115 protein-coding genes and 1 tRNA gene (2 of these 116 running past the window's edge) are annotated in these 113,868 nt (G+C 67.2%); 52 read left to right on the forward strand and 64 right to left on the reverse strand.

The genetic code is table 11. The features are described 5' to 3' along the window. The 3 genes from ABD683_RS04750 to ABD683_RS04760 all read right to left on the reverse strand — a co-directional run. On the reverse strand, positions 1 to 168 hold the start of the coding sequence (locus tag ABD683_RS04750) for an ABC transporter ATP-binding protein (protein ID WP_344767786.1). The gene continues 591 nt to the left of window position 1, outside the view; 168 of the gene's 759 nt are visible here — the first part of the coding sequence; its start codon is at positions 166 to 168; its stop codon lies beyond the left edge, outside the window. 40 nt (positions 169 to 208) lie between these two features. After that, complete coding sequence (locus ABD683_RS04755) at positions 209 to 1,426, reverse strand: ABC transporter substrate-binding protein (protein WP_344767788.1); 1,218 nt, start codon at positions 1,424 to 1,426, stop codon at positions 209 to 211. A gap of 151 nt (positions 1,427 to 1,577) precedes the next feature. Further along, positions 1,578 to 2,747: an LLM class flavin-dependent oxidoreductase gene (locus tag ABD683_RS04760; RefSeq protein ID WP_344767790.1), complete on the reverse strand. Its 1,170-nt coding sequence runs from the start codon at positions 2,745 to 2,747 to the stop codon at positions 1,578 to 1,580. 312 nt (positions 2,748 to 3,059) lie between these two features. On the opposite strand from ABD683_RS04760, the gene ABD683_RS04765 reads away from it, so the two are divergent. The 3 genes from ABD683_RS04765 to ABD683_RS04775 are packed head-to-tail and all read left to right on the forward strand — an operon-like array spanning position 3,060 to position 5,346. Beyond that, positions 3,060 to 3,842: a TetR/AcrR family transcriptional regulator gene (locus ABD683_RS04765; protein WP_344767792.1), complete on the forward strand. Its 783-nt coding sequence runs from the start codon at positions 3,060 to 3,062 to the stop codon at positions 3,840 to 3,842. Continuing rightward, positions 3,839 to 5,062 carry a flavin reductase gene (locus ABD683_RS04770; protein ID WP_344767794.1) on the forward strand — a complete coding sequence of 408 codons (1,224 nt, stop codon included), beginning with the start codon at positions 3,839 to 3,841 and terminating at the stop codon, positions 5,060 to 5,062. Before ABD683_RS04765 ends, ABD683_RS04770 begins: the two co-directional genes overlap by 4 nt. Next, on the forward strand, positions 5,059 to 5,346 hold the full coding sequence (locus ABD683_RS04775; RefSeq protein WP_344767796.1) for a hypothetical protein: 288 nt from the start codon (positions 5,059 to 5,061) through the stop codon (positions 5,344 to 5,346). Before ABD683_RS04770 ends, ABD683_RS04775 begins: the two co-directional genes overlap by 4 nt. Positions 5,347 to 5,354: 8 nt before the next feature. Here the strand turns inward: ABD683_RS04775 and ABD683_RS04780 are convergent, their stop codons facing one another. Then, a complete protein-coding gene (locus ABD683_RS04780; RefSeq protein ID WP_344767798.1) occupies positions 5,355 to 6,050 on the reverse strand; it encodes a GntR family transcriptional regulator in 696 nt (231 codons plus the stop codon). 116 nt (positions 6,051 to 6,166) lie between these two features. On the opposite strand from ABD683_RS04780, the gene ABD683_RS04785 reads away from it, so the two are divergent. The 5 genes from ABD683_RS04785 (at position 6,167) to ABD683_RS04805 (ending at position 15,240) form a co-directional block, all read left to right on the forward strand. After that, positions 6,167 to 7,354, forward strand: a complete 1,188-nt coding sequence (locus tag ABD683_RS04785; RefSeq protein WP_344767800.1) for a CaiB/BaiF CoA transferase family protein — start codon at positions 6,167 to 6,169, stop codon at positions 7,352 to 7,354. Further along, entirely contained in the window at positions 7,351 to 8,253 is a 903-nt protein-coding gene (locus ABD683_RS04790) for a hydroxymethylglutaryl-CoA lyase (protein WP_344767802.1), read from the forward strand. Before ABD683_RS04785 ends, ABD683_RS04790 begins: the two co-directional genes overlap by 4 nt. 84 nt (positions 8,254 to 8,337) lie before the next feature. After that, a complete protein-coding gene (locus tag ABD683_RS04795; RefSeq protein WP_344767804.1) occupies positions 8,338 to 9,516 on the forward strand; it encodes an amino acid deaminase/aldolase in 1,179 nt (392 codons plus the stop codon). Next, the gene (locus tag ABD683_RS04800) at positions 9,509 to 10,804 is read left to right on the forward strand and encodes a D-arabinono-1,4-lactone oxidase (protein ID WP_344767806.1); all 1,296 of its coding nucleotides are present in this window, start codon (positions 9,509 to 9,511) and stop codon (positions 10,802 to 10,804) included. The genes ABD683_RS04795 and ABD683_RS04800 overlap by 8 nt, the downstream gene beginning before the upstream one ends. 128 nt (positions 10,805 to 10,932) lie before the next feature. Beyond that, on the forward strand, positions 10,933 to 15,240 hold the full coding sequence (locus tag ABD683_RS04805; RefSeq protein WP_344767807.1) for a beta strand repeat-containing protein: 4,308 nt from the start codon (positions 10,933 to 10,935) through the stop codon (positions 15,238 to 15,240). Between the two features lie 43 nt (positions 15,241 to 15,283). Here the strand turns inward: ABD683_RS04805 and ABD683_RS04810 are convergent, their stop codons facing one another. Continuing rightward, complete coding sequence (locus ABD683_RS04810) at positions 15,284 to 16,519, reverse strand: MFS transporter (RefSeq protein ID WP_344767809.1); 1,236 nt, start codon at positions 16,517 to 16,519, stop codon at positions 15,284 to 15,286. A 58-nt stretch (positions 16,520 to 16,577) separates the two neighbouring features. Here ABD683_RS04810 and ABD683_RS04815 point away from each other — a divergent pair, with 58 nt between their 5' ends. Beyond that, a complete protein-coding gene (locus tag ABD683_RS04815) occupies positions 16,578 to 17,099 on the forward strand; it encodes a MarR family winged helix-turn-helix transcriptional regulator (RefSeq protein ID WP_344767811.1) in 522 nt (173 codons plus the stop codon). On the opposite strand, the gene rlmB is transcribed toward ABD683_RS04815, so the two are convergent. The 3 genes from rlmB to ABD683_RS04830 all read right to left on the reverse strand — a co-directional run bounded on the left by rlmB (position 17,096) and on the right by ABD683_RS04830 (position 21,048). Continuing rightward, a complete protein-coding gene (gene rlmB / locus ABD683_RS04820) occupies positions 17,096 to 18,040 on the reverse strand; it encodes a 23S rRNA (guanosine(2251)-2'-O)-methyltransferase RlmB (protein WP_344767812.1) in 945 nt (314 codons plus the stop codon). The genes ABD683_RS04815 and rlmB overlap by 4 nt on opposite strands. 1 nt (position 18,041) lies before the next feature. Beyond that, positions 18,042 to 19,451, reverse strand: a complete 1,410-nt coding sequence (gene cysS, locus ABD683_RS04825) for a cysteine--tRNA ligase (protein ID WP_344767814.1) — start codon at positions 19,449 to 19,451, stop codon at positions 18,042 to 18,044. A gap of 106 nt (positions 19,452 to 19,557) precedes the next feature. Next, positions 19,558 to 21,048, reverse strand: coding sequence for a molybdopterin-dependent oxidoreductase (locus tag ABD683_RS04830; RefSeq protein WP_344767816.1), 1,491 nt, complete (start codon positions 21,046 to 21,048; stop codon positions 19,558 to 19,560). 56 nt (positions 21,049 to 21,104) lie between these two features. Between ABD683_RS04830 and ispF the strand changes: the two genes are divergently transcribed. Continuing rightward, complete coding sequence (ispF, locus tag ABD683_RS04835; RefSeq protein WP_344767818.1) at positions 21,105 to 21,581, forward strand: 2-C-methyl-D-erythritol 2,4-cyclodiphosphate synthase; 477 nt, start codon at positions 21,105 to 21,107, stop codon at positions 21,579 to 21,581. Positions 21,582 to 21,635: 54 nt separating this feature from the next. Here the strand turns inward: ispF and ABD683_RS04840 are convergent, their stop codons facing one another. Then, a complete protein-coding gene (locus ABD683_RS04840) occupies positions 21,636 to 22,121 on the reverse strand; it encodes a CarD family transcriptional regulator (RefSeq protein WP_309967052.1) in 486 nt (161 codons plus the stop codon). Positions 22,122 to 22,297: 176 nt separating this feature from the next. On the opposite strand from ABD683_RS04840, the gene ABD683_RS04845 reads away from it, so the two are divergent. Beyond that, a complete protein-coding gene (locus ABD683_RS04845) occupies positions 22,298 to 22,834 on the forward strand; it encodes a hypothetical protein (protein WP_344767821.1) in 537 nt (178 codons plus the stop codon). 10 nt (positions 22,835 to 22,844) lie between these two features. Beyond that, a complete protein-coding gene (locus tag ABD683_RS04850; RefSeq protein WP_344767823.1) occupies positions 22,845 to 23,699 on the forward strand; it encodes a hypothetical protein in 855 nt (284 codons plus the stop codon). Between the two features lie 3 nt (positions 23,700 to 23,702). Here ABD683_RS04850 and phoU read toward each other — a convergent pair whose 3' ends face one another. Beyond that, positions 23,703 to 24,350, reverse strand: a complete 648-nt coding sequence (phoU, locus tag ABD683_RS04855; RefSeq protein WP_344767825.1) for a phosphate signaling complex protein PhoU — start codon at positions 24,348 to 24,350, stop codon at positions 23,703 to 23,705. Positions 24,351 to 24,483: 133 nt separating this feature from the next. Here phoU and ABD683_RS04860 point away from each other — a divergent pair, with 133 nt between their 5' ends. Both ABD683_RS04860 and ABD683_RS04865 read left to right on the forward strand, forming a co-directional pair. After that, positions 24,484 to 25,620, forward strand: a complete 1,137-nt coding sequence (locus ABD683_RS04860) for a sensor histidine kinase (protein ID WP_344767827.1) — start codon at positions 24,484 to 24,486, stop codon at positions 25,618 to 25,620. Then, a complete protein-coding gene (locus ABD683_RS04865; RefSeq protein WP_344767828.1) occupies positions 25,617 to 26,297 on the forward strand; it encodes a response regulator in 681 nt (226 codons plus the stop codon). The genes ABD683_RS04860 and ABD683_RS04865 overlap by 4 nt, the downstream gene beginning before the upstream one ends. A gap of 72 nt (positions 26,298 to 26,369) precedes the next feature. On the opposite strand, the gene ABD683_RS04870 is transcribed toward ABD683_RS04865, so the two are convergent. Genes ABD683_RS04870 through mshA form a run of 4 tightly spaced genes read right to left on the reverse strand, consistent with a single transcriptional unit; the run spans position 26,370 to position 29,558 of the window. Next, entirely contained in the window at positions 26,370 to 27,113 is a 744-nt protein-coding gene (locus ABD683_RS04870; RefSeq protein WP_344767830.1) for a phosphoglyceromutase, read from the reverse strand. A gap of 18 nt (positions 27,114 to 27,131) precedes the next feature. Next, on the reverse strand, positions 27,132 to 27,797 hold the full coding sequence (locus ABD683_RS04875; RefSeq protein WP_344767832.1) for a DsbA family oxidoreductase: 666 nt from the start codon (positions 27,795 to 27,797) through the stop codon (positions 27,132 to 27,134). A gap of 34 nt (positions 27,798 to 27,831) precedes the next feature. Then, on the reverse strand, positions 27,832 to 28,308 hold the full coding sequence (locus ABD683_RS04880; RefSeq protein ID WP_344767834.1) for a type III secretion system chaperone family protein: 477 nt from the start codon (positions 28,306 to 28,308) through the stop codon (positions 27,832 to 27,834). Then, positions 28,305 to 29,558, reverse strand: a complete 1,254-nt coding sequence (mshA, locus tag ABD683_RS04885) for a D-inositol-3-phosphate glycosyltransferase (protein WP_344767836.1) — start codon at positions 29,556 to 29,558, stop codon at positions 28,305 to 28,307. Before mshA ends, ABD683_RS04880 begins: the two co-directional genes overlap by 4 nt. Before the next feature lie 77 nt (positions 29,559 to 29,635). Between mshA and ABD683_RS04890 the strand changes: the two genes are divergently transcribed. Beyond that, entirely contained in the window at positions 29,636 to 30,370 is a 735-nt protein-coding gene (locus tag ABD683_RS04890) for an SDR family NAD(P)-dependent oxidoreductase (protein ID WP_344767838.1), read from the forward strand. 52 nt (positions 30,371 to 30,422) lie between these two features. Here ABD683_RS04890 and ABD683_RS04895 read toward each other — a convergent pair whose 3' ends face one another. Both ABD683_RS04895 and ABD683_RS04900 read right to left on the reverse strand, forming a co-directional pair. Then, the gene (locus ABD683_RS04895; RefSeq protein WP_344767840.1) at positions 30,423 to 32,048 is read right to left on the reverse strand and encodes a DHA2 family efflux MFS transporter permease subunit; all 1,626 of its coding nucleotides are present in this window, start codon (positions 32,046 to 32,048) and stop codon (positions 30,423 to 30,425) included. Then, entirely contained in the window at positions 32,045 to 32,509 is a 465-nt protein-coding gene (locus tag ABD683_RS04900) for a MarR family winged helix-turn-helix transcriptional regulator (RefSeq protein WP_344767842.1), read from the reverse strand. Before ABD683_RS04900 ends, ABD683_RS04895 begins: the two co-directional genes overlap by 4 nt. A gap of 239 nt (positions 32,510 to 32,748) precedes the next feature. On the opposite strand from ABD683_RS04900, the gene typA reads away from it, so the two are divergent. Next, the gene (typA, locus tag ABD683_RS04905) at positions 32,749 to 34,617 is read left to right on the forward strand and encodes a translational GTPase TypA (RefSeq protein WP_344767843.1); all 1,869 of its coding nucleotides are present in this window, start codon (positions 32,749 to 32,751) and stop codon (positions 34,615 to 34,617) included. Positions 34,618 to 34,699: 82 nt separating this feature from the next. Here typA and ABD683_RS04910 read toward each other — a convergent pair whose 3' ends face one another. From ABD683_RS04910 to ABD683_RS04925, 4 genes are all read right to left on the reverse strand, one after another. Further along, positions 34,700 to 35,491: a hypothetical protein gene (locus ABD683_RS04910; protein WP_344767845.1), complete on the reverse strand. Its 792-nt coding sequence runs from the start codon at positions 35,489 to 35,491 to the stop codon at positions 34,700 to 34,702. A 372-nt stretch (positions 35,492 to 35,863) separates the two neighbouring features. Further along, complete coding sequence (locus ABD683_RS04915) at positions 35,864 to 36,487, reverse strand: alpha-ketoglutarate-dependent dioxygenase AlkB (RefSeq protein WP_344767847.1); 624 nt, start codon at positions 36,485 to 36,487, stop codon at positions 35,864 to 35,866. A gap of 40 nt (positions 36,488 to 36,527) precedes the next feature. Beyond that, positions 36,528 to 38,102 carry an ABC transporter permease gene (locus tag ABD683_RS04920; protein WP_344767849.1) on the reverse strand — a complete coding sequence of 525 codons (1,575 nt, stop codon included), beginning with the start codon at positions 38,100 to 38,102 and terminating at the stop codon, positions 36,528 to 36,530. Between the two features lie 136 nt (positions 38,103 to 38,238). Continuing rightward, positions 38,239 to 39,153 (reverse strand): ABC transporter ATP-binding protein, encoded by a 915-nt coding sequence (locus ABD683_RS04925; RefSeq protein ID WP_344767850.1) that lies wholly within the window; start codon positions 39,151 to 39,153, stop codon positions 38,239 to 38,241. A 73-nt stretch (positions 39,154 to 39,226) separates the two neighbouring features. Between ABD683_RS04925 and ABD683_RS04930 the strand changes: the two genes are divergently transcribed. After that, positions 39,227 to 39,685, forward strand: coding sequence for a GbsR/MarR family transcriptional regulator (locus ABD683_RS04930; RefSeq protein ID WP_344767852.1), 459 nt, complete (start codon positions 39,227 to 39,229; stop codon positions 39,683 to 39,685). After that, a complete protein-coding gene (locus tag ABD683_RS04935) occupies positions 39,682 to 39,993 on the forward strand; it encodes a hypothetical protein (RefSeq protein WP_344767854.1) in 312 nt (103 codons plus the stop codon). Before ABD683_RS04930 ends, ABD683_RS04935 begins: the two co-directional genes overlap by 4 nt. Here the strand turns inward: ABD683_RS04935 and ABD683_RS04940 are convergent. The 3 genes from ABD683_RS04940 to ABD683_RS04950 form a co-directional block, all read right to left on the reverse strand. After that, the gene (locus tag ABD683_RS04940) at positions 39,966 to 40,244 is read right to left on the reverse strand and encodes a DUF2516 family protein (protein WP_344767856.1); all 279 of its coding nucleotides are present in this window, start codon (positions 40,242 to 40,244) and stop codon (positions 39,966 to 39,968) included. The genes ABD683_RS04935 and ABD683_RS04940 overlap by 28 nt on opposite strands. 85 nt (positions 40,245 to 40,329) lie before the next feature. Next, complete coding sequence (locus ABD683_RS04945; RefSeq protein ID WP_344767858.1) at positions 40,330 to 40,749, reverse strand: hypothetical protein; 420 nt, start codon at positions 40,747 to 40,749, stop codon at positions 40,330 to 40,332. Beyond that, positions 40,746 to 41,141, reverse strand: a complete 396-nt coding sequence (locus ABD683_RS04950) for a helix-turn-helix domain-containing protein (protein ID WP_344767860.1) — start codon at positions 41,139 to 41,141, stop codon at positions 40,746 to 40,748. Before ABD683_RS04950 ends, ABD683_RS04945 begins: the two co-directional genes overlap by 4 nt. A gap of 222 nt (positions 41,142 to 41,363) precedes the next feature. On the opposite strand from ABD683_RS04950, the gene ABD683_RS04955 reads away from it, so the two are divergent. After that, positions 41,364 to 41,876 (forward strand): hypothetical protein, encoded by a 513-nt coding sequence (locus tag ABD683_RS04955; protein ID WP_344767862.1) that lies wholly within the window; start codon positions 41,364 to 41,366, stop codon positions 41,874 to 41,876. A gap of 49 nt (positions 41,877 to 41,925) precedes the next feature. Here ABD683_RS04955 and ABD683_RS04960 read toward each other — a convergent pair whose 3' ends face one another. Then, entirely contained in the window at positions 41,926 to 42,855 is a 930-nt protein-coding gene (locus ABD683_RS04960) for an asparaginase (protein WP_344767864.1), read from the reverse strand. 112 nt (positions 42,856 to 42,967) lie between these two features. Between ABD683_RS04960 and ABD683_RS04965 the strand changes: the two genes are divergently transcribed. The 4 genes from ABD683_RS04965 (at position 42,968) to ABD683_RS04980 (ending at position 48,806) form a co-directional block, all read left to right on the forward strand. Next, positions 42,968 to 44,686, forward strand: coding sequence for a fibronectin type III domain-containing protein (locus ABD683_RS04965; protein WP_344767865.1), 1,719 nt, complete (start codon positions 42,968 to 42,970; stop codon positions 44,684 to 44,686). Positions 44,687 to 44,727: 41 nt separating this feature from the next. Further along, entirely contained in the window at positions 44,728 to 46,002 is a 1,275-nt protein-coding gene (locus ABD683_RS04970) for a fibronectin type III domain-containing protein (RefSeq protein ID WP_344767866.1), read from the forward strand. A gap of 70 nt (positions 46,003 to 46,072) precedes the next feature. After that, entirely contained in the window at positions 46,073 to 47,713 is a 1,641-nt protein-coding gene (locus tag ABD683_RS04975; RefSeq protein ID WP_344767867.1) for an endonuclease/exonuclease/phosphatase family protein, read from the forward strand. 4 nt (positions 47,714 to 47,717) lie between these two features. Beyond that, positions 47,718 to 48,806, forward strand: coding sequence for a mannose-1-phosphate guanylyltransferase (locus ABD683_RS04980; RefSeq protein WP_344767868.1), 1,089 nt, complete (start codon positions 47,718 to 47,720; stop codon positions 48,804 to 48,806). Here the strand turns inward: ABD683_RS04980 and manA are convergent. From manA to ABD683_RS05000, 4 genes are read right to left on the reverse strand one after another with little or no spacing between them, the layout of a single operon-like run. After that, positions 48,766 to 50,019 carry a mannose-6-phosphate isomerase, class I gene (gene manA / locus ABD683_RS04985; protein WP_344767869.1) on the reverse strand — a complete coding sequence of 418 codons (1,254 nt, stop codon included), beginning with the start codon at positions 50,017 to 50,019 and terminating at the stop codon, positions 48,766 to 48,768. The genes ABD683_RS04980 and manA overlap by 41 nt on opposite strands. A 24-nt stretch (positions 50,020 to 50,043) precedes the next feature. Then, positions 50,044 to 51,897, reverse strand: coding sequence for a DEAD/DEAH box helicase (locus ABD683_RS04990; RefSeq protein ID WP_344767871.1), 1,854 nt, complete (start codon positions 51,895 to 51,897; stop codon positions 50,044 to 50,046). 34 nt (positions 51,898 to 51,931) lie between these two features. Beyond that, complete coding sequence (locus tag ABD683_RS04995) at positions 51,932 to 53,410, reverse strand: sugar transferase (RefSeq protein WP_344767873.1); 1,479 nt, start codon at positions 53,408 to 53,410, stop codon at positions 51,932 to 51,934. An 8-nt stretch (positions 53,411 to 53,418) separates the two neighbouring features. Further along, on the reverse strand, positions 53,419 to 53,673 hold the full coding sequence (locus tag ABD683_RS05000; protein WP_344767875.1) for a hypothetical protein: 255 nt from the start codon (positions 53,671 to 53,673) through the stop codon (positions 53,419 to 53,421). A 171-nt stretch (positions 53,674 to 53,844) separates the two neighbouring features. Here ABD683_RS05000 and ABD683_RS05005 point away from each other — a divergent pair, with 171 nt between their 5' ends. Beyond that, entirely contained in the window at positions 53,845 to 55,248 is a 1,404-nt protein-coding gene (locus tag ABD683_RS05005) for a tyrosine-protein kinase domain-containing protein (RefSeq protein WP_344767877.1), read from the forward strand. Positions 55,249 to 55,254: 6 nt separating this feature from the next. Here ABD683_RS05005 and ABD683_RS05010 read toward each other — a convergent pair whose 3' ends face one another. The 3 genes from ABD683_RS05010 to ABD683_RS05020 are packed head-to-tail and all read right to left on the reverse strand — an operon-like array spanning position 55,255 to position 57,219. Then, on the reverse strand, positions 55,255 to 55,800 hold the full coding sequence (locus ABD683_RS05010; RefSeq protein ID WP_344767879.1) for an arsenate reductase/protein-tyrosine-phosphatase family protein: 546 nt from the start codon (positions 55,798 to 55,800) through the stop codon (positions 55,255 to 55,257). Further along, positions 55,797 to 56,732: a CAF17-like 4Fe-4S cluster assembly/insertion protein YgfZ gene (gene ygfZ / locus ABD683_RS05015; protein ID WP_344767880.1), complete on the reverse strand. Its 936-nt coding sequence runs from the start codon at positions 56,730 to 56,732 to the stop codon at positions 55,797 to 55,799. The genes ABD683_RS05010 and ygfZ overlap by 4 nt, the downstream gene beginning before the upstream one ends. Beyond that, the gene (locus ABD683_RS05020) at positions 56,725 to 57,219 is read right to left on the reverse strand and encodes a heme-binding beta-barrel domain-containing protein (protein ID WP_344767882.1); all 495 of its coding nucleotides are present in this window, start codon (positions 57,217 to 57,219) and stop codon (positions 56,725 to 56,727) included. Before ABD683_RS05020 ends, ygfZ begins: the two co-directional genes overlap by 8 nt. A gap of 93 nt (positions 57,220 to 57,312) precedes the next feature. Between ABD683_RS05020 and ABD683_RS05025 the strand changes: the two genes are divergently transcribed. Further along, on the forward strand, positions 57,313 to 58,428 hold the full coding sequence (locus ABD683_RS05025) for an LCP family protein (protein WP_344767883.1): 1,116 nt from the start codon (positions 57,313 to 57,315) through the stop codon (positions 58,426 to 58,428). Positions 58,429 to 58,497: 69 nt separating this feature from the next. Here ABD683_RS05025 and ABD683_RS05030 read toward each other — a convergent pair whose 3' ends face one another. The 6 genes from ABD683_RS05030 to rfbB form a co-directional block, all read right to left on the reverse strand. Beyond that, positions 58,498 to 60,324, reverse strand: coding sequence for a DUF4012 domain-containing protein (locus ABD683_RS05030; protein ID WP_344767884.1), 1,827 nt, complete (start codon positions 60,322 to 60,324; stop codon positions 58,498 to 58,500). Positions 60,325 to 60,409: 85 nt separating this feature from the next. Further along, positions 60,410 to 61,015 (reverse strand): LPXTG cell wall anchor domain-containing protein, encoded by a 606-nt coding sequence (locus tag ABD683_RS05035; protein ID WP_344767886.1) that lies wholly within the window; start codon positions 61,013 to 61,015, stop codon positions 60,410 to 60,412. Positions 61,016 to 61,201: 186 nt separating this feature from the next. Then, positions 61,202 to 63,217, reverse strand: a complete 2,016-nt coding sequence (locus ABD683_RS05040) for a GDSL-type esterase/lipase family protein (RefSeq protein ID WP_344767888.1) — start codon at positions 63,215 to 63,217, stop codon at positions 61,202 to 61,204. Between the two features lie 318 nt (positions 63,218 to 63,535). Then, entirely contained in the window at positions 63,536 to 63,877 is a 342-nt protein-coding gene (locus tag ABD683_RS05045) for a hypothetical protein (protein WP_344767890.1), read from the reverse strand. Between the two features lie 243 nt (positions 63,878 to 64,120). Then, positions 64,121 to 65,431 carry a sugar nucleotide-binding protein gene (locus tag ABD683_RS05050; RefSeq protein WP_344767891.1) on the reverse strand — a complete coding sequence of 437 codons (1,311 nt, stop codon included), beginning with the start codon at positions 65,429 to 65,431 and terminating at the stop codon, positions 64,121 to 64,123. After that, positions 65,432 to 66,430: a dTDP-glucose 4,6-dehydratase gene (gene rfbB, locus ABD683_RS05055; protein WP_344767892.1), complete on the reverse strand. Its 999-nt coding sequence runs from the start codon at positions 66,428 to 66,430 to the stop codon at positions 65,432 to 65,434. Positions 66,431 to 66,491: 61 nt separating this feature from the next. Between rfbB and rfbA the strand changes: the two genes are divergently transcribed. Then, entirely contained in the window at positions 66,492 to 67,355 is an 864-nt protein-coding gene (gene rfbA, locus ABD683_RS05060; protein WP_344767894.1) for a glucose-1-phosphate thymidylyltransferase RfbA, read from the forward strand. A 55-nt stretch (positions 67,356 to 67,410) separates the two neighbouring features. Here rfbA and ABD683_RS05065 read toward each other — a convergent pair whose 3' ends face one another. The 6 genes from ABD683_RS05065 to ABD683_RS05090 all read right to left on the reverse strand — a co-directional run bounded on the left by ABD683_RS05065 (position 67,411) and on the right by ABD683_RS05090 (position 70,865). Continuing rightward, on the reverse strand, positions 67,411 to 67,707 hold the full coding sequence (locus tag ABD683_RS05065; protein ID WP_344767895.1) for a DUF1416 domain-containing protein: 297 nt from the start codon (positions 67,705 to 67,707) through the stop codon (positions 67,411 to 67,413). Then, complete coding sequence (locus ABD683_RS05070; protein WP_344767896.1) at positions 67,707 to 68,555, reverse strand: sulfurtransferase; 849 nt, start codon at positions 68,553 to 68,555, stop codon at positions 67,707 to 67,709. Before ABD683_RS05070 ends, ABD683_RS05065 begins: the two co-directional genes overlap by 1 nt. A 45-nt stretch (positions 68,556 to 68,600) precedes the next feature. Beyond that, a complete protein-coding gene (locus ABD683_RS05075; RefSeq protein ID WP_344767898.1) occupies positions 68,601 to 69,056 on the reverse strand; it encodes a DUF4395 domain-containing protein in 456 nt (151 codons plus the stop codon). 263 nt (positions 69,057 to 69,319) lie between these two features. Then, positions 69,320 to 69,730: a TlpA family protein disulfide reductase gene (locus tag ABD683_RS05080; RefSeq protein WP_344767900.1), complete on the reverse strand. Its 411-nt coding sequence runs from the start codon at positions 69,728 to 69,730 to the stop codon at positions 69,320 to 69,322. Between the two features lie 21 nt (positions 69,731 to 69,751). Continuing rightward, complete coding sequence (locus ABD683_RS05085; RefSeq protein ID WP_344767902.1) at positions 69,752 to 70,543, reverse strand: hypothetical protein; 792 nt, start codon at positions 70,541 to 70,543, stop codon at positions 69,752 to 69,754. A gap of 37 nt (positions 70,544 to 70,580) precedes the next feature. Then, positions 70,581 to 70,865 (reverse strand): MoaD/ThiS family protein, encoded by a 285-nt coding sequence (locus ABD683_RS05090; protein WP_344767904.1) that lies wholly within the window; start codon positions 70,863 to 70,865, stop codon positions 70,581 to 70,583. 89 nt (positions 70,866 to 70,954) lie between these two features. Between ABD683_RS05090 and ABD683_RS05095 the strand changes: the two genes are divergently transcribed. Genes ABD683_RS05095 through mshD form a run of 3 tightly spaced genes read left to right on the forward strand, consistent with a single transcriptional unit; the run spans position 70,955 to position 73,959 of the window. Beyond that, positions 70,955 to 71,677: a winged helix-turn-helix transcriptional regulator gene (locus ABD683_RS05095; protein WP_344767905.1), complete on the forward strand. Its 723-nt coding sequence runs from the start codon at positions 70,955 to 70,957 to the stop codon at positions 71,675 to 71,677. 24 nt (positions 71,678 to 71,701) lie between these two features. Further along, a complete protein-coding gene (locus tag ABD683_RS05100; protein ID WP_344767907.1) occupies positions 71,702 to 73,126 on the forward strand; it encodes a carboxyl transferase domain-containing protein in 1,425 nt (474 codons plus the stop codon). After that, a complete protein-coding gene (mshD, locus tag ABD683_RS05105; protein WP_344767909.1) occupies positions 73,123 to 73,959 on the forward strand; it encodes a mycothiol synthase in 837 nt (278 codons plus the stop codon). Before ABD683_RS05100 ends, mshD begins: the two co-directional genes overlap by 4 nt. Before the next feature lie 54 nt (positions 73,960 to 74,013). On the opposite strand, the gene ABD683_RS05110 is transcribed toward mshD, so the two are convergent. Beyond that, on the reverse strand, positions 74,014 to 75,057 hold the full coding sequence (locus ABD683_RS05110) for an alpha/beta hydrolase (RefSeq protein WP_344767911.1): 1,044 nt from the start codon (positions 75,055 to 75,057) through the stop codon (positions 74,014 to 74,016). A 63-nt stretch (positions 75,058 to 75,120) separates the two neighbouring features. Here ABD683_RS05110 and ABD683_RS05115 point away from each other — a divergent pair, with 63 nt between their 5' ends. Further along, positions 75,121 to 77,256: an RNA degradosome polyphosphate kinase gene (locus ABD683_RS05115; protein ID WP_344767913.1), complete on the forward strand. Its 2,136-nt coding sequence runs from the start codon at positions 75,121 to 75,123 to the stop codon at positions 77,254 to 77,256. 9 nt (positions 77,257 to 77,265) lie between these two features. On the opposite strand, the gene ABD683_RS05120 is transcribed toward ABD683_RS05115, so the two are convergent. Then, the gene (locus tag ABD683_RS05120; protein ID WP_344767914.1) at positions 77,266 to 78,330 is read right to left on the reverse strand and encodes a hypothetical protein; all 1,065 of its coding nucleotides are present in this window, start codon (positions 78,328 to 78,330) and stop codon (positions 77,266 to 77,268) included. A gap of 54 nt (positions 78,331 to 78,384) precedes the next feature. Between ABD683_RS05120 and ABD683_RS05125 the strand changes: the two genes are divergently transcribed. The 5 genes from ABD683_RS05125 to pstB all read left to right on the forward strand — a co-directional run bounded on the left by ABD683_RS05125 (position 78,385) and on the right by pstB (position 83,377). Then, positions 78,385 to 79,266, forward strand: a complete 882-nt coding sequence (locus tag ABD683_RS05125) for an NUDIX hydrolase (protein WP_344767916.1) — start codon at positions 78,385 to 78,387, stop codon at positions 79,264 to 79,266. 122 nt (positions 79,267 to 79,388) lie between these two features. Further along, the gene (gene pstS / locus ABD683_RS05130) at positions 79,389 to 80,486 is read left to right on the forward strand and encodes a phosphate ABC transporter substrate-binding protein PstS (protein WP_344767918.1); all 1,098 of its coding nucleotides are present in this window, start codon (positions 79,389 to 79,391) and stop codon (positions 80,484 to 80,486) included. 84 nt (positions 80,487 to 80,570) lie between these two features. Continuing rightward, positions 80,571 to 81,515 carry a phosphate ABC transporter permease subunit PstC gene (gene pstC / locus ABD683_RS05135; RefSeq protein ID WP_344767919.1) on the forward strand — a complete coding sequence of 315 codons (945 nt, stop codon included), beginning with the start codon at positions 80,571 to 80,573 and terminating at the stop codon, positions 81,513 to 81,515. Then, a complete protein-coding gene (pstA, locus tag ABD683_RS05140) occupies positions 81,515 to 82,576 on the forward strand; it encodes a phosphate ABC transporter permease PstA (protein WP_344767920.1) in 1,062 nt (353 codons plus the stop codon). The genes pstC and pstA overlap by 1 nt, the downstream gene beginning before the upstream one ends. A 21-nt stretch (positions 82,577 to 82,597) precedes the next feature. Beyond that, a complete protein-coding gene (gene pstB, locus ABD683_RS05145; RefSeq protein WP_344767921.1) occupies positions 82,598 to 83,377 on the forward strand; it encodes a phosphate ABC transporter ATP-binding protein PstB in 780 nt (259 codons plus the stop codon). A 149-nt stretch (positions 83,378 to 83,526) separates the two neighbouring features. Here the strand turns inward: pstB and ABD683_RS05150 are convergent, their stop codons facing one another. From ABD683_RS05150 to ABD683_RS05160, 3 genes are all read right to left on the reverse strand, one after another. After that, positions 83,527 to 84,540 carry an inorganic phosphate transporter gene (locus tag ABD683_RS05150; protein ID WP_344767922.1) on the reverse strand — a complete coding sequence of 338 codons (1,014 nt, stop codon included), beginning with the start codon at positions 84,538 to 84,540 and terminating at the stop codon, positions 83,527 to 83,529. Positions 84,541 to 84,543: 3 nt separating this feature from the next. Further along, on the reverse strand, positions 84,544 to 85,161 hold the full coding sequence (locus tag ABD683_RS05155) for a DUF47 domain-containing protein (RefSeq protein ID WP_344767924.1): 618 nt from the start codon (positions 85,159 to 85,161) through the stop codon (positions 84,544 to 84,546). A gap of 78 nt (positions 85,162 to 85,239) precedes the next feature. Beyond that, a complete protein-coding gene (locus ABD683_RS05160) occupies positions 85,240 to 85,392 on the reverse strand; it encodes a hypothetical protein (RefSeq protein ID WP_332644218.1) in 153 nt (50 codons plus the stop codon). A 159-nt stretch (positions 85,393 to 85,551) separates the two neighbouring features. On the opposite strand from ABD683_RS05160, the gene ABD683_RS05165 reads away from it, so the two are divergent. Then, positions 85,552 to 85,624, forward strand: a tRNA-Lys gene (locus tag ABD683_RS05165). A gap of 270 nt (positions 85,625 to 85,894) precedes the next feature. Beyond that, positions 85,895 to 87,331: an MFS transporter gene (locus ABD683_RS05170; protein WP_344767926.1), complete on the forward strand. Its 1,437-nt coding sequence runs from the start codon at positions 85,895 to 85,897 to the stop codon at positions 87,329 to 87,331. Here ABD683_RS05170 and ABD683_RS05175 read toward each other — a convergent pair. Continuing rightward, positions 87,328 to 87,789 carry a MarR family winged helix-turn-helix transcriptional regulator gene (locus tag ABD683_RS05175; protein ID WP_344767927.1) on the reverse strand — a complete coding sequence of 154 codons (462 nt, stop codon included), beginning with the start codon at positions 87,787 to 87,789 and terminating at the stop codon, positions 87,328 to 87,330. The genes ABD683_RS05170 and ABD683_RS05175 overlap by 4 nt on opposite strands. A 43-nt stretch (positions 87,790 to 87,832) precedes the next feature. On the opposite strand from ABD683_RS05175, the gene pip reads away from it, so the two are divergent. After that, positions 87,833 to 88,801: a prolyl aminopeptidase gene (pip, locus tag ABD683_RS05180; RefSeq protein WP_344767929.1), complete on the forward strand. Its 969-nt coding sequence runs from the start codon at positions 87,833 to 87,835 to the stop codon at positions 88,799 to 88,801. A gap of 61 nt (positions 88,802 to 88,862) precedes the next feature. Here the strand turns inward: pip and ABD683_RS05185 are convergent, their stop codons facing one another. The 4 genes from ABD683_RS05185 to ABD683_RS05200 are packed head-to-tail and all read right to left on the reverse strand — an operon-like array spanning position 88,863 to position 92,339. Further along, entirely contained in the window at positions 88,863 to 89,324 is a 462-nt protein-coding gene (locus ABD683_RS05185; RefSeq protein ID WP_344767930.1) for an SRPBCC domain-containing protein, read from the reverse strand. Further along, a complete protein-coding gene (locus ABD683_RS05190) occupies positions 89,321 to 90,097 on the reverse strand; it encodes an SDR family oxidoreductase (protein ID WP_344767932.1) in 777 nt (258 codons plus the stop codon). Before ABD683_RS05190 ends, ABD683_RS05185 begins: the two co-directional genes overlap by 4 nt. Further along, positions 90,094 to 91,251 (reverse strand): sulfotransferase family protein, encoded by a 1,158-nt coding sequence (locus tag ABD683_RS05195; protein WP_344767934.1) that lies wholly within the window; start codon positions 91,249 to 91,251, stop codon positions 90,094 to 90,096. The genes ABD683_RS05190 and ABD683_RS05195 overlap by 4 nt, the downstream gene beginning before the upstream one ends. After that, positions 91,248 to 92,339, reverse strand: a complete 1,092-nt coding sequence (locus ABD683_RS05200; RefSeq protein ID WP_344767936.1) for a DUF1214 domain-containing protein — start codon at positions 92,337 to 92,339, stop codon at positions 91,248 to 91,250. The genes ABD683_RS05195 and ABD683_RS05200 overlap by 4 nt, the downstream gene beginning before the upstream one ends. Before the next feature lie 180 nt (positions 92,340 to 92,519). On the opposite strand from ABD683_RS05200, the gene ABD683_RS05205 reads away from it, so the two are divergent. Then, positions 92,520 to 93,305: an SDR family NAD(P)-dependent oxidoreductase gene (locus tag ABD683_RS05205; protein ID WP_344767938.1), complete on the forward strand. Its 786-nt coding sequence runs from the start codon at positions 92,520 to 92,522 to the stop codon at positions 93,303 to 93,305. Positions 93,306 to 93,310: 5 nt separating this feature from the next. Further along, on the forward strand, positions 93,311 to 93,748 hold the full coding sequence (locus ABD683_RS05210; protein WP_344767939.1) for a diguanylate cyclase domain-containing protein: 438 nt from the start codon (positions 93,311 to 93,313) through the stop codon (positions 93,746 to 93,748). A gap of 1 nt (position 93,749) precedes the next feature. Here ABD683_RS05210 and ABD683_RS05215 read toward each other — a convergent pair whose 3' ends face one another. Genes ABD683_RS05215 through ABD683_RS05225 form a run of 3 tightly spaced genes read right to left on the reverse strand, consistent with a single transcriptional unit; the run spans position 93,750 to position 95,926 of the window. Then, on the reverse strand, positions 93,750 to 94,157 hold the full coding sequence (locus tag ABD683_RS05215) for a VOC family protein (protein WP_344767940.1): 408 nt from the start codon (positions 94,155 to 94,157) through the stop codon (positions 93,750 to 93,752). Between the two features lie 13 nt (positions 94,158 to 94,170). After that, positions 94,171 to 95,250 (reverse strand): sensor histidine kinase, encoded by a 1,080-nt coding sequence (locus ABD683_RS05220; protein ID WP_344767942.1) that lies wholly within the window; start codon positions 95,248 to 95,250, stop codon positions 94,171 to 94,173. Continuing rightward, entirely contained in the window at positions 95,243 to 95,926 is a 684-nt protein-coding gene (locus ABD683_RS05225) for a response regulator transcription factor (protein WP_344767944.1), read from the reverse strand. The genes ABD683_RS05220 and ABD683_RS05225 overlap by 8 nt, the downstream gene beginning before the upstream one ends. Positions 95,927 to 96,012: 86 nt before the next feature. Between ABD683_RS05225 and ABD683_RS05230 the strand changes: the two genes are divergently transcribed. From ABD683_RS05230 to ABD683_RS05285, 12 genes are all read left to right on the forward strand, one after another. Next, entirely contained in the window at positions 96,013 to 96,654 is a 642-nt protein-coding gene (locus ABD683_RS05230) for a M15 family metallopeptidase (protein ID WP_344767945.1), read from the forward strand. 26 nt (positions 96,655 to 96,680) lie between these two features. Next, positions 96,681 to 97,196: a hypothetical protein gene (locus tag ABD683_RS05235; RefSeq protein WP_344767947.1), complete on the forward strand. Its 516-nt coding sequence runs from the start codon at positions 96,681 to 96,683 to the stop codon at positions 97,194 to 97,196. Further along, on the forward strand, positions 97,196 to 98,272 hold the full coding sequence (locus ABD683_RS05240) for a peptidoglycan-binding protein (protein ID WP_344767949.1): 1,077 nt from the start codon (positions 97,196 to 97,198) through the stop codon (positions 98,270 to 98,272). The genes ABD683_RS05235 and ABD683_RS05240 overlap by 1 nt, the downstream gene beginning before the upstream one ends. Positions 98,273 to 98,339: 67 nt before the next feature. Next, complete coding sequence (locus ABD683_RS05245; RefSeq protein ID WP_344767951.1) at positions 98,340 to 99,035, forward strand: ABC transporter ATP-binding protein; 696 nt, start codon at positions 98,340 to 98,342, stop codon at positions 99,033 to 99,035. After that, complete coding sequence (locus ABD683_RS05250) at positions 99,032 to 100,249, forward strand: ABC transporter permease (RefSeq protein ID WP_344767953.1); 1,218 nt, start codon at positions 99,032 to 99,034, stop codon at positions 100,247 to 100,249. The genes ABD683_RS05245 and ABD683_RS05250 overlap by 4 nt, the downstream gene beginning before the upstream one ends. A gap of 20 nt (positions 100,250 to 100,269) precedes the next feature. Further along, positions 100,270 to 100,629, forward strand: coding sequence for a cupin domain-containing protein (locus ABD683_RS05255; protein WP_344767955.1), 360 nt, complete (start codon positions 100,270 to 100,272; stop codon positions 100,627 to 100,629). Between the two features lie 34 nt (positions 100,630 to 100,663). Then, the gene (locus ABD683_RS05260; protein WP_344767956.1) at positions 100,664 to 101,371 is read left to right on the forward strand and encodes a lysoplasmalogenase; all 708 of its coding nucleotides are present in this window, start codon (positions 100,664 to 100,666) and stop codon (positions 101,369 to 101,371) included. Positions 101,372 to 101,412: 41 nt separating this feature from the next. Further along, positions 101,413 to 101,964, forward strand: a complete 552-nt coding sequence (locus tag ABD683_RS05265) for an RNA polymerase sigma factor (protein WP_344767958.1) — start codon at positions 101,413 to 101,415, stop codon at positions 101,962 to 101,964. Further along, on the forward strand, positions 101,961 to 103,004 hold the full coding sequence (locus tag ABD683_RS05270; RefSeq protein WP_344767960.1) for a CU044_5270 family protein: 1,044 nt from the start codon (positions 101,961 to 101,963) through the stop codon (positions 103,002 to 103,004). The genes ABD683_RS05265 and ABD683_RS05270 overlap by 4 nt, the downstream gene beginning before the upstream one ends. A 15-nt stretch (positions 103,005 to 103,019) precedes the next feature. Beyond that, positions 103,020 to 103,781 carry a lysophospholipid acyltransferase family protein gene (locus ABD683_RS05275; protein ID WP_344767962.1) on the forward strand — a complete coding sequence of 254 codons (762 nt, stop codon included), beginning with the start codon at positions 103,020 to 103,022 and terminating at the stop codon, positions 103,779 to 103,781. After that, positions 103,781 to 104,620 carry an alpha/beta fold hydrolase gene (locus ABD683_RS05280; protein ID WP_344767963.1) on the forward strand — a complete coding sequence of 280 codons (840 nt, stop codon included), beginning with the start codon at positions 103,781 to 103,783 and terminating at the stop codon, positions 104,618 to 104,620. Before ABD683_RS05275 ends, ABD683_RS05280 begins: the two co-directional genes overlap by 1 nt. 24 nt (positions 104,621 to 104,644) lie before the next feature. Further along, positions 104,645 to 105,259, forward strand: coding sequence for an RDD family protein (locus tag ABD683_RS05285; protein WP_344767965.1), 615 nt, complete (start codon positions 104,645 to 104,647; stop codon positions 105,257 to 105,259). Here ABD683_RS05285 and ABD683_RS05290 read toward each other — a convergent pair. From ABD683_RS05290 to ABD683_RS05325, 8 genes are all read right to left on the reverse strand, one after another. After that, positions 105,252 to 106,055, reverse strand: a complete 804-nt coding sequence (locus tag ABD683_RS05290) for an exonuclease domain-containing protein (RefSeq protein WP_344767966.1) — start codon at positions 106,053 to 106,055, stop codon at positions 105,252 to 105,254. The two genes, ABD683_RS05285 and ABD683_RS05290, sit on opposite strands and share 8 nt — an antisense overlap. Positions 106,056 to 106,095: 40 nt before the next feature. Beyond that, positions 106,096 to 106,788 carry a gamma-glutamyl-gamma-aminobutyrate hydrolase family protein gene (locus tag ABD683_RS05295; protein ID WP_344767968.1) on the reverse strand — a complete coding sequence of 231 codons (693 nt, stop codon included), beginning with the start codon at positions 106,786 to 106,788 and terminating at the stop codon, positions 106,096 to 106,098. Then, positions 106,785 to 107,552, reverse strand: coding sequence for a 3-oxoacyl-ACP reductase (locus ABD683_RS05300; RefSeq protein WP_344767970.1), 768 nt, complete (start codon positions 107,550 to 107,552; stop codon positions 106,785 to 106,787). Before ABD683_RS05300 ends, ABD683_RS05295 begins: the two co-directional genes overlap by 4 nt. 74 nt (positions 107,553 to 107,626) lie before the next feature. After that, positions 107,627 to 108,988 carry an aldehyde dehydrogenase family protein gene (locus ABD683_RS05305; RefSeq protein WP_344767972.1) on the reverse strand — a complete coding sequence of 454 codons (1,362 nt, stop codon included), beginning with the start codon at positions 108,986 to 108,988 and terminating at the stop codon, positions 107,627 to 107,629. Between the two features lie 12 nt (positions 108,989 to 109,000). Next, positions 109,001 to 110,362, reverse strand: coding sequence for a glutamine synthetase family protein (locus ABD683_RS05310; RefSeq protein ID WP_344767974.1), 1,362 nt, complete (start codon positions 110,360 to 110,362; stop codon positions 109,001 to 109,003). 14 nt (positions 110,363 to 110,376) lie between these two features. Continuing rightward, positions 110,377 to 111,105 (reverse strand): FadR/GntR family transcriptional regulator, encoded by a 729-nt coding sequence (locus ABD683_RS05315; protein ID WP_344767976.1) that lies wholly within the window; start codon positions 111,103 to 111,105, stop codon positions 110,377 to 110,379. 46 nt (positions 111,106 to 111,151) lie between these two features. Beyond that, a complete protein-coding gene (locus tag ABD683_RS05320; RefSeq protein ID WP_344767977.1) occupies positions 111,152 to 113,620 on the reverse strand; it encodes a GcvT family protein in 2,469 nt (822 codons plus the stop codon). Further along, positions 113,617 to 113,868: the 3' end of a phosphotransferase gene (locus ABD683_RS05325; protein ID WP_344767979.1), read on the reverse strand. Its footprint extends 648 nt past the window's final position; 252 of the gene's 900 nt are visible here — the last part of the coding sequence; the start codon falls outside the window, past its right edge — the gene reads right to left on this strand; the stop codon is at positions 113,617 to 113,619. Before ABD683_RS05325 ends, ABD683_RS05320 begins: the two co-directional genes overlap by 4 nt.

Below are 113,868 nucleotides of genomic sequence, written 5' to 3' on the forward strand. Positions count from 1 at the left end.
GCCGGCGGCGGTCAGGAGGGTCGTCGACTTGCCGGTCCCGTTCGGTCCCAGCAGGGCCACGATCTCTCCCCGGTTCACCGTGAGGTTGACGTCGCGGACGACGGCGAAGTCGCCGTAGCCTGCGCTCAGCCCACGGAGCTCCAGGACGGTTTCGCCGCCTGCGCCCACTGGTGATGGAGCTCGTGACCCTGTGGAACCTCTCATCGAACTAGTTCGCTGCCAGCGGGTTGAGGGCGTCGCCGTCCTGCACGAGCGCACCGTCCTTGACCTCTGACACGTAGATCGAGAAGCCGGGCACGCGGGGGTACTTCGCGACAGCCGGAGGGCTCGAGATGCCCTCGTAGTCGGACACAGTTCCCAGCTTGATCGGCTCTTTGAGGTTGTCGAGCAGGTCGATGATGTTCTTCGAGTTGACCGGCTTGTCGCCGAGCTGCTTGACGATCTGCTCGAAGAACGTGATGGCGGTCCAGGTGCCGAGCGAACCATTGTCGGTCACGGCTTCCGGGTGGTACTTCTTCATCGCGGCAAGGAAGTCCTCGACCTGAGGGATCGAGGTGTTTGTGACCGGGACAGCGCTCGACGTGACGAACACGTTGTCGGCGTTCGCGCCGAGACCCTTCTGATCGACTGGCTTGAAGATGTTGGCCAAGGTCGCGATGTTGCCCTTGAAGCCGGCCTGACGGATCGCCGTGATGATGCGGGGGGCATCAGTCGCGGTCGACGCCACGGCCACCGCATCGGGGTTCTTCGCGAGCGCCGACGACGCGACAGCACTGAAGTCCGGTGCGCCGATCGTGGCGAGGATCCGGTACGACTTGGCTCCGCCGATCTCGGCGCCCTGCTTGATGTCGTCCGCTGCGGCGTACGCGGCTGCAGCGTCGGCAACTATCACGGCAACGTTCTTGGCTCCCTTGTCAGCAAGCAGCCGACCCGCTCCCACCTGCATCGACTGAGTGCCACCGTGGATCGGGTAGGAGATCTTGCTTGTTGCCTCGATCGGACCGCCCGAACCGGCTCCCGCCAGCCACGGAATGCCCGACTGCTCAAGCAGCGGCATCTCGGCAGGTGCCTGAGAGCTCGCTGCGCCGACGATCGCCACCACGCCGTCGGTGGCCGCCTTGCGTGCACAAGCCGCGCCGGTGTTGGCGTTGAACGCGTCGTTGCAGAACTCGACCTCGAGCTTGCGGCCGTCGATACCGCCGGCGGCGTTGATCGCCTTGACGTGCGACTCCAGTCCGGCCTTGGCATCGGTGAGAGAGAGCGCAGGGCTCTCAAAGGTCCCGATCTGCATGATCTTGATCGGGGACCTGTCGCCGGACGCACCATCGTCGGAGTCCGACGATGACGATCGGCACGCGCCGGCTGTGGCGACGAGCGTGATGACACCCAGCGACGCAAGTGCGCGGCGGGAATTGATTCTGAACATGTCGACCTTTCAGTTCAAGCGAGGTGGAGCACGGCCGAGGATCGGCCGCTCGGTGTGTGTTGTGTTGTGGTGACGCCAACGGGTGTCGGCGATGGACGGTTGTCCTGCCCGAGAAGCTCTTTTCGGCTCGCGCCCAAGCCGCGCATACGGCTCAGCGCAGGCTCTGGATGTTGGTTCCTTCCGGCAGGTCACGACCCGCATCCGAGAACGCCTTCGTGATGGCGGCCTGTGCGAGAGGCTTGTAGGAGGGGCGCTTCTGAGTCACGGCATCGGCTGATCGCTGGGGGGCCACGAGCGTGCCCTGGAAATGCGGGATGACGTAGCGCGCGAACAGCTCGAGGCTGTTCAGCGATGCAGCCCGGTTCGCCCAGTCATGGGTCATGATCATGAATCCGCCGAAGCCACCCGTCTGCTCGATCATTCGCTCGATGGCCGCAATGGCATCGTCGGGCGTGCCGATGATGGAGCTGTCGTCGGCGATCTCGTCGGCCAGGGTGTAGTCGTTCTCCAGACCAAGCACGGGCTTGAAGTAGTCCTCACGCTCGGCGAGGCGACCCTTCTCGACGTCACGGATGGCCTGCTCCCGGTCGTCGGCGAGGTGTACGCGGAGAACCATGCGCCAACCCTCACGGCTGATCTCCTTACCCGCGTCAGCCGCGGACTTCTCAGCGATGGCCCACTGCTCCTTCATGTCCTTCTTGCCGCCGATGAAGCCTGCGCTCAACGAGAGGACCCCGATTCCGTGGCGACCGGCCGAGGTCACGCCTGAGGGAGAGGTCGTGCTCGCGACGGCGATTGGAATGCCGTGGGGGTTGTAGGCCAGAAATGCCAGTTGAGCCTCCCGCAGCTCGAACCATTCAGTCGTGGTGCTGACGACCTCGCCGTTCAACAGCTGGATGATGGCGTCGAGAGCCTCGTTCATCCGGGCGCGCTGCGTGACGGGCTCAATGCCCATCATGTCCGCGTCGGAGATGAGGGCTCCTGGACCGACACCGAGCATGGCCCGGCCACGGCTCAGGTGATCGAGCAGCACGACACGATCAGCAACCATGAACGGGTGGTGATAGGGCAGGCTCGAGACGCCGGTGCCCAGTCGGATACGCGTCGTCTGCACCGCTGCGGCGGAGAGGACCATGAACGGGTCGGCGATGCGCTCGACACCGGTCGAGTGGTGCTCTCCCACCCATGCCTCGTCGAAACCGAGCTTGTCGGCGAGCTCGATCAGCTCCAGATCGTGGCGAAGTGTCAGCGTCGGGTTGTCGTTGTTGGCGTGAAACGGGGCGATGAAGACGCCGAAGTCCATGCGGTCGGGCTGGGCCATACGAGGTCCCTCTCAAGTGATCGTCATTGCAGGTGCGGAACGGCCAGGACCATGTGACGCCCGTCTCGTTCGAAACCTGAATCTACTCAGAAATTGACTGCTGGCAAGTACGTATCCCAACAACTCAAGCCAGGCCTGAGTGCTGTCGAGCCGCTCCAAACACTCATTTCACGCTCAAAATCGCCCCAAATGTGTCAGATCGAGCCCCGTACGAATTGGGAAAGAATTCTGAAGTTATTCAGATTAGGCCTACTCTCCGGGCCTCAACGACCGGTATCGTGCGGTTGTCGACAACCGATTGAGGCGAGATCCATGGCAAGACATCCGTATGACAAGTCGCCCCCGATCCCCGAGTCGCCGACGATCCCCGACCACCGACTCGAACAGGCAGAGCGAGACCTGCGCGTCGCCGTACGTCGTCAGGACGGGCGCGAGACCCCCGTCGGGCCGCGGGCGCTGCGAACTCGCGAAAAACTGCTGCGCATCGCCCAGGACCTGTTCTCCGAGAAGGGTTACCTCTCGGTGTCACTCAACGACATCGCCGAGAGCGCTGGAGTCAGTCAGGGCACGGTCTATCAGTACTTCGCTGATCGCAACGACATCGTGTCGACCCTCGCCGGCGAGCGCGCCCTGCGCATGCTCGGTCGAGGCGCCGACTTCTGGGACCCCGCGACGGGTCGGCTGGGACTGCGCCGAGCCATCAACGCAATCGTCACGATGCAGTGGGAGAACCGCGCGTTCTTCGAGCTGTGGGAAAACGCGAGCCATGCGGATGCCCGGCTCGCCAACCTGCGCCGCGACCTGGTCGCGCAGTTCCGTCGCTCATTCGCGCGGACCCTCGAGCGCGGAGTCAGGGACGGTTACGTACGCCCGGACCTGATTCCCGAGGAGATGGCACGGGCCATGAGCCTCATGGTGAGTGCCTATTGCTACGACGCGTTCATCTTCGATCCGCCGGCTGAACCCATGGATCCCGCGTCAGCCGTCGACCACCTGACCGCGCTGTGGGCCGATGCGATCGGACTACGGGAAGCACGCGAGCTCCGGCCGCAGGCCGAGTCGCCGCTTCGCGCGGTGCCCGAGGACCCCCTGTGACGGCGTCGAAGATTGATGGGTCGGCGACCGACCCCCAATGGTTCCGCGAGGTCCTCGGTCAGTACCCGAGTGGCGTGTGCATCGTCACCGCCATCGGCGCGGGTGGGGATCAGCTGGGCATGGTCGTCAGCTCGTTCACATCGGTGTCACTGAACCCGCCGATGGTCGCGTTCTATCCAAGCAACACATCCCAGACCTGGCCGGAGTTCTCCGGCGCCACTTCTTTGTGCATCAACGTGCTGGCAGCAGATCAGGAGCAGGTGTGCCGGCAATTCGCGTCGGCCCCGACACATGAGCGATTCGACGGCGTCGCAATTCAGTCCGCTCCCTCGGGCGCTCCCGTCATCGAGGGCGTCGTTGCCTGGATGGACTGCGTACCAACGTCGGTGCAGGAGGCGGGCGACCACTACATCGTGCTGGCCACTGTCACCGACCTGCAGATCGAAAGTCCCAAGTTGCCGCTGCTGTTCCTTCGTGGCGGGTACGGCAGCTTCTCCCCCCTGAACTTCACGGCGTCCGACATGGAGGGCGTCCTGACCAGCCAGCTGCGCTATCTCGACATCGTCCGACCCGTGCTCCAGACCCTCCCAGACAGCGGATTACGGTGCCTCATCACGACCAGCATTCGGGATCGAGTCGTCGTGATCGGTCGATTCGACCCGCCTGCCGTACGCGACGAACCCGAGCCCACGACACTGGTGGGACAGGAGCTGCCTTTCCGTCCGCCCGGGCCGTCGATCTTTCGAGCGTGGAGCGGTGCCGCATCCATCGACGGGTGGTTGGCGGGATTCACACCCGAGGTGCAAGAGGCTGAACGCGCCACGTTGGCCGGGATTCGCGAGCGCGGATATTCGGTCGGGTTGATCAGCGAAGGACAGCGCAGATTCGCCATGGCACTGGAGAAGCTGGCGGTCCAGCCTGGCACGGTCACACCCGAGGAGCTCAACGCACTGATCGCGAGACTCGAATTCGACCCGCCAGTGCTGTCCGACGACATCCTTCGATCGGTTCGGCTCATCACCGCGCCAGTCTTCGACGAGGACGGTCATGTCGTGCTGGCCATCACCGCTTTCGGTTTCGCTCACGACATAAGCAGTGTTCGGGGCGTCATCGATCGACTGACGACGTGCTCCGCGGAGGCGACGCGCCTCATCGGCGGCGCGGCGCCACCGCGCGATGAGCCGCTGTTCCGTGCAACTGCAGGTGGTTCCGAGTCATGAAGATTCAGGCAGAGAGAGGCGTCGCAACGATTGACGAGCTCGATGACTTCACGTCACTCTCCCTGGAGATCATCGGACCTCAGGATGCAGCGATAGGGCCATGGGGTCGATGGGTCGACTCCGCACACGTGGCGATCGGCCCACACATCCTCCTCGAGCTCGCCGGCGATGTCGCTGACGATCCAGACTGGCGGGACAGGTTCTCGTCCATGATCTCCTACGCCAGAACGAAGGGCTGGAGCGACGAGTACGGTGCGGTGCGCATCCACGTCGCAAACCTCTGACCCTCCGCTCAGGAGGCTTGAGGATCCTTCCCTGACGCGACCCTGGCAGTTCCTGGATCTGAATGGCCTTGCAGCGAGTTCAGGACAGTGGTGCGTGCTGCAAGGATGTGCGATCTCATGACCGCCTCTGCCCACTGACCGTCGTGGGCCTGCAGGGCCGAGACGAGCTCACGGTGATGGGAGTGGCTGGCTTGGAGTCGCTCCGGTTCGTATCGCTCGAACGTGTGATGCGCGAGCGGAACGTCGATGACTCCCCGAATCAGGGCATCCAGCTGCGAGTTCCTCGAAGCTCGGACAATCGACCAATGGAACTCTCCATTGAGACGAGTCAGCTCGTCGACATCGAATGACGCGCTCTTCGTCACGGCCTCCATCCGCACGGCGAGGTCTGCCAGCTCGCTGATTTCAGCATCGCTGGCGCGTGACGCGGCCAGCCGCGCGCCATAGCCCTCGAGCATCGCGCGCAGGTCGTACAGGTCCTCCAGCTCCTGGGCCGAGCGAGCGGACACCCGAGCTCCACGATTCGGCTGGAACTGCACCAAGCCCTCGGCGTCCAGACGGCGAAGCGCTTCGCGTACGGGGGTACGCGAGACTCCGACCTTGACTGCCAGCTCCTCTTCGCGAAGCCGTTCTCCGCGCTCGAACTCGCCGGAAAGTATTCCAGCGCGGATCACCGCGTACGCGGTCTCAGCTGCTCGCGCCATGACTGGCTCCTCGATTGTCGTATCCAATATAAATCGGGCTGGCGGGGAAGCTCTCTTGATTTCAGGAGCGAATGGCCGCATATTGTATGCAATCACCCATCAAGAGAAGCGTTCACGTGACCAATCCCGAATCCGCGCCAGCCCTATCATCCCTCCGCGTCATCGAGCTGGGACAGCTCATCGCGGGGCCGTTCTGCTGCCAGCTGCTTGCCGACCTCGGTGCCGATGTCATCAAGGTCGAGCAGCCGGACGTCGGAGACCCCATGCGGTCGTGGGGCGTGGTCCACGACGAGAAGTCACTCTCGTGGAACGTCATAGCCCGCGGCAAGCGCTGCGTGACAGCTGACCTTCGCACTCCGGACGGACGTGACTTCGTGCTGGAGCTCGTACGCCAGGCGGACGTCGTCGTGGAGAACTTTCGGCCTGGGACGCTCGAGCGTTTCGGGCTCGGCTACGAGGTCCTTTCCGAGGCGAATCCAAAGATCGTGCTCACTCGGGTCAGCGGATACGGCCAGGACGGACCCTATTCATCCCGCGCCGGATACGGTTCGATCGGCGAGGCGATGGGCGGGCTGCGGTACCTGGTGGGCGACCCCGATCGTGCGCCAAGTCGCTTTGGTGTCTCGCTCGGAGACATGCTGGCCGGGGTCCACGCGGCCATCGGTACGCTTGCCGCTCTCCGGGCGCGCGACACCACGTCGGTCGGGCAGGTCGTTGACGTGTCGATCTACGAGTCCGTGCTCGCGATGACCGAGGCCCTGGTGTCCGACTACGCCATCGGTGGAATAACCCACGAACGCTCGGGCGCGATCCTCCCAGGCGTCGCACCGAGCAATGTATACGAGACCGCCGACGGCGAGCTGCTGCTGATCGCCGCGAACCAGGACTCCGTGTTCGGCCGACTTGCCGCCGCAATGGGTCGCCCTGAGCTCGCAGCATCCGACGAGTACGCCACCCACATTGCACGCGGTGCGAGACAGGCCGAGCTCGATGTCGAGGTCGAGAAGTGGACGCGTTCCCTGTCGACCGAAGACGTGCTCAACGCACTGGATGAGCACTCGGTGCCGGTCGGTCGCATCTATGTCGCTCGCGACATGTTGGCCGATGAGCACTTCAAGGCTCGCAACAGCATCGTCGACGTTCCCGACGACATCCTGGGGTCCGTTCCGATGCAGGCTGTGACACCCAGGCTCAGCAAGAACCCCGGATCCGTCCGATGGGGTGGGTCCGAACACGGTGCACACGACACCGAGGTGCGCGAGTGGCTGGCGTCGTTGCGCGATCCGGCGGAGCCGTCCGTATGACGGCTGTCCAGATCGTCGAGGTCTCGCTGCGAGACGGGCTGCAGAACGAGTCCGTCATGCTCTCGACGGCCGACAAGATCCGGCTTGCCGGCCAGCTCGCCGACGCAGGCGCACAACGTATCGAGGCCGTCTCGTTCGTGCACCCGAAGTGGGTTCCGGCTATGGCCGACGCGGAAGCCGTCATGGCCGGGATCGACCGGATCGACGGTGTCTCCTACAGCGGACTTGTCGTGAATCGTCGCGGGCTCGACCGGGCACTCGCAGCAGAGATGGATGAGATCAACGTCGTCGTCTGCGCGAGCGACACCTTCAGTCGACGCAACCAGAACATGAGCACCCAGGACGCCGTACGGGAGGCAGTCGAGGTTGTCGCGACGGCCCGTGAGGCCGGTGTCTTCACCACGCTCACCGTCGCGACGGCTTTCGGTTGTCCCTTCGAGGGTGAAGTCCCACCCGACGCGGTGATCAACGTGGTCGGAGCGGCGCACGCGGCCGGTGCCGACGAGGTGTGCTTGGCCGACACGATCGGTGTCGGTGTGCCGAGCCAGGTGGCTGACCTGTACATGCGGAGCAAACAGGTCATGGGAGAGGTGCCTCTACGGTTCCACTTCCACGACACCCGACACACCGGCATCGCCAACGCCCATGAAGCCGTGCGAGTCGGCGCTTCGGCCCTCGACGCCAGCGTCGGCGGAATCGGGGGCTGCCCGTTCGCACCCAGGGCAACCGGCAACATCGCGACCGAAGATCTGATCTACCTGCTCGACCGCTCAGGCATCAGCCAGACCATGCGCATCGAGCCCACCATCGCGATCGCTGATGAGCTCGAACAGCTGCTGGGCGAGGTCCTGCCGAGTGCTTTGCAGAAGGCAGGCGGGTTCCCACCCAGGGCGTCGTGACACCGGGTCCGACAGCTCGTCTTCATGCGGTCAGGTGACCATCGTGATGGAGGTCGCGAGCCACCTGCGCGGCATACTGGCTGGGTGCCACTCCCCAACAACGCCGAACCGTTCGACAGACTCCTCAAGGCCACCGCTGATCTCGACACTCCCTTTGCGGTTGTCGACGATCCCGCGCTGTGGGCCAACGCCGATGATCTCGTACGGCGAGCTGCCGGCGTGCCGATCCGCGTCGCCTCCAAGTCGGTACGCGTGCGCTCGATCATCGACCGGACCCTGGCCCGCGACGGGTTCGCCGGCGTCATGTCCTACTCGCTCGCCGAGTCCAACTGGCTCGTCGACAACGGCATCGACGACGTCCTGCTGGCCTACCCGACGACCAGCGCCTCGGCGCTGAAGGATCTCGTCAAGGACGACAAGCGCCGAGCCGCGATCACGGTCATGGTCGACAGTGTGGAGTCGCTCGACCACATCGACAGCATCCTCGGCGTCGATCACCCGTCGATCAGGGTCGCCATCGACGTCGATGCATCCCTCAAGATCGGCCCGGCGCACCTCGGCGTACGCCGCTCCCCCGTCCACGACGTCGGCGATGCCAGCGTGCTCGCCAAGGCCATCGAGGGGCGCACGGGCTTCGACCTGGTCGGGCTGATGTTCTACGACGCACAGATCGCGGGGCTACCCGACACCTCGGCGGCCGTACGACTCGTCAAGAAGCGCTCCAACGCCGATCTGCTCGAACGCCGCAGCGCCGTGATCGCCGCCGTCAGCGAGCACGCCAAGCTCGAGATCATCAACGCCGGCGGCACCGGCAGCCTCGAGGTGACAGGCGCCGACCCGGCGATCACCGAGCTCACCGCAGGCTCCGGGCTCTTCGTGCCGACACTGTTCGACGGCTACGACGCGTTCGAGGCGCGACCGGCTGCGTACTTCGTGCTCTCGGTCGTGCGCAAGCCCACGCCCGACATCGCCACGCTGTTTGCCGGGGGCTACATCGCCTCAGGTGCGACCAACAAGAACCGCCAGCCGACGCCGACCTGGCCCGCGGGCCTCAAGGCCATAGGCACCGAGGGCGCCGGCGAGGTGCAGAGCCCGGTCAAGGGCAGCGCCGCCCGTGACCTGAGCATCGGGGACCGCGTCGTGATGCGCTACGCCAAGGCCGGCGAGATGTGTGAGCGGTTCAACGAGATCGCCATCGTCGCCGAAGACGGCAGCGTCGAGCGCGTACCGACCTATCGCGGTGAAGGACAGAACTTTGGCTGAGACATGGCACAACTGGGGCCGCAGCGTCGAGACGCACCCTGAGCGCGTCGCCCATCCCGCGTCGACGGCCGAGGTGTCGGCGCTCGTACGTGAGGCGGCCGCCGCAGGCATCACGATCAAGGCCGTCGGCGCCAGCCACTCGTTCACCGCCATCGCGGCGACCGACGGCATCCTGCTCAAGCTCGACCGGATGAACGAGATCATCGGCCATGACACCGCGACGAGCCGCGTACGCGTGCAGGCCGGGATCTCGCTGCACGAGCTCAACCCCCAGCTCAACGCCATGGGCCTCGCGCTGCCCAACCTCGGCGACGTCGACCCGCAGTCCGTCGCAGGCGCCGTCTCCACCGGCACGCACGGCACCGGCGACAAGCTCCACGGCATCTCCAAGACGGTCGTCGCCGTACAGCTCGTCACCGGCGACGGCGAGGTGCTCGAGATCGACGAGTCGCACGCCTGGTTCGGCGCCTCGCGCGTCACGCTCGGCGCACTCGGCATCATCACCGAGGTCACCTTGCAGTGCGTGCCCGCGTTCCTGCTGCACGCCCGTGAGGAGCCGATGGCGCTGCCGGAGGCGCTCGACCGCATCGACACTCTGGTCGGCGACAACGACCACTTCGAGTTCTACTGGTTCCCGCACACCGAGAAGGCGCTGATCAAGCGCAACAACCGCGTGCCCGAGGGCACCGAGCGCAAGCCGGTCGGCAGGTTCCGGCACTGGCTCGACGACGAGTTCCTCAGCAACACGGCGTTCGAGGGCATCAACCGGGTCGTGGCCAGGAAGCGCAGCTGGATCCCACGCGTCAACAACATCGCGGCGTCGATGCTGAGTGCCCGTGAGTACGTCGACGACTCCTACAACGTGTTCGTCTCGCCGCGGACCGTACGGTTCCGCGAGTCCGAGTTCGCCATGCCCCGCGAGGCGCTGCCCGACGTGCTCGGCGAGCTGAAGACGTGGTTCGACGCCGGGCACGAGCGCATCTCGTTCCCGATCGAAGTGCGATTCACCGCCGCCGACGACGTGTGGATGTCGACGGGCCACGAGCGCGACAACGTCTACGTCGCGGTGCACCAGTACGTACGGAGCGACTACCAGCAGTACTTCGCCGCAGCCCAGGACATCTTCACCGCGTACGAGGGTCGCCCGCACTGGGGCAAGATCCACACGCTCGACTCGTCCTACTTCGCGCAGCGCTATGCGAAGTTCAACGACTTCGTCGCGATCCGCGATCAGCTGGATCCGCAGCGGACGTTCAGCAACGACTACCTCGACCGCGTCCTGGGCTGATCGTGTCAGCGGGACTGTCATAGTCCTAACGGGTGGTTTCCTGCTGTTCGGCGCCACGACGTGACGCGCGTCACTAGGGTGCCGAGAGCCGAACTCCCACTCCCAGCTTTCGGCCCCAGGAGCTTGTCATGCCCACACGCCGTGCCCCCTTCATCGCTCTCGCTCTCACGCTCGCAGCCGCCACCGGCTTGACCGTGACATCGCCGGCATCAGCAGCCACGACCTGGTTCGTTGTGCAGGGCGGCAGCAGTGCCGCCTCGTGCGGGACCAGCGGTTCGCCGTGCAACTCGATCTCCACCGTGATCGCCAAGGCAGGCTTCGCGTCGGGCGACACGATCAACGTCGCCGCGGGCACGTACGTCGGGCTGACCGCGTTCACGACGAAGGGCGCCAACGTCGTCGGCACCGGCACGGTGATCCTCGACGGCAACGCCGCCGGATCGACCATCTCGATGGCGAACAACGTGCCCGTCTCGCTCACCAACCTGACCATCAGGAACGGTCTGAACAACTCGACGTTCGGCGGCGGAATCCGGGTCCAGGCCGGCACCCTGACCGCGCAGGACGTCACCATCACGGCCAATCGGAGCACCGCGGGAGCAGGTGTGATCGTGTATGCCCCCGCGACCTTCAACATGATCGGCGGCTCGATCACCAACAACACCACCGCGACGATCGGCGGTGGAGGCCTCTACAACCTCGGCACCACCAAGCTGACCAACGTCGCGGTCACCGGCAACACCGGAGCACTCGGCGCCGGCCTGGTCGCCGCCGGAGGCACGTTGACCGTCGACGGAGGATCCATCGCCAACAACGCCTCGACGTCGAGCGGCGGTGGCGTCTATTCCATCGCGCCGACGACGCTGACCAACGTCAGCACCCACCACAACACCGCCCTGTTCGGCGGAGGCGTGGCCGTCGCGAATGTCGGCGACGTCACGGTCAACGGAGGATCGATCAGCAACAACACCGTCACCGCGGGCGCGCAGCTACAGGGCTGGGGCGGTGGCGTGTACGTCGCCGGCAAGACCGCGAGTGCCGTGGCCGGCGTGCTGAAGGTCAACGGCACGACGCTCAACGGCAACCTCGCGTCCGGCGCCGCCTTCGCGGCCGCTGGTCTGGGAGGCGCGATCCTCACGTCCGGCACCACGACGATCGACGGCGCCAGCTTCAGCGGCAACCGGGCAACCGGCACCGGCAACGTCGGGGGGTGGGGTGGCGCGATCTACCACGGCGGCAGTGCACCCGCCGTCCCGGCGATGACGATCACCAACACCGAGATCAAGGGTGGCGGCGTCACGAACGCGTCCGCCGGCGGTGCCATCGCGGCACCGAGCCCGTTCGCTGCCACCGGGCTCACGGTCTCGGGCAACGTCGCGCAGGTCGGCGGCGGCATCTACGCCAGCAGCGACACATCGCTCACGAACAGCGCGATCACGAGCAACCAGGCGACCAACGGCAGCCTGGGGATCGGCGGCGGCATCAACGTCGTACGCCCGTCCGCCAGCACGTTCAGCACCGTGGTTCTCGACAACACCGACGTCACCGGCAACACCTCGGCGGTGTACGGCGGCGGCCTGGGCCTCGGCGCCGGCGTCACGACGACGATCCGCAACGGCTCGGCGATCGACGACAACGCAGCCGTCGCGGGCGGCGCCGTGTTCAACAGCGGCTCCCTGACGGTCCGCGACTCCAGCGTCAGCGGCAACAACGGCTCGTTCCAGGGCGGCGGTCTCTACAACGGCTCCACCCTGGCCACCGACGCCCCGACCATGACGCTCGACGCCGTCTCGGTCGACGACAACACCGCGGCCAATGGAGGTGGTGGCGTGATCACGATCAAGGGCGCCACGCTGACGGCCACCGGCGGTCACGTCAACGGCAACAGCGGCATCGGCGGCGGCGGCGCCCTGGTCGGCGACGGAGCAACCGCAACATTCGACGGAACCGACTTCATCGGCAACACCGCATCGAACCTCGGCGGCGGCGCGATCCTCAGCAGCGGCAACACGACGGTGTCCCATGCGACGATCCGTGACAACGTGGCCGCGCACACGACCGGCGTCACCGGGATCGGTGCAGGCATTTACAGCGGCTCCGGCACGGCCAACGCGGTCACCAAGCTCAAGGTGCGGACCAGCACGATCTCGGGCAACGAGGCGTTCGGTGGAGCCGCGATCCTGACCTACTCGTCCGGGGCCGGAGCAACCAACACGGCGTCGATCGACAACTCGACGATCACCGCCAACACCAACACGGCTGCGGTCGGCGCTCTCGAGCTGCTGCACCCCGCGACGATCACCAACAGCACGATCACCGGCAACTCGGCGACGGGCACGGCCTCCGGCTCGTTCTTCACCAGCTCACCGCCTGTCGCCATTGCCGGTTCGATCGTGTCCGGCAACACCGGGCCCGAGTGCTCGGCCGCGCTCGCCGACGGTGGCCGCAACCTCAGCGACGCCGGGGACACCAGCTGTGGCTTCACACCGGCCAAGGACGACGTTGCCGCGGCACCGCTGCTCGGACTGCTCGCAGACAACGGTGGCGAGACCAAGACGATGCTGCCCGGACCGGCCAGCCCCGCACTGGACCGCATTCCCGCAGCCACTGCGACCGGGCTCAACGACGCCGTCACCGGCGCGGCCGTCACGCTGTGCGCCGCAGGCGACAAGGACCAGCGCGACACCGTCCGCCCCAAGGGCGCCAGGTGCGACATCGGCGCGGTCGAGGTCGCCCAGGTCGCCCCGGTCATCAGCGGCCCGGCGAGCGCCGACTACACGCTGAACAGCGACGGCGCACCGGTCAGCTTCACGACCACCGGCACGCCGCAGGCGGCGCTGACGTACACCGGAACGCTGCCGACCGGCGTCACGTTCCACGACAACGGCGACGGTACGGCGACGCTCGCGGGCCACCCGACGACCGGACCCGGCGGCGTCTTCACCATCACGGTCAAGGCGACCAACGAAGCCGGCACCGACACCAAGAGCTTCGACCTCAAGCTGCACCAGGCGCCCAAGCTCACCGGACCGATGGCGTCGACCTACACCGTCGGCCAGGCCGGTGGACCCGACCTGTTCACCCAGTCCGAGGGCTACCCCGACGCCGACCTCACGTCGAGCGCCCTGCCCGGTGGTCTCACGTTCACGCCCGACGTCGGCGGCAAGGGCTCGATCGCCGGCACGCCGGACAACGGCACCGGCGGACAGTACGACGTCACGATCACCGGCGACAACGGCACCCCGCCCCCGGCGACCTGGCCGTTCGCGCTCACGATCAACGAGGCGCCGAGCGTGGACGGACCCACCTCGTCGACCTTCACGGTCGGCACGGCCGGCAGCTCCGCGTCGTTCACCACGACCGGTTTCCCGAAGCCGGACCTGACCGCCACCGGCCTGCCCGATGGGCTGACACTCAGTGGCAACGGCACTGCCAAGATCACCGGCACCCCGGCACCGGGCACGGGCGGCGAGTACGACGCCACGGTCAAGGCCGCCAACGGTGTCGGGTCCCCCGCCACCAAGGACGTGCACGTGACGGTCAAGCAGGCACCCGTGCTTGTCGGCCCGTCGGACGCGCACCTGTCGGCGGGCGTCTACGGCGAGGTCATCTTCTCCAGTGAGGGCTACCCGGTCGCCGACATCACCGCGACCGGCACCCTGCCCGACGGCGTGACGTTCGTCGACCACGACAACGGCACCGCGACACTGGGCGGCACCCCGACGTCGGCGTCCGCCGGCCAGTACACGATCACGGTGACGTCGAGCAACGGCGTCGCTCCCGACTCGGTCATCCACCTGACGCTCGAGGTGATCCCGCACCTGGCGATCACCTCGACGACGCTGCCGGATGCGCCGTACAAGACGAGCTACACGTCGAACGTGAGCATCATCGGCGGCCTGCCGACGTACACGTTCACCCTGACGAGCGGCGCGCTCCCGACCGGTCTGACGCTCAACTCCAACGGCACGATCACCGGTTCGGCCACCGGCACGGTTGGCGTGTCGTCGACGTTCACCGTCAAGGTCACCGACGGCGCGAACCCAGCAGCCACGGCGACCAAGACGCTGACGATCAAGACGGTCAAGGGTGCGACCAACCTCGCGGTGGCCCCGGTCTACCTCAAGTCGAGCGCACCCGACACCGATCCGCAGGCCAGCTTCTACATCGGAACGCTGCGGGCGACGCTGACCGGCGGATCGCCGGCCCAGCCCCTCGCGGGACAGCCGATCGTGTTCAAGGCGGCGGGCGCGACGGTGTGCACCGCGACGACGGATGCGGCGGGCAAGGTCAACTGCCGGATGAGCATCCTGGCCATCCCGCTCGTCACGTTGGCCAACGGTGCCGACGGGACGTACGCCGGCAACACGACGTGGCTGCCGTCCAGCGGTTCAGGCAAGAACGTGGCTCACCCACCGGGAGGCTGGACCGACTGAGGCTCGCCGGGCCGGCGTCCTAGGCGCGGGCCTGCGCGATCGTTCAGGCCGGTTGCCTCACGGGCTCCGGATCGGCTTGCTTGCGTTCGAGTGCGCGTACGTCCTTTGACGTCAGCGCAACCAGCACGCTGCCAACTATCACGGCTCCGACGACCGTCAGCCAAGCCCGATTGCCGGCCAGTGCGGCGATCGGACCGGTCATCACCAACCCCACCGGCCGAGCGATGTACGAGCCGATCATGTCGAACGAGTAGACCCGCGCCAGCTTGTCGGGCTCGACCTGCTCCTGGATCGACAGGTCCCAGCCAACGCTGAAGATCTCCAGCCCGAAGCCGTGGAGCCAGGCGCCGACCAGGACGACTGCAAGCGAGTCGGACATGGCCATCGCCAACGGGAAGGCTGCCGTGAGGGCGAGGAAGCACGTACCGACGAACAGGGCGTTCTTGGGCCGCCAGCGCAACGTGACGAGGCCACCGGTCACGAAGCCGAGCATCATCGCCGACAGAGCCCAACCCCACGCAGGTCGACCGAGCGAATCGCTCACGACGATGGGGCCGAGCACGCTCTGGGCCCCGCCGTAGAAGAGGTGGTAGAGCAGTGCCTGGAGGATCAGCAGCCACAGCCAGGTGTGTCGCCGCACCTCACGAAATCCTGCGGCCACGTCCCGCAAGAGTCCCGTACGCGCGGGTGCCGGCAACGGAACGACCGACACCCGAGAGAAGCACACTCCGGCCGCGGCGAAGGTCAGGGCGTCGATGGCAAGCGCCCATCCGCTGCCCACCAGGACGACCAAGAGCCCGGCCACGCCATTGCCGACGATCAGTGCAATGTTCTGGCTGATCCGCCTCCACGAGATTGCCTGTTGCAGCAGTCCTGCAGGGACTGTTTGCTGAGTGATCGCCGAAGAGCTCGGCCCACCGAGGGCGCTGAGGGCACCGTTCAGCGCGCCCAGCACTGCAAGGAGCGGAATGGTCGACCAGCCACCGATCAGCGAGTACGCGACCACTCCCTGGACCACGGCCGCCGACGCCGCGGAGCCCTGCAGCATCACGTTGCGGGGTAGTCGATCGCCCAGAACGCCGCCGAAGAGAATGGCACCCACCTCGGCCAGGGCGTAGCAGCCGATGACGACTCCGAGATCGGTGGCGTCGCCGTCGAGGTCCAGCACGGCGAAGGCGAGCGCGACCATCGCGATACCGCTGCCGAGCAGGTTGGTCGTGGTGCCGGTCACCAACCAGCGGAACGACGCATGGCGAAGAGGGTGGTCGGCTGCACTCATTCTGTAATGTTATTCGCTAGCGAAATATTCGTCAACGAAACATCTGTAGGATGGCTCCATGACGAAGGACGAGGCGGATCTTCATGTCGAGCGTTGGCGCGACCACTGGGTGCTCGAAGAGGGGATCGACGACGACATCGAGGCGATGACCGTCCGCATCGGAACCATCAGCAAATGGTTCAAGGCCACCACGAAGGACGCCGTCGCACAGGTCGGGCTGGAGGACTTCGAGTACGAGACGCTGCACTCGCTGATGATCCGCGACACACCGGGCCTCGCCTCGCCCGGCGAGCTCGCCCAGTCGATGGGCGTGTCCAACGCCGGCGTGACCGGTCGGCTGGAGAGCATGGAGAAGAAGGGCTGGCTCAAACGGAAGCCCGGAGCCGGCGATCGCAGGCGGGTCGAGGTCGAAGCCACTCGCGAAGGCCTACGAATCTGGCGCGAAGCAATGGCCCTGCGAGGGTCCGCCGAGACCGACGTTGCGAGCGTCCTCACTCCGAGCGAGCTGGCCGCCCTCAACAAGCTGCTGAAGAAGATGACCCTCGCGATCGAGCAGGAAAAGGCCGCGGAAGAACGCTAGGCGCGGGCCTGCGCGACCGCGTAGAGCGCGATGCCCGCGGCGACTCCCGCGTTGAGCGACTCGAGGCCGGTCGACATCGGGATCGACACCAGCTCGTCGCACGTCTCGGAGACGAGCCGCGACAGGCCCTTGCCCTCGCTGCCGATGACCACGACGACGGGGCCGTCGATCATCTGCGAGTCGGGGAGGTTGACCTCGCCGTCGGCGGCCAGGCCGATGACCATCATGCCCTCGTCCTGGAACGCCTTGAGCTGACGCGTCAGGTTGGTGACGCGGGCGACGGGCACGCGCGCCGCGGCGCCGGCTGACGTCTTCCACGCGGACGCCGTGATGTGCGCCGCGCGACGCTCGGGGATGACCACGCCGTGCGCGCCGAAGCCGGCAGCGGAGCGGATGACGGCACCGAGGTTGCGGGGATCGGTCACGCCGTCAAGCATCACGATCAGTGCGGGCTCCCCCAGCTCGGCGGCGTTGCGGGCAAAGATCGCCGGGTCGGCGTACTCGTACGCATTGAGCTTGGCCGCGATGCCCTGGTGAACGGCGCCACCCGTGAGCTTGTCGAGCTCGATGCGGCCGATCTCCAGCAGGCTGATGTGCTGCTCGGCGGCGAGCTTGAAGATCTCGCGGATGCGGTCGTCGCGCTCGGTGCCCTCGGCGACGTAGAGCGCGTGGATCGGCACGGTCGCGCGGAGCAGCTCGACGACGGGATTGCGTCCGGCGACCCACTCGGCGGCATCTCCCTGCTTGCGCTTGGGCCGAGCAGCCTCACGCTTCTGGGTCGCGTTCTTCATCTTGTAGATCTTGTGGTTGGGTCGGTCCTCGGCGCGCGGGGTCGGGCCCTTGCCCTCGAGCCCCTGGCGACGACGGCCACCCGATCCGGCAGTGGGGTTGCCCTTGCCGGTCTTCTTGATCGCGCCTCGACGCTTGCTGTTGCCCGGCATGTCAGTCACCCTTCACGGACCAGCGCGCACCCTGCGGCGTGTCCTCGATCTCGATGCCGGCAGCCGTGAGCTGGTCGCGAACCCGGTCCGCGGCAGCAAAATCCTTGTTGGCCCGCGCCTCCTGGCGCTGCTCGAGCAGCCCGCCCACGAGGGAGTCGATCACCTGCGCGTACGCCGCATCGTCACCTCCACGATCCCACGTGGAGGCCAGCGGATCCAAACCGAGGACGTCGAGCATGCCTCGTACGGCGGCCAGGACGCCCGGCAGCGACGAGGTGTCACCACCGCTGACGAGCTTGTTGCCCTCGGCGATCACCGACTGCAGGGCGGCGAGAGCGGCGGGTACGCCAAGGTCGTCGTCCATGGCAGCGGCGAACGCTGCCGGCACCTCACCGAGCTCGCCGGGACCGACCAGCTCGGCGGCGCGGCGTACGAAGCCCTCGATCCGGGCGAACGCCGTCGCTGCCTCGGCCAACGACTCCTCGGAGAACTCGACGATCGAGCGGTAGTGCGACGCCGCGAGGTAATAGCGCAAGTCGATCGGGCGCACCCGCTTGACGACCTCGCTGACCAGCAAGGTGTTGCCGACCGACTTGCTCATCTTGGAGCCCGAGAGGTTGAGCATCGCGTTGTGCATCCAGACGCGGGCGAACTTCTGGCCGGCCGCGGTCGACTGGGCCAGCTCGTTCTCGTGGTGCGGGAACCGCAGGTCGAGTCCGCCGCCGTGGATGTCGAACTCATGACCGAGGTACTTCGCCGCCATCGCCGAGCACTCCAGGTGCCAGCCCGGACGTCCGCGACCCCACGGTGTCGGCCAGGAGGCCGACTCGGGGTCGCCCGCCTTGTGGCCCTTCCAGAGGGCGAAGTCGCGAGCGTCGCGCTTGCCCTCCGGCGGGGCGTCTTCGGCGGCCTGCATGTCGTCGATCTTCTGGTTGGACAGCTCGCCGTACGCCGGCCACGACCGCACGTCGAAGTAGACGTCGCCCGATCCATCCTCGGCCGCGTAGGCGTGGCCGCGCTCGATCAGCGTCTGCATCATCTCGATCATCTCGGGCACGACACCGGTGGCGCGGGGCTCGTATGTCGGCGGCACACAACCGAGAACTTCGTATGCGGCGTGCAGCGCGCGCTCGTTCTCGTACGCGACGGCGAACCAGGGACGGTTCTGCTCGACACCCTTGGCGAGGATCTTGTCATCGATGTCGGTGACATTGGCGACGATCGTGACCTCCAGGCCCGAATGCTCGAGCCAGCGACGCAGGACGTCGAACACGACCTCCTTGCGGATGTGCCCGATGTGCGGTGGACCCTGGACCGTCAGCCCGCAGTGATAGATCGAGACCTGACCCGGATGCACGAGATCCAGCTCGTGAACCTGACGCGTGGCGGTGTCGAACAGCTGAAAAGTCACGGTGCCAACCCTATCGGCTCCGAACCCGCGTACCCGACGCCGCGATTTGTGACTCTCAAGGCGTCATCTTCTTCCGGAAGCGCTCAGAAGGTCACAAATCGCGGGGCTAGGTGATCGTCACCCTGATGCCCGGGTAGCCGGTGGCGCCGTCGGGGAGCACGTCGGCGACCTCGTGGGTCTGCGGCACACCCGCGCTGTTGGTGGCCCGCGCCTCGATCGTGTGGTCGCCCGTGTCGGCGTCCCACTGCCAGGTCCACTGCACCCAGGTGTCGACGTTGGGCACCTTCGCCAGCGTCGCCGGCTGCCAGGAGCCGCCATCGATACGAACCTCCACACCGCTGATGCCGACGTGCTGCTGCCAGGCGACCCCCGCGACGGTCACCTTGCCGGCCTCGGCCGCACTGCGGGGCACGTCGATGCGCGCCTCGGTCTTGACCGGGCCGAGGCGGCCCCAGCCGCGCTGGGTCCAGTAGGCCTCGAAGTCCTCGAACCGGGTGACCTCCCAGTCGGTCACCCACTTCGTCGCGGAGACGTAGCCGTACAGGCCCGGCACCACCTGGCGTACGGGAAACCCGTGCGGCACCGGCAGCGGCTCACCGTTCATCGTCAGCGCCAGCAGGGCGTCACGTCCGTCCGTCAGCGCTGCGAGCGGGGTGCCACAGGTCCAGCCGTCCTCCGACGTCGACAGCAATGCATCCGCACCGGGCTTGATGCCGACCTCGTCGAGGATGTCCTTGATCGGTACGCCGCTCCACGTCGTGTTGCCGATCAGATCGCCGCCGACCTCGTTGGACACGCAGCAGAGCGTGATCCACGCGTCCTTCAGTCCACGGTCGAGGAGATCCTGATAGGTCAGCGTCATCTCCCGGTCGACCATCCCGTGGATGCGCAGCTCCCACTCGTACGGGTCGATCAGCGGCGGCGACAGCGCGGTGTCGATCCGATAGAACTCGTCGTTCGGTGTCAGCCACGGTGGCTGGTCCTTGACCCCGAGGTCGACGCCGGACGGTACGGCAACGCCGCGTGTCGGCAGCTTCAGCGCCGCCCGCGCCCGCTCGATCTCCTGGCGCCGACGGCGGCGTGAGCCCAGCAGCTCACCGGCTCCGCCGACCACGACGGTGGCTGCCACGACCATGCCGGTGGTGCGGAGGAACGTCCGCCGTCCCGCGTCTGGCTCGGCCGTCGCACGTGTCAGCAGCTCGATCACGACCGCCACGACGCTCCCGGCGACGACGCACACGACCACGCCCCCGACGTACGCGTACGGGCGTGCGATCACCGCCCCGGACGCCGCCACGACAAGGAGACAGATCAGCGCGATCGACCAAGGCCGGCGGCGGGTCCACCAGTTGCCGGCCAGGCCGCCGAGAAGCGCGATCGCGAGCAGCACGGACGCGACGGCGAGCGGTTTGTCGTTCGTCCCGACGACGCCGATGATGCCCTCGGCGACACCGCCCGGGGTCAGCTTGATGACGGTCTGGCCGAGGGCCAGCACGGGCGACTCCCGCAGGTTGATGACGGCGGCGAGAGCCTCGCTCACGGCCACGGCTGCAGCGGCAGCGATCACACCGCTGACAAAGCCTTGGCGTCGAGTCACGGATCCATCATCGCTCGCACCTCACCGACCTGCGTGGCGTACGGCATGATCAACCTGTGACATCTCCGCGCATCGGCATAGGCACCGACGTCCACCGGCTCGTGCCCGGGCGCACCCTGTGGCTCGCCGGCCTTGAGTGGCCCGGCGAGGAGTCCGGTCTCGAAGGCCATTCCGACGGCGACTGTGTCGCCCACGCGATCGTCGACGCGGTGCTCAGCGCTGCCGGGCTCGGCGACATCGGCAGCCACTTCGGCACCGGCGAGCCCGAGTGGGCCAACGCCGCCGGCGTCGAGTTCCTGCGCGAGACGGCGCTGCGCGTACGAGCCGCCGGTTGGAGCATCGGCAACGTGTCGGTCCAGGCGATCGGCAACCGGCCCAGGATCTCCGAACGCCGCGAGCAGGCCGAGGAGACGCTCGGCGCGGCACTCGGTGCTGCCGTCTCGCTGTCAGCGACGACGACCGACGGGCTCGGCCTGACGGGGCGCGGCGAGGGTATCGCCGCGATCGCGACCGCCCTGCTGTTCGAGGTCTGACGACGACAAAGCCCCCGCGGCAGATGCGGGGGCTTTGTACGACTTGTGGTCAGCTCAGGAAGCGAGTACCTCGTCGAGACGGATCTCGGCCTTGTCCTCGTTGGTCTTCTCGGCAAGGGCGAGCTCGGAGACCAGGATCTGACGAGCCTTGGCCAGCATGCGCTTCTCACCGGCGGACAGTCCGCGCTCGTGGTCGCGGCGCCACAGGTCGCGTACGACCTCGGCCACCTTGAGCACGTCACCGGAGTGGAGCTTCTCGAGGTTGGCCTTGTAGCGGCGCGACCAGTTGGTCGGCTCCTCGACGTGCTCGGCACGGAGAACGTCGAAGACGCGCTCCAGACCGGCCAGGTCGACGACGTCGCGGACGCCGACCAGGTCGACGTTGCGGGCCGGGACGCGGACGATCAGGTCAGTCTGGGAAACAATGCGGAGAACCAGGTAGTCGTGGTCCTCGCCCTTGATCTGTCGGGTTTCGATGTCTTCGATGACTGCAGCCCCGTGGTTGGGATAAACAACGGTTTCGCCGACAGTAAAAGTCATAGAGAACGTACCTTTCCTAGGTGACAAGGATAACATGCGTCGCCGACACCGCTCGGGCTCGATTCTTGATATGGACCCCGTAGCAGACGCCGTAGCCGGAGGTCAAAGTCACCCGTTCCGGGGTGCTCCGATACGATCGGCGCGACGACTTTTGCCCGACTGAAAGCAGGCCACCGGTGAGCTCCGTACGACGTCGCCTCGCAGCCGCAACCATGGCGGCCACCGCCCTCCTGACGCTCGGCGCCTGCACCCGCGGCTTCGACGCACAGACCAACCAGCAGTACCAGGCTGCCGTCGGTGCCAACGTCCACGGTGAAGTCGACGTGCTCAACGCGCTGGCCGTCGCCAACGAGGACGGCTCGGCCACGATCTCGGCCGGCTTGGTCAACAACACCGGCGACGAGGACGCGCTCTCCTCCGTCACGGTCACGACGCTCGACGGCAAGGAGCTGCAGGTACGCGGCCTCCGCTCACGCTTCGTCCTCCCCAAAGGCAAGCTGACCTCGCTGGGCACCACCGCGGACAACGCCAACTTCCGGATCGCCGACGGCGCCAAGGTCGGCTACTACGTCAAGGTCACGTTCGACTTCGAAGGTGCGTCGCCCGTCACGATCGAGGCGCCGGTCGTCGCGCGCACGGCCGAGTACGACAACGTCCCCGGCGCCGAGCTGCTGCCGACCGAGCCCGCCGCGACCGAGACAGCCGCGGAATAGCGTCAGCCCCATGCACATCCGGGGCTTGGCCGTCGTCACCCTGGTAGCCCTGATCACTGCGTCGTGCGGTCGCGAGACGCCACCACCTCCGCCGGCGCCCGGCACGGTCGAGGTCCGTGACGCCGTGTTCGTGTTGAACCCCGACGGCTCGGCGACCCTGTCGGCAAAGGTCATCAACACCACCAAAGACTCCTACCAGCTGTCATATGTCCCCTATGCGAGCACGAAGGGGAACGAGCTGGACGACATCCGCGTGCGATTCTTCGACCCACGCACGGTCTACCCGCCGGAAAAGGCTGGAACCATCGGCGACCTTGGAGACAAGACACAGATTCGGTTGGCGCCTGCACCCGCACCTGGCACCCGTGTGACGCTCACGCTGGGCTTCGGGCTCACCGAGGAGGAACAACCTGAAGACGAGCTCCTCGCCGAGCTCAACGTGACCGTTGACGTCCCAGTCGTGACGCGTACGCCGACATTCGACTCGGTCCTCGGCGCACAGGCCAATACGGCAATCACCATCGAGGACGGCAAGATCTTCGTGATCCCCGGGCAGAGGAAGGCGTACCTCGACGGCAAGGTCATCAGTGACATCCACGACTGCGCGTACGAGATTCCTACCAAGGCTGTCGCAGACGACGGCAGGCGCGTTGATTATCAACATCAAACTGCCACGGGAGGGCCCTACGGCATCTGCACCGAGCCCGGCAAGGTTGCGACGATCGGCTATCCCCCATACACCGAGGGCGAGGGTGATGCTGACTACTTCGATGCGAAGGATCTGACGATCGGCGAGAAGATCACCGTGACGATCCCGTTCGAGTCCGGCGACGTCGAAGGGGTCTTCACCGTCGTTCGGGGCTGAGGCTCAGGTGAGCTGGCCCTGGCCGGTGACCAGGTAGACGACGCGACGCGCCATCGACACGGCGTGATCGCCGATGCGCTCGTAGTAGCGACCCAGCAGGGCGAGGTCGATGGCCGGCTCGACACCGTGCTGCCACTCGACGTTCAGCACCGAGCGGAGCAGCTCACGGCGGAGCTTGTCCATCTCGTCGTCCTCGGCCTCGAGCTCGGCGGCGGCCTTGACGTCACGGTTGGCGACGATGCGCGAGGCCGAGTCGATCATCGAGTCGGCAACCGCGGCCATCGACTGGATCGTCGGGTGCAGCTTGACCGGCACGGCCGAGTCCGGCATCCGGCGGCGCGCGACCTTGGCGACGTGGACGGACAGGTCGCCCATCCGCTGCAGGTCGGTGAGCATCCGCAGTGTCGCGACGAGCTGACGAAGATCGGTGGCGACCGGCTGCTGGGTTGCCAGCAGCAGGAGCGCACGCTCCTCGATCATCTCGGTCGCCTCGTCGATGTCCTTGTCGCCGGCGATGACTGCTTCGGCGACGGTCCCGTCGGCATCCAGCAGCGCACGGGTCGACTCGGCGACGGCCTTGCGTACGGAACCGGTGAGGCTCACCAGGTCGTCGACGATGGCATCTAGCTGTTCGTAGTACTGATCGCGCATGACCATGACTTTAGGCAAACGGAGTGAACGGACGGCGACCTCCGGTGAACGCGGCATGAACAGGGTCTGAAGGTCGTTTCGGCGAACGCCTCCGAACACGAGATCTTTGCCGTCGGCACCCTACGATCAAGGTGTGGATATCGGAGCGAGCATGCTGATCGCGGGAGCGATCGGTGCTGTCGTCGGATCCATCATCACGTACGTGTGGCGATTCAGTGAGCGACGTCAGAATGCGGTGGTCGAGACAGTGCCCGTCATCCCTGCAGGTGTCGAAGCAGTTCTTGCCGTGCTGCCTTCATCCACGGTGCTGATCGACTCGGCAGACACCGTCGTACAAGCCTCGGCGCCGGCCCACGCGATGGGCATCGTGCACGACGGCCGCCTGCACCCCGAAGAGCTGATGACCCTCGTACGCCAGGTGCGGCGCGACGGCCAGGTGCGCCAGGCCGACATCTCGTTGCAGCCCAAGCGAGGCACCACCTCATACATCCACGCCCGGGTGGCCCCGCTCGGATCGCGATTGATCCTCGTGCTGGCCGACGACCGTACGCGCGAGCAGCGCGTCGAGACGGTGCGCCGCGACTTCGTCGCCAACGTGAGCCACGAGCTCAAGACGCCGATCGGCGCACTCAACCTCCTCGCCGAGGCCGTCGCGGAGGCCAAGGACGATCCCGACGCGGTCGTGCGGTTCTCCAGCCGCATGCACACCGAGAGCGAGCGCCTGACCCGGCTCGTCCAGCAGATCATCGACCTCTCCCGGCTGCAGAACGACCTGCTCAGCGACGACGCCACGACGATCAAGGTCGGCGAGCTGATCTCGGAGGCGTGCGAGCACTCCGCCACCGACGCGGAGCGCAAGGAGATCGACATCGTCGCGACGGTCGAGCCCGACCTGTTCATCCACGGCGATCGGGCCCAGCTGCACGCCGCCGTCAGCAACCTGGTCGAGAACGCCGTGACCTACAGCCCCGAGGGCTCCAGGGTCACGGTCACCGCGACACACGTCGACGAGAACGTACGGATCACGGTGGCCGACAACGGCATCGGCATCCCGAACGAGGAGCTCGACCGGATCTTCGAGCGGTTCTACCGCGTCGATCCGGCACGGGCCCGCGCGACGGGGGGCACCGGACTCGGCCTCTCGATCGTCAAGCACGTCGCAGCCAGCAACGGTGGCAGCGTCGAGGTGTGGAGCGAGCCGGGTCTCGGCTCGTCCTTCACCCTCGTGATGCCGTCCTACAACGAAGAACTCGAAGAGGAGCAGTCGTGACGAAGGTCTTGGTCGTCGAGGACGAGACGAGCTACAGCGAGGCGCTCTCGTACGTGTTGCGCAAGGAGGGCTTCGACGTCGCCATCGCCGAGACGGGTCCTGACGCGCTCACGGAGTTCGACCGCAACGGTGCCGACATCGTGCTGCTCGACCTGATGCTGCCGGGCCTCTCCGGCACGGAGGTGTGCCGCGCGATCCGGCAGACCTCGTCGGTGCCGATCATCATGGTGAGCGCCAAGGACACCGAGGTCGACAAGGTCGTCGGCCTCGAGCTCGGTGCCGACGACTACGTCACCAAGCCCTACTCGCCGCGTGAGCTGGTCGCCCGCATCCGCGCGGTGCTGCGACGCGGCACCGCCGACGAGATCGACGACAACGCGTCGCTCGAGTCGGGCCGCGTACGCATGGACGTCGATCGGCACCTGGTGACGATCGACGGCGAGGTGACCCGCTTCCCGCTCAAGGAGTTCGAGCTCCTCGAGTACTTCCTCCGCAACCCCGGCCGCGTCCTCACCCGTGGGCAGCTGATCGATCGCGTGTGGGGCGCCGACTACGTGGGCGACACCAAGACCCTTGATGTCCACGTCAAGCGGCTGCGCGCCAAGATCGAGCCCGACCCCGCCAACCCGTCCACCCTGACGACCGTGCGAGGTCTTGGGTACAAATACGACTCCTAGACGTCCGCGATTTGTGGCCTTACAGGCGTCATGCGGGGCGCAAAGCGCCCAGAAGGTCACAAATCGCGGGGTTCAGCGGCCTTGGTTGGCGACCGCGGCGATGGCTTCCTCGGCGGCCTGGGGGTCGAGGTACGTGCCGCCCTTGACGGTCGGCCTGAGGTCGTCGTCGAGCTCGTAGACGAGCGGGATGCCGGTCGGGATGTTGAGGCTGACGACGGCTTCCTCACCGAGCCCGTCGAGGTGCTTGACGAGGGCGCGCAGCGAGTTGCCGTGCGCCGTGACGAGCACGACCTTGCCGGCGATCAGGTCAGGGACGATCGAGTCGTACCAGTAGGGCAGCATTCTGGTCAGCACCTGCGCCAGTGCCTCCGTACGGGGCAGCAGCTCGTCGGGAAGCTCTGAATAGCGCGCATCCGACGCCTGGCTGAACTCGTCGTCGTCGGGCATCGGCGGCGGCGGGGTGTCGTACGAACGCCGCCATTCCATGAACTGGTCCTCGCCGAACTCCTCGAGCGTGGCCTTCTTGTCCTTGCCCTGCAGCGCTCCGTAGTGACGCTCGTTGAGCCGCCACGAACGACGTACGGGGATCCAGTGCCGGTCGATGCCGTTGAGTACGATCTCAGAGGTACGGATCGCGCGACGCAGCAGCGAGGTGTGCGAGACGTCGGGGTTGAGTCCGGCCTCGGCGAGGAGCTCGGCACCGCGAGCGGCCTCGGCGAGCCCCTGCTCGTTGAGGTCGACATCGACCCAGCCGGTGAAGAGGTTCTTGGCGTTCCACTCGCTGTGCCCGTGACGCAGCAGGATCAGTGTGCTCATGCGTTGGAGCCTAGCGATTCACCCGACGTCGGACTCATCGCCCTTCCACTCCTGATAGATCCGGCTGAGCGCCTGCACGTAGTCGTTCTGCGAGTGCACGCCTTCGAGCTTCCAGGTGTTCTCGACCACGACGTACGGAAGCTGCTCGATGCCCAGGCCCTTGCCGGTCTCGGTCTGCATGTGGACCTCGTCGGCGTACTCGGTGCTGGCGAGCAACGCCTCGGCCGTCTCGAGATCGAGGCCCACCAGCGCGGCACGGGTGGCAAGGACGAACGGGTCGCCGATGTCGGCACCCTCGAGGAAGTGCGCGCGCCAGAGCTGATGGGCGAGGTCGCGCTGCGTGCCGGGACCGTCCTCGTCTGCCCAGGTCAGCAGTCGCCACGCATCGAACGAGTTGGCCTGGATCGCCTCGTCGAAGTTGAGGTCGATGCCGGTGATGCGGGCGCCGGCCATGACCTGCACGTTGACGAGCTCCGCCTGGTCGTGTCCACCGAGCCGCTCGGCGAGTGCCTCCATCAGCGGGCGACCAGTGGTCGGCTCGTCGGGCTCGAGCTGGAACGCGCGAAGGGTCAGCTCCATGGGCTCACCGGTGAGGATCGACACCATCGCCGCAGCGCGCTCGAAGCGTGTCGACCCGACGTACGACCACGGATCGGTGATGTCCGCGAAGATCTGGACCTTCATGTTCACCCACGCTACGTGACGGCTGGTGGCACGCTCAGGGCCTGAGGTGCTTGAACGCCTCGAGGTTGCGGGTGGACTCACCCCGCGACTCGCGCCACTCCCACTCCTTGCGGATCGACGACGCGAAGCCGAGCTCGAGGATCGTGTTGAACGACTCGTCGGCGTACGTCAGGACGGCGCCGAGCACCCGGTCGAGCTCCTCGGGAGTGATCGCCGACAGCGGCAACCGCCCGTCGAGGTAGATGTCGCCGGCGGCGTCGACCGCGAACGCCACGGCGTACATCTTGAGGTTGCGCTCCAGCAGCCAGCGATAGACCGCCTGATGGTTCTCGTCGGGCTTGCGGCACACGAACGCATGGATGCCCAGAGCATGTCCACCGATCTCGAGGCGGCAGGTGGTCTGGAGCTTGCGCTCTCCCGGCAGGGTGATCTCGAAGACGCCGGGGCTGTGCTCGACATACGCGAGCTCGGACGCCGTGAGCGTCTCGATGATCGTGTCGCGTGCCGTCATACGGGCGACTTCGCGTGCGCCGCGACGGCGGCTTCGTAGACCTGGAGCGTGCGCTCGGCGGTGACGTCCCAGCCGAACGACTCGGCGTGTCGTACGGCCTTGTGGCTCATCCCTTCGCGGAGCCCCGCGTCGACGAGCAGGGGGTGCAGCGCCGAGGCGTAGTCGGCGGGATCGTGTCCGTCGACGAGCACTCCGGAGACCCCGTCGGACACGGCGGTCGGCAGCCCGCCGACGCGTGCGGCGACCACCGGCGTGCCGCAGGCCTGGGCCTCGATCGCGACCAGCCCGAACGACTCGTTGTAGGACGGCACGCACACGACGCTGGCGGCGGAGTACCAGTCGGCGAGCTCGGCCTGGCTCACGGTGGGCACGAACCGTACGACATCATCGAGGCCCAGCGCGGCGCTGAGGTCGGACAAGGCGGTTGGATGCTCGAGGCCGCTGCCCGAGGCGCCGCCGACGATCGCGACGACCAGGCGCCCACGCAATGCCGGGTCGCGCTCGAGCATCACCGAGGCGGCCTTGAGCACGATGTCGGGAGCCTTGAGGGGCTGGATGCGGCCGGCGAACAGCACCAGCGCGGCGTCATCGGGCACGCCGAGCAGCGTGCGGGTCTCGGACTGGCGGCCGGACCTGAACACCTCGAGGTCGACACCGGGGTGGACCACGGCGACGCGATCGGGATCGGCGTCGTAGAGGTCAATCAGCTCGCGGCGTTCTTCGGACGTGTTGGCGATCAGCTGGTCGGCGAGGCGGACGATCTCCTCCTCGCCGTAGACGCGGCCGATCGGCTCGGGTGAGTCGCCCTCGGCGAGCTGCGCGTTCTTGACCTTCGCCATGGTGTGCATCGTGTGGACCAGCGGCACGCCCCAGCGCTCACGGGCGACGGTGCCGACCTGACCCGACAGCCAGTAGTGCGAGTGCACGAGATCGAAGTGGCCCGGTTCGCGCTCGACCTCGGCGCGCAGCACGTCGCGTACGAAGGAGCACAGCTGCGACGGGAGGTCGTTCTTCTCCAGGCCCTCGAACGGGCCGGCGGCGACGTGGTGCACGCGGATGCCCGGCTCTGGATCCTCGACGGGCTGCTGGTGGCGCGAGGTGGCGCGGGTGAAGATCTCGACCTCGACACCACGGGAGGCCAGCTGACGAGAGAGCTCGAGCACGTACACGTTCATGCCGCCCGCGTCGCCGTCACCCGGCTGATCGAGCGGGGATGTGTGTGCCGACAGCATCGCGATGCGCTTGAGCATGAACACCCGCCTTCCTCGTCAATCATGTCAGTTCAGGCCAACGCGGTCGTGACGTGGCCATCTGCCACGATGGCGGTATGAGATCTGCCGTCGTCACCGGAGCCAGCAGCGGCATCGGTGCTGCCACCGCCCGAGCCCTCGCCGCGGCCGGCTATCACGTCATCTGCGCCGCCCGCAGGATCGATCGGCTCAACGAACTCGCCCGCGAGATCAACGGCACAGCGATCGAGTGTGACATCACCGACGAGTCGCAGGTCGCCAACCTCGCGTCCCAGGTCGGCGACAGCCTCAACGTGCTCGTCAACAACGCGGGTGGAGCGCTCGGCGCAGACCCGGTGATCGAGGGTGACCCCGACCAGTGGCGGCGGATGTACGACATCAACGTCATCGGCACGATGCAGGTGACCAAGGCGCTGGCACCGGCACTGATCGCCAGCGGTGCCGGGACCATCATCAACATCGGCTCGACCGCCGGGCGCTGGGCGTACGAAGGTGGTGGCGGCTACACGGCCGTCAAGCACGCCGTCGCCGTACTCACCGAGACGCTGCGGCTCGAGCTCAACGGTCAGCCCGTACGCGTCTCCGAGATCGCTCCGGGCATGGTGCACACCGAGGAGTTCTCCCTCGTACGCCTCGGCGACCAGGCCAAGGCCGACGCGGTCTACGCCGGCGTCGCCGAGCCGCTGCTCGCCGAGGACATCGCCGACGCCGTGCAGTGGGTCGCGACCCGCCCTCAACACGTCAATGTCGACCTGATGATCGTCAAGCCGATCGCCCAGGCGGCGGCGCACAAGGTGCATCGCGAGAGCTGACGTACGAAAGGCCCCACCGGCGAACCGGTGAGGCCTCTCGACGTGTCGTGCGTCAGTGCATGACGACCGGAACGCTGTCGGCAGCATCGCCGCCGTCCTCGCCATCCAACAGGTGTGCGACTTCACGCTTGCGCGGGAGGAGGAACACCGGGATCAGCGTGATGAAGAGCGCGGCGAATGCGACCCAGTAGGACGTCTGGAACGAGTCCGCGAGGTCCTGGAATCCCTGCTGGAGCACGGATCCACCCGCGTTGAGCGTGTCGACGAGCTTCATGCCCTGGTCGGTGTGCGAACCGGCGGCGAGCTGCGCCGCAGTGAGTCCACCGTCGATGCCCGGAATCTTCTCCGAGCCGGCGAGCACGTCACCGCTCTTCATGGCGTTGGTCAGCACGACGGAGATCGTCGCGATGCCGGTCGCACTGGCGACCTGCTGCGTCACGTTGAGCAGCGTCGACCCGCGCGCCACATCGGCGGCCTGCAGCGTCTTGAGCGCCGACGTGAACAGCGGCATCATCGTCGCGCCCATGCCCAGGCCCGTGACGAACAGCCACGCCATGATCTGGATGTTGGACGTGCCCGGATCGGTGCTGTTGGCCAGGCCGAACAGGCCGACCAGGATGCCGAGGAAGCCGAACGGCACGATGCGCCCGACCGGGATCTTGTCGGTGAGCGATCCCGCGATCGGCATCGTCAGCATGGCGCCGATGCCCTGCGGGGCGATCAGCAGACCTGCACGCTTGACCGAGTCGCCGTCGACCTGCTGGAAGTAGGTCGGGACAAGCAGCAGTGCGCCGAAGAACGCCGAGGCGAACAGGAACATCGTGATGATCGAGATCGTCAGGTTGCGGTTCTTGAACAGTCGCAGGTCGAGCAACGGGTGCTTGGGCTTGAACGACCAGAACGCGAACGCCGCGATCAGGGCGATGCCGATGATCATCGGGACGAGGACCTTGGTGGCGGCGACCGTGCCTTCACCGGGGATGGACGACACGCCGTACAGCAGCGAGGCGAGGCCCGGCGAGAGCATGATCATGCCGACCCAGTCGAGCGACTCGCTCGGCTCCGGGTTGTCCTTGGGCAGGACGTTCCACGCGTAGACCAGACCGATCAGGCCGATCGGCAGGTTGATGAGGAACACCCAGTGCCACGAAGCAGCGTCGATCAGGACGCCGCCGAGGATCGGGCCCATGATCGGGCCGAGCAGCATCGGCACGCCGAGGATCGCCATCAGGCGGCCCATGCGGTGCGGGCCGGCCGCCTTGGTCATGATCGTCATGCCCAGCGGCATCAGCATGCCGCCGCCGAGACCCTGCAGAACGCGGAAGCCGATGAGGGCCTCGATGTTCCACGCGGTCGCGCACAACAGCGAGCCGATCGTGAAGAGGGCGATCGCCGTGAGGTAGAGGCGCTTCGTGCCGAACCGATCAGCCGCCCAGCCGGTCAGCGGGATGACTGCGGCGAGCGCCAGCATGTAGGCCGTCGCGGTCCACGCGACGGTCGAGTAGGCGAGGGGCTCTCCGTTGCCGGACAGCTCGGTCTGGAACGTCGGCAGTGCGACGTTGACGACCGTCACGTCGAGGATCGACATGATGGCACCGATCACGACGACACCCGCGATCTTGAGGAGCTCTGGGGTGATCTTGTCGTCGTCGGGAATTGCTTCGACTGGGGACGTCATTCAGGGATCTCCTGGTTGTCAGGTCGCAGGGGGTCACCCGCGAGGATGGGTTGAAGCGCCTGCTGAAGCCGGTCGGCCTCGTCGGGCGTGAGTCGAGACACCATCGTGCTGAGTGCGGTGCGTCGTGCCTCGAGATGTTGGTCGGCGACGTCGTGGCCGGCCTTGGTGATCGTGACCAGCTTGACCCGGCGGTCACTCTCGTCCTCGCGCCGTTCGACGAGGCCCATCCGTACGAGCTGGTCGATGTTGCGACCGGTCGCCGCGACCGACAGCCGGATCTGCTCGGCGATCGCGTGGATGGGGAGCGGCCCGCTCGCCTGGGCCAGGACGAACACCGTCTTGGCCTGACTGATCGAGAGCTCGAGCTCGACGATCCGGTCGATGCCCTGCGCCTCGGCGCCGCTCATGCAGCGCATGAGGAACTGCTGGAGCACCTCTTGGAGCTTGGCGTGCTTGGTCACCCAAAAATAGTAGCAGATGCGCAACTATTGCAGAAACGGCACTGTTGTTAACACGCAATGAACAGTGGGTTACGCGCCTCGCGGCGCGGCGCCTTCGGCACGGGACGTTCAGCCGGCGCCGACGCTCTCTCGCAGAGCTCGTTCGGCCTCCGCGGATTCGTCAGTCCGGGTGACTCACCCGTAGAATGACAAGGCTCAATCTCGTTTGAGCATTCCCCACGCCAAGGACAATTTTTCGCATGCCCATTCGCTCCGACCTGCGCAACGTCGCAATCGTCGCCCACGTCGACCACGGCAAGACGACTCTCGTCGACGCCATGCTCCAGCAGCAGGGTCATTTCGACGAGCACCACCAGCTCGCCGAGCGTGCCATGGACTCCGGCGACCTCGAGCGCGAGAAGGGCATCACGATCCTCGCCAAGAACACCGCGGTTCGCTACAACGGTCCCGGATCGCCCGACGGCGGCGTCACGATCAACATCATCGACACCCCCGGCCACGCCGACTTCGGTGGCGAGGTCGAGCGCGGACTGTCCATGGTCGACGCCGTCATCCTGCTGGTCGACGCCTCCGAGGGCCCGCTCCCCCAGACCCGCTTCGTGCTCCGCAAGGCACTCGCCGCCCACATGCCGGTCGTCCTGGTCGTCAACAAGGTCGACCGTCCCGACTCCCGCATCGCCGAGGTCGTCGACGAGACGTACGAGCTCTTCCTCGACCTGCTCGAGGACGGTGCAAGCGAGGACGCCCTCGACTTCCCCGTCGTCTACGCCTCCGCCCGCGCCGGCCGCGCCTCGCTGACGCAGCCCGAAGACGGCGGCATGCCCGACAGCGACAACCTCATCCCGCTGTTCCAGACGATCATGGACGCCGTTCCGGCCCCCGAATACACCGAGGGCGCGCCGCTCCAGGCGCACGTCACCAACCTCGACGCCTCCCCGTTCCTCGGCCGCCTCGCGCTGGTCCGCGTCTTCGAGGGCACCCTCAAGAAGGGCAGCCAGGTCGCATGGATGAAGCACGACGGCACGACCGAGAAGGTCAAGATCACCGAGCTGCTCGTCACCAAGGAGCTCGAGCGCGTACCCGGTGAGAGCGCAGGCCCCGGCGACATCGTCGCCATCGCCGGCATCCCCGACATCACGATCGGTGAGACACTCGCCGATCCCGACAACCCCGTCGCGCTGCCGCTCATCACGGTCGACCAGCCCGCCATCTCGATGACGATCGGCACCAACACGTCGCCGCTCGCCGGTCGCGAGAAGGGCACCAAGGTCACCGCTCGCCTGGTCAAGGACCGACTCGACCGCGAGCTCATCGGCAACGTGTCGCTCAAGGTGCTCGACACCGAGCGCCCCGACGCCTGGGAGGTCCAGGGCCGCGGCGAGCTCGCCCTGGCGATCCTGGTCGAGCAGATGCGTCGCGAGGGCTACGAGCTCACAGTCGGCAAGCCACAGGTCGTGACCCGCGAGGTCGACGGCAAGATCCACGAGCCCATGGAGCGCCTGACGATCGACGCCCCCGAGGAGTACCTCGGCGCGATCACCCAGCTGCTCGCCGTCCGCAAGGGCCGCATGGAGCAGATGATCAACCACGGCACCGGCTGGGTCCGCATGGAGTTCATCGTTCCGGCACGCGGCCTGATCGGATTCCGTACCGAGTTCCTCACCGACACCCGTGGCACCGGCATCGCCCACCAGACGTTCGAGAAGTACGAGCCGTGGGCCGGCGAGATCTCGACCCGCCCGTCGGGCTCGCTCGTCTCGGACCGTGCAGGTGCAGCGACGTCGTACGCGATGACCAACATCCAGGAGCGCGGCACGCTGTTCATCGAGCCCGCGACCGAGGTCTACGAGGGCATGATCGTCGGCGAGAACTCTCGCTCCGACGACATGGACATCAACATCGTCCGCGAGAAGAAGCAGACCAACGTCCGCTCCAATGCCGACGAGTTCGAGAAGCTCGTACCGCCGCGCAAGCTGTCGCTCGAGCAGTCGCTGGAGTTCTGCCGCGAGGACGAGTGCGTCGAGGTGACCCCGGCGAGCGTACGTATCCGCAAGATCATCCTCGACGCCACCGAGCGCGACCGCGCCAACCGTCGCGCCAAGAAGTAACCCAGGAGCGGTGACCTAGCGTCCACCGCTTTCAAGTGGCGGTGACCTTGCGTCCACACCGGACCGACAGATGGACGCTGAGTCACCGCTTCACGGACCGAACTGTGATCGTGCCGAACAAGTCGTTCCATCGCCGGCCGAACACAGGATGCGGTCCGTCGTAGCCCCGTTCGCGGAGCTTGCGATGAATCAACGTGGCAAGCGCTCGGGGCTGACCAAGCATCTCGTTGGTGACCTGGACATACTCGACGCCCGCTTCACGGAAGCGCGCGTATCGCGCGATGTCGATGCGGAACTGCTCGGAAGACTCCGCATGCTGACGCCCCTCGTACTCGACGGCGAGCCTCCAAGCGCGATACAGCAAGTCGACGCATCCCAGCCGCTCGTCGCTCTCGAAAATGTCCGCATTCACTTCTGGTGACGGCAACCCGGCGAACACGAAAAGCGCGCGAACCTCAGACTCCTTGATCGATCGCGCGCCGCCATCGAGGTGCTGGAGGACCTGACGGGCCTGCGCAGCACCGGGCCTCCACCGCTGGTGCCGGATCAGTTCCGCGACCTCCAACACCGTCATGTGTCGGCGATGCAGCAGCCAGTCGCCGACCTTGATGGCATCGATCATCCGCATTGAGGCGCATACCTGGATGAAGGCCGAGGCGGGAGACACTCCTACCTCGTCACAAGGAGGCAGGACTTCAGTTCGGTGGAGAAACACCTGGTCCACGTCGAGATGAAGGTCTCCTGCAACGGTGAAATGAAACGGGCGCATGGGGCCGAAGTCGAGCCCCAGGGCCTGGATGCGGGTGATGTGGCTCAGCTGCGCACGCCCCGGCATCGCGAGAGACGCGGCTCTGATCCAGTCGAGCTGACTCATCCTGTGGTCCGCACTCACCCAAACCCGTGGCAATATCCGGCGAAACCGGCTACCCCTCAACACCTTCTCGGAGATCCCGACAGCTCGAGCATCGGCTGGCAAGAAGGGGCCAGATCGCAGTGAGTCGGGGATCGGCAGTGGCGAAGGCATCCGCCAACGGTCCCCGAATCCACGACCATGCGGGCCCTCCCGGCAACAGCCTGTGGACGCATAGCCACCGCAACACCACTGTGCGCCGGAAGCGGTGGCTTTGCGTCCACCTGAACGACGACTCTGGACGCTGAGTCACCGCTCACCGAGTGAGGTGGACGCTGAGTCACCGCTCACTCGCTCGATGAGCTCCCCGCGTACGTCAGGTGCCAGGCTCACCGCTCAGAGGACGCCGCGGGGGCGGAACTGCACGCTGATGCGGGGTCCGACGGGACGCGCGGTCTTGAGGATCGCGTGCTCCCACGTGCGCTGGCACGAACCACCCATCACCACGAGGTCACCATGACCGAGCGCGAAGCCGATCGCCTCGCCGCCACCGCGCGGGCGCAGGGACAGCCGACGGGCGGCGCCGAGCGAGACGATCGCCACCATGGTGTCCTCGCTGCGGCCGCGACCGATGCGATCGCCGTGCCATGCGACGCTGTCCTGGCCGTCGCGGTAGTAGCAGAGCCCCGCCGTCTCGAACCGCTCGCCGAGCTCGGCCTCGTAGTGGTCGCTCAGCTGGTCGCGCGCATCGGCCAGGAGCGGATCGGGGAGCGCATCGCCGCGACCGTAGGAGCAGACCAGCCGAGGCACGTCGACCACGGCGTCGTACATCTCGCGCTTCTCCGCGCGCCATGGCACATCGGACTGGAGCCGGAGGAACAGGTCGTCAGAACCACTGACCCAACCGGGCAGGACGTCGACCCACGCGCCGCGCGTGAGGACGGTACGGCGAGGTGCCAGCGTGCCGATCTCCGGCGTGACACCCGCATCGAGCAGGGAACCCTGGAAGTACGCCTCCATGACACCGAGCGTACGCCGATTCGAACGTATGTTCTAGATCTCAGTGGACATCACGCCGTCGGAACAGCAGCTGCCCCGCTGCGCTGGTCGCCGCCGCCAACGCGCCGATCACCACGACGGGGGTCCATCGCGCATCCTCGGCCGGCGTCAGCGCCAGGTGGTCGAACGGCGACACTGCCGTGATCCAGTCAGGGAGCTGGAGCACCGCGCCGAACATCAGGACGATGAAGCAGAACCCGAGTGCCGCCCACGCGAACGGGGCCAGACGCGAAGAGATCCCGTAGAGCAGGCGCGCCAGCCCGGCGAGCAGGAGCACCGGTGCGATGTATGGGACGGTGGCGACGAAGTACGTACGGACGGCCCCGCCATCACCCGTGACCAGGGCATAGCCGAGACCGAGGCCCAGCCCGCCGAGCAGTACGCCGCCCACCGCCGAGAGCACCGTCATGGTCACGTGACCCAGCAACCAGCGGCTACGCGGCAACGCGGTCGCGAGCAGCCCTTCGACCCGGCCGGCCTCATCCTCGGCACGCGGGCGCAGTGCCGAGGAGATCACCAGGCCGCAGGCGAGCAGCGCGATCATGCCGATGGCCGTCGCATAGAAGGACTCGGTGAGACTGGGCCCCGCACCTGCGCCGAACACGTCCTTGGAGAACTCGGAGTCGCCGATCAGGTCCTCGACGTCGTTGCCGATCGATCCGTAGCTGAGTCCCATCAGCAGCAGCCCCACGGCCCATCCGACGATGGTGCCGCGCTGCAGCCGCCAGGCGAGCCCGGTCGACGAGGTGAGCCCACGCCCGGCGCGTGCAGGACCGGGACGTGCCGCGAAGACGCCTGAGCCGACGTCACGCCGCCCGAAGATCCAGATCGCCGCCGCGATGGGTACGCCGGCCCCGATCACGAACAGGACGATCGGCCACCACTCCTCGCCGGCGAACGCGCGCATCCCCTGCGCCCAGCCGATCGGCGAGAGCCACGAGAGCGCGCCGTTGCCGACATCGCCGACGGCCCGTAGGACGTATGACACCCCGATGACGGCACCCGTGATGCCGTACATCGTGCGAACGCCTTCGGTCAGCTGGGCCGTGAGCAGGGCGACACCCGCGAACACGATGCCGCCGAGGGCCAGCGACGCACCGAGCGAGACGCACCCAGCCACATCGAGCCCCACCGTCAGCAGGCTCAGCGTCGTGAGTGCACCGAGCAGGACGTTGGCGCCGATCGCGACGATGGCGGCTGCGACCATCGGAGCGCTGCGATCGACCACTGCCGAGCGAATCAGCTCGTCGCGACCGGTCTCCTCCTCGGCGCGGGTGTGGCGACCGACGATGAACATGCTCATCAGCCCCGCCACGATGATCCCGAACGCGACAGACTGCCACGCCACCTGACCGCCCAGCGTGTTGAGCGCACGGTCCGGCCCCAGCATCGCGATGAACGCGGCATTGCCGCCGATGCTCTTGGCCGCCTTGTCGAGCTCGGCCTGGGTTGTATAGAGGCCGTCGGTGCTGACTGCCTGTGAGAAGTACAGGAGCATTCCGCCGAGGATCCACGCCGGCAGCATGATGCGATCACGGCGGAGATAGAGGCGGAGCAGCGTACGTACGCCCGTCATGCCGGCACCTCCGTGGGAAAAGCACGGTACGGACGCCCCGGCACGACAACGCCCGTGTTTCCCTCGCTGCGCTCGACAACGCCCGTGTTTCCCTCGCTGCGCTCGACAACGCCCGTGTTTCCCTCGCTGCGCTCGGTCATGCCGACTCGACCTCGTCGGCTGCTTCGATCTCGTCGCCGTAGTGACGCATGAACAGCTCCTCGAGCGTCGGCGGCTGGCTGGTCAGCGACTGGATGCCGAACTCGCCGAGCCTGGCCAGCGCGGCTCCGAGCTTGGGGGTGTCTACCTCGAACGCCGCCCGGTTGCCCTCGACCGAGACGTCGTGGACGCCCTCGAGCGCATCGAGACCCGTCGGCGGCCTGCTCATCTCGGCGGTGACCGACGTGCGCGTGAGGTGGCGCAGCTCCGACAGGGTGCCCGACTCCACGGTCCGGCCTGACCGGATGATGCTGACCCGGTCGCACAGCCGCTCGACCTCGGCAAGGATGTGGCTCGACAGGAGGACGGAGTGTCCCTCGTCCTTGAACTCGTCGACACAGTCGGTGAACACCGACTCCATGAGCGGGTCGAGGCCCGATGTCGGCTCATCGAGGATCAGCAGCTCGACGTCCGCGGCGAGCGCCGCGACCAGGGCGACCTTCTGCCGGTTGCCCTTGGAGTAGGTCCGCGCCTTCTTGGTCGGGTCCAGCTCGAACCGCTCGACCAACGTGTCGCGTCGTTGGACGTCGAGGCCTCCGCGGAGCCGGCCCATCAGGTCGATGACCTCTCCGCCGGAGAGGTTGGGCCACAGGTTCACGTCGCCAGGCACGTACGCCAGCCGTCGATGCAGCTCGGCAGCGTCGCTCCAGGGGTCCTTGCCGAACAGCGTCACGCTTCCCCGGGAAGCCCGCAGCAGGCCGAGCAGCACCCGGATCGTGGTCGACTTGCCGGCGCCGTTGGGCCCCAGGAAGCCGTGCACCTCTCCTTGCGCGACCGTCAGGTCGAGTCCGTCGAGGGCGGTGAACGAGCCGAACTTCTTGACCAGCCCGGAGATGTCGATGACGGGGTCCATGCCGCCGACGGTACTCCTTTTCACAGATTTGTGAAATCTCTGAACTGAATGAATTCTCCCGTACACTCGCGACATGGACGACGATGCGGTGGCGGCATTCATCGAGGGCTTCGCACTGAGCCTCACCGAGGCCGGGATGCAACGCATGGCATCGCGCATGTTCGGCGCGCTGCTCGTCGCCGACGACGGACGACTCACGGCCAAGGAAGTCGCCGACCAGCTCAAGGTGAGCCCGGCCGCCGTGAGCGGGGCCGTCAGCTACCTCACCCAGACCAAGCTGATCACCCGCGTACGGGAGCCCGGCGACCGCGTCGACCACTACAGCGTTGGCGAGCAGCCGTGGTTCGAGACGCTGATGGCGCGCACCGACAGCATCGAGAAGATGGTCGACTGGATGCGCAAGGGCTCTGCCGCCCTCCCCCAGGGCAGCCCGGCCCAGGTCAGGATGGACGAGACCAGGGAGTTCTTCGAGTACCTCCAGGCCGAGATGCCGCGCATCATCGATCGCTGGCGGGAGTCGAAGCACGCATGAATGCGTGGGACCAGCTGCTCGACCTGGTCGACCACCTTGCCGCGGACTCCGAGGTGCCGCTCGACGAGTCGGAGCGTACGTTCGCCGCACTCTGCACCGAGGCCGTGGCGCAAGGCTCGGTCGACAGCGAGCTCCACGTCGATGACACGGCGCGCTGGCTCCGGATGATGATCTCGGCCCACCGCGCCGAGCGTGCGGCACATCCGGAGATCGACTCCGACGTGGATGTCGCGGTGCTGCGGCTCATCGTCACCCGATGGCTGCACCCTCATCGCCTGGATCAGCGCGAGTCCGAGCCGCGCACCTGAGCAAGGTAGACGAAAGCGGCGACCGTGCCGAGCAGGCTGAGCAGTCCCAGGGGGTTGAAGCCGTCGACCACGTGACCCAGCACGGCCAGCACGAGGATGATCAGCCAGCTCCGCTTGGGGAGGGTCTCGATGTAGGTGAACTGTGCGACGGGCCGCCCGACGCAGTCGACCAACGCGAACGCCTTGGCCGCGAACAGCACGACGCCGATGATCAGGGACAGGCCGTTCTGGACCGCAAACAAGTCAGGCACGGGAGCAGGCTATCGGGCCGATCGGCAGACAGACACCAAAGACGGGCTCCCCCAAAGGGGAGCCCGTCTTTGGTGGAGGCGTGAATCAGGCCTTCTTGGCAGCCGTCTTCTTCGCCGGAGCCTTCTTGGCCGGAGCCTTCTTGGCCGGGGCCTTCTTGGCGGTCACCTTGGTGACGGTCGCCTTCGCGTCCTCGACGAGGTCCTCGGCGCGCTTGCTGGCGTCGTCAGCGAAGCCCTTGGCGGTCTTCGTGGCGTCGTCAGCGAAGCCCTTGGCGGACTTGGTCAGGTCGTCGACCTTGAGGCCCTTGGCCTTGTTGACGAGCTCTTCGCCCTTCTTGGCGAGGTCGGCGTAGGCGCTGGTGGCGGTGCCAACGGCGGTCTGCGCGAAGCCCTGGGCCTGCTTCTGGAGGTCAGCAACGTCAATCTTCTTGAGCGTCTCGGGCAGAGCCTTGACGTCCTCGACGATGGACTTGACCTGAGCGTTGATCGTGTCAGTGATGGTCATATCTTCTCCTGGTTTGCTTCGGTCACGGTGGTGACCAGTTGGGTGTCAGTGGCTTCATCGGTTCCGACAAAGGATCGGTAGATGTCGAGCAGTGCCGTCTTCTGGCGCTCGGTGAGACGGGTGTCGAGGGCGATGGCGTCCTCGACCATCCGTGCCCCGCTCTCATCGGCATCGAGGATGCCGGCGCGAACGTAGAGCGACTCAGCCGAAATACGCAGCGCCTTGGCAATTTGCTGCAGAACCTCTGCCGACGGTCGACGCAGACCTCGTTCGATCTGGCTGAGATAGGGATTGGAAACATCCGTCAGCTCGGCCAGCTGTCGAAGCGACATCTGTGCCTGACCCCGCTGCTCACGCAAGTAGTCGCCGAGTCCCTCGACGGTCTTCTGCATGCTCAACTTGGCCATGACTCAAGTGTGCTTGCAAAAGTTAGCAAATGCAAGCAGGGCGGCTTGCGACTTGGATCACATGGCCGCATCACCGCAGGTCAGCGAGCTGTCACTCCAGGAGCAACAAGATTTCTGGAAAAAGTTGTCAGGAGTTGTGGGGTCTGGTGCTCCTACCTACAAGCAACACCACAGACCAGCCGAAAGCACCTCACACCAGGAGTCATCATGAACCGCACGATCCGCAACCTCGTCATCGCCGTCCCGCTCGCCACGGTCGGCCTCACCATGGTCAACGTCGCGGCGGCAACCGCCGACCCGATCGACCCGAACTTCCCGATCGCCATCCCCGAGCAGCCCAAGGGACCCGGTGACATCGCGAACCCGACACCGCCCAAGCCCCCGAAGGGTCCGCAGGACCTGGCTGATGCCCCGAAGCCGACGAAGCCGGCCCCCAAGCCGCAGGCACAGCCCCAGGGCGGCAACGGTGGCACGCAAGCCGCGCCGACGGTCGACACCAAGAAGGCTGACAAGAAGGTCGTCAAGGTCGTCAGCGCCCATGGATCGGCCGACTCGATCGACCGCACCGACGCACTGTTCGCCGGCGGACCGGCCGAGACCGAGCTCACCGCCACCACCGACGACGGCGGACTCGACCTGACGTGGCTGCTCCTCGGTGGTGGCGTCGTCACCGCCTCGGGCATCGCGTTCGCCGCCCGCAAGCGCCAGCAGAACGCCTGATTCTCGGGGAGGGCCCCACACCGCACGGTGTGGGGCTCTTTTGCTGCCCTCAGAAGGTGGTGCGGACTTCACCGACAGGATGGCCACCACCGAGGACCTCGGGCCGCTCTGCAAGCAGTGGCGCGTCGAGCCCTGCAAGCTCGAGCGCCCGGTTCATGACGGCATACACGGGCCTCTCGCTGCCGTCCTCGATCTTGACCGCGAACGCCTCCCCGTCAGGCTGCGCCACGACGTACGTGCTCTCGGCTCCCCATTTTGCAATCAGGCCGGGCAAAGCACGCATCAACTGCAGCTCGGGCCGCCCCGTACCGCTCACGAACTCCGGATGCGCCCTCATCGCAGAAGCCACCTTGGCCTCCAAGGTTCCCTGTTCGCCCGCCGCGATGCGGCCAACTGCGCGGGCGAGCTGAACGAGCGATGTCGCCAGCAAGGGCGCTCCGCACCCATCGACGCCGATCACGGCAGGTGGCCCCTGAGTCACCTCGGTGAACGTCTCGGTGATGACGACTTGCAGCGGGTGATCGGGGGCGAGGTAGGTATCGGTCGACCAGCCGTTCGTGACGCAGGTGAGGAGCATCGCCGCATGCTTGCCTGAGCAGTCCATGCAGATCGGTGCCCGCACGCCGCCCGCGCGGATGTAGGCCGCATGCACCTTGGGATCCAACGGGTACGAAGGGGGCGTCTGCAAGGCTGACTCGTCGAGCCCGGCCAGCGTGAGGATCTCGCGCACGGCGTCGAGGTGGAAGGGCTCACCTGTATGACTCCCAGCGGCGATCGCCAGCAGCTCACCGTCGAGGGGAAGGCCAGCACGAAGCATGCCGAGTGCCTGGATCGGCTTGTTTGCAGACCTCGGGAAGACGACAGTGCCCGGGTCATCGATCGACCACACGACCTCACCGGCGGCATCAACGCGTACGGCTACTCCGCGATGACGGCTCTCGACCAACCCTGACCTGACCACTTCCGCAAGTACGTCCACCCGGCCACCCTAGATGGCGAGATCTTCCCAACATCCCAGGCCGTTGTTACTCTCTTCGGACTGGTTGTGCGCTCCTGGTCGCAACTTCCCCCACCAGTGAGGATTCACCGTCATGATCTCGTGGACCCGGCATGCGTGCCGCGCCTCCGCTCTTGCACTGGCGATCCCGCTGATCGTGGGTGCACCCGCCGGCGCCGCCACCACGCTCGGCGCTCCGACCGGGCTCGCCGCCACCGTGACGTCGTCAAGCGCCACCCTGTCGTGGGCGAAGGCGGCGAACGCCAAGACGTACGTCATCTGCCTGCAGAAGTCCAAGGCCGCCAAGACGTGCTTCAAGACCGCCCGCACCACCTCGACCAAGGTCTCGTTCTCCAAGCTCGCACCGACCGACGGGACCGACTACTTCTTCCGCGTCACGGCCCAGCGGGACAAGGCCGTCAAGAGGTCGGTGCTCAAGGGATTCAACCTGGCCAAGCCGGTCACCCGCCCGGCTGCCGCGACCGGCATCACCCGCACCGCGACGACCACCAGCGTGGCCATCTCCTGGAACACGGTGGCGGGCGCGACGGGCTACACCGTCTGTCTGCTGCCGACGCCGACCGCGCCGGCGTGCTCGCACCGCTCGACGTTGTCCCCGAGCACGACAGCATCGTTCACGGGACTCACCACCCAGCCCGGCACCGACTTCTACTACCGCGTGATCAGTCACAACACCGCGGGCCAGACGTCGTCGGCGACACTGTCATTCGATCTCGCGGTCGCCACCGTCACGGGTCTCACCGCCAAGACCGACGGCAAGCAGCACCTCGTGCTCACGTGGTCACCCGCGACCAACGCCTCGAAGTACGCCGTGCAGATCGCCACCGACAAGGCCATGACCACGGGAGTGGTCGGCGGCACGGCGACCTCGCCGACGTTCACCAGCCCCGCCCTCCGGCCCGGCACGCTCTACTACTTCCGGGTGCGCGGCACGAACGACGCCGTCGCCGGCACCTACAGCGCCATCGGTGAGTTGAAGTTCGGTACGCCGGGCACCGCCGTACGCATCGTGACCTACAACCTCTGCGGCCAGGACAAGTGCCTCACCTCGACCAACAAGATGAAGACGTGGTCATCGACCCGCAAGCCGCTCGCGGGCTCGCTCGTACGCTCGGCTGCCCCCGACATCGTGGCGACACAGGAGTCGACGACCAAGGACACCAATTTCGCCACCCAGCTGCCGGGGTTCAAGCTGTCGCACTACAAGAGCGCGAAGTCGCTGTTCTACAAGACCTCGAAGTACTCCCTGGTGTCCTCCGGCGAGATCACCCTGAGCAGCTCGTTGAAGAAGTACGCCGTCTGGGCCGACCTCAAGGACCTCAACGGGACCCGCTTCATCGTGGTCAACCTCCACCTGGTGGCCGGCAAGGGCAAGGCCAACGACGACGAGCGCACTCGCGAGATGACGGCGCTCATCAACGGGGTCCGCAAGATCAATCCGAGCGGGCTGCCCGTGGTCTACGCGGGTGACTTCAACTCCAACGACAGCAATGCCAATCAGTCGAAGTACAAGGGTGGGTACGACGCGCCCCTGCGCTCGTTCAAGGCGATCGGCGTCGTCGACTCGTACTCCACGTCGAAGACCCTGATCAACCAGATCTGGAACAGCGCCAACCAGGCCAAGAACCCGCCGCTCAAGCACTCCGACCACGTGGACCACGTCTACACCTCGCCCGACGTCAAGGCCACCAGCTGGAAGGTGCTGCTGCGACTCTCCGGAACGAGCCATGCGCTGCCGTTCGCGAGCGACCACAACGCGCTCGTCGTCGACCTGACCGTGCCGGGCCGCTGACAATGCCGGGTGTCAGGCACGTGCGCACCTACGATGGCTGGATGCGTCGCGCAGTACTCGGACTGATCACGATCGTCGCGCTCTGCCTCGTGGGCCTGGCCCCTGCGCAGGGCGCCACCAAGCCCGGGACGGTGGGGCTCGTCACGTTCACGGCGGCCTCGCCGACGTCGTTCACGATCATCTGGCCCAAGGCCAGCAACGCGACCAGCTACCAGGTGTTCGTGTCGACCTCCTACACGGGCGTGCTGACGGCACCGGTGTTCGGGACCTCCAAGACCACCACGTTCACACCCAAGGGCCTCAAGCCCGGCACCGACTACTTCATCCAGGTGCGGGCGATGAACGGCACCAACGCCGGGAGCCGGTCGAGCCGCGTCGGGCACCAGACGATCCGTGCGCAGGGCACCGCCACCGGCCCCTACTACACCGTGATGAGCTACAACCTCTGCACCCGGGCGTGCATGATTCCCTATCAGCCGGGCATGGACGGCTACTACACGTACTGGAAGTGGTCGCAGCGCATGCCGGGCGCGATCGAGCGCATCACCAACTTCAAGCCCGACGTCGTGATGCTGCAGGAGTCCGAATGCTCCGTGCCGTCCGCGCCCGACCTGCACTGGCAGCATCCCGAGTGGCGGCCCGTCATGCAGCCCCCCGCCGGCTACGCCAAGGTCAAGTGCCGCAGCGCCAAGCAGCTGTTCTACAACGACGCCCGCTTCGACGTCGCCCCCGGCGAGTCGTGCATGGACAACGACTCGACGCCACCGCCGGTCAACCAGTGCACCAGCGGGTCGATCTACCTCGGCGAGCACCTCGACGGCAAGAAGTTCGCCGTCTGGGCCGAGCTGGTCGACAAGACGAAGGCCGACAAGCACGTGATCTTCGTGAGCGTGCACCTGGTCACCGGTACAAGTACGGCCGCGGTCAACTATCGGGCTGCCGAGATCAGGACGCTGCTGGCCAAGATCCGCGAGGTCAATCCCGAAGGTGTCCCGGTCGTCTACGGCGGCGACTTCAACTCGCACAAGAACCGCTCCAACGACTCGGTCGCGACCGAGTTCCACAAGGGCGGCCTGTACGACGCGTTCGACCTGGCGATGAAGATCGGCTACCAGCACTTCAACACCTACAACGGCTTCAAGGTCACCCCGACGATCGGCGTGAAGTGGGGTGACCACGTCGACCACGTGTGGGTCGATCCCACGAAATCGCGGGTCATCTCCTGGCTCAACGGAGTCAAGCTCGTGAGCGGCAAGCTCCCCCACCCGATCCCGTCGGATCACAGCCCGCTCGTGGTCAGCGTCCAGGTCAACTGAACACCCACAGATCCGATTCCGCCTGCGACCACAGGCACCGTAGAATTGGGCAACCCTCTGACCGCATCACTTGGAGCTTCCCGTAGTCAGCCGTCGCAATACCCCGCCACGACGCCGTGCCGACGGCGCAAAGCGACCTTCCGGAGTCAAGCGCGCTCCGAGTCGCCGCGCCAGCGCGGAGCAGCGGCCTGCCGCGGCCAGACGAACCGCGGGACGCCGCAAGACGAACGACGACCGGCGTCGACTCATCGTCGGAGGCACGGCCTTTGCGCTCGTCGCCACACTGGGCGCCGGACTGTGGGCCACCCGGGCACTGACCAACGGTCCCGATGCGCCGTCGGAGCTCTCCGCCAAGGCCATCTCCCCCACCGAGGTGGTACTGGACTGGAAGGGTGCCGACAACGCCGACTCCTACGTCATCAAGGTCGGGGCCGACCGGGCACTGACCGGCGAGAAGACCAAGGCCATCAAGGCCAAGGGCAAGACCACCCTGACGGTCGGTGACCTCACACCGTCGACGCCGGGCGTCGACCAGTTCTATCGCGTCGATGCGGTCTACGACGGCAAGACCGTCTCCTCGCGCACCGCCCGCTTCAGCCTGCTGCCCGGCGCTGTCGGCAAGGTCTCGATCCCCAAGAAGGCAACCACCGGTATCAAGGCCACGTGGCCCGCCGTCGCCAATGCCCGCCAGTACGACGTGGTCATGGCCGCCGACAAGGACTTCACCAAGGACACGTCCGCCATGCGCACGCTCTCGTCGTCTGCCGAGTTCATCACGAGCTCGCTGGCACCCAGGACGAGCTACTGGCTCAAGATCCGGGCCGTCAACGGCAGCCACGTCGGTGCATTCAGCGAGCCGGTCCCGTTCTCTACGCTCCCGGAGCAGTCGGCGTTCCGTGTCGCCGGCTGGAACGTGTGCTCCGAGGCCTGCGGCGGCTACAGCAGCCGTGGCCGCATCCAGGCCAAGTTCCTCAACGACAGCAAGGTCGACCTCTTCGGCCTCCAGGAGGCGGGCGGCGTACGCGTCGGCGGACTCACCAACTCACTCTTCAGCGGTGGCTCGCAGAAGTTCGTCCGCGCCTCCGGCGGCGCCAAGACCCGCTACATCTTCTACCGGCCGGCGCTCTTCACCCAGCTCGGCGGTGGCACGTTCCCCATCGGCCACGGCAAGTACACCACCTGGGCGGCGTTCCGGGTGAAATCCACCGGCCAGGAGTTCATCTTCGTCAACATCCACTTGCTGACCGGCAAGAGCGGCGTCGACGGCAAGCGCGCCTCGGAGATGCGGGCGACCCTTGCGGGCATGGCCAAGGTCAACAAGTCCGGGCTGCCGATGATCTATGCCGGCGACTTCAATGCGGGCTTCCACCGTGCGTTCACCCCAGGCGTGCTGCTGCGCAACCTCGGCTTCTCCGACTCTGTGAGCATCAGCAAGACCAAGCCGATCAACGCCACGATCAACAGCGGCCACACGTTCTCCACCGTCCCGCGGTTCAGCTCCGACTACGTCGACCACATCTTCGTCTCCAAGGAGTTCCAGGTCCTGGAGTGGAAGCAGCTCGTACGCATGACCGGCAACCGCTACACGCGGCCCGTCGTGTCCGACCACAACGCCATCAGCGCGGTCGTGTCACTCGGCGCCAACCCCGCGTCGCTCGGCGAGCCGACTCCGACGACCACGGTCGGCGGGCTCACCCAGTCGCTACCATGACGACGTGCCGCCCACCGACGACTCCGTGCTGACCTCCTTCCACGCAGTCATCCCCGCCGGCGGGGCCGGCACCCGGCTCTGGCCGCTGTCGCGGGCATCACGGCCCAAGTTCCTGCTCGACCTCGACGGCTCCGGCAGGTCGTTGCTCCAGCAGACGTGGGACCGGCTCGTCGACCTCATCCCGGCCGAGCGCATCCACGTCGTGACGGGTACGGCGCACGCCGGAGCCATCGGCGAGCAGCTGCCCGACCTGACCTCGTTGATCGTCGAGCCGTCGCCGCGTGACTCGATGCCGGCGATCGGCCTCGCGGCCGCCATCATCGGCGCCGGCGACCCTGACGCCATCATCGGCTCGTTCGCCGCCGATCACGTGATCGACGACCAGATCGCGTTCGCCGAGGCGATCCAGCAGGCGGCAGCCGTCGCCCGGCACGGACTCATCAGCACGATCGGCATCACCCCAAGTGGGCCGTCGACGGCGTTCGGCTACATCGAGGCGGGAGCGCTGCTCGAGGTCGACGGTGCCACCTCGGCTCGCAGCATCGTCCGGTTCGTCGAGAAGCCCGACGAGGCAACCGCTGCGGCATACGTCGCCGACGGCAACCACAGCTGGAACGGTGGCATGTTCGTCGTTCGCACCCAGGTGCTGCTCGACCACCTTGCGCGCCTGCAGCCCGGGCTCCACGACGGACTCACCCGTATCGCCGCCGCCTGGCACCAGTCCGATCGTCAGGAGGTGCTCGACGAGGTGTGGCCGAGCCTGACCCGCATCGCGATCGACCATGCCATCGCCGAGCCCGTCTCGCTCGAGGGCGGGATGGCGATGGTTCCCGGCTCGTTCAGCTGGGATGACCTCGGGGACTTCGCAGCGCTCCAGGACATCGGTGTGACACCGGCGCCCGGCACGGTCTTCATCGACGCCGACGGCCTGACGATCGCCGAGGACGGCACCACGATCGCCGTGGTCGGCCTGCACGACGTCATCGTCGTACGTACTCCCGACGCCACGCTCGTCACCACCCGTGAGCACGCCCAGCGGGTCAAGGACGTCGTCAGCGCGCTGAAGGACCGCGGTCGCGACGATCTTGTGTGAGCCGCTGCTCGCTGCGCTTCATGCGCTCCTCGTAGGGCGGGACCAGGTCGATCAGCTCACCCACCACGGTGTCGGAGGTCGGCTGGTAGGCCTGGGCGACCTCGCCGGTGCCCTCGATCGTCAAGGCACCGTCCTCGGGGCCGGCGTAGACCGAGTCGCCCCGGGCCATCACGATCCGCTCACCGGCTGAGTTGACCACCACGACCTCACCGCCCGTGCACACCAGGATCCGCTTGCCGCCGGGAGGCAGCGGGGTGTGGTCGCGATAGCCGTCGGAGCACTGGCTCACGGCCAGCGCGAACTCGTCGACATCGGGGCTGAAGATACTGGTCGAGAAGCCGAACGGCTCCGGAGTGACCCGGGCCAGCCGCGACATGCCGGTGCCGAGGCAGCGCACCAGACCGGCCGGATCGAGCGACTTGCTCGTCAGGCCGGCCCGCAGCACGTTGTCGGAGGACGCCATCACCTCGAGGCACAGGCCCTTGAGGTGCGAGTGGATGATGCCGGTGCCGAGGAACGCCGCCTCGCCCGGCTGGAGCGTCAGCCGGTTGAGCATCATCGAGATGATGACGCCGACGTCCTCGGGGTAGTAGTCGGCGATCTCCAGCGCCGTGACGTAGGCACGCTTGATGTCGATGCCCTGCTCGGTCAGCTCACGGCACGACGCCAGCGCCTCGGCGATCTCGTCGACGCTGGGTGGCTCAGCCAGCAGCTGTTCGACGAGCTTGACGATGCCGGGGAAGCCCGGCGACGCGTTGAGGTTCTCGGCCAGCTTGCGCGTCATCGTCGTGTTGAGGCCGATCAGGACCCGCAGGATCTCCGCCGTCGGCCTGAACCCGACGAGCGTGTCGAATGTCGTGAGGGCGTAGGCCATCTCGGGCTTGTGGTGCGGGTCCTTGTAGGTACGGTCGGGCGCGTCCAACGGGATGCCTGCGGCCTCCTCGGCGGCGAACCCTTCCCGAGCCATCGCCCGGTTGGGATGCACCTGGAGCGACAGCGGCCGGTCGGCTGCCAGGAGCTTGACCAGGAACGGCAGCTCGCCCGCAGCCTCTTGCAGCGACGTGCCGTCATCGTCGGTCGACGGAGCGAGCGGGTGGGTGCCGATCCACACCTCTGCCACCGGCTTGCCGTCCGGGACCTCTCCGAGAAACCTCGGAATGTCGGCCGTCGAGCCCCAGTCGTAGCCACGGGACGCGTTGACGAGGCGGAGCATTGATGCAGTCTATTGAGGGGTGGGCTACTTGTGCCGCGGCTTGCGGGACTTCTCGGCGAGCTTCTGCTCGTACGGGTTCTTCTCGGCGCTCTTCTTGGCGGCGGGTTTTTTCACATACGCGTTCTTGGTCGGCTGCTTGCTCCCGGTCGACCTCTTCTCGTACGGGCGCTTGCTGCCGTGTGACTCGCTGGTGCGCGCCCGCAGTGGTGCGCCGTTGTCGAGCTGCAGCTCGATGAGCTTGCCGGAGATGCGCGTGTTGGCCAGCGCCTCGAATACCGCGCTCGGCAGGTCGGCGGGGAGCTCGACGAGCGAGTGGTCGGTCAGCAGGGTGATCTTGCCGAAGTCAGACCTCTTGAGGCTGCCCTCGTTGGCCAGGGCGCCGACGATCGCCGACGGGCCGATCTTGTGCCGCTTGCCCACCGAGACGCGATAGACCGCGGATCCCTCGGCCGGGAGGCGGTCACTGCGGTCGAATCCCGCGGGCTTGCGACGTGGCCCGCCGTCGTCCTGCGCCCACGAACGCTCGCGGGGGGCCGACTTGGGCGGATCAGGACGCAGGAAGAAGTCCTTGTCGGACTGGCTCATGACGGCCAGGGCCGCCGCCGCATCGGTCATCGAGACGTCGTTCTCGGCGACGTACTCCTCGACCAGCGTGCGGAACGCGTGGAACTGCGGCGATCCCATGCTCGAGGTGATCGCCTGGGCGAACCGGCCGGCCCGACGCTCGTTGACCTCCTCGGCCGACGGCACCGACATCTCCTCGACCGGCCGTCCCGACACCTTCTCGATCGCCGAGAGCATGCGGCGCTCACGCGGGGTGACGAACAGGATCGCCTCGCCCGTACGCCCGGCGCGCCCCGTACGACCGATCCGGTGGACGTAGGCCTCGGTGTCGTGCGGGATGTCGTAGTTGATGACGTGCGTGATGCGGTCGACGTCGAGGCCCCGGGCGGCGACATCCGTCGCGACGATCAGGTCGAGGGCGCCCGACTTGAGCTGGGAGACCGTCCGTTCGCGCTGCGCCTGCACGAGGTCGCCGTTGAGCGCCGCGGCGTTGTAGCCCCGGCCGCGCAGCTTGTCGGCGAGCTCCTCGGTGGAGGACTTCGTACGGACGAACACCAGCATGGCGTCGCCGGTCTCGACCTCGAGCAGCCGGGTCAGCGCGTCGAGCTTGTGGTGGTGCGAGACCTGGATCCAGCGCTGGCGGACCGTGGCGGTCGACGTGGTGGCCTTGGGTGTCGCGATGTCGACAGGGTCGTGGAGGTACTTCTTGGCCAGCGAGCGGATCTGCTTGGGCATCGTCGCCGAGAACAGCGCGACCTGCTTGTACTCGGGGGTGTCGGCGAGGATGCGCTCCACGTCGTCGGCGAAGCCCATGTTGAGCATCTCGTCGGCCTCGTCGAGCACGAGGTACTCCAACGACGTCAGGTCGAGGCTGCCGCGCTCGAGATGGTCGATCACGCGGCCGGGAGTGCCGACGACGATGTGCGCACCCTTCTGCAGCCCGGCGAGCTGGAAGCCGTAGCCCTGGCCGCCGTAGACCGGCAGCACCCGTATGCCGGGGAGGTTGCCGGCGTACGCGGCGATCGCCTCGCACACCTGGAGGGCGAGCTCGCGGGTCGGCGCGAGGACGATGGCCTGCGTCTTGCGGTTGGCGGGGTCGATGCGCTGCAAGATCGGCAGCGCGAATGCCGCGGTCTTGCCCGTGCCCGTCTGTGCCAGGCCGACGACGTCCTTGCCCTCGAGCAGCGACGGAATCGCGCGCTCCTGGATCGGGGTCGGCGTCTCGTAGCCCAGGGACGACAGCACCCGGACGAGCGGCTCAACCAGTCCGAGGTCTGCGAACGTCGGTGTCTCGCGTACCTCTTCGGTTGTCATGGCCCCAAGGCTATCGGTGGAACGCCGTTGACCACTAATAAGCGCCGGTGGAGCGGATGACCGCTCGCAGGGTCTTCCAGAGGATCAGCAGGTCACCCACGATCGACCAGTTCTCGACGTAGTAGAGGTCGAGACGCATCGTCTCTTCCCAGTTGAGGTCGGAGCGGCCCGAGATCTGCCACGGACCCGTGATGCCGGGGCGTACGAGGAGGCGGCGGCGAGCATCGGCGGCGTAGACCGACACCTCCGAGACCAGCGGCGGTCGCGGGCCGACCAGGCTCATGTCGCCCTTGATCACGTTGATCAGCTGCGGCAGCTCGTCGATCGAGAACCGGCGCAGGTGCTTGCCCACCGAGGTGACCCGCGGGTCCTCACGCATCTTGAACATCACGGCGTTGCCGCTGTCGGGCGTCAGGTCGTCGAGCATCTGGTCAGCGCCGTCGACCATGGTGCGGAACTTGATCATCCCGAACGTCTTGCCGTCGCGGCCGACACGCTCCTGCACGAAGAAGACCGGCCCCTTGCTGTTGAGTTTGATCGCGATCGCGACGACGAGGAATATCGGCAGGCTGACCAGCAGCAGGGCCCACGCACCGAACCGGTCGAGCGTGCCCTTGGCCCATCGCGCGCCGCCGCGATAGGCCGGCTTCTCCACGTGCAGCAGGGGCAGGCCGGCGACGGGTCGGATGTGAACTCGGGGACCGGCGATGTTGGCCAGCGACGGCGCCACGATGATCTCGACGCTGTGACCCTCGAGGTCCCAGCCGAGCCGGCGCACCATGTCGGGGTGGGTCGCGTCCGACGACGTGACGATGACGGCATCGGCGCCGGTCGACAGTGCTGCGGTCTTGAGCGCATCGACGCTGCCGACCGCCGGCAACCCGGCGACACCCTTGCCCTCGTCCGGTCCGGTGAGGCACACGCCGACCAGGTGGTAGCCGTACGCCTCGTTGCGTCCAATCACGGCCGCGAGGTGCTCGACGGACTCGCGGTTGCCGACCACGATCGCACGGTGCGTCATACGTCCGGCCTGGCGCTGCACCAACAGCCACTGGCGCCACGACCAGCGGCTGAGGACCAGCATCACCAGGCCGAACGGCAGGCCGACGATGACGTAGGCGCGCGGCGGCGAGAACTTCACGACGAAGCAGAAGAACGCCAGGAAGGAAAAGATCACCAGCGTGGAGTTGATGACTCGTTTGTATTCGTCGGCTCCGCCGCTGAGCACGCGTGCATCACGGGTGCCGGCAAGGGTCAGGACGAGGTGCCACAACACCAGCGTCACGACGGAGATGAGGATCCACCAGGGCGTACGTGGCCCTCCCAGTCCGTCCCACTGGCGCGGGTATGCCGCCCAGACGAGGTGGACCGTGACGAACACCCAGGCGAGCACGACGAGGTCAGAGAGCACCAGGATGCGGCCGTAGCGACGCTGCCACTCGAGTCCGGTCTCGCGTTCTGCGGGACTCACCGACACCTCCCGCTCCTGGACGACCGGAGCGGCTGTGCCCACTCTCGGATTCACGCCCGAGACGGCCGCCTGACGACCCGCCGCCCGAAGGCAACCGCCAGCCAAGCAAGTCCGATGAGGGCCACCGCGATGGCGATGCCCCCCAACCCGAGCACCAACCCACCGTAGCCGTCGCCCACGCCGAATGGGCCGAGAACCGACGGGTTGGTGTTGAGCACGATGGCGAGCACGGGCACCAGGCCAACCGCCGCAGTCAGCGCGAACGCGATCAGGACGCGGCCGAAGCTGATGGGTGTGTAGTCCATGCACCTACTCCTGCGGGACGATCGGGAAGCGGGGGAATTTGCTCGCGAAAGGTAGAACGAGTTGCCACAACCAGAGTTACGCAGGATCGGACCGGATGTATCGCGTTTTACACGACGTTCATGTGGCATGCTCGTGCCGTTCAGGGGACTTCGAACACGAAGGAGACGTGGGTGGCACCCATCCAGCTTCTACGGCGGTGGCCGTCCATCGTCGCGCTCACACTTGTCGGAGCTGCCATCGCAGCAGGACTCTTGACGACCGTGGACCAGCGCTACACGGCACACGCCGACGTGCTGGTCGAGCCGCCCGCGGGCGAGAGCACGCACGCCGTCGCCCCGCGTACCGTCGCTTCCTACGCGCACATCCTCGGCGGACGTACGATCGCGGGTCGCGTCGTCAAGAGCCTGGGCCTCCCGGCCACCGCCGGCGCCACGGATCGTCGTCTCGACGCCACGGTGCTCGACGACACGTCGGTGCTACGTGTCACGGCCCAGAGTGACAACTCGCAGACCGCCTCCCGCATCGCCCAGGAGGCGGCCGATCAGTTCGTGACCTGGCTCAAGGACAGCCAGGCCCGCAACATCACCGAGGCCACGGACGACACCGAGGCCACCAACACCGCGCTCACGGCACGCGTCGTCGAGACGGCCGCGACTCCGTCCAAGGCGTCCTACCCGTCCCGGACGACGTGGTTGTCGGTCGGCGCACTGCTGGGTCTGCTGGCCGGACTCCTCCTCGCCGTCTGGCGCGAGGCCGCCGACCGCAGCATCCGCACACCCTCTGAGCTCGAGGAGCTGGCGGGGGCACCTGTGCTCGGCGCGATGGCCTACGACCGTGCCGCCGCGAGCACGCCGCTCATCACCTCGCTCGGCACGCACCATCCGCGCTTCGAGGCCGTACGCATCCTGCGCACCAACCTGCAGTTCCTCGACGTCGACCGCGATCACAAGGTCATCACGATCACCAGCTCACTCGCCGGCGAAGGCAAGTCGACAACGGCGTGCAACCTTGCCATTGCGCTCGCGCAGACCGGCACCCGCGTCGTGCTCGTCGAGGGCGATCTGCGGCGCCCTCGGGTCAGCGAATACCTCAGCATCGAGAAGTCGGTGGGGCTCACGACGGTGCTGGTCGGCCGGGTGGCACTCGACTCGGCGCTCCAGCAGGCCGGCACGCCCGGCCTCGACGTGCTGACCAGTGGGGCGCTGCCCCCCAACCCGTCGGAGATCCTGCAGACCAAGGCGATGACGGCGTTGATCGCCGAGCTGCGCCACCGCTACGAGGTCGTCCTGATCGATGCCCCACCGCTGTTGCCGGTCACCGACGCGTCGCTGCTGGCCTCGATATCCGACGGCGCGATCCTCGTCGTCAAGCACGGCTCGACGGGGCGCGAGCAGGTACGTACCGCGACCGATCGCCTGCAGGCCGTCGGCGCCCGGCTGCTCGGCACGGTGCTCAGCATGAGCCCGGCGCGCGAGCTCAGCCGCTACGGATACGGATATGGCTATGGCTACGGGCCGGAGTACTTCGCCAAGGCCGGTGGCGAGGGCAAGCGTCGAGGCACCCGACGGGGCTGATCGCCGTCAGGGCACGTGGGCGAGCGCGTTGAGGCGCGCCCCCACCGTACGAACGGCTTCGGCGATCTGGTCGGCCGTCTGCCGATGGACCTCGGGGCTGCGACGATAGGGATCGCCGATGTCGACCTCCGCGGGCGCGAGGCTGCGCTGGCGGGCGGCCTCGGCGACGAGAGCCGTCGGGTAGGCCCCCTCGACCTTCTCGCACAGTGCCGCGAACTCGACCAACGTGAAGGTACGGCGCAGCGCTCTCGGGTTCATCGCCAGGACCTCGGAGCGGTGTGACTTGGTGGCCGTGAGGATCAGGTCGGCGGAGTCGACGAGGTAGGAGTCGATCGCGTGCGAACGAAACGCCCCCGGGCTGTGACCCAGGCGCATGAGCTCCATCGCCGCCATCGTGTCCATCGGCTCACGATCCCAGCCCTGCACGCCGGCGCTGGCGACCTCGAACAGCACCGGGTCGAGCTCGGCCCGCAGCAGGACCTCGATCATGGGCGAGCGGCAGATGTTGGCGGTGCACACGGCGAGGATCGCGAAGCGACGATGTTTGGTCACCGCAGCACCGGACGTACGTGGAGTCCGGCCTCGGGATCGACGATCAGCTCCTGGCCGGCAGCGACTCCATCGACGAGCAGCTCGGCAGCGGGATCGACGTTGCGCTTGACCAGTGCCAGCGCGATCGGCCCGAGCTCGTGGTGGCGGGCCGAGGTGCCGATCGAGCCGACGCGTACGCCGTCCAGGGTCACGTCGGAGCCGGGCTCGGGCAGGTGGTTGACCGAGCCGTCGAGGTGGAGGCGGACCAGCCGGCGTGGCGGGCGTCCCAGGGTGTGAACGCGAGCGACGGTCTCCTGACCGCGGTAGCAGCCCTTGTCGAGGTGCACCGCGACGTTGAGCAGCCCGGCCTCGTTGGGGATCGTCAGCTCGTCGGTGTCGAGCCCGATGCGTGGTAGACCTGCCTCGATGCGCAGGGCTTCCCACGCCCACAGGCCCACGGGGTCGCCGAGCTCGCCCGGCAGTGCCTCGAGGTGGGTACGCGGGACGATCTTCCAGGCGAGGCCGGGCAGCCCGACCACGGCCTGGTCGGGGGCGAGGGCGACCTCAACGCGCATCATGAAGCGCATCCGGTCGAGGAACTCCACGAGTGCAGCACCGGCGCCGGGCTCGGTGTGCGCCCAGTACGTCTCGCCGTCGTCGACGCCCGAGAAGCCGTGCTCGATGCGACCCTGCGGCGACAACAGCAACACGTCGGTGAGGACCCCGGGCTGCAGGCCCTCGAGGTATTGCGTCGTCAGCGAGTGGAGCCACGTGAGGCGGTCGGCACCGCTGACAGTGAGGACATCGCGATGGGACAGGTCGACGAAGGTGCCGCCGTCGATCAGCCGGCGCTGCTCGCTGACGATCGACCCGTAGTGGGCCGCGACGACGTTGTCGGGCGCATTGCCGCCCACTGCGCCGGGGAGCTGGAGGAGGGGGCTCGGATCAGTCACGCTTCAACCGTCCCCACAGGTGCGACTGCATCTCCTGGCCCTCGGCCGCCATGTCGTAGGCGTACATCAGGTCACCCTCGACGAGTCCGTACATGCGCTGGCCGGCCGTGTAGTCCTTGGCGGTCGACGTACGCGCGACGATGTCGGTCGCGAGGGTGAGCCGTGGGCCGTCTATCTGGCCGTACCAGACCTCGGCATACCCGGTGGCGTGTGCGAGCACCAGCTCGACGGCACCGTCACCGACGGGACGCAGGAAGCCGGTCTCGAGCGCTCCGGGACGTACCCGCTCGCCCGCCTCGTCAGTGATCCACGCGCGGCTGAAGTAGTGGAGAAAAGGCCTGGTGTCGTGGGCAAACACGACGTCGTGCTCGAACGTGAACGGCTTGATCGTGGGATAGTCGCCCTGCCCGTTGCCGTGCCACGGACCGAGCAGCCATGCCAGCGGCATGAGGTCGGGGTGGAGGTCAGACGGAATCTCGAACGGCATGGGTTCGATTCTATCGGCCACGTGGCTGTGCGGGTTTGGCCGGAGTTGCCAAGACCCGGCAGAATGGGCGGGATACCCCCGGAACGGAGCGGAATGGTCAGCAGGCGAGAGCGTCGCTATCGCGACGCCGGCAAGCGTCGCGCTGGCGGTACCCCTTTTCACAGGCGCCACCGCAGGCTGCTCATCGCGCTGTTCACGTTCCTGATCGTCGTCCCCGTGGTGGGTGGCGGGGCGTACGCCTACATGCTCAACTCCAAGCTCAACAACGTCGAGAAGGCGCCCAAGATCAAGGACACGGATCGTCCTGACCCCGACAAGGGCAAGGCGCTCAACATCCTGCTGCTCGGCTCCGACAAGGGCAAGAAGATCGAGGGGCAGCCCGCCAACACCACGATCAGCGAGGACGCCAAGGCCAAGAAGTGGCCCGTCGGCAAATATCGCAGCGACACGCTGATGATCGTGCACATCTCCGCCGACCGCAAACACGTCTACCTCACGTCGATCCCCCGTGACACGTTCACGATGATCTACGACGCCGAGGGACGGCCGCAGCACCAGGAAAAGATCAACGCCGCGTTCTCCGAGTACGGGCCGCTCGGCACGATCTCGACCGTCGAGCACCTCACCAACCTCCGCATGGCGCACCTCGCGATCATCGACTGGGCCGGTTTTCGCGCCCTGTCCACCGCGGTGGGCGGCGTACCCGTCACGATCCCCCGGGCGTTCTATGACCCGAAGCAGAAGATCCAGTGGGAGGCCGGCCCCCAGGTGCTCGAGGGCAAGCGCGCGCTCGCGTACGTCCGCACCCGCTACGGCCTGCTCCGCGGCGACTTCGACCGCATCGCCCGCCAGCAGAACTTCCTGCGCGCGCTGATGAAGAAGATCCTCGACAAGGGCACCATGACCAATCCGGTCAAGCTGATCAACACCGTCAGCGCGCTCACCGAGAACCTCACGGTCGATGCCGAGTGGAACGCCGGTGACATGCGCGGTCTCGCACTGTCGTTGCGCGGTACCCAGGCTGACGACGTCACGTTCCTCACCGCACCCATCGCCGGCACCGAGACGATCCCGATCTATGGCAGCATCGTGCGCCTCAACGAGGCGAAGGCCATGACGCTGTGGGACGCGCTCAAGAAGGACTCGATGACGGCCTACCTGGCAGCCAATCCCGGCGATGTCCTGCCGGCTCCCGAGGATGTCCGGTGACGTCACCGTCGGTCGGTCGGTCGTTGACCATCTGTCCGGACGTCGTGCTGGCGATCATCACGCCTCTGGCTAGCAGGCTGACTTCGTCACCACGTTGTTGCGGGCAGGCTTGACGCCCGGCGTGGTCGAGAGGATCACGTCGCCCTTCTGGTTGCGGCCGCTGAGCAGCGTGGTCGTGATGACGTGGGTCTCGCCGGGTCTGATCAGCAGCTGAACCTTGGTGACGTTGCGGCCGTCGTGACGCACCGGGGACACCGACTGCTTCTTGCCGTCCAGCTCAACCCGCGTGAACGCCCCTCCATACGGCGAGTAGAGGCGCACGTTGATCAGCATGACACCCTTGGGCGCGTATCCGCCCTTGCCAGCCACATAGAGATCAGCAGCATTCGGCGGCGCGTTGGACGTGAGCGCGGTCTGGGTCGACAGCTGCTGCTGACCCTTCGCCAGGCACTTGGTCGCAGCGACAGCGGAGTAGGACTCGAGGTAGTACTCCATCTTGGTCGACGCGCCGTCATTGAGATAGACACCGACATGCGGCGTCTCGCCGTCGTCGCTGGTCATCGCGCCCGACAGGCGGGTCTCTGCGATGTCCTTCTGCTCGTCAGCGTGGGCAGACCACACGGTGAGGCGGTTCTCTGCGGTTGCCTGCACCAGTCCACCAATGACCAGGCGTGAATCGCCCGTGCCGGCCTTCACCACGTCGAAGATCTCACGCGCGGCGCTGGCGAAGATGTCGTCCTGCTTGTTGGGCAGGTCGACATTCTGGACGTACACGCCGTTGAGGAGATAGGAGACGGCGTTGGCTTCAGTCAGGATCACGCCGTTCTCGAGGGTGACCGGACCAGTACCGGCGAGGAGGTAGCTCAAGGCGACTGGATCGACGGAGATGACACCGTCGACGTCTTCGCCGAGACCCTCCTTGACCAGCTTCTTCGTGATCTCTCCTGTGCGCGGGAAGTCAGGAGTGAAGTTCACATCGCGAAGATCGGTGAACAGGCTCTGGCTGTAGACCTGCGTCTCACCCTCGGTGGCCTTGACGACGGGCTTGGTGATGGGCTTGAAGTCGAGCACCGTGCCTTGCTTGCCCATCTTGAGCTTGCCGTTCTCGGCGTGAAGTATTGCGAAGGCGCCGGTGATGCCGCCGGTCGAACGGACCTCAGCATTGTTCTGGATCAGCAACATGTAACTGCGCTTGCCCTCACCGCCCAGCATGGTCGGGAGGAGCTTCGAGGCAAGGTGGCCCGAGGAAGCGGCGGTCTGCGCCGTCTCGATCTTGTCCTGCACATTGCGTACGGGATCACCGAGAGGTGTCAGCAACGAGTCCGCGTCGATGTCGGAGATCTCGTCGCGGGCTGCCGTGAGCGCCTTGTCGGCCTTGCTGACGGACGGCTCGATGCTGGCCAGTGCGGCCAGGTCGATCTTGCCGCCCTTGGGGCTGAACGTGTTGGTGTTGACCTGCTCGGCCACGGCAACGATCGGCGGCAGGGCGTCCTGGGCGACATTGTCCAGGACGGCAGAGACGGACTGCACGGCACCGAAGTTGCGGCCCAGCAGCGGGATGTGCGAGCTGATGTCCCACATCAGGCCGTCGGTGCTCGAATGCGCCTGCGACGTCGAGTCCTGCAGCCCCGCAAGCGTCTCTTTCGCTGCCTCGACATCACCGCCAGCGATCTGGTTCTGCAGCACTCCTGCTTGGGTCGACGCCAGTCGAAGTGCCGACGTGGCCTTCATCGCCTGGTAGGCGAACAGCAGGATCAGCAGCGCGAGGACGGCCCAGAGCGCGCCGTAGATGCGTTTGCGAACGGTTTGACGGCGGTACCAGGGGCGGTGGCGCCGCTGTCGGACGCGCTCTCGACCTTCGGACTCCTCCATCCGCTGAAGACGGGGATCGGTCACGCCTCACCTTCCAGGTGCACAGGGAAAAACAATGGTGCGCGCCTCAGTTTCAAGGCGCGCACCAGAGTAATGCGGATTGTGGTGCTCAGCGTGCCGAGTGACGACGCCGTGCCGCATAGGTGACTCCGGCACCGGCGAGCACCAGGGCGCCACCGATGTACAGCCACGAAAGGTTGGAACCACCCGTGTCGGGCAGCTCGCCGTCTTCGCCGGCGACTCCGCCCTTGGGCAGGAGAATCACCGTTACCGAGTCAAACACGGGAACGATGGCGGCCGGCAAAGCGCGGGCCGGGCTGGCGGAGAAGACCGCCGGGGTGACGTCATTGCCCGAGGCGACCGGGGCGAGCACACCGTAGTCGACGGCATTGTCATAGAGGCACTTGGCCGTCATCTTCACAGGAGTGGACTTGGAGACCGGCTTGCTCTCGAACGATCCGGAAAGCGACGTGCCACTCCCGGTGCGAACCGGGTTTTCGCCGTTGGCGACTCCGGCGGTGAACGTGACCGTCCAGTCGCAGGGAACCTTCAAGGCTGCAGTGTCGGCAACGAAGTTGACCGTGTTGCCGCCGATGACGGGCGAGTCAGCAGTCAGACGGATTGCGGGGTCTGGGTAGGCCTGGGCAGGAGCAGCCGCGAACAGCGCGAATCCACTCACGAGGGCGGCCACGGCTGCGAGCCGAAGTTTCTTCATTTCCAGTCTCCCGATAAGTCTTGTGGAGTGACACCTGATCACGTTCCGTGACATCTAACGACGACCAACGCGAGTTGGTTACGGAAACTGTATCGCAGAACACGCCGCTGAGCAGCCACGTCTCAAGGATGTTCACGCGCCCGTAACGCATCCGTTCGTGGCTCAATCACGGCGCAGCGCCCTCCGCTACCGGTTTGCCGGCGCCAATCGGGCGACCATTGCGCGAAGCTCAGCGGCGATTCGGCCCTGATAGTACGTGTGACCTGCGGCGTTGAGGTGCACCCCGTCAGCTCCGACGTACTGGTCCTGATTGCCGTCCCCTGCGGGATGAGCCGTGCTTCCGGTTCCCGTCAACCAGTCGGCGGCGTACGGGTCGATCACTCCCACCACGTTCGGGTGTCGTTCGGCGACGCCATCGAAGCTGTCGTTCAGCGCTCTGAACCTCGGATCGGTCTGGTCGGCCACTCCCGGGTATGACACCGGTTCGAGGGTCACCAGCACCACCGGAAGCCCGGGTCGCGCCACGGCCACGTCATCGAGGAGCTTGTCCAGAGCGGTGCGCTGGGCGTCTGGACTGAAGTGGACGTCGTTGATGGAGCCGCTCACCAGCAGTGCGTCGATCGGGGCACTCGTGACGGACGCGAGCCGCCGAGCCGACCCGAACGGGGACGTGAGGTAGCCCGGATATCCGACTCCTCCGCTTGCCGCGACACCCGAACCGTCATTGACATATCCGGTGCCACCTTCGGCCATGTTCCAGACCCGAAAGCCGGTCAGTGTGCTGAGCATCGGTGCCGGCCCGCTTGTCATGGGCTCGGTCCCGGCTAGCGTCTCGAACATCGAGTCACCGATCACGCCGAGGGTGAATCGCGGGGCAGCCGTGACCGTCACGACCTGACAGGCGTCGTAGTCGACGCCAGTGAAGTACATCGGTCCGGCAATGCGTATCGTGGCGGGCACGGTCGAGGTGCGCGTCACGGTGATCCAGTTCCAGCGTCCGGCACCTGTGGGGTCTGACCCGGCAAACGCCTGAGTGGCCACCGGCTTGCCGTCGATCCACACCATCGCGTCGGAGTTCTTCACGGTCCAGTAGCGAATCGCGAAACGCTTGCCCGTCACGGTGAACTGGACATCGGCGTTCTTGAGGGTCGAGTTGTTGACGTGATACTCCGCGCCTGCCTCGGGTCGACGGAAGTCGCCTCCATTGGCAGCCGAGTAGAGCGTCCCCACTGCCACCGGGTCCAGGGAGTGCGCGAAGGCCCCCGGGGTGTCCCATCGAACCAGCGTGGTGCGCCCAAACCAGTCGGGGGGCTGGCTCGAGAACGTCGCCGTGGCGACCGACGGCGGCACCACGGTCGAAGCCTCCGGCTTCATCAGATCGTCGAAGCGCGGGGCCGGCGACACCGGGAACGTGCCGCCGGGGTCGGTGATTCGAGCTGCCGCACTGGTCACCGATCGTGACGTGAACGACGAACGAAGAGCAGTAGCGGTCACGGTGATGTCAGCCCCGATGTCCTGCTTTCGAGTCCGGTAGGTGGACGAGGTTTCCCCGGCGATCGGCTGGCCGTTGCGCAACCATTCGAATGTCGTCATTTCAGGTACCGGCGACCAGCCCGTCGACGTCGCGGTCAGCACGTTGCCGCCAACGCGGCTTCCAGCAATCGCTGCCGATCCGCCGACGAACAGACCCGAGCCCACCAGCGTTCCGGTAACACTCTCGCGGCCGGTGACCTGCCCCGAGCGAACGGCGGTGACCTCGACCGTGATGTAGGTGCGGTAGTCCGCGGGAGTGAGCAGGTAGGACGTGGTGGTCGCACCAGGGATCCGCGACCCGTCGCGGCGCCATTGGTACGTGTACTTGGTCGGCTTCGGGCTCCACGTTCCGGCTTTGGCAGTCAACCGTTGACCGACGCGAAGCGATCCCGACACGAGCGGCTGGACCGTCGTGAACGTCACGGTTGGTTTGCGATTGAAGGTGACGAAACGGATCGGCGACCCTGTTCCAGCCTGTCCGGTCACCGCCGGGATGTAGGCGCGATAGCGCCTGATGCCAATCGCGGTCACCTTGAATGTCCCGGTGTAGTGCCCCGCCGCGTCCGTCGTCACCTGTTTCACGGTTGCCCAAGATCCCGCCGACTGCTCCTGCTGAATCCAGATCGTGACACCCTTCGCGACCGGATTGACCTGCCCGCTGACCGTCACGGACCCACCTGAAATCGGCGAAGACGGAGAGGCATGACTGCTGAGACAACGACCGCCCGTCGGGCCGACCGGCGCAGGGTCAACGGCGGACGCCGAGGTGCTGGGAACCGAGAGCCCAGCCGCAGCAAACAGACAGACCAGTAGGTAGGTCTGGAGCCGGGACATGGTCACTCCGATCGGGCGCGCTGGCCAGATCCTAGTTGTCGATCCGGGTCGACACGGCCACATCACAAATCTTGGTCGGCTCGACGTGGTTCGGACCCAGGGGCACAGCCTGCGGACCAAGCGCACATCCGACGTTTCGTCAGGAGCACCCGACTAGTTGGCCGACAACGCTTCAATCAGCCATGGCAATTGGCTTGCCGCTGCAAGTGAGGTGAGTTGGTCACGGCTACCGCCTGCTTCTAGGAAGTCTTCGAACGGGCCAGCCAAAAGGTACCTTCGTTCATCTTCGGATGCTGCCGATCGCGCCACCAGCACGAGCATCAAAGCTGCCCGACTCGTCCCGGAATCGATCACCTCCGACACTCGCCACCATGCCGCGTGCTCCTCGGGCATCTGATGCTCGGAACGAATCCGGTCGGCACGACTTTCGCTCCCCGACGCCCGGATCCACGTCCAGTACCCGTGCACATCCTTGTCCAGAGAACGATCAGACATACGCCAGCTCCCGGGCCGCAGAATGGTGAATAGATCTTGAATGCGAACCAAGCCGTCGCACCCGCCGCAAGGAAGGCTGGCACCTTTCGAGTCGCCACTTTCCATATTCGGTCAGGCAATCTCCACCGCGAACCGCACTGGCTCTGCGTCCAATCTTGTCGTTCAGTTTCACGACCTTTTCACTATTTGGCGACTGAAAATGCGATTTCTACCTGTTGGCACCAATCTGCAACTAGACGCGGCCTAGCTCAGCGTGCTGTGGGGGGGGCGGGGAGCCAGATTCTTGCCCTCGGCGTACTTCGCCGTGGTCGTCGGAGACACCCGATCTGGATCGTGACCTGCGGCTTTGAACGTCTCGCGGGCGATCTCGTACCAGCTCTTCGGATCGCCTCCGCTGGTGATGTTGTGCACCCCGTACGGCGCCTTGTCACGCAGCAGCTGGAGGATGCCGGCCGCGAGGTCAGTCGTGTAGGTGAGGCGGCCGATCTGGTCGTCGACGACAGCGGGGTCGACGCCCTTCTCGGCGAGGCCCTGCATCGTGGAGATGAAGTTGTTGCCGTCGCCGATGACCCAGCTCGTGCGCACGATGTAGTGGCGCGGGACCGTGCTGACCACGGCATCGGCGGCGGCCTTGGTCTGCCCGTAGACACCCAATGGCGAGAAGCCCTCGTCTACGCCGTGCTCGGGCAGCTCGCCGTCGAACACGTAGTCGGACGACACGTGCACGAGCGTGAGCCCGTTGGCGGTAGCGGCCTTGGCGAGCTCGACCACCGCCGAGACGTTGACCCGCCACGCATCGCGGCGACCTTCGAGCGTCTCGGCGGCGTCGACCGCGGTGTAGGCGGCGGCGTTGATGACGGTGTCGTAGTCACGCCAAGCGACCCGCTCGTACGCCGACGCGTCCGTCAGGTCGAAGTCGTCGCGGGTCCAGGCGACGGCGTCTGGGAGCGCAGCAACCAGCGCCTTGCCGAGCTGGCCGCCCGCACCGAGGATCAGCGTCTTGCGCGGTGCCATCGGCGTGACGTCGGCGAGACGGGGATGCGCCTTGTCCTTGTCGGAGAGCTCGGCGTCCTCCAGCGGGATCGGCCACGCGATCGCTGCAGTCTCGTCGGCCACGTTGACGTTGGTGTAGGTCGCGTCGGCGCTCCAGTGGTCATTGACGAGGTACGTGTAGACCGTGTCGGGCTCGAGCGTCTGATAGGAGTTGCCGACGCCGCGCGGCACGAACACCGCGACACCGGGATCGATCTCGACCGAGAACGTCGCACCGAACGTCTCGCCCTCGCGCAGGTCGACCCACGCCGCGAAGATCCGCCCGGCGGCGACCGAGACCAGCTTGTCCCACGGCTCGGCGTGGATGCCGCGAGTCGCGCCGACCGCGGAGTTGAACGAGATGTTGTTCTGCACCGGTCCGAAGTCGGGCAGACCCAGGTCGACCATCTTCTGCCGCTGCCAGTTCTCCTTGAACCAGCCGCGGCTGTCACGGTGCACCGGCAGCTCGATCAGCAGCATGCCGGGGATCGGGGTCGTGGTGACCCGGAGCTCGCCCGACACTCAGTGACCCAGCTCGGTGTACTTCGCCTCGGTGGCGGCCTTCTGCGGACGCCACCAGGCCTCGTTCGACGCGTACCAGTCGATCGTCGCCGCCAGGCCCGAGTCGAAGTCGGTGAACGAGGGGGCCCAGCCGAGCTCGGTGCGGAGCTTGGACGAGTCGATGGCATAACGCATGTCATGGCCCGCGCGGTCCTTGACGTGCTCGTAGTCGCCGGCGTCGTGACCCATCAGGCGCAGGATCGACTCGACGACGGTCTTGTTGTCGACCTCACCATCAGCACCGATGAGATAGGTCTCGCCGACCTCGCCCGCCTCCACGATGCGGAGCACCGCGGAGCTGTGGTCGTCGGCGTGGATCCAGTCGCGGACGTTGAGACCCTCGCCGTACAGCTTGGGCTTGATGCCGTCGATGAGGTTGGTGATCTGACGCGGGATGAACTTCTCGACGTGCTGGCGCGGACCGTAGTTGTTGGAGCAGTTGCTCAGAGTCGCCTGCACGCCGAACGATCGCACCCAGGCGCGTACGAGGAGGTCCGAGCCGGCCTTGGTGGCGGAGTAGGGGCTCGACGGGTTGTAGGGCGTCGACTCGGTGAACTTCGACGGGTCGTCGAGCTCGAGGTCGCCGTAGACCTCGTCGGTCGAGATGTGGTGGAAGCGGGTGTCGTGGCGACGCGCCGCCTCGAGCAGCGTGAACGTGCCGATGATGTTGGTGTCGATGAACGGGCGCGGGTCGTGCAGCGAGTTGTCGTTGTGCGACTCGGCAGCGAAGTGGATGACGGCGTCGTGCGACCCGGTGAGCTTGTCGACCAGCTCGCTGTCGGCGATGTCGCCGACGACGAGCTCGAACCGTTCGGGCGGGAGTCCGGCAAGCGAGGCCTCGTGGCCCGCGTACGTCAGCTTGTCGAGCACCGTGACGTCGAGGTCGGTCTCACGGAGGACGTAGTGGGCGAAGTTGGACCCGATGAAACCGGCTCCTCCAGTGACGAGGAGTCTGCGCATGCCGAGCAGGATACCTGCCCGCGATGTGCGTCCCGAGCGCTGCTGTCCGTACTCTGTCGCAATGCGAGGAATCATCCTGGCCGGCGGCACCGGCTCGCGCCTGCACCCGATCACGCAGGGCGTCAGCAAGCAGCTCGTGCCGGTCTACGACAAGCCGATGATCTATTACCCGCTGTCGACGCTGATGTCCGCCGGCATCAAGGACATCCTGGTCATCACGACGCCGCACGAAGCCGAGCAGTTCAAGCGGCTGCTCGGTGACGGCTCGCAGTTCGGTGTCTCGATCACGTTCGCGCAGCAGCCGTCACCCGACGGTCTCGCCCAGGCGTTCATCATCGGCGCCGACCACATCGGCTCGGACGAGGCCGCACTGATCCTCGGCGACAACATCTTCTACGGCGCCGGGTTGGGCAGCAGCCTTGAGCGCTTCCGCGGCATCGACGGTGCCGGGGTGTTCGGCTACCGCGTACGCAATGCCAGCGCGTACGGCGTCGTCGAGTTCGACGAAAACGGCGTGGCCATCTCCCTGGAGGAGAAGCCGGCGACGCCCAAGAGCAACTTCGCGGTGCCGGGACTCTACTTCTACGACAACGACGTCGTCGGCCACGCCGCCGACCTCAAGCCGTCGGCGCGCGGCGAGCTCGAGATCACCGACCTCAACCGTACGTACCTCGAGCTGGGCAAGCTCAACGTCGAGATCCTCGACCGCGGCACGGCGTGGCTCGACACCGGTACGTTCGACGACCTCAACGACGCGTCCAACTTCGTCCGTACGATCGAGCACCGGCAGGGTCTCAAGATCTCGTGCCCCGAGGAGACCGCCTGGCGCATGGGCTTCCTCACCGACGACGAGCTGCGCGACCGCGCCAAGGGCCTCATGAAGAGCGGCTACGGCACGTACCTGTTGACCCTGCTGGAGGACTGACAGGAACACCCTCCCCGCCGGAGCGGAGAGGGTGCCTGGACCAGCAAACAATCGGTCAGACGGCGACGAGCACCTCGGCGACCGTGCCCGTGGCAGCGGTCACGGCGTTGTCGACCGAGACGGCCTTCGGCGCCAGCGTGCGGAGCGTCCAGTCGCCGGGACCGGCGAAGAACCGGAACTGGCCCGTGGCGGAGGTCGGGACCTCGGCGGTGAACTCGCCCGTACGGTCGAGCAGACGTACGTAGGCATTGCCGACCGGCTCACCGTTGCGTGTCACCACGCCCTGGATCACGGCCTGGTTGGCCACGTCGACGCCCTCGAGCGAGGGGCCGCCCTTGATCGCGCCGCACATCAGGCAGCACCCGGCTCGTCGCCGAGGGCGACAGGCACGCCGCGCAGCGAGCCGTACTCGCTCCACGATCCGTCGTAGTTCTTGACGTTCTCGTGACCCAGGATCTCCTTGAGCACGAACCACGTGTGCGAGCTGCGCTCGCCGATGCGGCAGTAGGCGATGGTGTCCTTGCCGTCATCGAGTCCGGCCTCGGCGTAGAGCGCCTTGAGCTCCTCGTCGCTGCGGAACGTGCCGTCGTCGTTGGCGGCCTTGCTCCACGGCACGTTGCCGGCGGTCGGGATGTGACCACCGATCTGCGCGGCTTCCTGCGGCAGGTGCGCCGGAGCCAGCAGGCGGCCGGCGTACTCGTCAGGGCTGCGGACGTCGATGAGGTTCTTGGTGCCGATGGCCTCGATGACCTCGTCACGGAAGGCGCGGATCGCGGTGTTGGGCTCCTTGGCGACGTACGTCGTGGCCGGGCGCTCCGTCACGTCGGTGGTCAGCTCACGGCTGTCGAGCTCCCACTTCTTGCGGCCGCCGTCGAGGAGACGGAGGTTGTCGTGGCCGTAGTACTTGAGGTACCAGTAGGCGTAGGCGGCGAACCAGTTGTTGTTGCCGCCGTAGAACACGAGGGTGTCATCGTTGCTGATGCCCTTCTCGGACAGCAGCTTCTCCAGGCGCGGCTTGTCGATGAAGTCGTGGCGGACCCCATCCTGCAGGTCCTTGCGCCAGTCGATCTTGACGGCGCCGGCGATGTGGCCCTTGTCGTAGGCGTCAGCGTCTTCGTCGACCTCGATGAGTACGACGTTGGGGTCGGAGAGGTGCTCCTCGACCCAGTCAGCGGTGACGAGCGCGGATTCGCGGCTCATACGGTTCCTCCATTGGTGTGTGATGCGTGAGTGGTGCGGGACGTTTCAGGCACTGGCCGGCGAGACCCGGCGCAGCAGAAGGTAGAGCTCGCAGCCGAGGCACAGGCCGATGGCTGCGTTGAGCAGGGCCGCGATCAGCGCGAACGCCGTGGCGACCAGTCCGACCGTCGTCGCGCCGGCCAGGAAGGCGACCAGTGCAACTGCGGTGAACGTGAAGCCGACGAGCTGTGCAAATCGCGGCGGACGGGAGTCCTCGAGCTCGGCAGGTGCGCCGATCCGGGGACGGATGACCAGCTTGTAGAAGATCGAGTAGGGCGAGCGGTGCAAGCCGGCGAATGCCGCGGTGGCGAACACCGCGACCTGGACGGCGAGCAGGATCTCGCGTGCCGGTGAGGGCAGTACGAGGACCAGCGCCACCACGACGGCGGTGATGCCAGCGGCGACGCGAAGACCGCGCGGGTCGACCCGAGTCGGCGCGGACTGCTGCTGTGTTGCAGACATCTGGATGCTCCTGGACAGGTGGGAGGTCACGGCCGAAGACGACGACGGTGACAGGGCTGACAGTTGAGAAGGGTCAGCGCATTCGACACAGCGACGAGCACATGCAGCAGTTGTCCACTGCCCTGCGTCGTGTCAGATGTGTCGTCTGGAACATGTCAACCAGAGTAGGGAACTCCTGTCGAGGATTCGGGAATCGTCCCGCGATATGGACACCTGTCTCATATTTCGGGATTGGCGTGCGTCCTGTCCCCGTGGAGTGTGGCTCAGGCCACAGCGTCGGCCAACGCACCCAGCACCTGGTCGCGTCGCGGCAGACCAGAGGCACGCTTGGTGATGCGGCCTCGGGCGTCGAGGACCAGGACGGTCGGCGTACGCAGGATGTTGAGCTTGCGGGTCAGCTCGAGGTTCTCCTCGGCATCGATGTCGACCGTCACGACGCCCGGCGTCTTGTCTGCGATGTCGGCCAGAAGGACGCGGGTGGCACGGCACGGTGCGCAGAACGCACTGGAGAACTGGACCAGCGTCGCCCGCTCGCCGAGCCTGCCGCCGATCTCGTCGGCCCCGAGGTGCTCGCCGTCAGGCTTGGCCGCGAAGCGACCGTTCTTGAACGACACCGCGACCGCGACGAGCACCGTCAGGACGACGGCGATGCCGAGCACGACGATTCCGTTCATGTTTCAACGATACGTCGAGCGTCACAGCGTGATGAGCTGTCCCGCGATGTAGACGATCGGCGCAGCGAGTGCGATCGCCAACGCCCCGGGCAGGCCCCAAGCCGCAGCCGGGTGGGAGCTTCCCTCGGCCCACGAGCGACCCAGCAGCTGGCCGAGCACCGCGAACAGCGCCGCGGTCGACCCGAGCGCCACACCGAGGACCCAGGTCATCGCCGTGTCGACGTTCAGCACGACGACGGCGCCAGCCACGCCGCCCGCCACCATCGCCGCGGATCCACAGACCCAGCGATCGATCGGGATCAGCCAGACAAGAACGCCGGCGGTGACGCCCGCAGCGCCGACCGCAACCACCTCGGCGTCGCCGAAGGACTGGACGGCCCCGATCCAGCCGACCGTGAGCGCGGCGAGCACGGCCAGGGCGACGGAGTAGGCGGTGGTGGAGACGAGATGCGTACGGCCGTCAGTACGCAGCATCTGGGTCGCCAACGCGATGAACACACCCACGACGATCGCCGGCATGATCGACGCGATCATGCCGTTGTCGGCGTGGCCGAACACCTTGGCGGAGGTGCCGTCGGCGCCCTCGAGCACCTCCGGCCACATCGACAGCGCCGTCGCGACGAGTCCCGCACCGGCAACCGTGGCGACCTTGGGCACCTCGACGACATCGTCCACGACCGGCATCGGAGCCAGCGCGATCAGGAGCTGCGTCACGACCACGACCGCGGCGACGAGCCACGCGTCGGTGTAGGCGGCCAGGGTCAGCAGTCCCGCGAGCACCAGGGTCAGCAGCGTGGAGGCGACGTTCGACACCTCCGCATGATGGCAGGTCGACCTGTCGGCGCGCGGGTCAACCTCCGGCGAAGGGCGGCAGGAGCTCGACCGAGTCGCCGGCCGAAACACGTACGTCTGCATGGTCACGCGACCCGACCGGGGTCTCGCCGATGAGGATCGAGCAGGTGCCGATCACGTCCTCGAAACGATCACGGTCGCGGTGCCGACGATGGATCTCGGTCAGCACGTCGGCGAGCGATCCGGCGGGAACCGACTCCTCCGCGATGCCCGCGGCAGACCGAGCCGACGCCCAGTAGCGCACTGTGACGTCGTTCTCACCTCGTGGAAATTGTTCCGACACATGTCGTATTGTTGACCATGCAACGAGGCCTTGGTGATTTGCCATGGCCTCTTGCCATAGGCAGATCCAGCAAGCACTGGAGGTAGCGGATGTCCCACCTGCTCCTGCTGACACGCAGCAAGCAGTCGTCGGTAGAGGTCCTTCCTGCCCTCGCCCTGCTCCCCCACCACGTCAAGATCCTGCCCGCCGAGGCCAGCGCCCTCCTCGATGCGCCGCCGTGTGACGCCGTGATCGTCGATGGTCGCCATGACCTCGCGCAGGTACGCAGCCTGACCCGCGTCATCCGTACGACCGGCATCGAGTGCCCGCTGATCCTGATCCTCACCGAAGGCGGCCTCGCCGTCGCTGCCGCCGACTGGGGCATGGACGACGTCATCCTGACGACTGCCGGTCCCGCCGAGCTCGACGCGCGCCTGCGCCTCGGCATCGGCCGCACCCTTGCGGGTCGCGACGGTGACACCGAGAACCACGTGATCTCCTCCAGCGGCCTGGTCGTCGACGATGCCAGCTACACCGCCAAGCTCGAGAACCGCAGCCTCGACCTCACGTTCAAGGAGTTCGAGCTCCTCAAGTTCCTCGCCCAGCACCCCGGTCGCGTCTTCACCCGCCAGCAGCTCCTGCAGGAGGTGTGGGGCTACGACTACTTCGGCGGCACTCGCACCGTCGACGTCCACGTACGCCGTCTGCGCGCCAAGCTGGGAGTCGAGCACGAGACGCTGATCGGCACGGTCCGCAACGTCGGCTACCGCTTCGTCGCGGTCAAGAACGACTCGGCGCGCGACACCGCCGACGCAGACGAGGCCACTGTCTAGGCCGTGAAATAGGCTTGAGGCCTGATGGCTCACCTGACTGCGCACGGTCTGCTTGAACTCGTCCTCGACGAAGGCTCGTTCGAGTCGTGGGACTCTCCCGTCGACCACACCGGTCTTGACCCGCAGTACCGACAGGAGCTGGTGGCCGCCGCCGAGCGCGCCGGCACCGACGAGTCCGTCCTGACCGGTCGCGGGCTGATGCGCGGTCGTCCCGTCGCCGTCCTGGTCAACGAGTTCCGGTTCCTCGCCGGCTCGATCGGACGTGAAGCCGCACTGCGCATCGTCTCGGCCGTACGCCGTGCCACTGCCGAGGGCATCCCGGTGCTCGCCACCACGGCCTCCGGCGGCACCCGCATGCAGGAGGGCACCCCGGCGTTCGTCCACATGGTCGACATCTCGCGCGCGATCATGGACCACCGCGCGGCGGGCCTCCCCTACCTGATCTACCTGCGCCATCCGACCACCGGCGGGGTCTTCGCCTCGTGGGGGTCGCTGGCGCACATCACGATCGCCGAGCCCGGCGCCCTGATCGGCTTCCTCGGCCCCAAGGTCTACGAGCTGCTCGAGGGCAAGCCGTTCCCGCCCAACATCCAGACCGCCGAAAACCTCGCCGATCGCGGCATCATCGACGCCGTCGTGCTGCCCGACGAGCTGCCCCTGCTGATCGACCGTGCACTCGGGTTGCTCGTGGACGCGCCGACGGAGCAGACGCGCGAACGTCGTACCGGTGAGGTGCAGCGCAAGAAGACCGCATGGGAGTCGATCGAGATCACGCGCGCTCCCGGCCGTGCCGGCGTGCGCGAGGTGTTGCGCTACGGAAGCGATGCGACCGTACGGCTCCAGGGCACCGAGAAGGGTGAGCGCGACAGCGCCATGATCGTCGCCTTCGCGCGGCTCGACGGTCAGCCGTGCGTCGTCATCGGCCAGGACCGTACGACGCAGACCCGCTTCAAGCCGATGGGCCCGGCGGCGCTGCGTGAGGCCCGCCGCGGCATGCGCCTCGCCAACGAGCTCCGGCTGCCGCTCGTGTCGTTCATCGACACCCCCGGCGCCGAGCTGTCACCCGAGGCCGAGCAGGGCGCGATCGCCGGCGAGATCGCCCGCTGCATCAGCTGGATGTCGACCATGCGCGTCCCGACCGTGTCGGTGCTGCTGGGGCAGGGCTGCGGAGGCGGCGCGCTGGCGCTGCTGCCCGCCGACGTCGTGATCGCCGCCGAGAACGCGTGGCTGTCACCACTGCCTCCCGAAGGAGCGAGCGCGATCGTGCACGGCGACCTCGAGCACGCCGCCGAGATGGCCGAGGTGCAGCGCATCGGTGCCGTCGACCTGCTCGAGAACGGCACGGTGCACCACATCGTGCCGGAGCCTCTCGATGACACCCCCGAGGCGTTCGCCAGGGCGATCGCCGCCGAGGTCGCCTCGCAGCTGCGGCACCTCAGGGTGCGATGAGCCTCCAAGAGCTCGGCGAGCGTGCCATCGCTGTCGACGGCGTCGCGCCGTTCAACGAGGCATCGCTGCTCGCGCTCAGGGCGGGTGATGCAGCGCGCGTGCTGGTCCTGCGTACCGACTCCGATGGCGCGCTGATCGCTGCCGCCTACGCGTCGGGCGACGCACCCGTCGAGGTGGTCGTCGCCCCGGACCGTCGCCGTGCCGGCATCGGGCGGAGCATCGTCGACGAGCTGCTCGCCGACGGCGAGACCCGGTTCTGGGCGCACGGCGATCTCCCGGGAGCCCGGGCACTGGCTGCTGCCGCCGGGCTCGGCGCCGCGCGCACGCTGCTGGTGCTGCGGCTCGAGATGGTCGGGGCGCCGGCGGAGACGGTGCCGGACGGGATCACCTTGCGGTCGTACGAACCCGCCGACGCCGATGCCGTCGTCGAGGTCAATCGCCGGGCCTTTGCGTCACACCCCGAGCAGGGGGCGATGGATCGCGCGGACTTCGATCGCCGTACCCGCAACGACTGGTTCGACCCCGCCGGCCTCTTCGTCGCCGAGCGCGACGGGCGCATCGTCGGGTTCCACTGGACCAAGGTCGAGGACAACCTCGGTGAGGTCTACGTCGTCGGCATCGACCCCGATGCGCAGGGCGGCGGACTCGGCAAGGCCCTCACGGCTCGCGGCCTGCGACACCTGTGGGAGTCGGGCATCCGTACGGTCGACCTGTATGTCGAGGGCGACAACTCACCCGCGCTCGCGGTCTACGAGGGCCTCGGCTTCAGGCCTCACGCCAAGGACGTCCTGTACGCCGCGCCCGAGCTCGCCGGCGGCCATACGCACGAGTGAGTCGCTCGGATCCTTCTCGTGCACCGCTTCGCTTCGCTCACGACCTCCGAGGGGCTAGCTGAGGCCGCGCTGGAGGGCTGACGCGATGCGGCGCACAGCCTTGGGAGCGCTCGAGCCGAACGCCACCATGTTGGCGAAGCCGTGGATCAGGCCCTCCTCGCACACGTACTCGACCGGTACGCCGGCCTCCTTCAGCTTGTCGGCGTAGGCCTTGCCCTCGTCGAGCAGCGGGTCGAAGCCCGCCGTGACGACGTACGCCGGCGCGACACCCTTCGGGTCGTGGTGCAGCGGCGAGAGCCGCTTGTCGGCCTTGTCCTCGTCGCCCACGAGATAGTTCTCCTGGGCGAGGTCCATGAAGGCCTTCGTGAGGAAGAACCCGTCCGCGTACGTCGTGCGGCTCTCGCTGACCTCGACGAAGTCCGTCGCGGGATAGATCAACAGCTGGAAGGCCGGCTTGACCCCGTCCTCCTCCGCAGCGTGCAGGGCCGTGATCGCGGCGAGGTTGCCGCCCGCACTGTCACCACCGACGGCGATGCGGGCCGGGTCGACCCCGAGTCCCTGGGCGTGCTCGGAGATCCACTTCCAGGCGGCCCAGCAGTCGTCCCACGCCGCCGGGAACGGCGCCTCGGGGGCGAGCCGGTAGTCGACCGCGATGACCCGGACCTGGGCCTCCTCGGCGAGGAAGCGGCACAGCGCGTCGTGGCTCTCGAGGTTGCCGTAGATCCAGCCGCCACCGTGGAAGAACAGCAGCGCCGGGGCAGGGCCCGACAGTCCGCGAGGCGTGTAGAAGCGCAGCGGCAGTGGTCCGCCGGGGCCGTCGATCGTCCGGTCGGTCACGGCGCCGATGGGCTGGCTGCCACCGACCAGGCGCGAGCTCGACACGATCTGGCGCCGCGCCCGGCTGATCGGGATGCTCTCGACCGCGGAGCCCTCGAGCCGCTGGAGCTTGAGCAGCAGCTGCATCTCGGGGTGGAGCGTACGACCGTTGACGACGAGGGGCTCGCCGGCGAGCCGCTTGATGAGCGGGCTCGGCATCTTCATGAGGGACCGAGCAGTGAGGCCCATCGCCCCGTCGAGGACCTGGTGTACGAAGGACATGGCGGCAAAGTTAGCCCATCGTCTCGTTCAATCTGCGTTCACCTTGGTCTGTAACCATGAACTGTGGAATCACACGACATTGCGGTGGCCGATCTGGAAGCACCGGCCTCGCCCGACGAGTTCGACGTCGACCCGCCGTACGACGCAGCAGAGGCCGGTCTGCCCGACGACCGCTTCCTGGACCGTGAGCTGTCGTGGATCGCGTTCAACGCCCGGGTGCTCGAGCTGGCGCGCGACGAGTCGCTACCGCTGCTGGAGCGCGTGCGGTTCCTTGCGATCTTCGCCAGCAACCTCGACGAGTTCTTCATGGTGCGCATCGCCGGCCTCAAGCGCCGTATCGCCGCAGGTGTCGCGGTGCCGTCCGCCAGCGGCTTGAGTCCCCGCGACGTCCTCGCCAGCAGCCTCGCCACGAGCCAGACGCTCATGGAGCAGCACGCCGACGCGTTCCACCACGAGATCCTCCCGGCGCTGGCCGAGGAGGGCATCCACCTCATCCACTGGAGCTCGCTGAGCCAGTCGGAGCAGACCGCGATCAGCGAGCAGTACCGCGACAGGATCTTCCCGGTCCTCACGCCGCTCGCCGTCGACCCGGCACACCCCTTCCCGTACATCTCTGGTCTCTCGCTCAACCTCGCACTGCTGATGCGCAACCCCGACACCGGCAAGGACCACTTCGCCAGGGTCAAGGTGCCGCCGATCATCAACCGCTGGATGGAAGCCGATCCGGGCCGCTTCGTCCCGATCGAGGAGGTCATCGCAGCCCACCTCGACCTGCTGTTCCCCGGGATGGAGGTCATCGCCCACCACACGTTCCGGGTGACCCGCAACGAGGACCTCGAGGTCGAGGAGGACGACGCCGAGAACCTCCTCAAGGCGCTCGAGCAGGAGCTGCTGCGTCGCAAGTTCGGCCCGCCCGTACGTCTCGAGGTCGACGAGTCGATCGACCCCGGCGTGCTCGAGCTGCTGGTGTCGGAGCTCGGCATCAAGGATGCCGAGATCATCCGGCTGCGCGGTCCGCTCGACCTGCGCAGCCTCAACGAGATCGCCGACCTCGATCGTCCCAAGCTGCAGTACGACCCGTTCGTGCCCGGCACCCACACCCACCTCGCCGAGGTCGAGACGTCGAGCCCTGCCGACATGTTCAGCGCGCTGCGCAAGCGCGACGTGCTGGTGCACCACCCGTACGACTCGTTCGCCACCAGCGTGCAGCGCTTCATCGAGCAGGCCGCCGCCGATCCCCACGTGCTGGCGATCAAGCAGACGCTCTATCGCACGTCGGGTGACTCGCCGATCATCGACGCGCTCGTCGACGCCGCACGTGCCGGCAAGCAGGTGCTCGTGATCGTCGAGATCAAGGCCCGATTCGACGAGCAGGCCAACATCCGCTGGGCACGCAAGCTCGAGCGCGCCGGCTGCCACGTCGTCTATGGCCTGGTCGGCCTCAAGACCCACTGCAAGCTGTCGCTCGTCGTACGCGACGAGCCCGACGGCCTTCGCCGGTACGCGCACCTCGGAACGGGAAACTACAACCCCAAGACGGCACGCCTCTACGAGGACTTCGGCCTGTTGACGGCCGATCCCGCCATCGCCAACGATCTCAGCGACCTGTTCAACAACCTCTCCGGCTTTGCCAAGCGGTTCTCCTACCGGCGCCTGATGGTGGCACCCCAGGGACTCCGCGACGGCCTCTTGGAGCGCATCGACCGTGAGATCGCCAACCACCGGTCCGGCCGTCCGTCCGGCATCCGGATCAAGGCCAACTCGATCGTCGACGAGACCATCATCGACAAGCTGTACGAGGCGTCCCGTGCCGGCGTTGCGGTCGACCTCGTGGTGCGCGGCATCTGCACGCTCCGGCCCGGCGTACCAGGTCTCAGCGAGAACATCCGGGTGCGCAGCATCCTCGGCCGCTTCCTGGAGCACAGCCGGGTCTACTGGTTCGCAGGCGGTGGCGCCAACGAGGCGTGGATCGGGTCCGCCGACCTGATGCACCGCAACCTCGATCGGCGCGTCGAGGTGCTCGTACGCGTGCCGTCACCTGAGCACATCGCCCAGCTCGGCGAGCTCCTCGAGACCAGCGTGTCCGACGAGACCCTGTCGTGGCACCTGGGGCCTGACGGCGCGTGGGTCCGTCATGAGGGCACCGATCTGCAGGCGACTCTCACCGACCAGGCACGCTCCCGCCGCTCGCGGGCTTGACGAGTCCCGTCAGCAGCTCGCGAACAGCAATGGGCCGGTGCCACCCATGTAGGTCGCGCTGTTGGTGGGGTGGTCGAACCGCACTGTCGCCGTTGTCCCGTCGACGCGCGAGGAGGTGAGCTGCAGGGAGTCCTCGACCTGACCGCTACCTCCGATGTTGGCGCCCCGGGCGAGCGTCGTGCGCACCCGCAGCTGCTCCCTCGCACGGGTCGGCGAGCCGAATCCCCACACGAAGCGGACCTCCTGCTCGTCCGTGGAGACATCCGTCAACCCGCGCCCGGCGAATGTCGGCTTGGCCAGGTCGCCGGCGCGTGCCACCGCAGCGGCGGCCTGCGCGCGCACGTCGGCCGGCTGCTGCGTGAAGGAGGTCGACGCGCAGGCGATCGTGCCGCTCTGCAGCAGCGCCGAGTCGGTGCCGGCGAGCGACGACGCGACCTGGGCCGCCGACCGTACGCTGAGCAGCGACTCCTGGTCGCGGTCGATCACCTCGAGGACGCTCCGGACGTATGTGTCGCGGTCGCCGACCACGACGAGTCGCTTGCCGGGGACGATCGAGACCGCCTTGAGGGTCGCCGACAGCTCACCCGTCGTCGGGGTCGCGCTGGTCGAGCTCCACACGCCGTCGTCGAGGCGGTACTTCAGCTTGCGGAGCGCCGCTCGTACGTCCGACAGGGAGACCGAGTCGCCGAACCGGGCGACCATGGCAGCACCGTCGGCGGCCTGGCCGAAGACCTCCCACTCGACATCGGCGGCCGACCACCCGAACAACGAGTGCATCTCCTCGACGTTGCGCCCGATGGCGGAGCGCGTGGACAGGTCGCGGAGCGCCGCGTCGTCATTGAGCGCCGCCCGCCCCGCCGACGTCGAGGCGTCACCGAGATCGAGGCGCTGGCGGATCGCGGACCAGTCGGTGAATCCGGCGACGAGCGTGTCGGCGGGCAGGGAGTCGAGTGCCGAGGTCAGGCCGGACCGGGCATCGCCAGCACGGGCCGACACCCAGTAGCCTCCCGAAAGAGCGGCACCGATCACCAGGAGTGGAGCGAGGATCCATGACACGACAAGTCTGGGACTCATACCGTCTGCTCCTCCTTCACCCATCGGTCACTTCCTCAGGGGACAATACGCATCATGGCGCGTGAACAGGTGACGACGGCGGCAGGCGGCATCGTCTGGCGCAAGCGCGCGGGGTCCGGGCGGACCGAGCCGCGGGTCGATCTGCTCCTCATTCATCGGCCGCGCTACGACGACTGGACCTTTCCGAAGGGCAAGACCGAGCCGGGCGAGACCCTGCAGGCGACCGCCACCCGCGAGATCGCCGAGGAGACCGGCGCCCGCGTACGCCTCGGGCACCCGCTCGGCGAGCTCACCTACCCGGTCTCCGACGGGATGAAGTCCGTGTCCTACTGGTCGGCCCGGCTGGTCGGCGAGCAGGAGCCGTTCACGCCCAACAAGGAGGTCGACGAGGTGAGGTGGGTCGGCGTCCGCGAAGCGCGCAAGCTGCTCACGTACGACCACGACACCGCACTCCTCGAGACGTTCGTCGAGCTGCTCGACCGCAAGGCGCACCGCACCCGAACCCTGGTCGTCCTGCGGCACGGCAAGGCAGCCCCCCGCAGTGCCGACCTGCCCGACCTCGAGCGTCCCCTCACGACGGTCGGATCAGAGCAGTCCAAGCAGGTGCTGCCGGTCCTGGCCGCCTACGGAGTGAGCCGGGTCGTCAGCAGCCCGGCGCTGCGGTGTGCCCAGACCGTCGAGCCCTACGCGTACTCGATCAGCACGTTCATCGAGATCGACGAGCGACTCTCGGAGCAGACCGACGCCAACCAGGTCCACCGGTCCGTCGAGTCGATGCTGGATCGTGGCCGACCTGTCGTGCTGTGCTCGCATCGCCCGACCCTGCCCTGGATCTTCCAGTCGATCGGCACCGACGCGTACGACCTGGGCACCGGCGAAGGCGTCGTGGTGCACCACCGCAAGGGCGTCGTGCTCGCCGTGGAGAAGCTCGCCTAAAACGCCGAGGCCGACCGTTACGGCACCGTTCACCTCGCGTTCACCTGCGTTCCGATGTCGATACACCTGCGACTCCTAACGTCCGGAGGGTCAAGCAAGAATCCCAGAGAGGGAACCTCCCCGTGAACCGCACAATCCTCCGTGGCTCCGCAACAGCGGCCGCTGCATTTACCCTCGTCCTCGGCCTCGCAGCCTGTGGCGCATCCAACGAAGGCTCCGACGGCGACACCGGCTCTGACTCCAAGGTCAGCGGCACCCTGAACGCCGGCGGATCCAGCGCCCAGGAGGCCGCAGTGGCCGCCTGGAAGAAGGAGTTCCAGACCGCGAACCCCGACGTCACCGTCAACTACGACCCGGTCGGTTCGGGCGGCGGCCGCGAGCAGTTCCTCGCCGGTGGCCTCGCGGTCGCCGGCTCGGACGCCTACCTGAGCGACGAAGAGCTCGCCACCGCGAAGACGACCTGCAAGGGCGACATCGTCGAGGTTCCCGTCTACGTGAGCCCCATCGCCGTCATCTACAACCTGGACGGCGTCGACAAGCTCAACCTGTCGGCCAAGACGATCGGCTCCATCTTCGAGGGCAAGATCACGAAGTGGAACGACCCGGCCATCACGGCTGACAACCCGGACGCCAAGCTCCCGGACAGCGCGATCACGCCGGTCCACCGCTCGGACGACTCGGGCACGACCAAGAACTTCACCGACTACCTCGACAAGGCCTCCGAAGGTGGCTGGAGCGGTGGAGTCGTGGAGACGTGGCCCGTCAAGGGCGGCGAGGCTGCCGAAGGCACCTCGGGCGTCGTGGCAGCCGTCACCGGTGGTCAGGGCACGATCGGCTACGCCGACGAGAGCCAGGCCGGCGACCTCGGCAAGGCCAGCGTGAAGGTCGGCGACTCGTTCACCGATCCGACACCTGAGGCCGCCTCCAAGGTCCTCGACACCGCCACTCCCGTGGCAGGTCGCGGCACGACGGACATCGCGATCGACATCGACCGCAAGACGGCCGAAGCCGGCGTCTACCCGATCGTCCTCGCGTCCTACCAGATCGCCTGCCAGAAGTACGCGGACGCAGCCCAGGCTGACCTCGTCAAGGCATGGCTGACGTACATCGCCAGCGAAGACGGTCAGGCAGCCGCTGCCAAGAGTGCCGGTTCGGCACCGCTGAGCAGCGACTTCAGCACCAAGGTCCAGGCCGCGATCGACACGATCGCCGGAGCCTGATCCCGCGGCCGCCCGGTCCCCACAGGGGCCGGGCGGCTCGCACCACCTCGCTCTTGATGAGCACAGTCTTGAAAGGCACCACCTGTGACCAGCACGCTGACACCCAGCAAGGCTCCGGTAGTTCGCCGTGTCGGTGACCGGGTCTTCTCTGGCTTGTCGACCGGAGCGGGAGTCTTCATCCTGCTGGTGCTCGCCGGCGTCGCGATCTTCCTCACCGTTGAGGGAATCCCCGGCATCCTCGCCAACCCCGACGAGGTCAAGAGCGGCAAGGACTTCCTGCCGTACGTCTGGCCGCTCGTCTTCGGCACGTTGCTGGCAGCCAGCCTCGCGCTCCTCATTGCCGTACCGGTCGCCGTGGGTGTTGCGCTCTTCATCTCGCACTACGCGCCCCGCAAGCTCGGGCAGGCGCTCGGCTACCTGATCGACCTGCTCTCGGCGGTGCCGAGCGTCGTCTACGGGCTCTGGGGCATCCAGTTCCTCTCGCCGCACATGGTGCCGTTCTACAAGTGGCTCGAGGAGCACCTGGGCTTCATCCCGTTCTTCGCCGGCCCGGCGTCGGCCACCGGTCGTACGATCATGACCGCGAGCGTCGTGCTGGCCATCATGATCATGCCGATCATGACCGCGATCTGCCGCGAGATCTTCCTGCAGACGCCGCGGCTCCACGAGGAGGCCGCGCTCGCGCTCGGCGCCACGCGCTGGGAGATGGCCCGCATGGCGATCTTCCCGTACGCACGCTCAGGCATCGTCTCGGCAGCCATGCTCGGCCTGGGCCGCGCGCTCGGTGAGACGCTCGCCGTCGCGATGGTCCTCTCGGTCAGCGTCGGCACCGTCTCGGCCAACCTGATCAGCAGCACCAACCCCAGCACGATCGCGGCCAACATCGCCCTGAGCTTTGCCGAGGCGAGCGGCAAGTCGGTCAACGCACTCGTTGCCAGCGGCTTGGTCCTGTTCGTCATCACCTTCCTCGTCAACTTCGCCGCGCGGGCGATCGTCAACCGCCGGTCCGAGTTCTCCGGAGCCAACTGATGACCACCACGATCAACCCCGTCGACGTCACCGCCGAGCTCCGGGCCGCCCAGCTGCCTCCGTGGGGCACGCGCGGGGTCGTCGCGCTCGCGGCCATTGCCGCCGCGGTCAGCTACTTCGTCCTCGACGGCGGCTTCGCGCCGACCGTCGGGATCGCCTGGCTCATCTGCTTCGCCACGCCACTGTGGTCGCTGATCGTCGAGGGAACCCGCAAGGCCACCGACAGACTGGTGACCCTCCTGGTCACCTCGGCGTTCGTCCTCGCCCTGTTCCCGCTGGTCAGCATCCTCTACACCGTGATCAGCAAGGGCACCAAGGTCCTCTCGGCGGAGTTCTTCTCCTACTCGATGCGCAACGTGGTCGGCGAGGGAGGCGGCATCTACCACGCCGCGATCGGCACCCTCCTGATCACGGGGGCCGCGACGGTCATCTCGGTCCCGATCGGACTGTTCGCCGCGATCTACCTCGTGGAGTACGCCGACGGCAACCGGCTCTCCCGCTGGGTCCGCTTCCTCGTCGACGTCATGACAGGCATCCCGTCGATCGTCGCGGGTCTGTTCGCGTACGCGTTGTTCGTCCTCTTCTTCGGCGAAGGCGTCCGCATGGGCATCGGCGGCTCGGTCGCCCTGTCGGTGCTGATGATCCCGGTCGTCGTGCGCTCGTCGGAGGAGATGCTCAAGCTGGTGCCCAACGAGCTGCGCGAGGCGTCGTACGCACTGGGCGTGCCCAAGTGGCGCACCGTTGCCAAGGTCGTGCTCCCCACGGCACTCGCGGGCATCGTCACGGGTGTCACGCTGGCGATCGCCCGCGTCATCGGCGAGACGGCCCCGCTGCTGATCATCGCCGGCATCACCGACTCGGTGAACTTCAACCTGTTCGACGGGCGCATGGCCACCCTCCCGGTCTTTGCGTACGCCTCACAGCGCAACCCCGGCATCCCGCCGGAGTTCAGCATCGACCGCGCCTGGGGAGCAGCCCTCGTGCTGCTCATCATCGTGATGCTGCTGAACCTGATCGCCCGCCTCGTCTCCCACTTCTTCTCGCCCAAGGGCGAGCGCTAACCGCCCGAAAGGACCACTCACATGGCCAAGAGCATCGACGTCTCAGACCTCGACATCTACTACGGCGACTTCCTCGCCGTCGAAGGTGTCACCATCCCGATCCCGGCACGATCCGTGACCGCGTTCATCGGACCGTCGGGGTGCGGGAAGTCGACCTTCCTCCGCTCGCTCAACCGCATGCACGAGGTCATCCGCGGCGCCCGGGTCGAGGGCAAGGTGCTGGTCGACGGCCAGGACCTGTACGCCGCTGACATGGACCCGGTGAACGTGCGCCGGATGATCGGCATGGTGTTCCAGCGCCCCAACCCGTTCCCCACGATGTCGATCTACGACAACGTCCTCGCGGGACAAAAGCTCAACAGCAAGCGCATGAAGAAGTCCGACTCCGACGACATCGTCGAGCGGTCGCTGCGCAGCGCCGGACTGTGGGCGGAGGTCAAGGACCGCCTCGACCGACCCGGCTCCAGCCTCTCCGGCGGTCAGCAGCAGCGCCTGTGCATCGCCCGCGCCATCTCGGTCGAGCCGGAGATCCTGCTCATGGACGAGCCGTGCTCCGCGCTCGACCCGATCTCGACGAGCGTCATCGAGGACCTGATCCACGAGCTCAAGGAGAAGTACACGATCGTGATCGTCACGCACAACATGCAGCAGGCTGCGCGCGTGTCGGACGAGACGGCGTTCTTCAACCTCTCGGGCGTCGGCAAGCCGGGTCGCCTGATCGAGACCGGCCGCACCGAGGCGATCTTCAGCAACCCGCAGGAACCCGCCACCGAGGCCTACATCCAGGGCCGTTTCGGGTGAGGTCGATTCACGCCAGTGAATCGCGCAGCGGGAACCGCTGACCCACTGGTCCCAAGATTCCCAGCAGGTCCCCCGAATCTGTCACTCCACCCTCGTTGCAACAAGGGTGGAGTGACAGATTTCTGGCTCCTCCTGGGAAACTGCAGGGCCTAGTTGCCCGGGATCACCAGGTGGATGACGAAGTAGCACAGCGCGCCGACCGCAGCCGCTGCCGGAATCGTGATGACCCAGGCCGTGATGATGTTGCGCGCCACTCCCCAGCGGACCGCGCTGAACCGTTTGGTCGCGCCGGCACCCATGACGGCCGACGTCATGGTGTGGGTCGTGGAGACCGGGGCGTGCAGGCCGATCGCCATGCCGTACAGGACGACCGCCGCCGTCGTCTCGGCGGCGAAACCGCGCGGCGGGTCGAGTGCGATGATGCGTCGGCCCATCGTGCGCATGATGCGCATGCCGCCCGACATGGTGCCGAGCGAGATGGCGCCGGCCGCCGCGAGGATGACCCACAGCGGGATGTCGTCACCCGTGTGCTCGCCGCCGGCGATCAGCGCGAGGACGATCACGCCCATGGTCTTCTGTGCGTCCTGCAGGCCGTGACCGAGTGAGAGCGCCGCCGCCGAGACGGTCTGCGAAAGACGGAACCCCCGGTTGACCGCGTGCGGGTTGGCTCGCCGGAAGATCCACATGATCGCGAGCATCACGAGGAACGCACCGCCGAATCCCAGCGCGGGACTCATGAGCATCGGGATGGCGACCTTGTCGATGACCTTGTCCCAGTCGACCGAGACACCGGCCGCCAGGCCGACGCCGATGAGGCCACCGATCAGGGCGTGCGACGAAGACGAGGGGATTCCGAAGTACCACGTGATGAGGTTCCACACGATTGCGCCGACCAGGGCGCTCAGCACCACCGTCAGGGCGTGGTTGGGGGTCAACCCGTCGAACCCGGTGAGGATGTCCTTGATGGTCTTGGCGACCCCGACTCCCAGCAGCGCTCCGACGAAGTTGAGCACCGCCGCCATCATGAGTGCGATGCGCGGCGTCAGCGCCCGAGTCGAGACCGAGGTGGCGATCGCGTTGGCCGCGTCGTGGAAACCGTTGGTGTAGTCGAAGAAGAGCGCAATTGCGACAGTCGTGATCACCAACGCCAGGGTGAGGTCCACGACTCAGGACTCCTTGACGGCGATCTGCTCCACCGTGTTGGCGACGGACTCCAACGCGTCGATGGCGTGCTCGAGGGAGTCGACGATGTCCTTGAGCTTGAGCACCTCGAGCGACTTGTAGCTGCCGCTGAAAAGCTTGGCGACCGCGCGTCGGTAGGACTTGTCGCCTTGGTTCTCGAGGCGGTTGATCTCGATCCAGTACTCGTCGAGGTCCTTCATGGTGCGCAGCCGGGGCATCGCCTCGGCCGTGAGCTGGGTCGCCCGTTGCAGCACCTCGACCTGGGGGGCGAAGTCGGCCGGCAGCTCGCCGAGCTCGTACAGGCCGATCAGGTCGACCGTCTCCTCCATGAAGTCCATGACGTCGTCGAGGTCGCTGGCGAGACGGTAGATGTCCTCGCGGTCGAACGGTGTGATGAAGGAGCTGTTGGCGCGCTTGACGATCTTGTGGGTCGTCTCGTCGGCCTGGTGCTCGGCTTCTCGCATCTGTTCTGCCAGCGCGGCCTTGTCGGTGTCGGAATCGAGCATCTGTGCGAGGAGGTTGGCGCCCCCGACGAGGTGTCCCGCCAACTCCGAGAACAGGTCGTAGAACGAAGTCTCAGTTGGTCGAATGCGGAAACGCACGACAAACTCCCGTCAATGCTGGATAGGGCACGCCCATGCTAGAGGCACGGCGATCTGAAGTGTCAATCGCGGGGGCCGTCATCCGGCCTGGACAATGCCGAGGAGCTCGTCCACCTCGCGTTGCGAGAGGTGTCCTTCCTTGGCAGAAGCCGCAATCATCAGACGACTGGTCAGCTCGATCTCGTCGAGTGCCTGGTCGTCGCGAAGGCGACTGTCCAAGGGCTCTGGCATTCGTGGGTCTCCCGGTGGTGATGTAACTCCGTCACGAAGTGGCCATCGTACCGCGCAAGGGGTCAACGGGCCTTCGTGCTCGTGCTCCGATTCGAGGCTAACCGCTGCGTTGTCCCCGCGCAGGGAGTTTCCACATTGGACTGGCAGACTTGGGCCGCAGGGCCTTTAGCTCAATTGGCAGAGCAGCGGACTTTTAATCCGCGGGTTGTGGGTTCGAGTCCCACAGGGCCCACTACAACGCTTGGCACGACGGGATCAAAGGGTCGGTCGCCGAGATTCGCCGCTCAGGAAATCTACCGAGAGCTGAGCGGCCAGGGCACCTGCGAGAAGCCGCCCTGCGCCGCGCCTGGATCGTCCGGATCACCATTCGTCGGCATACCTGCAATCCCCAAGCCATCGAGTCCCGCACGTGTAGCGCACGTCACGCCAGAAAATTAGTTGCGCCGGACATCTATATGTAGAATACATATGTAGTCCTTTCCGAGTCTCAGGAGACCCCGTCGTGTCCGCACCCGTCCAGATCGCCAAGCGACCTCGCCTGGCCGTGATCGCCCTCTGCCTCGGCGGCCTCGCCGCCGCCCTGACGCAGACGATGGTCATCCCGATCCAGTCCGAGCTTCCCTCCCTGCTCGGCACGTCGGCGTCCAATGCCGCCTGGGTCATCACGATCACGCTGCTCGCCGCTGCGGTGGCGATGCCGGTTGCCGGCCGACTCGCGGACCTGTTCGGCAAGCAACGGGTGCTCACGGTGAACGCCGCGACGCTGGTCGTCGGCTCGGCCATCTGCGCGATGTCGGACACCATCGGCCCGATGCTCGCCGGCCGCGCCCTGCAGGGTCTGGCGATGGGCTTCATCCCGGTCGGCATCTCCCTGATCCGCGAGATCACTCCCCCAGAGCTCGCGGGTACGTCGATCGCCGCCATGAGCGCGACGCTCGGGGTCGGCGGTGCGATCGGACTCCCGCTCGCCGCATGGATCGCCGACGTCGGTGACTGGCACGTGCTGTTCTGGGTCTCCGCCGCGGTCGCCGCCGTCATCCTCGTGCTGATCGTCGCCGTGGTTCCCCACATCCATGACGGCACCTCCGGCAGGCTCGACGTCGTCGGCGCCGTCGGGCTGGCTGTCGGCCTGATCGCCTTCCTCGTCGGCGTCTCCAAGGGCAACGAGTGGGGGTGGACCGACCCCGCCACGATCGGCTTCATCCTCGGCGGTATCGCGGTGCTCGGGGTCTGGGGGACGTACGAGCTGCGGCAGGACGAGCCGCTCGTCGACCTCCGTACGACCGCCAAGATCCCCGTGCTCATGACGAACGTCGCGGCGCTCGCGATCGGCTTCGGCATGATGGCGCAGTCGATCGTCGTCCCGCAGCTCCTGCAGCTCCCGGAGTCGACGGGCTACGGCCTCGGGCAGTCGCTGCTGGAAGCGGGTCTCTGGATGGCGCCCGGCGGCATCATGATGCTGCTGTTCGCCCCGGTCTCGAGCAACCTCATCAAGGGCTTCGGTGCCCGGGTCACGCTGATGATCGGTGCCGGCGTGCTGGGCGTCGGCTACCTCGTCGCGGTCCTCATGATGGGCGCACCGTGGCAGCTCCTGATCGCCTCGTGCATCGCCACCGCCGGTGTCGGCATCGGGTATGCCGCGATGCCGACCCTGATCCTCGACAACGTCGACCCGCGCGAAGCCGGCGCGGCCGTCGGCCTCAACTCGCTGATGCGGTCGATGGGTACGACCCTCGCCGCCGCCGCGATGGCCGTCGTCCTCACCAGCAACACCACCGCCCTCGGCTCGTTCGACATCCCGACGAAGGGCGCCTTCCAGGCCTGCTTCATCATCGGTGCCGTGGCCGCGTTCGTGGGTGTCGCGATCGCCGGGCTCGTCCCGCGGCGCCGCGCGGCCGCTGAGGCCGAGGCGCTCGAGCCGGTGCCAGCGGGGCGCTAGTCGGCCACCTTCGCTCGGGCGTACGCCTCGTCGAGGGCATCGTTGAACGCTGCGAGCTCGTTGACGAACCGACCAGCCCGCTCGACGCCCAGCGCCTCCAGGGCTTCGCGGATCACGGCGGTACGCAGCGCCGCCTCCTGACGGTAGACGTCGATGCCGGCCTGGGTCGGACGGTGCAGCCGCGACGACGTGCCCTCGACGTCGTACCGCTCGATCAGGCCTCGTTCGACAGCCGCCTTGACCTGACGACTCACGGTCGACTGCTCGAGCTGGAGCTCGGTGGCGAGGTCCTTCATCGTCAGGGGTTCGCTGTCGCTCAGCAGCCACAGGATCTTGAACGCCGACAGGTCGACGACGGATCCGGGATAGACCCGCGAGCCACGACGCGCCATGCGCATCAGCTCGGTGCCCACCGCCTCGAGGACGGGTTCGACCCGGGAGTCGCCCGCATCAGTCATGGCATGACGGTAGTACGCCGCCCGCCTCGTTAGGGTCTTCGGTATGCGCGAGTTCTACCCAGCCATCGAGCCCTACGACACCGGCCTCCTCGACGTCGGCGACGGCCAGCAGATCTACTACGAGGTCTCAGGCAATCCCGACGGCAAGCCTGCGGTCTATCTGCACGGCGGACCCGGCGGCGCGTCCAGTCCGGACCAGCGACGGGTTTTCGACCCGGCGAAGTACCGCATCGTCCTGTTCGACCAGCGCGGCTGCGGCAACAGCCTCCCCCACGCCAGCGAGCCGGAGGCCGACCTGAGCGCCAACACGACGTGGCACGTCGTGGCCGACATCGAGGCACTGCGATCGCACCTCGGCATCGAGCGGTGGCTCGTGTGCGGTGGCTCATGGGGCTCGGCGTTGGCACTCGCGTACGCCGAGAAGCACCCCGACAAGGTCACCGAGCTCGTGCTCCGTGGCATCTTCACCCTGCGCAAGAGCGAGCTCGACTGGTTCTACGAGGGCGGCGCCGCCAACATCTACCCCGACCTCTGGGACGGGTTCCTCGCCCCGGTGCCCGAGGCCGAGCGCGGCAACCTGGTCGAGGCATACAGCCGACTGCTCCACGACCCCGATCCCGCTGTGCGCGTCAACGCGGGTACGGCGTGGGCGCGCTGGGAGTCGTCGACCATCACGCTGCTGCCCGACGAGGACGTCATCGCGCACTTCACCGAGGACGCGTTCGCAGTCGCGTTCGCGCGGATCGAGAACCACTACTTCATGAACGACGGCTGGTTCACCGACAACCAGCTCATCGACGACGCGGTGAAGCTCAAGGACATCCCGGGCGTGATCATCCAGGGCCGCTACGACATGTGCACGCCGGCCGTGACGGCATGGGACCTGCACCGCTCCTGGCCCGAGGCGGAGATGAAGATCATCCCCGATGCCGGCCACGCGTTCACCGAGCCGGGCATCCTCGACGCGATCATCGAGGCGACCGACCGGTTCGCCACCAGCCGCGATTTGTGACCTTCGAGGCGTCATCCGCCGCATTTGGCGCCCATAACGTCACAAATCGCGGGGGTGAACGTCAGCGGGCGGCGTACAGCGCTTCGGCTCGCGCCTTGAGCGCGATCGCCACGGAGTCGAAGCCGGCCTGGATCCAGTCGCCGGTCGTCTCCACGACGAGGTCGAGGAGCTCACCGCTGAGCGTGTCGGTCGTGTAGTACTCGCACGACTCCGGACCGGTCTCGGCGATGTATTGGTCGCGCTGGCCCTTGATGCCCTGCATCTCCTCACCGGTGTCGTAGCGCAGGTGGTGCGGTGGGTCGACGATGCGGATGAACTCACGGTTGATGAACGTCTCGTCCGAGCCGTCGACCTGCGGCAGGGTCAGGTCGATCCGGTCGCCGAGCTCCAGGGTGGTCTCCGCGGCAATCGTGTAGGGATTCCACTCCGGATAGCTCGGATAGTCGACCAGGACGTCCCACACGAACGCCGCCGGCGCATTGATCTGCACCGTCACGGACGTCACGAGGTGGGGGCCGCTCATGCCGGCATGTGCTCCCCGCCGTTGACGTCGAGGGTCGCACCGGTGACCTCGGACGCGTAGTGCGACAGCAGGTAGAGGATGCCACCGGCACAGGCCTCGTCGGTCGGGATGCGACCCAGCGGGTTGCGCGACGCGATGTCGTCGTACACCTCCTGCTCGGTGATGCCCTTCTCCTCAGCCGTCATCGTCAGGTAGAAGCGGACGCCGGGACCGTCGAGCCAGCCGAGGATCGCCTGGTTGACGCGGATGCCCTTGGCGCCGAGCTCGAGTGCCATGTATTGCGTCGCACACCCCATCGCCGCCTTGGAGATGGCGTAGCCACCCTCGCCCGCCAGCGGAACGCGGGTCGACATCGTGCCGACGTTGACGATCGAGCCGCCGTCCTTCATGTGCGGCACTGCAGCACGCGCCATGTTGAGCGCTCCGAACAAGATGATGTCCATCGCCCGGCGCAGCGCCTTCTCCTCGGTATCGAGGACGGCGGTGAAGCCGGGGTGCCCGTATGCGCTGTTGACCAGCCCGGAGATCTTGCCGTACTTCTCGACCGCCGCAGCCATGACCGCCTCGACCTGATCGGTCTTGCGTACGTCGCACTGCACCGCGATCGCGTCACCGCCGGCAGCGGTGATCTCCTTCAGCGTCGCGTCCATGACGTCGGCGGAACGAGCCGACATGACGACCTTGGCTCCCTCCTTGGCGGCGCGGATGGCCAGCTTGGCACCCAGTCCCGCTCCGACTCCCGAGACAATGACGACCTCGTCTTTGAGGATCACGGTGCAATCTCCTTCTGATAGAACGCGAAATCTTGCTCCAGCCCGGCTTCGGTGAGTCCGAAGTCCTCGGCCGTGTATGAGTGGGAGCCGTGCCGCTGCTCCTCGTTGCGAGCCATGTAGGCCTCGAGTGCGTCGCGATCGGCTGGGAGACCGAGCTCGCCCATGACCCGGGTGGCCGTGTCGACGGGGTTCTTGACGACGTCGAGGAACTCGACGTCGATGAATCGTTCGGGCCGCTTGGCGCGTACGCCGGTGAACTGCGTGAGCGCCGAGACGAACCGATCGCGCCAGTAGGGACCGACCAGCTTGGGGTCGACGCTGTCGCTGTACTGGGCGGAGATCGCGCAGACCATCGAGGCATACGACGGCACGGCCTTGGTCGGCGAACGGTGCGTCATGACGATCTTGCAGTCGGGGAACGTGTTGAGCACGGTGTCGACCGCCGTCAGGTGGTGCGGCGACTTGAGCATCCACGGCTGGCCATGGCGCTCGGGGCTCTGCCACTGCAGGACCTGCAGCCACTGCTTGAGGTCCTGGTAGGCCTGAGCCTGGTCGAACTCGCGGAGCCAGATGCCGTACGACGGGATCCAGTAGAACGAGTCGAAGCTCATCGAGGTGAACGTGCGGTCCATGAGGATGACGTCCTCTTCGGGGCCGTCCCACTCGATCGTATGGATGTCGCCGAAGTCGGGCGCCATCTCGAGGAACATCTCGTAGCGGTCGCGGGCGCGCTTCTTGCGGATCTCGGCGTCCGGGCTCTCACCCGGGAACGGCAGCGGATATGACGTCTCCCACGACAGCGTCGAGGTCACTTCGGGCGACGATGCGAGGAGCCGGTGCAGCAGCGTCGAACCGGTACGGGGCAGCCCGCAGATCTCGGCGGCGACCCTGACCTCCTCGTCGAGGATCTCGGGGTGGTCGACCTGGAGCTGCTTGAGGCGCAGTCGATCAGCCAGCGAGGCCACGAACTTGCTCCTGGTGAGGTGCAGACCCAGCTCGGAGAGCTTGGCCTCCTCGGCGATCGCCCGGGTGAGCACGGTCAGCGGCTCGACGAACCACTCGTCGCCGTAGTCGCTGAGGCCGGTCTTGTCCCGCGCTGCCTCAAGCAGCCCGGCGACGTCCAGTGCGGTCGCCGTCTCGGCAGCGGTGGTCATGGGGCCTCCAGGTCGACGACCGTGCAGGTCGGAATGGGGTGGTGGTCGGCGCCGAGCCAGCGCAGCAGCGCCGTACCGGTCTCGTGGCCGCAGGTGTCGATCCAGTTGCCGTAGCCAGGGTCTTTGGCGGCGACAACGATCGTCAGCGTGCCGTCGTCATTGAGCTTGGCGGTGTGCTTGTTGACGGTGATCTGGCGCTCCCAGTCGAGCGACTCCATCCACCAGTTGTCGAGCTGGAAGTTCCAGTAGGGGCAGTCGGGCACCTCGGTGCGGATGACCCACGCCTGGCCGGGCTCGAGCGTCCAATAACCGTGGGCGTAGAAGATCTCCGGATCGCCGCCGGCCTTTTGGAAGAACTCCTGGCCGAAGTCGGGCAGCTCGTTGGGCCGCTCCATGAACATCTCGGTCCAGCCGGCGAACATCGCCGCCGTGCCGTGCAGCGAGAACGCGGCCGTCTGGAGCGCCTTGACGAAGTGGTCGGGGTTGAGCTCCTTGCGCTGGACCGGCTCGCCGATGCGCTCGATCGTCCACTGGCCCGGGACCTCGGTCGTACGGTCCATGTAGGTCTGCCGGACGACGAGACCCGTCGAGTCGGGCTCCAGTGGGAGCCAGTTCTTGTCATGCGGCTCGGCGCTGACGATGATCTCGACGGTGCCGTCGGGCTCCACGACGAGGTCCTTGTCGGTCAGCTCGCCGGTCGACGCCATGGTGCCGTCGATCGCGTAGCGGTTGGCCTTCGACCCGATGCTGAAGTAGAAGATCGAGCCGCGCGTGCCGGTGATCTTGTAGGTACGGTCGCCGCGGATGTTGGCCGACAGGTAGACGTTGTCGGGGTTGTCGGCGCCGAGCTTGACCCGGTCGAGCTCGTGCAGGCGCGGGAAGTCGGGGTCGGCGTTCTCGATCGTCGTGTACATCATCTGGCGCAGCAGACGTGTCAGGTAGCGGAAGCCCTCGGCCCGGTCGAGCGGGGTGCTGGGCGCCGTGTCCTTGAGGACCACTTCGCCGGCCGCTTCGAGGGCACGGCAGAAATCGGACCACGCCTTGCCGGAGACCACCTCTTCGGCACCGTCGCCACTCTGTCCACTCATTGGCACCTCCGCCGGTGAAACCTCGCAAATTAGCGGCTACGCCGCGGAACGCTCACGGTCGCTTCGCTCCCTGGTTTGCTGCGGCGTTCGGCCGCGGGCGGCCTCAACCTCAGCAAATCTAGAACACGTTCTACCAGTTCCCCGTGTCAAGGACAACCACTCGGTAGAGTTCGGGACCTCATGACGACTGACCTCTCGACCGACTTCGCCGACTTCACGGGTGCCGCCCTGGTGGTCGGTGGCAGCGGCGGTCTCGGCGCCGCGATCGCGGAGATGCTGGCCGCACGCGGCAGCGATGTCGCGGTGACCTACCGCAGCAACAAGGACTCCGGCAACGCGGTTGCCACGTCCGCGGCCCAGCACGGCGTACGGTCCTCCGCGCACGCGCTCGACGTCACCGACGCCGAGGCCTGCGCCATGGTTCTCGCTGAGATCGCCGCGACCTACGGTGGCCTGCACACGCTGGTCTACGCCTCCGGCCCCCATGTGCCGATGGTGCACCTGTCGACCGTGTCGCCCGCCGACTTCGCCGAGCAGCTCACCCAGGACGCCGTCGGGTTCTTCAACCTCGTCCAGCCAGCCCTGCCTCAGCTGCGCGACGCGAAGGGCTCGATCATCGCCGTCACGACCGCAGCGACGGCGCGATTCCCCGTACGCGACGGGCTCTCGTCCGCGCCCAAGGGTGCCGTCGAGCAGCTCGTACGAGGACTGGCTGCGGAGGAAGGCCGATTCGGCGTGCGGGTCAACGCCGTCGGACCGGGCATGCTCACCGACGGGATGGCGGCGCGCCTGATCGACTCGGGAGAGCTCGACGACCACGCACTGGCGATCACGAAGGGCAACATCCCGCTTCGCCGTTTCGGCAGTGCCGCCGACATCGCCGAAGCCGTGTGCTTCCTCGCCTCCAGCCGAGCAGGATTCATCACCGGCCAGAAGCTCGACATCGACGGCGGATACACGGTCTGAACCCCATGCGCCCGGACCCCGACACACCTCGCGATCCGCTCACGGGTCTGGTCAGTCGTCGAGGGTGGGACCTGATCGTCGCCGAGGCTCAGCACCGCATCGATGACCAGGGCGATCGCGTCGCGGTGGCCGTGATCGCGATCGACGGACTCGAGGCGCTCACCCGCGCCAAGGGAGAGAACGCCGGCAAGGAGGTCATCCGACGCTCCGCGAACGCCCTGAAGGCCGTCGCGGGTTCGGGCGACTGGCTCGCACGGTCGGGTGGGACGTTCCTGGCGATGGCACACAACGTCGGCGAGGACGATCTGCCCGAGCACTTCGGGATCTTCGTCGACGCCATGGCCGCTCACGGAGTGACCGGGTTGCTCGGCTTTGCCGCCGCGGCACCAAGCGTCACCGATGCCCACCTCCGTGCGATCGACGCCCTGGCCGAACAGACCTGACTCAGGTCACCAGGTGTGCGTAGTTGTCGGGCGCCTCGTGATAGCCACGCAGGATGCAGAACTCGTTGCCCTCGGGATCGGCCAGCAGGATCCAGCCGCTGCCGTCCGGGCGCCGGAAGTCCTCGAGCTGGGTGGCACCCAGGGCGATCACCCGCTCGACCTCCTCCTCGCGGGTCCGGTCGGTCGGACGCAGGTCGAAGTGCATGCGGTTCTTGACCGTCTTGCCCTCGGGGACGTTGATGAAGAGGACCCGCTGGCGGCCGTCAGGAGAGAAGATCATGCACTCCTCGTGATCCGGGAGGTTGGGATCCTGGGGGTCCTCGCTCATGCCGAGGACCTGCGCCCACCACACCGACTGCGCATGGGCGTCCCGGGCATCGATCGTGGTGTGAGAGATCTGCGACGTCATGGCTCCACGGTAGTCACCCGGCGGCCGGCAACCGCACCGTCACCCGAAGACCACCCTCGTCCAACGGGGTGAGCGTGAGGGAGCCGTCGTGCGCCGCCGCGATGCTCCTGACGATCGCCAGCCCGAGGCCGACGCCCGAGTGGTCCGACCGAGCGCGGTCGGAGCCACGCTGGAACGGCTCGGTCAGCGTTGCGGCGAGCTGGGGGGTGAGCCTGGCGCCTGAGTTCTCCACCTCGAGCACGACCTCGCCGCCTTCAACCCTGGTCGCGACGCGTACGGTTCCACCCTCGGGGAGGTTGTGGACGATCGCGTTGTGCACGAGGTTGATCGCGAGCTGCAGCAGCAGCGCGTGCGATCCGGCGGTCTGGGCGACGTCTCCACCCGTGTCGATCGTGATCCCGCGCTGCTCGGCCAGCGGGAGCAACGTCTCCGCGGCCTCCTCCGTGATGAGCGAGAGATCCACGGGTTCGCGGGTGAATGCTCGCCGATCGGCGCGGCTGAGCAGCAGCAACGCCTCGGTGAGGTCGATGGCGCGGGTGTTGACGTGCATGAGGCGGTCGATCAGCTCGCCGGTGTCGCGTTCCGGATCGTTGCGCGCCACCTCCAGCAGGGTCTGCGTGATCGCGAGAGGTGTACGCAGCTCGTGCGACGCGTTGGCCGCAAACCGCTGCTGCTCGGCGTCGTGTGCCTCCAGCCGGGCGAGCATGCTGTCGAAGTCGTCGGCCAGCTGACGGAACTCGTCATTGCGCCCCTCCAGGTGGATGCGGTGCGACAACGATCCGGCGGTGGCGAGCCTGGTGGCGTGCGTGATGCGCGTGAGCGGCGCGAGCATGCGGCCGGCCAGCAGCCAACCGCCGACCAGTCCGAACACCAGCAGGGCCACGAGCGCCTGGATTGCTCGCGGCCTGAAGGCATCCAGAAGGTCCGAGCGATCGGGACCGGACGGACCCGTGCCGAAGCGCGGGCCTTCCGGCACATATCGCAGCAGGAAGACCCACACGACGGCGAGCAGCAAGCCGCCCGCGACCATGAGGAACCCGGCATAGCTGAGCGTGAGCTTGAGCCGGACACTCAGGCCGGGCTTCCTAGCCACGGTCGTCAGCCTCTGGTTCGACATCGATCCGATAGCCGACGCCCGGGACCGTCGAGATCAGCCAGGGCTCACCCAGCCGCTTGCGCAGCGCCGAGACCGTGATGCGTACGGCGTTGGTGAACGGGTCGGCGTTCTCGTCCCAGGCCCGCTCCAGCAGCTCCTCGGCGCTGACGACACCGCCCTCGGCGGCGATCAGCACCTCGAGGACCGCGAACTGCTTGCGGGTGAGCGCGACGTACCGGCCGTCGCGAAACACCTCGCGCCGGAACGGATCCAGACGAAGTCCGGCGATCTCGTGCACCGGGGGACGGTTGTGGGCACGCCGTCGGTCAAGTGCTCGCAGCCGGAGCACCAGCTCGCGCAGGTCGAACGGCTTGGTGAGGTAGTCGTCGGCGCCGAGCTCGAATCCGGAGGCCTTGTCGTCGAGACGGTCGGCGGCGGTGAGCATGAGAATCGGCATGCCGCTGCGGGAGTCGACGATGCGCCGGGCGATCTCGTCACCGGATGGTCCCGGGATGTCGCGGTCGAGCACCGCGATGTCGTACGTGTTGACGCTCAGCATCTCGAGCGCGGTGTCACCGTCTGCGGCGATGTCGGCGGCGATCGCCTCGAGCCGGAGCCCGTCGCGGATGGCCTCGGCCATCAACGGCTCATCCTCGACGACCAGCACACGCATCCTCCGATGCTAGTGACTGGTGGATATCGCGGGCATATCGAAATTCGCATACGCCCTCACAACAGTCGTCTCCCTTGACTGGATGCATGAACCACCGCACACCCGCACGATCCACGTTCCGCACCACCGCGCTCGTCGTCGCCGTCGGCTCAACCGCGCTCATCGGATTCCTCGGCTACACGTCGTACGGCGCCTCACCGACCGCAGCCGACCAGCTCGGCGTCTCCGACGTCCGCGCACACCCTGCACCGCACCCTGCCGCACCGCCCAAGGACCGTGACCTGCGCGACGAGTCCGGCCGGGTCTCCGGGAACGTCACTGTCTTCGACGACAGCTCGGCGGCCGTGACCAGGCTCGACGGCGACCTGCTCCGCGCCCTTCGTGAAGCTGCCACGGACGCTGCCGATGACGGCATCACGATCTACGTCAACAGCGGCTGGCGCTCCAAGGACTACCAGAACGACCTGCTCCGGGACGCCGTCTCGAAGTACGGCTCGATGGCGGCGGCCGCCCGCTGGGTCGCGACCCCGCAGACGTCGCCGCACGTCTCGGGTGACGCCGTCGACGTCGGCAAGACGAACGCCATGAGCTGGCTGTCGCAGCACGGTGCGGCGTACGGGCTGTGCCAGATCTATGGCAACGAGCCCTGGCACTTCGAGCTGCGCGACACCCGCAACGGCTGCCCCCAGATGTACGCCGATCCCACCCACGACCCACGCATGCAGTGATGACACACCACCACCCGGGAGAAGACATGACCCTTCAGATTCGTCCATTCGCAGCCCTCGCCATCGTCGCGCTGCTCGCAGCGGGATGTTCCGGCTCGTCGGGAGGCTCCGACGCAGGTGGCACGGGCACCGACACGTACCAGGCGTCCGTGAAGTTCGCCGAGTGCATGCGCGACAACGGCGTGCCCGAGTTCCCCGACCCCGGCGCGGACGGCGAGCTCACCCTCGACAGCGTGGCCAACGGTTCGTCGATCGACACCGATGGCGCCGCATGGAAGACCGCGACTGCGGCGTGCAAGGACCTCGAGCCTGCAGGGTTCACGGGTCACAAGAGATCGGCTGCCCAGCAGGTCGAGGCACTCAAGTTCGCCCAGTGCATCCGCGAGAACGGCGTCGAGGACTTCCCGGACCCCGGACCGGACGACCCGATGGTCGACACCAACAAGATCCCATCGGCCAACGAGTCCGGCGGCATGACGATCCTCAACGCGGCGATGGACACGTGCGGGAAGCTCGCCGAAAAGGCCGGGGCGGGCAAGTAGTGGAACGACGGACATGGGTGCTCGGCGGCGTCGGCGCGCTGATCATCGCCCTCGTGATCGGGGCGGTCGTGCTGGACGGGACAGGCGACGCCGCGGCCGCCAAGGAGCAGCCCGTCGCCACCGCGAAGGTCGTCAAGGGACCGCTGTCGGCACTGGTGTCCCTGCACGGCACCCTGACCCGCCGGGCGCTGGCGGACGGCTCGCCATACATCGTCATCAACCGGGCCACCGGCACCTACACGAAGCTGCCGACCGCGGCCAAGGTCGACTGCGGCGAGGTGCTCTATCGCGTCGACGACCGCCCCGTGCTGCTGCTCTGCGGCACCGTTCCGGCCTACCGCGATCTCGCGATCGGATCGGCCGGCAAGGACGTACGGCAGCTCAACCACACGCTGCACGCGCTCGGCAACACCGACGTCGATCCGACGTCTGACGTCTTCGGTCCGGCGACCCGGGCTGCACTCGTGTCGCTCCAGCGCGACACCGGGCTCGACCCGACCGGCGTCCTCCGGATCGACGAGGCGGTGTTCCTGCCCGAGGCTGTGCTGGTCTCCAGGATGATCGCCCCGCTGGGCGGTTCGGCGCGACCCGGGGCCGAGGTCGCGGAGGCCACGTCGGACTCGCTCGAGGTGCAGGTCAGCCTCAACGCGTCGCAGCAGGGAGCGGTCCATGAGGGCGACACGGCTCGGATCTCGCTTCCGGGCAACGTCTCGGTCACCGGCAAGGTCGACCGGATCGGCCGCGTGGCCCAGGCGCCGGCCGGCAAGGACGGCGAACCGGGAGCCGCGACGATCCCGGTCCACCTCTCGCTCGACGATCCCAAGAAGGCACGCGGCCTCGACCTGGCACCCGTGTCGGTCGACATCACGACCCGTGGCGTGGAGGGTGCGCTGAGCGTCCCGGTGATCGCGCTCGTCGGGAAGTCGGGCAGCGGGTTCGGGGTCGAGGTCGTACGTGCCAGCGGACACCGCGACCTGGTCGCGGTGGAGCTCGGCCTGTTCGACACGACCGCCGGACGGGTCCAGGTCACCGGCCAGCTCAAAGCCGGCGACCGCGTCGTGGTGCCGAGATCGTGAGCGAGCGAACCATCAGGGCACTCGCGCCGGGGCATCCGTACCGTGCCTCTTCCACGGAGGTTCCGGCGTGAGCGCGACGGTTCTCGGGCTGGACGGCGTCAGCAAGGTGTACGGCGAGCAGCCGCCCGTGCACGCCCTCCGCGACGTGTCGTTCTCGGTGCGCCAGGGCGAGCTGGTGGCGATCGTCGGCCCCTCCGGCTCGGGGAAGTCGACACTGCTGCACGTCATGGGCACGCTCGAGCAGCCCAGCAGCGGGACCGTCAGCATCAACGGTGTCGAGGCGTCGAGCCTCGACGACCGCGCCCTGTCGCTGCTTCGGGCACGCGAGATCGGTTTCGTGTTCCAGCAGTTCTTCCTCGCCGAGCACGCCACGGTACGAGAGAACGTCGCCGACGGACTGCTGTATGCCGGGGTGACTGCCGCCGAGCGACGCCGTCGCGCTGACGAGGCGCTCGAACGGGTCGGGCTCGCCGAGCGGGCGACCTTCAAGCCGACCAAGCTGTCAGGCGGTCAGCGACAGCGCGTCGCCATCGCCCGGGCACTCGTGGGCCAGCCCGCGATCGTGCTGGCGGACGAACCGACCGGCAACCTCGACAGCTCGACCGGAACCTCGATCATGGAGCTCCTCCGCGAGCTCAACGCCGGCGGCGCGACGATCGTCATGATCACGCACGACGCCGACCTCGCCGACCAGCTGCCGCGGCAGATCCGGATGCTCGACGGTCAGGTGCTCTCCGACACGGCCAGGATCGGTGCACCGTGAGGGTCGGCCAGCTCGAGTTCAAGGACGAGCTGCGGGTCGCCACGGTCGGACTGCGATCGCGCCCGCTCCGTGCAGCGCTCTCGGCACTGGGCATCGCGATCGGTACGGCGGCGATCGTCGCGGTGCTCGGCTTGTCCGCCTCGTCGCAGGCCGGGCTGCTCGCCGAGATCGACCGGCTCGGCACCAACATGCTCACGGTCGAGGCCGGGCAACGCCTGGCGGGAGGTGCGGCCACGCTCCCGCTCGAGGCCACTGCGCGTATCAGCCACACCGGCGGCGTCGAGCAGCTGGCACACACCGCCGTGCTCCGGGACCAGAAGGTCTACCGGAACTCGATGATCCCGGAGGCCAGCTCCGGGGGCCTCCAGGTCCGTGCGACGAGCCTCAACGTACCGACCGTGCTCAACACGGGTGTCGCCCACGGCACCTGGCTCAACGCCGGCACCGAGCAGATGCCTGTCGTCGTGCTCGGCTCCACCGCTGCAGATCGCCTCGGCATCGATCGCGTACGGCCGGACCTGCGGATCTGGCTCGGCGGGCAGTGGTTCACGGTGGCCGGCGTCCTCAAGCCGGCCCCGCTGGAGCCCGACCTCGACACCAGCGCGCTGGTCGGATATCCCGCCGCCCGGGAGTTCCTCGGGTACGTCAGCCTCCCGAACGGTGTGGCACAGTCCGGGCCGCCCACGGAGATCTACGTACGAACGGTGACCGGTGAAGAGGCCAAGGTGCAGTCGCTGCTCGGCCGTACGGCCAACCCCGAGGCACCCAACGAGGTCAACGTCAGCCAGCCGTCCGACGTGCTGACCGCCCGGGCGGCGGCGGCCGGCGCGTTCGACAGCCTGTTCCTCGGGCTCGGAGTGGTCGCGCTGATCGTCGGCGCCGTCGGCGTCGCCAACATCATGATCATCTCGGTGCTCGAGCGGCGTTCGGAGATCGGTCTGAGACGCGCACTCGGTGCGACGCAGGGGCAGATCCGTACGCAGTTCCTCTCCGAGTCGATCCTGCTGGCCGTCATCGGCGGAGTCGTCGGTGTCATCGCCGGGGTCGCGGCCACCGCGGTCTACGCCGCCGCGAAGGGGTGGACCGTCGTCATCCCCGTCGAGGCGTGGACCGGTGGCATCGGATCGGCGCTGCTGATCGGCGCGCTCGCCGGGTTGCTGCCCGCGCTGCGCGCATCGCGGATGCCCCCGACCGTGGCATTGCGGACGGTGTGACGCCGACCTAGCGTGACGACATGCATGTCATACAGACGACGGGCACCACTCGTCCGGACGGGCGCATCGTCGACAACATCGAGGGTGCGGCGTACGACGCGGGAGTGTCGCTGATCTTCGAGGACAGCGACCAGGACGGCGAAGGGCCCTACCTCCATCAACATCCCTACGCCGAGACGTTCGTGATCCGCGGCGGCAAGTCGCTGTTCACCGTCGCGGGCGAGCAGCTGCTCGGCGTTGCCGGGCAGGTCCTGGTCGTCCCCAAGCTGACGCCGCACAAGTTCGAAGTCGTCGGTCCCGAGCGCTACATCGCGACCCACATCCACGCGAGCGCCACCTTCATCACCGAGTGGCTCGAAGGTCCCCGCGCCGGAACGTAGGGCGTGGAGCCCAGGCGGCGGTAGCGTGATCCCCATGACGGCCATGAAGAGTCCCTGGATCATCGCATTCGGCGTGGTGACCGTGGTCCATCTCGTGCTCAACGGTGCCGAGGCCGATCCGTGGGACAGCATCTCGAAGTGCCTGCTGGCTCCCCTGCTCGTCGGCTGGGTCGTCGAGCAGAAGGGCCCACGCCTGCTCGCGCTGGCGCTGGTGTTCTGTTTCTTCGGCGACCTGTTCCTGGAGCTCGACGACCTCTTCATCGTCGGAATGGCCGCGTTCGCGCTGGGCCACATCTGCTTCATCCGCTTCTTCGTCTCGCGCGGCGCCGTGGGACAACTCAAGCGCAAGCCCTGGATCCTCGCGGTCTACATCGCTGCTGGCATCGCGATGATCGTGTACGGCTGGAGCGGCCTCGAGGACGGGCTCAAACCCGTCGTGCCGATCTACGCGGCACTTCTGGTCGGCACCGGAGCGACCTCTCTTGCCACCGACGTCCGCGCCGGCATCGGCGGGTTGCTGTTCCTGATCTCCGACGGGCTGATCCTGCTCGGCGAGGCAGACAAGATCGACAAGGACGCCACCTGGACCGGTCTCGCGATCATGGCGACCTACATCGCCGCGATCTTCTTCCTGACCTCCGGCATCCTCAACCGCGAGAAGGTCACCCTCGCGGCTGGCCCCGGCTTCGACCCGACGGTCCGTACGGACTGCTGGCCGGTCTTCCCCGACGCCAAGGCGTGACTCCGCTGTAATGGCGGACGCACTCCCGGACATACAAGGGCATGCGCCCCGCTGACGACGAACGTCGCCACTCCTTCGAAGCCCTCTACCGGGCGACACTGCCCGCGGTCCGGTCGTACGCGCGTCGCCGTGCTGCGCCCGACATCGCTGAAGATGTCGTCGCGAGCACGTTTCTCACGGCCTGGCGACGCTGTGACGAAGCCGTCGCCGGTGGACTTCCGTGGTTGTACCGGACCGCACGGTTCACGCTGGCCAATCATCAACGCACCGAACGACGCCAGCTCCGGGTCGCCCAGCGCGTGGTTGACACGACCGAGACCACCACGCCGGACGCCATGGCGGAGACCGACGAACGGTCACTGGTGCTCGATGCCATCCAGCGGCTCGGCGAGGACGATCGCGAGATCCTCCAGCTCGTCTACTGGGAGCACCTGACCGTCAAGGCGGTCGCTGTCGTCCTCGAATGCCGTCCCGGCACCGCCGCGGTTCGCCTGCACCGGGCCAGAGGCAGGCTGCGCGACGCACTGTCGGGGCCACCTGATCCACCACCGCACCCCCTCCCGACCACCCACATCTCCGAGGTGACTTCATGAACACCGTCATTCGTCTTCTCACCGAGCTCGACCCCGAGGCCGCAGCTCCCACCACACTCACCGAGGAGGACGAGCAACTGCTCCGAACGATCCTGGAGCAGCCAATCCCGCAGCCTGCTCGAAAGAAGCGGCCGTACGTGCGCCGGATCGTGGTCGTCACCGCTGGTGTCGCGGCCATCGTCGGCATCGGCCTCACGCAGATCGACATCGGCGGCAAGGCTGTTGGTCCGTCGTCCGCCGCTGCTGCCGTGCTCGAGCGTGCCGCGGACGCGACACTGGCCGAGTCCGACCCGCTCGTACACCCCGGACAGTTCCTTCACATCACGCTCGTCGAGGACGCTTGGGAACCTGGCTACGACTCCAACACAGATTCGTTGGAGTACGGCGACCTCGACGCGACGGAGGCACTGAGGATGGTGCGTGAGCGACGCACCCGGCAGATCTGGATCCCTTACGAGTCCGATCACGACTGGACGTTCCAAGAGCGCACCACGCTGGTCAGCACCTTCAGCCGGGACGCGGCCAGGCGGGCGAAGGATGAGGCAAAGCTGACCGACGGCACGTACACCCGGCCGAGCTGGAGCGTCCGCGGCGGAGACAACTACATTCCGACGTACGACCCCGACTGGTACGCCTCATTGCCTCGCGATCCTGAGCAGATGCTCGCGCGTATCAGGACGGACATTGGATCCGGGGATGACACGTCGCCGAGCAGCCTGTTCGAGGAGACCTACAGCGAGGTGCTGCGTAGCGGCGTCGCACCCGCGAGCGTCCGTGCAGCGCTTTTCAACCAGCTCGCAACCATGCCGGGCATGAAGGTCGTCGACGGAGTCACCAACCTCGACGGCACGGCGGGAGTGGCAATCTCATTCGGCGACAAGGGCAAGCAGCTGATGTTCGATCGCAAGACGGGACGCTACATCGGGGAACGCGCTGCGGATCCAGAATTCCCAGACGTGCCAGGGTTGGACAAGGCCAAGACAACGTTCCTGACTTCGGTCACGACCGACGTCGTTGACAACGCGCCGAAGGTCGACTGACCTTACGCTGGTCAGGTGCCGGGCAGCGATCGGACATACAAGGTCGTCAATCGCGTGTTCGCGATCGTGTTCGCGGTCATGGGCTACCGGTTCGACGTACGCGGTGCCGAGCACATCCCGGCGAGTGGCCCCGGCATCCTCGCCGGCAACCACATCGGATTCCTCGACTTCACGTTCATCGGGTACGCCGCACGCGAGCGCGACCGCCTGGTGCGGTTCATGGCGAAGCAGTCGGTGTTCGACACCCGCGGCGCCGGCTGGTTCATGCGCAGGATGCGGCACATCCCGGTCGACCGCCGTGAGGGTTGGCGCGCCTACCGACACGGTCTCCGGATGATCGACGAGGGCCAGCTGGTCGGCGTCTTCCCCGAGGCGACGATCAGCCGCTCCTGGCTGCTCAAGCCGTTCAAGCGCGGGGCAGCGGGCTTCTCCGTCAGCCGACAGGTGCCGCTGGTGCCGGTGATCGTGTGGGGCGGCCATCGCATCTACACCGTCGACGGTCACCGATCGCTGCGTCGACGCGTGCCGATCACGGTCAGCATCGGCGAGCCGCTCCTACCCGGTGACCGCGAGACGATCGATGAGCTGTCGGCGCGGCTGCACGTGGCCATGGAGGCACTGCTCGACGAGGCGATCGACACGTACCCCGAGAAGCCTCGCAACGATGCCGATCGCTGGTGGCTGCCGCACGATCGCGGCGGCACCGCGCCCGACGTCGAGACCGCTGCGGTGCTGGACCGCGAGGCCGTGGCGCGGATTGGCGATACGTTCGAGTAGTGAGCTTCCACGAGACGCCGCCGGTCACGATCGGCGAATCGACGTACGACGTACGCTTCGCGGGTCCCGATGGCGGCACGCCCGTCATGTTGCTCCACGGATTTCCCGAGACCTCGCTCTCGTGGTCGGCTGTCGCTCCGCTGCTGGCCGATGCGGGCCTGAGGGTCATCGCACCCGACCAGCGCGGCTACTCGCCCGGCGCCCGGCTGCCCGAGGTCAGCGACTACGCCACCGAAGTCCTTGCCGATGACGCGATTGCCCTCGCCGATGCTCTCGAGATCCGCTCGTTCCACCTCGTCGGCCACGACTGGGGCGCTGCTGTCGCCTGGGTCGCCGCCGCCAAGCACGCCGACCGGCTGCACTCCCTGACGGCGGTCTCGGTGCCTCACCTGGCGGCATACGGCGCCGCGTTGATGAACGATCCCGACCAGCAGCAGCGCGCCGCATACATCGGGCTGCTCCGCCAGGAGGGCAAGGCTGAGCACCTGCTGCTCGAGGACGGCGGCGAGCGCCTGAAGGCGATGTACGGCGACGCCGTGCCGGCCGAGCAGGCTGCCGCCTACATCGCCCACCTCTCCGAGCCGGGCGCCCTGACGGCAGCGCTCAACTGGTACCGCGCCATGACTGCCGACCTGTCGTCGCTGCCCGCCGTGACCGTTCCGACGACATACGTCTGGAGCGACCAGGACATCGCGATCGGCCGCGTTCCCGCCGAGCAGTGCCACGAGTTCGTCGACGCCGACTACCGGTTCGTCGAGCTGGGCGGTGTCACGCACTGGATCCCGGAGCAGGCACCCGGCGCGCTCGCCAAGGCAATCATCGATCGCGTCCGAGCGTGACACCGTATGGCCTAGGTTGTTGATGTGACTCAGCCACCTGACGACCAGCAGCCGAAGCCGGACGAGCCGACCTACCCGGCCTACCCGACCTACCCCGGGGCCACCCCGGACGGTGGCTACCCGCCGCCGCCCGCGTACGGCTCGCCTCAGCACAACCCGTACGGCGGCTGGCCGCCGCCGCAGGGCTTCCCCGTCCAGCAGAGCGGGTTCGCCAGCTGGATCGAGCGAGTCGGCGCCTTCATCCTCGACTCGCTCCCGGGCATCGCGATCAGCTTCATCGCCACAGCGATCTTCGGCGAGCCCATCCGGGTCATCGAGAACGGAGACACCGTGTCGTTCGAGACCTCGGGCAGCGCCATTGTCGCGGTCTACGGCCTCGGGCTGCTGTGGGGCATCTTCAACTTCATCTACCTCCAGGGCAAGACTGGGCAGACGATCGGCAAGATGGCGCTCGGCATCGCGGTCTACCGCGCCGGCACGACGCAGCCGATCGGCTTCGGCCTGGCCATCGGTCGCTACTTCGCCCGCTTCCTCGACGTCATCCCGTGCTACCTCGGCCTGCTGTGGCCCCTGTGGGACAACGAGAAGCGGACCTTCGCCGACATGATCTGCGGGACCCGCGTCTACAAGATCAGGTAGGGCTCGTCAGCACTGACGCCAGCGGCCAGCCGTCGGGGTCGTTGAGCGGGCGATCGACTGTCCGGGCGTACGCGTTCCAGTCCTCCGCACGATCGGCGAACCAGGATCGCTGGCGAGCCATCAGCTCGACGAGAGTGTTGGCGGCAACGTACGGATGCCGTGCACCGACCTCGTAGGCGACTCCGCGCGCGGCCCGCGCATCGGCCGCCGCGTCATGGGCGTTGTCGAGCGGCACCGAGTAATAGGCGGCGACATCGGTGAGCTTGCGAGAGCCCAGCGTGCCGCGCAGGATGCCCCAGTCGATGACGTAGGGGTCGACGACCAGCAGCCGGTCCCAATCAGGCTGCGGGACGCCCCAACGGGTCGCCTCGGCATGCAGCATCGACAGGTCGTATGCCGCGTTGAACACGACGAGCCCGACCCCGCGGTCGATCAGCTGCTGGACCCACTCCACGACGATCGCGATGCCGATGGCCGGAGGCGGCGCATCGGCGAGCAGGACGTCGGTGATGCCGTGCACCTCGGCCGACGACGCCGGGATCGGGATGCCGGGATTGATCAGCCCGTTGACGTCGGGGCCCACGTCGGAGATCAGCGCATAGCTGAGGACCCGGTCGTTGAGCGGGTCGATGCCGGTCGTCTCGAAGTCGAGCGATGCCAACGGCGCGCGATGCCAGCCGTCGTGGTCGCCGCGCGGAGGTGGCTTGGGCTGACGTTCGGCGACACGCCTGCTGATGGCGATCGCCACGGCGACGCCTCCGGCGATGCCGGCCAACGCGTACTTGTTGATGCGCACCTGACCTCCTGAAGCCCACGTTAGCCAGCGCGCACGACAATCACGCGGACGCCGCGTCGACCAGGCTCCGGAAGAGCCCGGCATCCTCTCGCGTCTCGGGGTGCCACTGCACCGCCATCCAGAACGGTCGGTCCTCGCGCTCGATCGCCTCGAGGGTGCCGTCGGCGGCACGCGCCGAGGCAATGAACCCGGGGTGCTCGCGTACGGACTGGTGGTGATGACAGGACACCTCGCCGCGATCGCCGATGGCGCTCGCGAGGCGGGTGCCGGCGACGACGTCGATCGCGATCTCGCCGAACTCGTCCGCGCCGGGTGAGTGCTGCTCGTGGCCGACGAGATCGGGTACGTGCTGCTCCAGCGACCCTCCGCCGTGCACCGCCATCACCTGCATGCCGCGGCAGATGCCGAGCACCGGGATCCGCGCCTCCCACGCAGCGTCGAGGAGCGCGAGCTCCCAGGTGTCACGGTCGAGCCGCCATCCGGAGGTACGTTCGTGTGGCTCCGCGCCGTACTGCCACGGGTCGACGTCTGCGCCACCTGCGATGACCAGCGCGTCAATGCGTTGGACGACCGACAGCGCCGCCGTTGCATCAGATGGCGGCAGGAGCACAGCGACTCCCCCGGCAGCTTCGATCGACTGGGCATAGACCGCGTGCAACACGTCCGCCTTCTCGTCCCACACTCCCCACCGGGACTGCTCCCGGTAGGTCGTGACACCGATCAGCGGCTTCACAGCGGGGTGACGTATGCCCCGGAGATGCCGCCGTCGACCAGGAACGTCGAGGCGGTGATGAACGACGACTCGTCGGAGGCCAGGAACAGCACGGCGTTGGCCATCTCCTCGGGCTCGGCGAAGCGGCCGACCGGAACGTGCACCAGTCGCCGGGCGGCACGCTCCGGATCGCTCGCGAACAGCTCCTGCAGCAGCGGGGTGTTGACCGGACCGGGGCACAGGGCGTTGACGCGCACGCCTTCACGCGCGAACTGCACGCCGAGCTCACGCGACATCGACAGCACGCCACCCTTGGAGGCGGAGTAGGAGATCTGCGAGGTCGCGGCGCCCATCACCGCGACGAACGACGCGGTGTTGATGATCGAGCCCTTCTTCTGCTCGAGCATGTAGGGCAGCGCGGCCTTGCAGCACAGGTAGACGCTGGTGAGGTTGACGTCCTGCACGCGCTTCCACGCCTCGAGGTCGGTGTCGAGGATCGAGTCGTCCTCCGGCGGGCTGATGCCGGCATTGTTGAACGCGATGTCGACCGAGCCGTACGTGTCCTTCGCGGTCTTGAAGAGCCCGTCGACCTGTTCCTTTTCGGTGACGTCGACGTGCACGTACGTGCCGCCGAGCTCCTCGGCGATGCCGGGGCCCTTGGCGTCGTCGAGGTCGCCGATCACGACGTTGGCACCCTCCTCCGCGAAGCGGCGGGCGGTCGCCAGGCCAATGCCCGAACAGCCTCCCGTGACGACGGCGGTCTTGCCTTCGATGCGTCCTGCCATGGTTCCTGCTTTCTGGATGTGGTGACCATGCCCTCGAGCTTGTCGAAAGGCCCTTTCGACAAGCTCAAGGAGCGTCAGTCGTTGGAGAAGAAGATGTTCTTGACGTCGGTGAACGAGTGGGGTGCGTCGGGTCCGAGCTCGCGGCCGAGGCCGGACTGCTTGAACCCGCCGAACGGGGTCCAGTAGCGGACCGATGAGTGCGAGTTGACGCTGAGGTTGCCGGCCTCGACACCGCGAGACACCCGCAGTGCGCGGCCGAGGTCGCGGGTGAAGATCGAGCCCGACAGGCCGAACTCGGTGTCGTTGGCCAGCCGAATCGCCTCCTCCTCGGAGTCGAACGGCATCACCGCGACGACCGGACCGAACACCTCCTCGCGCCAGATGCGCTGCTGGGTGTCACCCGCCAGCACGACGGTCGGTGCGAACCAGAAGCCAGGTCCGTCCGGGGCAGAGCCGCTGAACGCGACCTCCACCTCGTCGACGAACCCCTGCACCGTCGCCTTCTGGGCTGCAGAGATGAGGGGTCCCATCTCGCTCGTACGGTCGGACGGGTCGAGCACCTTGACGCCCCGGACGGCCGGCTCCAGCAGCGAGATGAACTCGTCGTACGCCGACCGCTCCACGAGGATCCGCGACCGGGCGCAGCAGTCCTGCCCGGCGTTGTCGAACACCGCCGACGGTGCGGACGCCGCCGCCTTGGCGAGATCGGCATCCGCGAACACGATGTTGGCGCTCTTGCCGCCAAGCTCCAGCGTCACCCGCTTCACCTGGTCAGCGGCGCCGGCCATGATCTTCTTGCCGACCTCGGTGGACCCGGTGAAGCACACCTTGCGGACGGTGGGGTGGGTCACGAACCGCTCGCCGACGACCGAGCCCTTGCCCGGGATCACGGTGAAGACGCCCTCCGGCAGTCCGGCCTCGAGGCCGAGCTCACCGAGGCGGATCGCCGTCAGCGGAGTCAGCTCCGCGGGCTTGAGGACGACGGTGTTGCCGGCCGCAAGAGCCGGGCCGAAGCCCCAGCCCGCGATCGGCATCGGGAAGTTCCACGGCACGATGATCCCGACGACGCCGAGCGGCTCGTGGAACGTCACGTCGATGCCGCCGGCGACGGGGATCTGGTGCCCGGTCAGCCGTTCGGGCGCTGCCGAGTAGTAGTTGAGGACGTCGCGTACGTTGCGCGCCTCCCAGGTGGCATTGCCCCACGTGTGGCCGGAGTTGCGTACCTCGAGCTCGGCGAGCTCGTCGACGTGCTCGTCGACCAGGGAGGCGAAGCGCCGCAGCAGCGTCGCGCGTTCGCCCGGCGGCAGGTCACGCCAGGCGGGGTAGGCGTCGGCGGCACGCTCGATGACGGCGTCGGTCTCCTCGAGGGTCGCGAGGTGGACCTCGGTGACCTGCTCCTCCGTCGACGGGTTGACGACGGTGTACGTGGTGCTCAATTCAATTCCTTTTCAGAGTCGTTCGAAGCCGCGGCGCAGCTCCCAGTCGGTCACGGCGGCGTCATAGGCGGCGAGCTCGACGTCAGCCATGTTGGTGTAGTGGTCGACGACCTCGTCTCCCAGCAGGGAGCGGGCGATCTCCGAGGTCGTGAACGCCTCGCGGGCCTCCCGCAGCGTGGTCGGGACCTTGGGCTTGTCGGACTCGTACGCATTGCCGGTCTGCTCCGGCTCCAGCTCGAGCTCGTTGGCGATGCCGTACAAGCCTCCCGCGAGCATCGCGGCGAGGGCGAGGTAGGGGTTGGTGTCGCCGCCGGGCACCCGGTTCTCGAGCCGCGCGCTCGGACCGTGGCCGACCAGGCGTACGGCACACGTGCGGTTGTCGAGTCCCCAGGCGACGGTCGTCGGCGCGAACGATCCGCCGGCGAAACGCTTGTAGGAGTTGATGTTGGGTGCGTAGAGCAGCGTGAAGTCGCGCATCGTCGCGAGGATGCCGGCGATGAAGTGGTCGTACGTCGCGCTCCGCTTGTCGGTGTCCCAGAAGACCAGCTCGCCGTCCTTGCCGCGCAGCGACAGGTGGATGTGGCAGGAGTTGCCCTCGCGTTCGTTGTACTTCGCCATGAACGTCAGCGCCTGGCCGTGCTGCGCGGCGATCTCCTTGGCGGCGGTCTTGTAGACCGCGTGGTTGTCGGCGGTCGTCACGACCTCGTCGTACAGGAAGCCGATCTCGTGCTGGCCGAAGTTGCACTCACCCTTGGCGCCCTCGACGTTCATCCCGGCGGCGTACATCGTGTTGCGGATGTCGCGCAGCAACGGTTCGACGCGGGTCGTGCCGACGATCGAGTAGTCGACGTTGTACTGGTTGGCGGCCGGCAGGTCCTGGTAGTTGCTGCTCCAGGCCTCCTCGTACGTCGTGTTGAAGAGGATGAACTCGAGCTCGGTGCCGGCCAGTGCGGTGAAACCGGCCTTGGCCGCCGCGGCGACCTGGTCCTTGAGGATCGTGCGCGGCGACTGGACGACAGGCTTGTGGTCGAGCCAGACCAGGTCGCACTGGATCATCGCGGTGGCCGGCAGGTGGCGGAGCAGCCGGATCGTGTCGAGGTCGAGGGCGAACTCCATGTCGCCGTAGCCCTTCTCCCACGACGACATCTCGTAGCCGTCGACCGTGTTCATGTCGACGTCGACGCTCAGGAGGTAGTTGCACCCCTCAGTGCCGTTCTCGATGACGTGGTCGACGAAGTACTGGCCGTGCAGCCGCTTGCCCTGCAGCCGGCCCTGCATGTCGGTGAACGCGACGATGACGGTGTCGATCGCGCCCTCGCTGATTTGGACGCGCAGCTGCTCGATCGTGAGGAGCTTGGGGTGGCGTGTGGTCATTGGATGGTTCCCCTTCACATCAGGCCCCGGAGCAGAGCGGCCGTGTCATCGCAGTGACTTTCCATGATCCGTCTGGCTCGCGCGCCGTTGCCGGCGAGGATCGCCTTCGCAATGGCGTCATGCTGCTGACGGGAGTGGTCGATGTTGCGGTCGAGCAGCGGGATCGCGTCGAGCATGTCGTGCAGGCAGATCTGCACGTTGGTCACGGCGTCGATCAGCAGGGGCGAGCCCGACAGCGACGCGATCGCCAGGTGGAACTGCGAGTCGGCCTGGCGATGGAGTGCCTTGCTCGACGCCGTGTTGACCTTGTCCAGCGCGGCACGCAGCATCACCGCCTGCTGCTCGGAGAGCTCGATCGCCGCGGCGGCCTGGGCGGCGCCGGGCTCGACGATCCGCCGGAAGTCGAGCGCGTCGAGCAGCTCCTCGCGGGGGCGATCGGGCGTACGCCGCGAACCCGGCTCGCCGGGCCGGAAGTCGACGACGGTGCCCCCTCCCCTGCCGCGGCGGGTCGTGACCAGGCCGGCTTCGCGCAGCGCGGCGATCGCCTCGCGGAGGGTGGCCCGTGAGACGCCGATGAGCTCTGCGAGCTCACGCTCGGGCGGCAGCGTCGTGCCGTCGGCGTAGATCCCGAGGCGGATCGAGGTGGCGAGCTTCTCGACGCAGGACTCGAACGCGTGGTGCCCGCGCACCGGGCGGAGGACGGCGTCGGCGAGCGGATCGCGGTCCAACAGCTGCTCCGCCATCACGCCTCCTCGTTAAGGTCTGGTTTCGAACCTTATCGACATGCGGTCACCGTGTCCACGACTGGGCCGGTCGGATCTTGTCGCCGGCCGGGTCGAACAGGGGCTTCAGCGACACCGTGACGGGAATGCGTCGCCCGCCGACGTCGAGCTCGTAGTCGCCGTCTCCCACGTACGCCGCGTCGGCAACCCGGCCCTCGGGCGCCGTGACCCAGGCGAGCCCGACGCCGGAGCCGATCGTCGCACCCCAGGAGCCCGACATTGCCTGGCCCGAGGCCGCCCCGTCGCGCAGGAGGAGCTCGCCGCCCCAGATCATGGCGCCCGGGTCGTCGCAGGCGAAGGACACCAGGCGACGGGACGGTCCCGCGGCCTTGGCCTCCTCGACGGCCGAACGGCCGAGGAAGTCGATGTCGGTGCCGAGCTTGCAGGTGAAGGACAGCCCCGCCTCGACCGGGTTGACCTCGGGCGTCAGCTCACGGCCGAACGCCCGGTAGCCCTTCTCCAGGCGCATCGCCTCGATGGCGTAGTAGCCCGCGTCGACGAGTCCGAGGTCGACACCGGCCTCCTTGATCGCGTCATAGACGGCAGGGGCGTCACCGTTCTTGACGTAGAGCTCCCAGCCGAGCTCGCCGACATACGTGATCCGGGTGGCCCGTACCGTCGCACCTGCCAGCTCGATCTCGTGGCTCGCGCCGAACGCGAAGCCGTCCTCCGACAGGTCGGCCTCGGTCAGTCGGCCGAGCAGGTCACGAGAGTGAGGGCCCATGACGCCGAGGACCGACAGCCGGTCGGTGACGTCGGTGACGTGCGCGTCGAGTCCCTTCGGGATGTTGCGGCGGATCCAGTCCTGGTCGCGCTCGGTGGTGGCCGAACTGCTGACCAGGAAGTACTCGTCGTCGAGCACCCGGGTGACCGTGAGGTCCGACTCGTAGCCGCCGCGCGCATTGAGCAGCGCGGTGTAGACCGAGGTGTCGTTGGCCACCGCGACGTCATTGCTGCAGATCCACTGCAGCGCCGCCTCGGCATCGTCGCCGTGCACGACGTACTTGGAGAACGACGTCTGGTCAAACACCGCGACCGCCGTACGGCATGCGTGCTGCTCGGCGGCCGACCACGGCAGCCAGTTCTGCTTGCCCCAGGCATACCGGATCGAGGGGTCGACCGCCGGCGGCGCGAAGAAGTTGGCACGCTCCCACCCCATCTTGCTGCCGAACCCCGCGTTGGCCGCGGCGAGACGCTCGTAGAGCGGCGACGTACGCAGCGGTCGCGCCGTGTCGAACTCCCGGTTGGGCCACGGCACCGAGTAGTGCAGCCCGAGGACCTCCGCGACCCGAGCGCGGAGGTACTCCTTGTCGTTCTGGAACGGGGCGAACCGGCGGATGTCGACCGCGAGCAGGTCGACGCTGGGCTGGCCGTCGAGGATCCACTCGGCGAGCGCGCGACCGGCGCCACCCGCCGAAGCGATGCCGACGGAGTTGAAGCCGGCGCCGACGAAGAAGCCCGTGACGCTCGGCGCCTCGCCGAGGATGAACTGGTTGTCGGGCGTGAAGCTCTCGGGGCCGTTGTAGAACTTGCGGATGCCGGTCTCGTGCAGTGCCGGGATCCGCTCCAGCGCACTGTCCATCAGGATCTGGAAGTGCTCCCAGTCCTCGCCGAGCAGCTGGAACTCGAACGGGTAGGGGATCTGGTCGGGTGCGACCCACGGCTTGGCGACTGGTTCGAAGCCGCCGACCACGAGGCCACCGACCTCTTCCTTGAAGTACGTGTAGCCGTCCGGGTCACGCAGGATCGGCAGGTCGGGTCGCACGCCCTCGATCTGGTCAGTGACGACGTAGAAGTGCTCGGCGGAGTGCAGCGGCACGCTGACCCCGATCTTCGCGGCGAGGTGGTGGGCCCACTGGCCGGCGCAGTTGACGACGATCTCGGCCTCGATGTCGCCCTGGTCGGTGCGCACCCCGGTCACCGCGCCGTCGGCGACGAGCACCTCAAGGACCCGCAGGTGCTCGATCACGGTCGCGCCACGCGTACGGGCTCCCCGTGCCAGCGCCTGCGTGACGTCGGTCGGGTTGGCCGTACCGTCGCCCGGGAGCCACAGCCCGCCGACGAGGTCATCGGTCGCGATGAGCGGCCATCGGTCGCCGGCTTGCTCCGGTGTCAGCAGCTCGCACTCCAGGTCGTACGCCGCCGCGGTCGCTGCCGTACGGCGCAGCTGCTCCATGCGGTCCTCGGTGCGAGCCACCGTGACACCGCCGCAGCGCTTGAACCCGGCGCTGAGCCCGGTCTCGGCCTCGAGCTGCTCGTAGAGGGAGGCGGAGTACTGCACCAGCGTCGTGCCGGACTGCGTCGCCCGGAGCTGGCCGACCAGTCCCGCCGCGTGCCACGTGGTGCCGCAGGACAGCTCACCCTGCTCGAGCAGGACGACATCGCGCTCGCCGTTCAGCGTCAGGTGATAGGCGACGCTGGTGCCCACGATGCCGCCACCGATGACGACGATGCGCGCGCGGTCCGGGATCGTCATGACGCGGCCACCTCCAGCCACGTGCCGAAGTCAGGCGAGCGGAAGTCGGCGGCCGCCTTGTCGAAGCGCTCCTGGCCCCACCCGTAGAAGTCGAAGTCGTCATCACGCGTCGCGGCCTGGATGAAGCCCCACAGCGACCAGCCATAACGGCTCGTCACGGCGCGGAGCCTCGTACGGGCGATCAGCTTCGGCGACTCGTGGCCGACGTACGCCGTGACCAGCTCACCGAGGTGCTCGTCGTCGAGCTC

The organism is Aeromicrobium panaciterrae, assembly GCF_039537165.1.
GTDB lineage: Bacteria > Actinomycetota > Actinomycetes > Propionibacteriales > Nocardioidaceae > Aeromicrobium > Aeromicrobium panaciterrae.

Coding starts and splice junctions, on each gene's coding strand:
- ABD683_RS04755 (WP_344767788.1), bottom strand. CDS start 1,426: ATGTTCAGAATCAATTCCCGCCGCGCACTTGCGTCGCTGGGTGTCATC.
- ABD683_RS04760 (WP_344767790.1), bottom strand. CDS start 2,747: ATGGCCCAGCCCGACCGCATGGACTTCGGCGTCTTCATCGCCCCGTTT.
- ABD683_RS04765 (WP_344767792.1), top strand. CDS start 3,060: ATGGCAAGACATCCGTATGACAAGTCGCCCCCGATCCCCGAGTCGCCG.
- ABD683_RS04775 (WP_344767796.1), top strand. CDS start 5,059: ATGAAGATTCAGGCAGAGAGAGGCGTCGCAACGATTGACGAGCTCGAT.
- ABD683_RS04780 (WP_344767798.1), bottom strand. CDS start 6,050: ATGGCGCGAGCAGCTGAGACCGCGTACGCGGTGATCCGCGCTGGAATA.
- ABD683_RS04790 (WP_344767802.1), top strand. CDS start 7,351: ATGACGGCTGTCCAGATCGTCGAGGTCTCGCTGCGAGACGGGCTGCAG.
- ABD683_RS04805 (WP_344767807.1), top strand. CDS start 10,933: ATGCCCACACGCCGTGCCCCCTTCATCGCTCTCGCTCTCACGCTCGCA.
- ABD683_RS04810 (WP_344767809.1), bottom strand. CDS start 16,519: ATGAGTGCAGCCGACCACCCTCTTCGCCATGCGTCGTTCCGCTGGTTG.
- ABD683_RS04815 (WP_344767811.1), top strand. CDS start 16,578: ATGACGAAGGACGAGGCGGATCTTCATGTCGAGCGTTGGCGCGACCAC.
- rlmB (WP_344767812.1), bottom strand. CDS start 18,040: ATGCCGGGCAACAGCAAGCGTCGAGGCGCGATCAAGAAGACCGGCAAG.
- ABD683_RS04840 (WP_309967052.1), bottom strand. CDS start 22,121: ATGACTTTTACTGTCGGCGAAACCGTTGTTTATCCCAACCACGGGGCT.
- ABD683_RS04850 (WP_344767823.1), top strand. CDS start 22,845: ATGCACATCCGGGGCTTGGCCGTCGTCACCCTGGTAGCCCTGATCACT.
- phoU (WP_344767825.1), bottom strand. CDS start 24,350: ATGCGCGATCAGTACTACGAACAGCTAGATGCCATCGTCGACGACCTG.
- ABD683_RS04870 (WP_344767830.1), bottom strand. CDS start 27,113: ATGAGCACACTGATCCTGCTGCGTCACGGGCACAGCGAGTGGAACGCC.
- ABD683_RS04875 (WP_344767832.1), bottom strand. CDS start 27,797: ATGAAGGTCCAGATCTTCGCGGACATCACCGATCCGTGGTCGTACGTC.
- ABD683_RS04880 (WP_344767834.1), bottom strand. CDS start 28,308: ATGACGGCACGCGACACGATCATCGAGACGCTCACGGCGTCCGAGCTC.
- mshA (WP_344767836.1), bottom strand. CDS start 29,558: ATGCTCAAGCGCATCGCGATGCTGTCGGCACACACATCCCCGCTCGAT.
- ABD683_RS04890 (WP_344767838.1), top strand. CDS start 29,636: ATGAGATCTGCCGTCGTCACCGGAGCCAGCAGCGGCATCGGTGCTGCC.
- ABD683_RS04895 (WP_344767840.1), bottom strand. CDS start 32,048: ATGACGTCCCCAGTCGAAGCAATTCCCGACGACGACAAGATCACCCCA.
- typA (WP_344767843.1), top strand. CDS start 32,749: ATGCCCATTCGCTCCGACCTGCGCAACGTCGCAATCGTCGCCCACGTC.
- ABD683_RS04910 (WP_344767845.1), bottom strand. CDS start 35,491: ATGAGTCAGCTCGACTGGATCAGAGCCGCGTCTCTCGCGATGCCGGGG.
- ABD683_RS04915 (WP_344767847.1), bottom strand. CDS start 36,487: ATGGAGGCGTACTTCCAGGGTTCCCTGCTCGATGCGGGTGTCACGCCG.
- ABD683_RS04920 (WP_344767849.1), bottom strand. CDS start 38,102: ATGACGGGCGTACGTACGCTGCTCCGCCTCTATCTCCGCCGTGATCGC.
- ABD683_RS04925 (WP_344767850.1), bottom strand. CDS start 39,153: ATGGACCCCGTCATCGACATCTCCGGGCTGGTCAAGAAGTTCGGCTCG.
- ABD683_RS04930 (WP_344767852.1), top strand. CDS start 39,227: ATGGACGACGATGCGGTGGCGGCATTCATCGAGGGCTTCGCACTGAGC.
- ABD683_RS04935 (WP_344767854.1), top strand. CDS start 39,682: ATGAATGCGTGGGACCAGCTGCTCGACCTGGTCGACCACCTTGCCGCG.
- ABD683_RS04945 (WP_344767858.1), bottom strand. CDS start 40,749: ATGACCATCACTGACACGATCAACGCTCAGGTCAAGTCCATCGTCGAG.
- ABD683_RS04950 (WP_344767860.1), bottom strand. CDS start 41,141: ATGCAGAAGACCGTCGAGGGACTCGGCGACTACTTGCGTGAGCAGCGG.
- ABD683_RS04955 (WP_344767862.1), top strand. CDS start 41,364: ATGAACCGCACGATCCGCAACCTCGTCATCGCCGTCCCGCTCGCCACG.
- ABD683_RS04965 (WP_344767865.1), top strand. CDS start 42,968: ATGATCTCGTGGACCCGGCATGCGTGCCGCGCCTCCGCTCTTGCACTG.
- ABD683_RS04970 (WP_344767866.1), top strand. CDS start 44,728: ATGCGTCGCGCAGTACTCGGACTGATCACGATCGTCGCGCTCTGCCTC.
- manA (WP_344767869.1), bottom strand. CDS start 50,019: ATGCTCCGCCTCGTCAACGCGTCCCGTGGCTACGACTGGGGCTCGACG.
- ABD683_RS04990 (WP_344767871.1), bottom strand. CDS start 51,897: ATGACAACCGAAGAGGTACGCGAGACACCGACGTTCGCAGACCTCGGA.
- ABD683_RS05000 (WP_344767875.1), bottom strand. CDS start 53,673: ATGGACTACACACCCATCAGCTTCGGCCGCGTCCTGATCGCGTTCGCG.
- ABD683_RS05020 (WP_344767882.1), bottom strand. CDS start 57,219: ATGCCGTTCGAGATTCCGTCTGACCTCCACCCCGACCTCATGCCGCTG.
- ABD683_RS05025 (WP_344767883.1), top strand. CDS start 57,313: ATGGTCAGCAGGCGAGAGCGTCGCTATCGCGACGCCGGCAAGCGTCGC.
- ABD683_RS05035 (WP_344767886.1), bottom strand. CDS start 61,015: ATGAAGAAACTTCGGCTCGCAGCCGTGGCCGCCCTCGTGAGTGGATTC.
- ABD683_RS05045 (WP_344767890.1), bottom strand. CDS start 63,877: ATGTCTGATCGTTCTCTGGACAAGGATGTGCACGGGTACTGGACGTGG.
- rfbB (WP_344767892.1), bottom strand. CDS start 66,430: ATGCGCAGACTCCTCGTCACTGGAGGAGCCGGTTTCATCGGGTCCAAC.
- rfbA (WP_344767894.1), top strand. CDS start 66,492: ATGCGAGGAATCATCCTGGCCGGCGGCACCGGCTCGCGCCTGCACCCG.
- ABD683_RS05065 (WP_344767895.1), bottom strand. CDS start 67,707: ATGTGCGGCGCGATCAAGGGCGGCCCCTCGCTCGAGGGCGTCGACGTG.
- ABD683_RS05070 (WP_344767896.1), bottom strand. CDS start 68,555: ATGAGCCGCGAATCCGCGCTCGTCACCGCTGACTGGGTCGAGGAGCAC.
- ABD683_RS05075 (WP_344767898.1), bottom strand. CDS start 69,056: ATGTCTGCAACACAGCAGCAGTCCGCGCCGACTCGGGTCGACCCGCGC.
- ABD683_RS05080 (WP_344767900.1), bottom strand. CDS start 69,730: ATGAACGGAATCGTCGTGCTCGGCATCGCCGTCGTCCTGACGGTGCTC.
- ABD683_RS05095 (WP_344767905.1), top strand. CDS start 70,955: ATGTCCCACCTGCTCCTGCTGACACGCAGCAAGCAGTCGTCGGTAGAG.
- ABD683_RS05100 (WP_344767907.1), top strand. CDS start 71,702: ATGGCTCACCTGACTGCGCACGGTCTGCTTGAACTCGTCCTCGACGAA.
- mshD (WP_344767909.1), top strand. CDS start 73,123: ATGAGCCTCCAAGAGCTCGGCGAGCGTGCCATCGCTGTCGACGGCGTC.
- ABD683_RS05110 (WP_344767911.1), bottom strand. CDS start 75,057: ATGTCCTTCGTACACCAGGTCCTCGACGGGGCGATGGGCCTCACTGCT.
- ABD683_RS05120 (WP_344767914.1), bottom strand. CDS start 78,330: ATGAGTCCCAGACTTGTCGTGTCATGGATCCTCGCTCCACTCCTGGTG.
- ABD683_RS05125 (WP_344767916.1), top strand. CDS start 78,385: ATGGCGCGTGAACAGGTGACGACGGCGGCAGGCGGCATCGTCTGGCGC.
- pstA (WP_344767920.1), top strand. CDS start 81,515: ATGACCACCACGATCAACCCCGTCGACGTCACCGCCGAGCTCCGGGCC.
- pstB (WP_344767921.1), top strand. CDS start 82,598: ATGGCCAAGAGCATCGACGTCTCAGACCTCGACATCTACTACGGCGAC.
- ABD683_RS05160 (WP_332644218.1), bottom strand. CDS start 85,392: ATGCCAGAGCCCTTGGACAGTCGCCTTCGCGACGACCAGGCACTCGAC.
- ABD683_RS05175 (WP_344767927.1), bottom strand. CDS start 87,789: ATGACTGATGCGGGCGACTCCCGGGTCGAACCCGTCCTCGAGGCGGTG.
- pip (WP_344767929.1), top strand. CDS start 87,833: ATGCGCGAGTTCTACCCAGCCATCGAGCCCTACGACACCGGCCTCCTC.
- ABD683_RS05185 (WP_344767930.1), bottom strand. CDS start 89,324: ATGAGCGGCCCCCACCTCGTGACGTCCGTGACGGTGCAGATCAATGCG.
- ABD683_RS05195 (WP_344767934.1), bottom strand. CDS start 91,251: ATGACCACCGCTGCCGAGACGGCGACCGCACTGGACGTCGCCGGGCTG.
- ABD683_RS05200 (WP_344767936.1), bottom strand. CDS start 92,339: ATGAGTGGACAGAGTGGCGACGGTGCCGAAGAGGTGGTCTCCGGCAAG.
- ABD683_RS05205 (WP_344767938.1), top strand. CDS start 92,520: ATGACGACTGACCTCTCGACCGACTTCGCCGACTTCACGGGTGCCGCC.
- ABD683_RS05210 (WP_344767939.1), top strand. CDS start 93,311: ATGCGCCCGGACCCCGACACACCTCGCGATCCGCTCACGGGTCTGGTC.
- ABD683_RS05215 (WP_344767940.1), bottom strand. CDS start 94,157: ATGACGTCGCAGATCTCTCACACCACGATCGATGCCCGGGACGCCCAT.
- ABD683_RS05225 (WP_344767944.1), bottom strand. CDS start 95,926: ATGCGTGTGCTGGTCGTCGAGGATGAGCCGTTGATGGCCGAGGCCATC.
- ABD683_RS05230 (WP_344767945.1), top strand. CDS start 96,013: ATGAACCACCGCACACCCGCACGATCCACGTTCCGCACCACCGCGCTC.
- ABD683_RS05235 (WP_344767947.1), top strand. CDS start 96,681: ATGACCCTTCAGATTCGTCCATTCGCAGCCCTCGCCATCGTCGCGCTG.
- ABD683_RS05255 (WP_344767955.1), top strand. CDS start 100,270: ATGCATGTCATACAGACGACGGGCACCACTCGTCCGGACGGGCGCATC.
- ABD683_RS05260 (WP_344767956.1), top strand. CDS start 100,664: ATGACGGCCATGAAGAGTCCCTGGATCATCGCATTCGGCGTGGTGACC.
- ABD683_RS05265 (WP_344767958.1), top strand. CDS start 101,413: ATGCGCCCCGCTGACGACGAACGTCGCCACTCCTTCGAAGCCCTCTAC.
- ABD683_RS05270 (WP_344767960.1), top strand. CDS start 101,961: ATGAACACCGTCATTCGTCTTCTCACCGAGCTCGACCCCGAGGCCGCA.
- ABD683_RS05300 (WP_344767970.1), bottom strand. CDS start 107,552: ATGGCAGGACGCATCGAAGGCAAGACCGCCGTCGTCACGGGAGGCTGT.
- ABD683_RS05310 (WP_344767974.1), bottom strand. CDS start 110,362: ATGACCACACGCCACCCCAAGCTCCTCACGATCGAGCAGCTGCGCGTC.
- ABD683_RS05315 (WP_344767976.1), bottom strand. CDS start 111,105: ATGGCGGAGCAGCTGTTGGACCGCGATCCGCTCGCCGACGCCGTCCTC.
- ABD683_RS05320 (WP_344767977.1), bottom strand. CDS start 113,620: ATGACGATCCCGGACCGCGCGCGCATCGTCGTCATCGGTGGCGGCATC.